Origin of the sequence: Pseudomonas sp. BT76 TE3572, from assembly GCF_050435365.1 — a bacterium.
In the GTDB taxonomy this organism is placed as follows: Bacteria; Pseudomonadota; Gammaproteobacteria; order Pseudomonadales; family Pseudomonadaceae; genus Aquipseudomonas; species Aquipseudomonas fluorescens_W.
Map to the genome: position 1 here is coordinate 4,561,001 of NZ_JBNDKE010000001.1, position 115,343 is coordinate 4,676,343.

General features: G+C 59.0%; 100 protein-coding genes and 1 pseudogene (2 of these 101 running past the window's edge). 64 read left to right on the plus strand and 37 right to left on the minus strand.

Annotated features, from left to right (window positions below):
* The 5 genes in view from ABH912_RS20640 to folE2 are tightly spaced (at most 11 nt apart) and all read right to left on the minus strand, a layout consistent with a single transcriptional unit that may run on beyond the window.
* Positions 1-229 carry the 5' end (the start) of a DapH/DapD/GlmU-related protein gene (locus ABH912_RS20640; protein WP_429511519.1) on the minus strand. Its footprint begins 332 nt before the window's first position, so 229 of the gene's 561 nt are visible here — the first part of the coding sequence; it begins with the start codon at positions 227-229; the stop codon falls past the left edge of the window.
* Positions 226-1,101, minus strand: coding sequence for a metal ABC transporter substrate-binding protein (locus tag ABH912_RS20645; protein WP_429511520.1), 876 nt, complete (start codon positions 1,099-1,101; stop codon positions 226-228). The genes ABH912_RS20640 and ABH912_RS20645 overlap by 4 nt, the downstream gene beginning before the upstream one ends.
* 11 nt (positions 1,102-1,112) lie before the next feature.
* The gene (locus ABH912_RS20650) at positions 1,113-1,979 is read right to left on the minus strand and encodes a metal ABC transporter permease (RefSeq protein WP_429511521.1); all 867 of its coding nucleotides are present in this window, start codon (positions 1,977-1,979) and stop codon (positions 1,113-1,115) included.
* Positions 1,979-2,647: a metal ABC transporter ATP-binding protein gene (locus ABH912_RS20655; protein WP_429511522.1), complete on the minus strand. Its 669-nt coding sequence runs from the start codon at positions 2,645-2,647 to the stop codon at positions 1,979-1,981. The genes ABH912_RS20650 and ABH912_RS20655 overlap by 1 nt, the downstream gene beginning before the upstream one ends.
* Complete coding sequence (gene folE2 / locus ABH912_RS20660) at positions 2,644-3,540, minus strand: GTP cyclohydrolase FolE2 (protein WP_429513136.1); 897 nt, start codon at positions 3,538-3,540, stop codon at positions 2,644-2,646. The genes ABH912_RS20655 and folE2 overlap by 4 nt, the downstream gene beginning before the upstream one ends.
* A gap of 86 nt (positions 3,541-3,626) precedes the next feature.
* On the opposite strand from folE2, the gene ABH912_RS20665 reads away from it, so the two are divergent.
* A complete protein-coding gene (locus tag ABH912_RS20665; RefSeq protein ID WP_429511523.1) occupies positions 3,627-4,823 on the plus strand; it encodes an N-acetylmuramoyl-L-alanine amidase in 1,197 nt (398 codons plus the stop codon).
* Here ABH912_RS20665 and ABH912_RS20670 read toward each other — a convergent pair.
* A complete protein-coding gene (locus ABH912_RS20670; RefSeq protein ID WP_429511524.1) occupies positions 4,820-5,197 on the minus strand; it encodes a glutamine synthetase in 378 nt (125 codons plus the stop codon). The genes ABH912_RS20665 and ABH912_RS20670 overlap by 4 nt on opposite strands.
* A 143-nt stretch (positions 5,198-5,340) precedes the next feature.
* On the opposite strand from ABH912_RS20670, the gene zigA reads away from it, so the two are divergent.
* Both zigA and ABH912_RS20680 read left to right on the plus strand, forming a co-directional pair.
* On the plus strand, positions 5,341-6,549 hold the full coding sequence (zigA, locus tag ABH912_RS20675) for a zinc metallochaperone GTPase ZigA (protein ID WP_429511525.1): 1,209 nt from the start codon (positions 5,341-5,343) through the stop codon (positions 6,547-6,549).
* A complete protein-coding gene (locus tag ABH912_RS20680) occupies positions 6,549-7,199 on the plus strand; it encodes a DUF1826 domain-containing protein (RefSeq protein WP_429511526.1) in 651 nt (216 codons plus the stop codon). The genes zigA and ABH912_RS20680 overlap by 1 nt, the downstream gene beginning before the upstream one ends.
* A 4-nt stretch (positions 7,200-7,203) precedes the next feature.
* Here ABH912_RS20680 and ABH912_RS20685 read toward each other — a convergent pair whose 3' ends face one another.
* On the minus strand, positions 7,204-7,560 hold the full coding sequence (locus ABH912_RS20685) for an NADH:ubiquinone oxidoreductase (protein ID WP_429511527.1): 357 nt from the start codon (positions 7,558-7,560) through the stop codon (positions 7,204-7,206).
* A gap of 26 nt (positions 7,561-7,586) precedes the next feature.
* Here ABH912_RS20685 and ABH912_RS20690 point away from each other — a divergent pair, with 26 nt between their 5' ends.
* The gene (locus ABH912_RS20690; protein WP_429511528.1) at positions 7,587-8,558 is read left to right on the plus strand and encodes a CobW family GTP-binding protein; all 972 of its coding nucleotides are present in this window, start codon (positions 7,587-7,589) and stop codon (positions 8,556-8,558) included.
* Position 8,559: 1 nt separating this feature from the next.
* Here ABH912_RS20690 and ABH912_RS20695 read toward each other — a convergent pair whose 3' ends face one another.
* A complete protein-coding gene (locus tag ABH912_RS20695; RefSeq protein ID WP_033059629.1) occupies positions 8,560-8,973 on the minus strand; it encodes a DUF3301 domain-containing protein in 414 nt (137 codons plus the stop codon).
* Between the two features lie 120 nt (positions 8,974-9,093).
* Here ABH912_RS20695 and pdxY point away from each other — a divergent pair, with 120 nt between their 5' ends.
* Positions 9,094-9,966, plus strand: a complete 873-nt coding sequence (gene pdxY, locus ABH912_RS20700) for a pyridoxal kinase PdxY (protein ID WP_429511529.1) — start codon at positions 9,094-9,096, stop codon at positions 9,964-9,966.
* A 54-nt stretch (positions 9,967-10,020) separates the two neighbouring features.
* On the opposite strand, the gene ABH912_RS20705 is transcribed toward pdxY, so the two are convergent.
* A complete protein-coding gene (locus tag ABH912_RS20705) occupies positions 10,021-10,503 on the minus strand; it encodes an acyl-CoA thioesterase (protein WP_074872148.1) in 483 nt (160 codons plus the stop codon).
* A gap of 290 nt (positions 10,504-10,793) precedes the next feature.
* Between ABH912_RS20705 and ABH912_RS20710 the strand changes: the two genes are divergently transcribed.
* Complete coding sequence (locus ABH912_RS20710) at positions 10,794-12,557, plus strand: cation:proton antiporter (protein WP_429511530.1); 1,764 nt, start codon at positions 10,794-10,796, stop codon at positions 12,555-12,557.
* Between the two features lie 21 nt (positions 12,558-12,578).
* Here the strand turns inward: ABH912_RS20710 and ABH912_RS20715 are convergent, their stop codons facing one another.
* From ABH912_RS20715 to uvrD, 4 genes are all read right to left on the minus strand, one after another.
* Positions 12,579-12,986: an SMI1/KNR4 family protein gene (locus tag ABH912_RS20715; RefSeq protein ID WP_008007803.1), complete on the minus strand. Its 408-nt coding sequence runs from the start codon at positions 12,984-12,986 to the stop codon at positions 12,579-12,581.
* Positions 12,987-13,121: 135 nt separating this feature from the next.
* A complete protein-coding gene (locus ABH912_RS20720; RefSeq protein WP_348131669.1) occupies positions 13,122-13,994 on the minus strand; it encodes a Tim44 domain-containing protein in 873 nt (290 codons plus the stop codon).
* Between the two features lie 179 nt (positions 13,995-14,173).
* Complete coding sequence (locus ABH912_RS20725) at positions 14,174-14,614, minus strand: EamA family transporter (RefSeq protein ID WP_429511531.1); 441 nt, start codon at positions 14,612-14,614, stop codon at positions 14,174-14,176.
* A 159-nt stretch (positions 14,615-14,773) separates the two neighbouring features.
* The gene (gene uvrD / locus ABH912_RS20730) at positions 14,774-16,957 is read right to left on the minus strand and encodes a DNA helicase II (protein ID WP_429511532.1); all 2,184 of its coding nucleotides are present in this window, start codon (positions 16,955-16,957) and stop codon (positions 14,774-14,776) included.
* 258 nt (positions 16,958-17,215) lie between these two features.
* On the opposite strand from uvrD, the gene ABH912_RS20735 reads away from it, so the two are divergent.
* From ABH912_RS20735 to ABH912_RS20745, 3 genes are all read left to right on the plus strand, one after another.
* Positions 17,216-20,089 carry an EAL domain-containing protein gene (locus tag ABH912_RS20735; RefSeq protein WP_429511533.1) on the plus strand — a complete coding sequence of 958 codons (2,874 nt, stop codon included), beginning with the start codon at positions 17,216-17,218 and terminating at the stop codon, positions 20,087-20,089.
* Positions 20,090-20,224: 135 nt separating this feature from the next.
* Entirely contained in the window at positions 20,225-21,091 is an 867-nt protein-coding gene (hexR, locus tag ABH912_RS20740; RefSeq protein ID WP_008156648.1) for a transcriptional regulator HexR, read from the plus strand.
* A gap of 235 nt (positions 21,092-21,326) precedes the next feature.
* Positions 21,327-21,536 (plus strand): PA3496 family putative envelope integrity protein, encoded by a 210-nt coding sequence (locus ABH912_RS20745; protein WP_082459174.1) that lies wholly within the window; start codon positions 21,327-21,329, stop codon positions 21,534-21,536.
* Here the strand turns inward: ABH912_RS20745 and ABH912_RS20750 are convergent.
* Entirely contained in the window at positions 21,478-22,440 is a 963-nt protein-coding gene (locus ABH912_RS20750) for a LysR family transcriptional regulator (protein ID WP_033059616.1), read from the minus strand. The genes ABH912_RS20745 and ABH912_RS20750 overlap by 59 nt on opposite strands.
* A 190-nt stretch (positions 22,441-22,630) precedes the next feature.
* On the opposite strand from ABH912_RS20750, the gene ABH912_RS20755 reads away from it, so the two are divergent.
* A complete protein-coding gene (locus ABH912_RS20755; RefSeq protein WP_033059614.1) occupies positions 22,631-24,046 on the plus strand; it encodes an acetyl-CoA carboxylase biotin carboxylase subunit in 1,416 nt (471 codons plus the stop codon).
* A gap of 11 nt (positions 24,047-24,057) precedes the next feature.
* Positions 24,058-25,866, plus strand: coding sequence for a sodium-extruding oxaloacetate decarboxylase subunit alpha (gene oadA / locus ABH912_RS20760; protein WP_033059612.1), 1,809 nt, complete (start codon positions 24,058-24,060; stop codon positions 25,864-25,866).
* A 78-nt stretch (positions 25,867-25,944) separates the two neighbouring features.
* On the opposite strand, the gene ABH912_RS20765 is transcribed toward oadA, so the two are convergent.
* The 3 genes from ABH912_RS20765 to ABH912_RS20775 all read right to left on the minus strand — a co-directional run bounded on the left by ABH912_RS20765 (position 25,945) and on the right by ABH912_RS20775 (position 30,289).
* A complete protein-coding gene (locus tag ABH912_RS20765; RefSeq protein WP_429511534.1) occupies positions 25,945-28,404 on the minus strand; it encodes an autotransporter outer membrane beta-barrel domain-containing protein in 2,460 nt (819 codons plus the stop codon).
* Between the two features lie 221 nt (positions 28,405-28,625).
* Positions 28,626-29,471, minus strand: a complete 846-nt coding sequence (locus ABH912_RS20770; protein WP_033059248.1) for an amino acid ABC transporter permease — start codon at positions 29,469-29,471, stop codon at positions 28,626-28,628.
* Entirely contained in the window at positions 29,468-30,289 is an 822-nt protein-coding gene (locus tag ABH912_RS20775) for an ABC transporter substrate-binding protein (RefSeq protein WP_033059249.1), read from the minus strand. Before ABH912_RS20775 ends, ABH912_RS20770 begins: the two co-directional genes overlap by 4 nt.
* A gap of 112 nt (positions 30,290-30,401) precedes the next feature.
* Between ABH912_RS20775 and ABH912_RS20780 the strand changes: the two genes are divergently transcribed.
* A complete protein-coding gene (locus ABH912_RS20780) occupies positions 30,402-31,301 on the plus strand; it encodes a homocysteine S-methyltransferase family protein (RefSeq protein WP_033059251.1) in 900 nt (299 codons plus the stop codon).
* Between the two features lie 120 nt (positions 31,302-31,421).
* On the opposite strand, the gene ABH912_RS20785 is transcribed toward ABH912_RS20780, so the two are convergent.
* The 3 genes from ABH912_RS20785 to ABH912_RS20795 are packed head-to-tail and all read right to left on the minus strand — an operon-like array spanning position 31,422 to position 33,190.
* Complete coding sequence (locus ABH912_RS20785) at positions 31,422-32,093, minus strand: GNAT family N-acetyltransferase (protein WP_033059252.1); 672 nt, start codon at positions 32,091-32,093, stop codon at positions 31,422-31,424.
* Positions 32,094-32,110: 17 nt separating this feature from the next.
* The gene (locus ABH912_RS20790; RefSeq protein WP_429511535.1) at positions 32,111-32,557 is read right to left on the minus strand and encodes an N-acetyltransferase family protein; all 447 of its coding nucleotides are present in this window, start codon (positions 32,555-32,557) and stop codon (positions 32,111-32,113) included.
* Positions 32,558-32,566: 9 nt separating this feature from the next.
* Positions 32,567-33,190: an FMN-binding negative transcriptional regulator gene (locus ABH912_RS20795; RefSeq protein WP_429511536.1), complete on the minus strand. Its 624-nt coding sequence runs from the start codon at positions 33,188-33,190 to the stop codon at positions 32,567-32,569.
* 90 nt (positions 33,191-33,280) lie between these two features.
* Here ABH912_RS20795 and ABH912_RS20800 point away from each other — a divergent pair, with 90 nt between their 5' ends.
* Positions 33,281-34,831 carry a PLP-dependent aminotransferase family protein gene (locus ABH912_RS20800; protein ID WP_429511537.1) on the plus strand — a complete coding sequence of 517 codons (1,551 nt, stop codon included), beginning with the start codon at positions 33,281-33,283 and terminating at the stop codon, positions 34,829-34,831.
* A gap of 15 nt (positions 34,832-34,846) precedes the next feature.
* Here the strand turns inward: ABH912_RS20800 and ABH912_RS20805 are convergent, their stop codons facing one another.
* The 6 genes from ABH912_RS20805 to aspA form a co-directional block, all read right to left on the minus strand.
* Positions 34,847-35,962 carry a polyamine ABC transporter substrate-binding protein gene (locus ABH912_RS20805; protein WP_429511538.1) on the minus strand — a complete coding sequence of 372 codons (1,116 nt, stop codon included), beginning with the start codon at positions 35,960-35,962 and terminating at the stop codon, positions 34,847-34,849.
* Positions 35,963-35,975: 13 nt separating this feature from the next.
* Complete coding sequence (locus ABH912_RS20810) at positions 35,976-37,007, minus strand: histone deacetylase family protein (protein WP_033059261.1); 1,032 nt, start codon at positions 37,005-37,007, stop codon at positions 35,976-35,978.
* A gap of 135 nt (positions 37,008-37,142) precedes the next feature.
* Entirely contained in the window at positions 37,143-38,135 is a 993-nt protein-coding gene (locus tag ABH912_RS20815; protein ID WP_429511539.1) for an AraC family transcriptional regulator, read from the minus strand.
* Between the two features lie 98 nt (positions 38,136-38,233).
* Positions 38,234-39,238 (minus strand): asparaginase, encoded by a 1,005-nt coding sequence (locus tag ABH912_RS20820; RefSeq protein ID WP_429511540.1) that lies wholly within the window; start codon positions 39,236-39,238, stop codon positions 38,234-38,236.
* 141 nt (positions 39,239-39,379) lie between these two features.
* The gene (locus ABH912_RS20825; RefSeq protein ID WP_429511541.1) at positions 39,380-40,831 is read right to left on the minus strand and encodes an alanine/glycine:cation symporter family protein; all 1,452 of its coding nucleotides are present in this window, start codon (positions 40,829-40,831) and stop codon (positions 39,380-39,382) included.
* 503 nt (positions 40,832-41,334) lie between these two features.
* Complete coding sequence (gene aspA / locus ABH912_RS20830) at positions 41,335-42,759, minus strand: aspartate ammonia-lyase (RefSeq protein ID WP_033059267.1); 1,425 nt, start codon at positions 42,757-42,759, stop codon at positions 41,335-41,337.
* Between the two features lie 180 nt (positions 42,760-42,939).
* Here aspA and ABH912_RS20835 point away from each other — a divergent pair, with 180 nt between their 5' ends.
* The 5 genes from ABH912_RS20835 to ABH912_RS20855 all read left to right on the plus strand — a co-directional run bounded on the left by ABH912_RS20835 (position 42,940) and on the right by ABH912_RS20855 (position 46,754).
* Positions 42,940-43,857: a LysR substrate-binding domain-containing protein gene (locus ABH912_RS20835; RefSeq protein WP_046053897.1), complete on the plus strand. Its 918-nt coding sequence runs from the start codon at positions 42,940-42,942 to the stop codon at positions 43,855-43,857.
* Between the two features lie 332 nt (positions 43,858-44,189).
* The gene (gene purE / locus ABH912_RS20840) at positions 44,190-44,681 is read left to right on the plus strand and encodes a 5-(carboxyamino)imidazole ribonucleotide mutase (RefSeq protein ID WP_008150032.1); all 492 of its coding nucleotides are present in this window, start codon (positions 44,190-44,192) and stop codon (positions 44,679-44,681) included.
* Positions 44,682-44,692: 11 nt separating this feature from the next.
* Positions 44,693-45,775 carry a 5-(carboxyamino)imidazole ribonucleotide synthase gene (locus tag ABH912_RS20845; protein WP_033059270.1) on the plus strand — a complete coding sequence of 361 codons (1,083 nt, stop codon included), beginning with the start codon at positions 44,693-44,695 and terminating at the stop codon, positions 45,773-45,775.
* Between the two features lie 107 nt (positions 45,776-45,882).
* Positions 45,883-46,128, plus strand: coding sequence for a GlsB/YeaQ/YmgE family stress response membrane protein (locus ABH912_RS20850; RefSeq protein WP_033059272.1), 246 nt, complete (start codon positions 45,883-45,885; stop codon positions 46,126-46,128).
* 89 nt (positions 46,129-46,217) lie between these two features.
* Positions 46,218-46,754, plus strand: a complete 537-nt coding sequence (locus tag ABH912_RS20855) for a DUF3299 domain-containing protein (protein WP_033059274.1) — start codon at positions 46,218-46,220, stop codon at positions 46,752-46,754.
* An 81-nt stretch (positions 46,755-46,835) separates the two neighbouring features.
* Here the strand turns inward: ABH912_RS20855 and ABH912_RS20860 are convergent, their stop codons facing one another.
* Entirely contained in the window at positions 46,836-47,735 is a 900-nt protein-coding gene (locus ABH912_RS20860; protein ID WP_429511542.1) for a D-hexose-6-phosphate mutarotase, read from the minus strand.
* Between the two features lie 57 nt (positions 47,736-47,792).
* Entirely contained in the window at positions 47,793-48,197 is a 405-nt protein-coding gene (locus ABH912_RS20865; protein WP_003177184.1) for an acyl-CoA thioesterase, read from the minus strand.
* A 364-nt stretch (positions 48,198-48,561) separates the two neighbouring features.
* Here ABH912_RS20865 and ABH912_RS20870 point away from each other — a divergent pair, with 364 nt between their 5' ends.
* The 8 genes from ABH912_RS20870 to ABH912_RS20905 all read left to right on the plus strand — a co-directional run bounded on the left by ABH912_RS20870 (position 48,562) and on the right by ABH912_RS20905 (position 59,295).
* Positions 48,562-49,860: an MFS transporter gene (locus ABH912_RS20870; RefSeq protein WP_429511543.1), complete on the plus strand. Its 1,299-nt coding sequence runs from the start codon at positions 48,562-48,564 to the stop codon at positions 49,858-49,860.
* A 228-nt stretch (positions 49,861-50,088) separates the two neighbouring features.
* Positions 50,089-51,090 (plus strand): phosphate ABC transporter substrate-binding protein PstS family protein, encoded by a 1,002-nt coding sequence (locus ABH912_RS20875; protein WP_033059279.1) that lies wholly within the window; start codon positions 50,089-50,091, stop codon positions 51,088-51,090.
* A 159-nt stretch (positions 51,091-51,249) separates the two neighbouring features.
* Entirely contained in the window at positions 51,250-53,532 is a 2,283-nt protein-coding gene (locus ABH912_RS20880; protein ID WP_033059281.1) for an ABC transporter permease subunit, read from the plus strand.
* Positions 53,533-53,547: 15 nt separating this feature from the next.
* On the plus strand, positions 53,548-55,218 hold the full coding sequence (gene pstA, locus ABH912_RS20885) for a phosphate ABC transporter permease PstA (RefSeq protein WP_429511544.1): 1,671 nt from the start codon (positions 53,548-53,550) through the stop codon (positions 55,216-55,218).
* 197 nt (positions 55,219-55,415) lie between these two features.
* The gene (gene pstB / locus ABH912_RS20890) at positions 55,416-56,249 is read left to right on the plus strand and encodes a phosphate ABC transporter ATP-binding protein PstB (RefSeq protein ID WP_033059285.1); all 834 of its coding nucleotides are present in this window, start codon (positions 55,416-55,418) and stop codon (positions 56,247-56,249) included.
* Between the two features lie 71 nt (positions 56,250-56,320).
* Positions 56,321-57,082 (plus strand): phosphate signaling complex protein PhoU, encoded by a 762-nt coding sequence (phoU, locus tag ABH912_RS20895; protein WP_008150055.1) that lies wholly within the window; start codon positions 56,321-56,323, stop codon positions 57,080-57,082.
* A gap of 167 nt (positions 57,083-57,249) precedes the next feature.
* Positions 57,250-58,200, plus strand: a complete 951-nt coding sequence (locus tag ABH912_RS20900) for a response regulator (protein WP_429511545.1) — start codon at positions 57,250-57,252, stop codon at positions 58,198-58,200.
* A gap of 198 nt (positions 58,201-58,398) precedes the next feature.
* Complete coding sequence (locus ABH912_RS20905; protein WP_033059289.1) at positions 58,399-59,295, plus strand: peptidoglycan DD-metalloendopeptidase family protein; 897 nt, start codon at positions 58,399-58,401, stop codon at positions 59,293-59,295.
* A gap of 171 nt (positions 59,296-59,466) precedes the next feature.
* On the opposite strand, the gene ABH912_RS20910 is transcribed toward ABH912_RS20905, so the two are convergent.
* From ABH912_RS20910 to phoB, 3 genes are all read right to left on the minus strand, one after another.
* Entirely contained in the window at positions 59,467-60,807 is a 1,341-nt protein-coding gene (locus ABH912_RS20910) for a hemolysin family protein (RefSeq protein WP_033059291.1), read from the minus strand.
* 123 nt (positions 60,808-60,930) lie between these two features.
* Positions 60,931-62,217 (minus strand): phosphate regulon sensor histidine kinase PhoR, encoded by a 1,287-nt coding sequence (gene phoR, locus ABH912_RS20915; RefSeq protein WP_231670556.1) that lies wholly within the window; start codon positions 62,215-62,217, stop codon positions 60,931-60,933.
* A gap of 81 nt (positions 62,218-62,298) precedes the next feature.
* The gene (gene phoB / locus ABH912_RS20920) at positions 62,299-62,988 is read right to left on the minus strand and encodes a phosphate regulon transcriptional regulator PhoB (protein ID WP_008150066.1); all 690 of its coding nucleotides are present in this window, start codon (positions 62,986-62,988) and stop codon (positions 62,299-62,301) included.
* Between the two features lie 153 nt (positions 62,989-63,141).
* On the opposite strand from phoB, the gene ABH912_RS20925 reads away from it, so the two are divergent.
* Positions 63,142-63,525 carry a COG4315 family predicted lipoprotein gene (locus ABH912_RS20925; RefSeq protein ID WP_429511546.1) on the plus strand — a complete coding sequence of 128 codons (384 nt, stop codon included), beginning with the start codon at positions 63,142-63,144 and terminating at the stop codon, positions 63,523-63,525.
* Between the two features lie 89 nt (positions 63,526-63,614).
* Here the strand turns inward: ABH912_RS20925 and ubiA are convergent, their stop codons facing one another.
* Complete coding sequence (gene ubiA / locus ABH912_RS20930) at positions 63,615-64,505, minus strand: 4-hydroxybenzoate octaprenyltransferase (protein WP_429511547.1); 891 nt, start codon at positions 64,503-64,505, stop codon at positions 63,615-63,617.
* Positions 64,505-65,068, minus strand: a complete 564-nt coding sequence (locus ABH912_RS20935) for a chorismate--pyruvate lyase family protein (protein ID WP_033059297.1) — start codon at positions 65,066-65,068, stop codon at positions 64,505-64,507. Before ABH912_RS20935 ends, ubiA begins: the two co-directional genes overlap by 1 nt.
* A 200-nt stretch (positions 65,069-65,268) precedes the next feature.
* On the opposite strand from ABH912_RS20935, the gene ABH912_RS20940 reads away from it, so the two are divergent.
* The 4 genes from ABH912_RS20940 to ABH912_RS20955 all read left to right on the plus strand — a co-directional run bounded on the left by ABH912_RS20940 (position 65,269) and on the right by ABH912_RS20955 (position 68,384).
* Positions 65,269-65,439 (plus strand): rubredoxin, encoded by a 171-nt coding sequence (locus ABH912_RS20940; protein WP_033059298.1) that lies wholly within the window; start codon positions 65,269-65,271, stop codon positions 65,437-65,439.
* 18 nt (positions 65,440-65,457) lie between these two features.
* Positions 65,458-66,606: an NAD(P)/FAD-dependent oxidoreductase gene (locus ABH912_RS20945; protein ID WP_046045007.1), complete on the plus strand. Its 1,149-nt coding sequence runs from the start codon at positions 65,458-65,460 to the stop codon at positions 66,604-66,606.
* Between the two features lie 192 nt (positions 66,607-66,798).
* Positions 66,799-67,074 (plus strand): HU family DNA-binding protein, encoded by a 276-nt coding sequence (locus ABH912_RS20950; RefSeq protein ID WP_003213368.1) that lies wholly within the window; start codon positions 66,799-66,801, stop codon positions 67,072-67,074.
* 251 nt (positions 67,075-67,325) lie between these two features.
* A complete protein-coding gene (locus tag ABH912_RS20955) occupies positions 67,326-68,384 on the plus strand; it encodes an IS110 family transposase (protein ID WP_080932109.1) in 1,059 nt (352 codons plus the stop codon).
* Positions 68,385-68,723: 339 nt separating this feature from the next.
* On the opposite strand, the gene ABH912_RS20960 is transcribed toward ABH912_RS20955, so the two are convergent.
* Complete coding sequence (locus tag ABH912_RS20960; protein WP_429511548.1) at positions 68,724-69,104, minus strand: DUF6124 family protein; 381 nt, start codon at positions 69,102-69,104, stop codon at positions 68,724-68,726.
* Between the two features lie 496 nt (positions 69,105-69,600).
* Between ABH912_RS20960 and ABH912_RS20965 the strand changes: the two genes are divergently transcribed.
* The 32 genes and pseudogenes from ABH912_RS20965 to ABH912_RS21120 all read left to right on the plus strand — a co-directional run bounded on the left by ABH912_RS20965 (position 69,601) and on the right by ABH912_RS21120 (position 111,414).
* Positions 69,601-71,601 carry a type VI secretion system tip protein VgrG gene (locus tag ABH912_RS20965; protein WP_429511549.1) on the plus strand — a complete coding sequence of 667 codons (2,001 nt, stop codon included), beginning with the start codon at positions 69,601-69,603 and terminating at the stop codon, positions 71,599-71,601.
* The gene (locus ABH912_RS20970) at positions 71,598-72,464 is read left to right on the plus strand and encodes a DUF4123 domain-containing protein (RefSeq protein ID WP_429511550.1); all 867 of its coding nucleotides are present in this window, start codon (positions 71,598-71,600) and stop codon (positions 72,462-72,464) included. Before ABH912_RS20965 ends, ABH912_RS20970 begins: the two co-directional genes overlap by 4 nt.
* Complete coding sequence (locus ABH912_RS20975) at positions 72,461-76,093, plus strand: toxin VasX (RefSeq protein WP_429511551.1); 3,633 nt, start codon at positions 72,461-72,463, stop codon at positions 76,091-76,093. Before ABH912_RS20970 ends, ABH912_RS20975 begins: the two co-directional genes overlap by 4 nt.
* A 364-nt stretch (positions 76,094-76,457) precedes the next feature.
* Positions 76,458-77,207, plus strand: coding sequence for a hypothetical protein (locus ABH912_RS20980; protein WP_429511552.1), 750 nt, complete (start codon positions 76,458-76,460; stop codon positions 77,205-77,207).
* Positions 77,204-77,671 carry a hypothetical protein gene (locus ABH912_RS20985; protein WP_429511553.1) on the plus strand — a complete coding sequence of 156 codons (468 nt, stop codon included), beginning with the start codon at positions 77,204-77,206 and terminating at the stop codon, positions 77,669-77,671. Before ABH912_RS20980 ends, ABH912_RS20985 begins: the two co-directional genes overlap by 4 nt.
* Complete coding sequence (locus tag ABH912_RS20990) at positions 77,655-78,785, plus strand: hypothetical protein (RefSeq protein ID WP_429511554.1); 1,131 nt, start codon at positions 77,655-77,657, stop codon at positions 78,783-78,785. The genes ABH912_RS20985 and ABH912_RS20990 overlap by 17 nt, the downstream gene beginning before the upstream one ends.
* A 1,022-nt stretch (positions 78,786-79,807) precedes the next feature.
* Entirely contained in the window at positions 79,808-81,364 is a 1,557-nt protein-coding gene (gene tssA, locus ABH912_RS20995; RefSeq protein WP_033059302.1) for a type VI secretion system protein TssA, read from the plus strand.
* A gap of 32 nt (positions 81,365-81,396) precedes the next feature.
* The gene (gene tssB / locus ABH912_RS21000) at positions 81,397-81,912 is read left to right on the plus strand and encodes a type VI secretion system contractile sheath small subunit (protein ID WP_033059303.1); all 516 of its coding nucleotides are present in this window, start codon (positions 81,397-81,399) and stop codon (positions 81,910-81,912) included.
* A gap of 26 nt (positions 81,913-81,938) precedes the next feature.
* Positions 81,939-83,414 (plus strand): type VI secretion system contractile sheath large subunit, encoded by a 1,476-nt coding sequence (gene tssC, locus ABH912_RS21005; RefSeq protein WP_033059305.1) that lies wholly within the window; start codon positions 81,939-81,941, stop codon positions 83,412-83,414.
* A gap of 14 nt (positions 83,415-83,428) precedes the next feature.
* Positions 83,429-83,836: a type VI secretion system baseplate subunit TssE gene (tssE, locus tag ABH912_RS21010; protein WP_008150080.1), complete on the plus strand. Its 408-nt coding sequence runs from the start codon at positions 83,429-83,431 to the stop codon at positions 83,834-83,836.
* 10 nt (positions 83,837-83,846) lie between these two features.
* A pseudogene (locus ABH912_RS21015) lies at positions 83,847-84,135 on the plus strand (PAAR domain-containing protein); the annotation flags it as partial.
* 1,149 nt (positions 84,136-85,284) lie between these two features.
* Positions 85,285-85,668, plus strand: coding sequence for a hypothetical protein (locus ABH912_RS21020; RefSeq protein WP_033059308.1), 384 nt, complete (start codon positions 85,285-85,287; stop codon positions 85,666-85,668).
* A gap of 20 nt (positions 85,669-85,688) precedes the next feature.
* The gene (locus ABH912_RS21025; protein ID WP_429511555.1) at positions 85,689-86,072 is read left to right on the plus strand and encodes a hypothetical protein; all 384 of its coding nucleotides are present in this window, start codon (positions 85,689-85,691) and stop codon (positions 86,070-86,072) included.
* A gap of 20 nt (positions 86,073-86,092) precedes the next feature.
* On the plus strand, positions 86,093-86,476 hold the full coding sequence (locus tag ABH912_RS21030) for a hypothetical protein (protein WP_197281763.1): 384 nt from the start codon (positions 86,093-86,095) through the stop codon (positions 86,474-86,476).
* A gap of 66 nt (positions 86,477-86,542) precedes the next feature.
* Entirely contained in the window at positions 86,543-88,330 is a 1,788-nt protein-coding gene (gene tssF, locus ABH912_RS21035; RefSeq protein ID WP_033059312.1) for a type VI secretion system baseplate subunit TssF, read from the plus strand.
* Entirely contained in the window at positions 88,294-89,301 is a 1,008-nt protein-coding gene (tssG, locus tag ABH912_RS21040) for a type VI secretion system baseplate subunit TssG (protein ID WP_429511556.1), read from the plus strand. Before tssF ends, tssG begins: the two co-directional genes overlap by 37 nt.
* Before the next feature lie 13 nt (positions 89,302-89,314).
* Complete coding sequence (gene tssH / locus ABH912_RS21045; protein WP_429511557.1) at positions 89,315-91,969, plus strand: type VI secretion system ATPase TssH; 2,655 nt, start codon at positions 89,315-89,317, stop codon at positions 91,967-91,969.
* A 10-nt stretch (positions 91,970-91,979) separates the two neighbouring features.
* The gene (locus ABH912_RS21050) at positions 91,980-93,500 is read left to right on the plus strand and encodes a sigma-54 interaction domain-containing protein (RefSeq protein WP_429511558.1); all 1,521 of its coding nucleotides are present in this window, start codon (positions 91,980-91,982) and stop codon (positions 93,498-93,500) included.
* A 297-nt stretch (positions 93,501-93,797) separates the two neighbouring features.
* Positions 93,798-93,938, plus strand: a complete 141-nt coding sequence (locus ABH912_RS21055; RefSeq protein WP_007894589.1) for a hypothetical protein — start codon at positions 93,798-93,800, stop codon at positions 93,936-93,938.
* 17 nt (positions 93,939-93,955) lie between these two features.
* Entirely contained in the window at positions 93,956-95,152 is a 1,197-nt protein-coding gene (gene tagH / locus ABH912_RS21060; protein WP_429511559.1) for a type VI secretion system-associated FHA domain protein TagH, read from the plus strand.
* Positions 95,153-95,157: 5 nt separating this feature from the next.
* Positions 95,158-95,658 (plus strand): type VI secretion system lipoprotein TssJ, encoded by a 501-nt coding sequence (gene tssJ / locus ABH912_RS21065; RefSeq protein WP_429511560.1) that lies wholly within the window; start codon positions 95,158-95,160, stop codon positions 95,656-95,658.
* A gap of 2 nt (positions 95,659-95,660) precedes the next feature.
* Entirely contained in the window at positions 95,661-96,992 is a 1,332-nt protein-coding gene (tssK, locus tag ABH912_RS21070; protein WP_429511561.1) for a type VI secretion system baseplate subunit TssK, read from the plus strand.
* A 5-nt stretch (positions 96,993-96,997) separates the two neighbouring features.
* Positions 96,998-97,873 carry a type IVB secretion system protein IcmH/DotU gene (gene icmH / locus ABH912_RS21075; RefSeq protein ID WP_429511562.1) on the plus strand — a complete coding sequence of 292 codons (876 nt, stop codon included), beginning with the start codon at positions 96,998-97,000 and terminating at the stop codon, positions 97,871-97,873.
* 13 nt (positions 97,874-97,886) lie between these two features.
* The gene (gene tssM, locus ABH912_RS21080; RefSeq protein WP_429511563.1) at positions 97,887-101,411 is read left to right on the plus strand and encodes a type VI secretion system membrane subunit TssM; all 3,525 of its coding nucleotides are present in this window, start codon (positions 97,887-97,889) and stop codon (positions 101,409-101,411) included.
* On the plus strand, positions 101,411-102,139 hold the full coding sequence (locus ABH912_RS21085) for a PP2C family protein-serine/threonine phosphatase (protein ID WP_033059323.1): 729 nt from the start codon (positions 101,411-101,413) through the stop codon (positions 102,137-102,139). Before tssM ends, ABH912_RS21085 begins: the two co-directional genes overlap by 1 nt.
* The gene (locus ABH912_RS21090) at positions 102,136-103,152 is read left to right on the plus strand and encodes a serine/threonine-protein kinase (RefSeq protein WP_429511564.1); all 1,017 of its coding nucleotides are present in this window, start codon (positions 102,136-102,138) and stop codon (positions 103,150-103,152) included. The genes ABH912_RS21085 and ABH912_RS21090 overlap by 4 nt, the downstream gene beginning before the upstream one ends.
* Positions 103,153-103,180: 28 nt before the next feature.
* Positions 103,181-105,616: a type VI secretion system tip protein TssI/VgrG gene (gene tssI, locus ABH912_RS21095; RefSeq protein WP_429511565.1), complete on the plus strand. Its 2,436-nt coding sequence runs from the start codon at positions 103,181-103,183 to the stop codon at positions 105,614-105,616.
* Between the two features lie 11 nt (positions 105,617-105,627).
* Positions 105,628-107,385, plus strand: a complete 1,758-nt coding sequence (locus ABH912_RS21100; RefSeq protein WP_156363936.1) for a peptidoglycan-binding domain-containing protein — start codon at positions 105,628-105,630, stop codon at positions 107,383-107,385.
* 2 nt (positions 107,386-107,387) lie between these two features.
* Positions 107,388-107,894: a hypothetical protein gene (locus tag ABH912_RS21105; protein ID WP_033059327.1), complete on the plus strand. Its 507-nt coding sequence runs from the start codon at positions 107,388-107,390 to the stop codon at positions 107,892-107,894.
* A 110-nt stretch (positions 107,895-108,004) separates the two neighbouring features.
* Positions 108,005-108,751 carry a lysozyme inhibitor LprI family protein gene (locus tag ABH912_RS21110; protein ID WP_429511566.1) on the plus strand — a complete coding sequence of 249 codons (747 nt, stop codon included), beginning with the start codon at positions 108,005-108,007 and terminating at the stop codon, positions 108,749-108,751.
* 129 nt (positions 108,752-108,880) lie between these two features.
* A complete protein-coding gene (locus ABH912_RS21115) occupies positions 108,881-109,999 on the plus strand; it encodes a lysozyme inhibitor LprI family protein (RefSeq protein WP_231670553.1) in 1,119 nt (372 codons plus the stop codon).
* A 47-nt stretch (positions 110,000-110,046) separates the two neighbouring features.
* A complete protein-coding gene (locus ABH912_RS21120; protein WP_033059330.1) occupies positions 110,047-111,414 on the plus strand; it encodes a lysozyme inhibitor LprI family protein in 1,368 nt (455 codons plus the stop codon).
* 54 nt (positions 111,415-111,468) lie between these two features.
* On the opposite strand, the gene ABH912_RS21125 is transcribed toward ABH912_RS21120, so the two are convergent.
* On the minus strand, positions 111,469-111,840 hold the full coding sequence (locus ABH912_RS21125) for a DUF6124 family protein (protein WP_429511567.1): 372 nt from the start codon (positions 111,838-111,840) through the stop codon (positions 111,469-111,471).
* Positions 111,841-112,426: 586 nt separating this feature from the next.
* On the opposite strand from ABH912_RS21125, the gene ABH912_RS21130 reads away from it, so the two are divergent.
* Complete coding sequence (locus ABH912_RS21130; protein WP_008150118.1) at positions 112,427-112,816, plus strand: hypothetical protein; 390 nt, start codon at positions 112,427-112,429, stop codon at positions 112,814-112,816.
* Between the two features lie 254 nt (positions 112,817-113,070).
* Here the strand turns inward: ABH912_RS21130 and ABH912_RS21135 are convergent, their stop codons facing one another.
* Positions 113,071-114,471 carry an aminoacyl-tRNA deacylase and HDOD domain-containing protein gene (locus ABH912_RS21135; RefSeq protein WP_429511568.1) on the minus strand — a complete coding sequence of 467 codons (1,401 nt, stop codon included), beginning with the start codon at positions 114,469-114,471 and terminating at the stop codon, positions 113,071-113,073.
* A 78-nt stretch (positions 114,472-114,549) separates the two neighbouring features.
* On the minus strand, positions 114,550-115,343 hold the 3' portion of the coding sequence (gene recG, locus ABH912_RS21140) for an ATP-dependent DNA helicase RecG (protein WP_033059336.1). The gene runs 1,282 nt beyond the window's last position; 794 of the gene's 2,076 nt are visible here — the last part of the coding sequence; the start codon falls outside the window, past its right edge; it ends in the stop codon at positions 114,550-114,552.

The window sequence follows — 115,343 nt, forward strand, 5'->3', positions numbered from 1 at the left end:
CGCCGGACTTGGAGTGGATCACCACGCCATCCTGGATGTTCGAATTGGCGCCGATGATGATCGGCTCCATCTCGCCTGAGGCATCCACTTCGTCGGCACGAATCACCGCGTACGGGCCGACGAAGACGTTCTCGCCGATCACCACTTTTCCGCAGATGATGGCGGTTTTATCCACGTAGGCAGACTCTGCTATGACCGGCAAATCACCGGAAGGATTCTTGCGGATCATGGCTTGCTCAACGCGTTGTACAGGGTGTTGAGGTTGTACTCGAACAACCCGATGAAGGTGCTGGCCGGTCCGGTCGCCGCGAGCGCATCGGAGTACAACGTGCCACCGATGTGCGCGCCGCTTTCATCGGCAATCTGTTTGAGCAGACGTGCATCCTTGATGTTTTCCATGAACACCGCTTTGACCTTGGCCTGGCGAATCTGAGTGATCAATGCAGCGACTTCGGCGGCTGACGGTTCGCGCTCAGTGGACAGACCTTGAGGGGCCATGAAGTCGATGCCGTAAGCCTGACCGAGATAACCGAAGGCGTCGTGGGACGTCACGATTTTGCGATTGCCCGGCGGTAGCGAACCGAGTTTGACCTTGGCTTCGGCAAGCAGAGCGTAGATCTGTTTCAGGTAGGCCTGACTGTTGCGTTCGTAGTCGGCTTTATTCGTCGGGTCGGCAGCGATCAGCGCCTTGGTGATGTTGCTGATATACAGCTCAGCGTTCGCCAGGTTGTGCCAAGCGTGAGGGTCGGGAATCGTCTCGCCATCTTCATCCAGGGAGCGCGGGATGATGCCGTGGCTCGCGCTGATCACTGGCGCTTTGGTCTCGGTGCTGGTCACCAGGCGGTCCAGCCATGGCTCGAAACCCAAGCCGTTTTTGATGATGAGTTTGGCGTTCAGCAACGCCTTGGCGTCGTCCGGCGTCGGCTCGTACGTGTGAGCATCGGCGTCCGCGCCGACCATGTTGGTGATCTGGATGTGGTCGCCGCCGACCTGATGGGTCATGTCGGCGAGGATGCTGAAACTGGTGACTACCTGAAGTTTTTCCGCAGCAGACAGCGACATCGACAGCAGCAAACTGAACAGCACGAGTAAAACGCGCATCGGGTAACACCTCATTGGGATGTGAGCAAAGGCGGGCGGCGCAGCAAACCGTGCACCGGTCCGAACACCACGGACAGCAGATACAAACCGCCAGCCACCAGCACGATCGCCGGGCCACTGGGCAGCGAGAAGTAGAACGACAGCAACAGTCCGAGCCACACCGAGAGGCAGCCGAGCAGGGCGGCGATGGCCATTAACGTCGGCAAGCGACGACTCCAGAAGCGCGACGCGGCGGCGGGCAACATCATCAAACCGACCACCATCAGCGCGCCGATGGCTTGAAAACCGATCACCAGATTCAGCACCACCAGGGTTAGAAATACGCCGTGTGCCAGGGGGCCTAGTCGGCTGACGGTTTGCAGAAAGAGTGGGTCGAGGGTGTCCAGCAACAGCGGTTTGTAGATGAACGCCATGGCGATCAGGCTGAAGCCGGAGACCCAGAGCATGCCCGTTAACGTCGGGCCATCGACCGCCAGTGCCGAGCCAAATAACAGGTGCAACAGGTCCAGACGTTTGCCGGCGATTCCGAGGATCAGCACACCGCAGGCAAGGGAGATGGGGTAGATCGCGGCGAGGCTGGCGTCTTCCCGCAGGCCGGTGCGACGGGTGATCCAGGCGGCGAGGCCGGCCATGCCGAGACCGGCACCGAGGCCGCCGACGGTCAGCGCCGGCAGACTCAATCCGGCGAACCAGAAGCCCAATGCGGCCCCCGGCAGAATGCCGTGAGCCACCGCGTCGCCGATCAGGCTCATGCGTCGCAGGATCAAAAACACACCTAACGGTGCGGTGCTGCATGCCAGGACCAACCCGCCGAGAAGTGCTCGACGCATGAACACGAACTCGTGGAACGGTTGCCAAAGATGAGCGGCCGCGAGCATCAGGCCACCCGCGTTTGTGGTTGTTGATGGATCAGGTCAACGCTCGACCCGAGGACACAGCCGGAGCTTTTGATCAGCAACGTTTGAGGAATGTGTTGGCGAGCGGCGGCCAGGTCATGGCACACGATCACTTGGGTTCGGCCTTCGGCATGCCAGGCATGAATGTGTTTCCAGAGCAGTGCCTGACCGAGCTCGTCGAGGGCGGCGTGGGGTTCGTCGAGCAACAGCAGTGGTGAATCCGCGAGGCTTAAACGGGCGAGCAGGGCACGCTGTAATTCGCCACCGGACAAGGCCATCAGCGAGCGCTGTTCCAAACCGCTCAGACACCAGTCTTCCAGAACGGCTTTGAGGCGTTGTCTGCGTATCTCGGGAGACTGCGTGCTACCCCAGAAACCGGCGGCCACTAACTCTTCCAAGCTGATGGGGAATTGGCGATCCAGGTGTTGTTGCTGGGGTAGGAACGAGAGGCTGCGCTTGCGTGGAACATCCAGGATGACTTTGCCGGTCAGCGGTTTTTGCAAACCCGCGATGACTTTCAGCAGGCTGCTTTTACCCGAACCGTTCGCACCGATTACGGCGGTCAGACTTCCTTGGGCCAGTTCGAAATCCACGGGTGGAGTCAGGGCCTGGCCGGGTGCACCCCATCGCAAGGCTTGGCAATGAATCATGCGGCCTCCCAATTCCAACGGCTTTCGGCGACGGCATCGTGGGCGTGGAGGCTTTCCGCGTGGACGACTCGTAGGTGGAAGGCGTTGATGCCGGGGGAGCGTTTCAGGGCCAAGTTCAAACGGCGGGCGGCGTCTTCGCAGAACATCAGGTTCTGCCCGTTGGCCAGCGCGAAGGCTTGTTCGTCGGCGCGTTTCACGGCGGTTTGCACGGCGGTGCCGAGGGCCGCTTCGGCGTCGTTGATGATCGCGATCAGCGGTAGGTCATCCAGATAGTCGTCCACTCGAAGCCGCAATTTCGCAGTGCTCCGTTGGCTGTGCGGCGTTGCGACGATGCCTTTTGTCGAGCCGAGCCAAGTCAACACATCAGCGTGTTGCAGCGGCTTGTTGGCGAAGTCATCGACGAATTGTTGCTGAATCAACTGCCGGGATAGTGCGGCCGAGCAGGGACAGGTCGAGGAATAAGACACGTCGATTTTTAGTTCCACGTGGAACATCGCGTTTTTCAAACGTGCTTCGATGCTCACTGGATAGGTTTTCCAGCCGGCCAATGGACTGACCAGCGCCGGTCTTTTGAGCAGTAAATCGGTGTGAATTTTTAAGTACGCGCTGTTGGACAGTCCTTCATGAGTCTTGAGAAAACTTTGCAAAATTCGCCGTAACAAAGCGGGCGTCAGGTTTTCTTGCTCGAGCATTTCCAGCGCCAAGTACAGCCGCGACATATGAATACCGCGCGCCTCGCCATCATCGAGGCTAACGCCGGCGTCGGCCTTTGCACTGATTCGTTGGCCATCGAACAAAACAGGAAGAGCAATGCCGCACATGCCCACCCAGTCGAGTGGCAGGGCTTGGCGTGAGGCCTGCGCGGCGATATCCGGCAGAGTCAGCGCATTCATGAGCAGGTCCATCGTGGGAGTCGATGCCTTATGTTATGTTATTACATCTAAATCGACCATGCCTTTTTCATGAACAGGCTTTCATCATGCACAGACGTCACTTGCTCAACCTGATCCTGGCCAGCGCGGCCTTCGCTTTGCCGTTTGGTGTTTCGGCCACACAGATTCGCAATGCGCGGCTCTGGCGTTCGGATGACAAGTTGCGATTGGTGTTCGATCTGAGCGGGCCGGTGCAATACAAGACGTTTTCCCTGAGCGCTCCCGAACGGCTGATCATCGACCTGAGTGGTGCCAACCTCAGTGGCGATTTCAGTCAGTTGGCGCTCAGCAACACGGTGATTCGCTCGATACGCTCTGGGCCCTTCGGACAGGGCGATACGCGAATCGTCCTCGACCTCAGCGGCCCGGTGCAGCTCGCCAGTTTTTTGCTGCCGCCACAGGACGGTCAGGGCCATCGACTGGTACTCGATCTGAAGACGGCTGCGCCGTTACAAATGGCGGCGGCGCCCGAGGCGACCGTCGACAAGGCTCACCCCAAGCGCGACATCATCGTCGTGGTCGACCCCGGTCACGGCGGCAAAGACCCCGGCGCGATCGGCGCCAAAGGTGAGCGTGAGAAGGACGTGGTGCTGTCCATCGCCCAGCTGTTGGCCAAACGGCTGAAACGCGAGAAGGGCTTCGACGTGAAACTGGTGCGCAACGACGACTTCTTCGTCCCGCTACGCAAGCGTGTGGAGATCGCTCGCAAGCACAACGCCGACATGTTCATCTCGGTGCATGCCGATGCCGCACCGCGTCTTACCGCGTCAGGCGCTTCGGTCTACTGCCTGTCCGAGGGTGGAGCAACCTCGGCGACGGCGCGTTTCATGGCGCAACGTGAGAACGGCGCGGACCTGCTGGGCGCTACCAGCCTGCTCAACCTCAAGGATAAGGACCCGATGCTTGCCGGGGTGATTCTCGACATGTCGATGAACGCGACCCTCGCCGCCAGTTTGCAGTTGGGCAGCACGGTGCTCGGCAGTCTGGCGGGTATCACCACATTGCATCAGAAGCGCGTGGAACAAGCGGGATTTGCCGTGCTGAAATCGCCGGATGTGCCGTCGATCCTGGTGGAAACCGGCTTCATATCTAACGCTCGCGACAGTCAGAGACTGGTCACTGCGCGTTACCAGCAGGCCGTAGCCGATGGCTTGTTCGAAGGGTTACAGCGCTACTTCCAGAAAAATCCGCCGGTAAACAGTTACGTCGCTTGGCAGCAGGAGCAGAAAAAGATTCAGGCCTAACAGCCGGCGATTCGGCTACAGGTGAACTTGCCGCTGCTGCCACCGGAACTGGAAAACCGATTGATCGTGGTCCAGCCGACGCGGCGGTTGTAGCCGACCCAGGCCTCACCATCGGAAGCGAGCCCGGTGAAGAACGTGAGTTGCCCGTAGCGACTGTTGGTCTGCGCCCAATGGCGTTTTCCGGCCGCTTCGAAGCCACGCAGATAGATCGTGCTTCCGACGGTGTTGACGCTGTAGGCGTTGCCGTCACCATCCATGCAGGCCAGCAGATTGGCGCTTCGGGTGCATTTGGCCAGGCTCGGGATTTGCGCCCAGGCGTCGACAGCAATCAGCAGCGAAACGCTCATCAGCGTTATTTTCAGGGCTACACGCATAGGATTTCTCACGGATCGAACGGGCTTGAGCATCGTGCCCTTTGTCATCGTGGGCAAGAGGAGAGTGGCTTGATTGTGTTGTTATACTATAACATCAAGTTAAGCCCGACACTGCGACCGGGCATCTTTGTGAGGAATACCTGATGCCCAATCGTCTCCCCGTAACCGTCCTGTCGGGCTTTCTCGGTGCTGGCAAAAGCACGCTGCTCAACTACGTGCTGCGCAATCGCGACAACCTGCGCGTCGCCGTGATCGTCAATGATATGAGCGAAATCAACATTGATGGCGGCGAAGTCCAGCGCGATGTCAGCCTGAACCGCGCGGAAGAAAAACTCGTAGAGATGAGCAATGGCTGCATCTGCTGCACTTTGCGCGAAGACTTGTTGGAAGAGGTGAGCAAACTCGCCAAGGAGGGTCGTTTTGATTATTTATTGATCGAATCCACCGGCATTTCCGAGCCGCTGCCCGTGGCGGAAACCTTCACCTTTCGCGATGAGGAAGAGCAGAGCCTGGCCGACATCGCCCGGCTCGACACCATGGTCACCGTGGTCGATGGCATGAACTTCCTGATCGACTATCAGGCCGCCGAAAGCCTCGCCTCCCGTGGTGAAACCTTGGGCGAGGAGGACGAGCGCTCCATCACCGACCTGTTGATCGAGCAGATCGAATTCGCCGACGTGATACTGATCAGCAAGATCGACTTGATCAGCAGCAGCGAACGCCAGGAGCTGATCGCGATCCTTGAGCGGCTTAACGCCCAGGCGGAAATCATCCCGATGGTCATGGGCGAAATTCCCTTGGCGAAGATCCTGAATACTGGTCGTTTCGACTTCGAGAAGGCCGCCCAGGCGCCGGGCTGGTTACAGGAATTGCGTGGCGAACACGTACCGGAAACCGAAGAATACGGCATCGCCTCGACAGCCTACCGAGCACGCCGACCGTTTCATCCGCAGCGTTTTTTCAGCTTCATCGACCGCCCGTGGGTGAACGGCAAACTGCTGCGCTCCAAGGGGTTCTTCTGGCTGGCCAGCAAGCACATGGACGCCGGTAGCTGGTCCCAGGCGGGCGGATTGATGCGCCATGGTTTCGCCGGACGCTGGTGGCGTTTCGTGCCGAAAACCCAGTGGCCGCAGGACGAAGAAAGCACCGCCGGGATCATGGAAAACTGGACCGCAACCACTGGCGATTGCCGCCAGGAACTGGTGTTCATTGGCCAGAACATCGACTTCGCGCAACTCACCAGCGAACTCGACAATTGCCTGCTGAGCGACGATGAAATGGCGTTAGGTGTCGAGGGCTGGCGATTGCTGCCAGATCCATTCGGCCCGTGGCATGACGAGGCCGCAGCCTGATGTTGGCACCCAGTCTGAAACTGCGGCCGATCATTTATCAGGTTCAAGGTAAGACGCCGCAAGCGCTGACCCGAATACTGGATGACGGCGTAAATCTCGCCGTTTGGCAGCGCCAACTGCCGGCGCACATCGCTGATTTCGGGCGTTTGTTGCTGTCCCTGAACGAGCCGTTGGCGGAGTCGCTGGTCCTGGAACTGCCCAGCGATGACACCGAACCCAATCTGCATGGATTGGCCTCAGGTTTCAGCGATCTCGAAGGTTACGAAGGTTTCATCGCCGACGTCTCCTGGCTGGTCAGTGCTTTCGCCTGTTTGCTGGGCGCCAAGCGTGTCGGCCTGCGCTTGCGGGTCCTGGACAAGGCCATGTGCCCGCGTTTTCACGTCGATCACGTGCCGGTGCGGCTGATCACCACGTATTGCGGGATTGGCAGCCAGTGGCTGAAGGAAGGTGCGATGGATCGCCGACAACTGGGCGACGCCGATGCCGAACCCCAGGACGATTCGCGGATAGAGCAGATCGCCAGCGGCGAAGTCGCGCTGCTCAAAGGCGAGAAATGGCATGGCAACGAAGGCTTCGGCCTGATTCACCGCTCGCCACAGCTGGCGTCCGGTGAGCGGCGGCTGATCCTGACGCTCGACTGGCTGAGCTAACGGCTCACGGCTTGAGCCAGGTTCCCTGGCTCTGGGCTTCACAAAACGGCTTCAAATACGCCGCATCCGTGGCCACGCCGTAATAGTGAATATCCTGCCGGTAAGGCATATTGGCGACTTGGGCATTGCTGCACACGCCGAACGCGCGGGTGGGGCATTGGTCGACGTACTGCACCTCGACTTTCTGGCCAGGAAGGTTTGGCTGGCAGAAACCATCGGCGAACAGTTTTTCCGGGATGTTGCGGTTCTGCTGGCAGACTTTCACGTCGAGTCGCTCAGCCGTGCTATGTACCACACAGGCTTGAGCCAGCGCTTCACCTGAAGTGAGCACCAGCAGCAACGACAATCCCATCAACCGCATCCTTACCTCCTCAGAAAACTTCGACCATGTTGCAGAACATTCCCACTCACGTCATTGCGGGTCCCTTGGGTGCCGGCAAGACCAGCCTGATCAAGCACCTGCTGGCGCAGCGGCCGCCGAATGAGCGTTGGGCGGTGCTGATCAACGAGTTCGGCCAGATCGGCCTCGACGCTGCGTTGCTGACCCAGGACGCCGATGGTATCGCACTGGGTGAAGTGGCCGGGGGCTGTTTGTGTTGCGTGAATGGTGCGCCGTTTCAGATCGGCCTCGGGCGTTTGCTGCGCAAGGCGCGGCCGGATCGGCTGTTTATCGAGCCCTCCGGGCTGGGGCATCCGGCACAATTGCTCAGGCAATTGAGTGAGGCGCCGTGGCAAGGCGTGTTGGCTGTTCAACCCTGCGTGCTGGTGCTGGACGCCCAGGCACTGGCTGCCGGCAAACCGCTGCCGGTGGCGCAACAGGAAGCGCTGAAGAGCGCCGGGTTGTTGCTGATGAATAAAGCCGAAAATATCGACGACGCTGATCGCCAGCGAATCGCCGCGCAGTTGCCGGCGCGTCCGTTGTATTGGACGCAGCAAGCCGCGTTGCCATTGAGTGAGTTACCAGGGCTTGCGGTTCAGGCGGTAGCGGGTGTGGATAACTTCGTTGCGCCCAAAGGATTGGCACAGCTGCCGGCCATCTGGACCGATCCTGCGCTGCCCATTTGCTTGAGTCAGGAGCAGGAGGGCGGCTGGAGCGTTGGGTGGCGCTGGCATCCGAGTCAGGCTTTCGATACGACGCTTGTTGGCCGTTGGCTTGAAAGCCTTGCCTGGCGGCGGGCGAAGCTGGTTATCCACAGTGTCGACGGTTGGGTTTCGGCGAATGCGCTGGAAAACTCGGTGCTGGACTGGCAGCCCAGCGAATGGCGGCGTGATTCGCGTATCGAGCTGATTTTCAGTGAGCCGCAGGATGTTGATTCATTGCAAAGAGATCTAGCCGACTGCCGGTCGAGCCCGACTTGAATCAAGGACGCCATTTGGTGTGTTCTTGCCGCCACTGACTCATCTCGATCACCTCGGCGCGCGGTTTCACTACTTCGGCCACCGCAGGTGTGTCGTCGAACGGCATCGGGTAGGGCGCCAGCTCAATCTGCGCACTGTGGGCGCCGAACTGGGTGATAGTACCGTTGTGACGGCTTTCACCGGTCACGGTGAATTCGAAGTTATACACACGGGCGAGGCGCCGCCGGCCGTTGGCGTCTTTAATGAAGGCGAGCTTCTTCAAGGCCACGTTGCCGTCCAGCAGCTCGATTCCTAGCTTTGTGCAATGCAGCTTGACCCGCTCCAGCGCACGCTCGCGCAAGCCATGGTTGTGCCACAACCACGCGCCACCGGTGGCAAGCAGCATCAGGACGAAGATATTTCCAAGGGTCAGCATCAACACGTTGCTCCAACAAGATAGTGTCAGCTTAACTGCGTCGCCGGTCTGTCGTACAGGCTGCGTTTAGTCGCATACTGCGCGGCTTGAATTTCAATCGTTTGACGGAAAACCCAGCGCATGAAACGTACGCCCCATCTGCTCGCCATTCAGTCCCACGTGGTGTTCGGCCACGCTGGCAACAGCGCCGCGGTTTTCCCGATGCAGCGGGTCGGGGTGAATGTCTGGCCGCTCAATACGGTGCAGTTCTCCAACCACACCCAGTACGGCCAGTGGGCCGGTGAAGTGCTGGCGCCGCATCAGATTCCCGATCTGGTCGAAGGCATCGCGGCGATTGGCGAGCTGGGCAACTGTGATGCCGTGTTGTCCGGCTATCTTGGCAGTGCTGCTCAGGGCCGGGCGATCCTGACAGGGGTGGCGCGGATCAAGTCGATGAATCCCAAGGCTCTGTATCTGTGTGACCCGGTGATGGGCCATCCGGAGAAGGGGTGCAGCGTGCCTGCGGAAGTCAGCGATTTCCTGCTGGAGGAGGCGGCTGCCGTGGCGGACTTCATGTGCCCGAACCAGCTGGAGCTGGACAGCTTTTCGGGACGCAAGCCGCAATCGTTGTTCGATTGCCTGGCTATGGCGCGAGCGTTGCTGGCGCGCGGTCCGAAGGCTGTCCTGGTCAAGCATCTGGACTATCCCGGTAAACCGACGGATGTTTTCGAGATGTTGCTCGTGACGGCTGAAGACAGCTGGCATCTGCGCCGTCCGCTGCTGGCGTTCCCGCGTCAGCCGGTGGGCGTCGGCGACCTGACTTCCGGGTTGTTTCTGGCTCGCGTACTGTTGGGCGATAGCCTGGTGGCTGCATTTGAATTCGCCGCGTCGGCGGTGCATGAAGTGCTGCTGGAAACCCAGGCTTGCTCCAGCTATGAGCTGGAACTGGTGCGGGCTCAGGACCGGATCGCGCACCCGCGGGTGCGGTTCGAGGCGACAGCGATCAGTTTGTAACAACATTCGCCGAAAAAAATCGCAGCCTTTGCGCAGGCTGCGACTTTGTCGATATCAGGCGTCGCCCTTGATGTCCTGATAGCGCTTTTCCAGTTCCTGACGAATCTGCCGACGTTGCTGAGCCTGCATGAAGCGGCGTTTGTCTTCGCTGTTCTGCGGTTGCAATGGCGGGACAGCAGCCGGTTTGCGGTCGTCATCCACTGCGACCATGGTGAAGAAGCAGCTGTTGGTGTGGCGCACCGAGCGCTCGCGGATGTTTTCGGTCACCACCTTGATGCCCACCTCCATGGAGGTGTTGCCGGTGTAATTGACCGAGGCCAGAAAGGTCACCAGTTCGCCGACATGAATCGGCTCGCGGAAAATCACCTGGTCCACCGACAGGGTCACCACGTAGCGGCCGGCATAACGGCTGGCGCAGGCGTAGGCCACTTCGTCGAGGTATTTGAGCAAGGTACCGCCGTGGACATTGCCAGAGAAGTTGGCCATGTCGGGGGTCATCAATACCGTCATCGACAGTTGTGCGTTTCCGGGTTCCATAGCGTACTCACGGTTCAAGGCAGAATTTCGGGAGGGCGGCACCTCTGCGGGGGCCTCGTCAGCTTTTTCAAACCAACAGTTATCGGGACGCCGGGCGGGTGACTGCCGTCACGCCCGAATCGATCTGTTTCCATATATTGCACCGCCTTTCTGCCGGAAGTCGCGGTGTTACCCTTCAAAAGCCCCTTCTCAAGGGTAATTCCCACGCGGAAAGTGGATTTTTTACCTTGCTCGAACAGGCCTTTCCTACGTCTGTCGATTGAGCAATGTCACCCAAGGAGCCCCACGCCATGCACGCCATCAGTTTCATTCAAGATCTGGCAGTGATCATGTTGATCGCGGGTGTGGTGACCGTGCTGTTTCATCGCTTCAAACAACCGGTGGTACTTGGTTACATCGTCGCTGGCTTCATCATCGGCCCGCATACCCCGCCGTTCAGCCTGATCCACGATGAAGAAACCATCAAAACCCTCGCCGAACTCGGGGTGATATTCCTGATGTTCTGCCTGGGCCTGGAGTTCAGCCTGCGCAAGCTGTTCAAGGTTGGCGCCACGGCGTTCATTGCGGCGTTCCTGGAAATCGTGCTGATGATCTGGATCGGCTACGAGATCGGTCGCTGGTTCGACTGGAACACCATGGACTCGCTGTTCCTCGGCGCGATCCTGGCGATTTCCTCAACCACCATCATCGTCAAGGCGCTCAACGACCTGAAGATGAAGAACGAGCGCTTTGCCCAGCTGATTTTCGGCGTGCTGATCGTTGAAGACATCCTTGGCATCGGCATCATCGCCTTGCTGTCGAGCATCGCAGTCAGCGGCACAGTCAGTTCTGGCGAAGTGTTTTCCACGGTCGGCAAGCTCTCGCTGTTCATGATCGTTGCACTGGTCATCGGCATTCTGCTGGTGCCGCGATTGCTGGCTTACGTGGCGAAGTTCGAAAGCAATGAAATGCTGCTGATCACGGTGTTAGGCCTGTGTTTCGGCTTCTGTTTGCTGGTGGTCAAACTTGAGTACAGCATGGTGCTCGGTGCCTTCCTGATTGGCGCGATCATGGCTGAATCCCGGCAATTGCTGAAAATCGAGCGTTTGATCGAACCGGTTCGCGACCTGTTCAGTGCGATCTTCTTTGTCGCCATTGGGCTGATGCTCGATCCGATGATCCTGCTGCAATACGCGTGGCCGATTGCGGTGATTACCGTGGCCGTGGTGCTGGGCAAGATGTTTTCTTGCGGTCTTGGCGCCTTTATCGCTGGCAATGATGGACGCACCTCACTTCGAGTCGGGATGGGGCTTTCGCAGATTGGCGAATTCTCTTTCATCATCGCGGCGCTGGGCATGACGTTACAGGTCACCAGCAACTTCCTTTACCCGGTCGCCGTTGCTGTCTCGGTGATCACCACGTTGCTGACGCCCTACCTGATCCGCGCGGCTGATCCGCTGTCGATCAAGCTTGCCGCGGTGATGCCGAAGCGACTGGGCAGGGTATTGGGGATGTACGGCGAATGGCTGCGCAGCATCCAGCCTCAGGGTGAGGGCGCGTTGCTGGCGTTGATGATTCGGCGGATTCTGTTGCAGGTGGGAGTCAATCTGGCGCTGGTGATTGCGATCTTCTTCTCGGGTGCTTTTTTCGCCGAGCGCATGTCCGCTTACCTGCAAGACTGGATCAGCGACCCGAGCTGGCAGAAAGCGTTGATCTGGGGTGGGGCGTTGCTGTTGTCGCTACCTTTCCTGATCGCCGCCTATCGCAAGCTCAAGGCGCTCTCGATGCTGTTGGCGGAGATGGGCGTGAAGCCGGAGATGGCCGGCCGCCACACGCAGCGAGTGCGTCGGGTGATCGCCGAAGTGATCCCGATCCTCTCGCTGCTGGTGATTTTCCTGCTGCTGGCAGCCTTGTCGGCCAGTATTCTGCCGACCAACAAGTTGCTGGTGCTGATCGTCGTCGTCGCGGCCGCTGTAGCGGCGCTGCTCTGGCGCTGGTTCATCCGCGTGCACACGCGGATGCAGGTGGCGTTGCTCGAAACATTGGACAACCACAAGGATTCGTCCGGGCATTAACCCAGTGGCGCTTCAGACGTCTCAGCTTTCCAGCCAGACGTCCCGCGCCCAGTGCCACACCGATTCCCAGGTTTCTTCGGCGATCAGCTCTTCTTCGGCCAACCACAGCACCACGGTGCCGTCTTCTTCGACCAGGTAGTAGTTGTCACCGTCCTGGCAGATCGGAATCATGCTGCGATCAACACCCGCGTCCCAGGCGTTGGCGGCAACGTCCGGCAGGTAGGTGTGGGATTGCGGGTCGGTAACGGTTACCGGCTCCAGGCTGCCGTAGACGACGTCGCTGACGGTCAGCAAAAATTCTCTGAAGACAAATGGAATGTCGATGAACAGTTGTTCTTCGATTTCCACGATCTGGTCTTCGTCGGGTAACTCCAAGGGGACCGGTACCGGTTCGTTGGCTTCACGCAGTTGTTCGATGATTTCTTCCACGTCCGGGATCCTCTTGCTTGATGGCGCGGTTTAGTTGGGGCGGTTTATACAGTAGCTCGCTATAGATGCAACTGCGAAATAGAAAACCCCGGACAAGTCCGGGGTTTTATTACAGCATGCTTAACGCGGGAGGGATCAGCCGTTCTGGCGGATACCAGCGACCAGCCAAGGCTGGTTCTCGCCCTGCGGACGTTCCATGTTCCAGCTTTCGCTGAACACTTCGCCCTGGTCGAAGCGCGAGGTCTTCGACACACCGGTGAAGGTCAGGGTGGCGATGGTCTTGTCGGCACGATCATCCACGCCGTCCAGTTGAACATTGAGGTTATCAATGTAGGTGGACTGGAAACCGTCGCCCAGATCGGCACGTTCGCGCTTCAGGAACTCCAGCAGTTGCGGGGTCACGAACTCGGCGATCTTGTCCATTTCATTGGCGTCCCAGTGTTGCTGCAGGGACTGGAAGTGGTTGCGGGCCGCTTCAATGAAGTTCTTTTCATTGAACCAGGCCGGAGCGTTGATCACCGGACGAGCTGCAACCGGTGCTGCCGAACCGCCGAAGATCGAACCCATGGCCGCTGGCTTCTGCTCGAACACTTCACGCTGCATCGGTGCGCCCGCTGGAGCCATGTGCTCCTGCTGCTTGCGACGACGAGCGGCGATGAAACGGAAGACCAGGAAGGCGATGACCGCCATGATCAGGATGTCGAAGATCTGCATGCCCTGGAAGCCGCCGCCCATGAACATGGAGGCCAACAGGCCACCGGCAGCGATACCGGCCAGAGGGCCGAGCCAGCGCGAAGCACCGCCGGCCTTGGCGGCAGCGCCAGCGGCACCGGCCGCGCCCGCAGTGGCAGCAGCGCCGCCTGCAGCAGAAGAAGGAGCCATTTGGCTGGTCTGGTGAGTCGGCGCAGCGCCGGAGCTCTTGCCGCCACCAAAGCGCTTGGCGTTGGCGTCGAGGCTCATCGTCAGGCCGATGCACAACGCCATGGCGATGCTAAGAAAACGTTTCATAAAGGGAATTCCCATTTGTGGATGGCACGCGCGCCATGTTGCACAGCTGAAGTGATACTGGCTAGCGGCAGAGTGTTTCGGGCTTTTGCCTGACAGGTTGCGTTCAGCTTCAGTCAGCGCAATAAGGCCTGTTAACTTTGGTCCGTAGGACGAGTGGATTAGTTCTGTAGGAAGGCTGTCTAGCGTCGCAGCGCCAGCATGACCACACCGGCCGTAATCAGGCTGATTCCGCCCCATTGGCGCACGTCGAGTTTTTCGCCCAGCAGGATCACACCGAGCACCGCCACCAGTACCACGCTGAGCTTGTCTACCGGTGCGACCAGTGAGGCCGGCCCCAGTTTCAGTGCGCGGAAGTAGCAGATCCATGAGGCACCGGTGGCAAGTCCCGACAGCAGCAGGAACAGGTAGCTCCTGGCAGAGATCGATCCTAATGACTGATATTGGCCCGTGGCGTACAAAATCAAGGCCAGGCTGACCAAAACCACCACGGTACGCAGTAGGGTGGCGAAGTCGGAGTTGACGTTTTCAATGCCGATTTTGGCAAAGATCGCGGTCATCGCGGCAAATACCGCCGACAAAAGGGCCCAGAATGTCCAGGAAGAAAAGAAGCCTGAGCCCATGTTGTCGCGCCTTATAAGATCAACCTGTTGAAGTGTGGATCACACAAAACCTTGTGGGAGTGAGCCTGCTCGCGATAACCACACCGCGATTTAACAGATACACCGCGGCGCTTTCATTCGCGAGCAAGCTCGCTCCCACAGAAAAGCTATTAGATAGCCCTAAATCGCTTCCAGCTTTGCGTAACCCAGCATCAACCACTTGCTGCCTTCGCTGAAGTTCACCTGCACCCGAGCCTGAGCCCCGGCACCTTCGAAGTTGAGGATCACGCCGTCGCCGAACACCGAATGCCGTACGGTCTGGCCGAGGCTGAAACCGGTATCCGGGATCTCGCTACCGCCAAACAGGCTGCTGGTACTCTGCTGCTGGCCACCGCCGAACGGACGGCTGACGCTGTTGGACAGCCGCACTTCCTGGATCAGGCCTTTCGGCACTTCACGTACGAAACGCGACACCTTGTTGTAGGTCTCGCTGCCGTACAGGCGTCGGGTTTCAGCGTAGGTCATCACCAGGTTCTGCATCGCCCGGGTGATACCGACGTAGGCCAAACGGCGCTCCTCTTCAAGACGACCCGGTTCTTCCAGGCTCATCTTGTGCGGGAACAGACCTTCTTCCATGCCCACCAGGAACACGTAAGGGAACTCCAGGCCTTTGGCGCTGTGCAAGGTCATCAACTGAATGCTGTCTTCGTGCTCGTCGGCCTGAGTATCCCCGGCCTCCAGCGACGCGTGACCGAGGAATGCCGCCAGTGGCGACAGGTCTTCGTCTTCTTCAGCGTTTTCGAAGTTGCGGGCGGCGCTGACCAGTTCCTCAAGGTTTTCTACCCGAGCCTGGCCTTTCTCGCCTTTTTCCGCTTCGTGATAAGCGATCAGCCCGGACTGCTCGATGACGGTCTGGGTCATCAGGTGCAGCGGCATCTCCATGCACTTGGCGGCGAGGTTCTCGATCAGCTCGATAAATGCGCCCAGCGCGCCGGCGGCACGGCCGGTCAGGCCTTTATTAGCCACCAGCAGACGCATGGCTTCCCACATCGACACATCGCTGTGACGGGCATGGTCGCGGATCGCTTCAACGGTTTTCTCACCGATACCACGGGCCGGAACGTTGATCACCCGCTCCAGCGCTGCATCGTTGCCGCGACCTTCCAGCAAGCGCAGGTAGGCCATGGCGTTTTTGATTTCTGCCCGTTCAAAAAAGCGCTGCCCACCATAGATGCGGTACGGAATGCGCTCACGCAGCAGAGCTTCTTCCAAAACGCGCGATTGGGCGTTGGATCGGTACAAAATCGCGATATCACTGCGAGCCAAGCCGGTTTTCAGCGCGCTTTCGATGGTTTCCACCACGTAGCGTGCTTCATCGTGTTCGTTGAACGCGGCGTACAGATTGATCGCTTCGCCTTCGCCGCCGTCGGTCCACAGCTCTTTACCCATGCGCCCGGTGTTATTGGCGATCAGGGCGTTGGCTGCTTTAAGGATACCGGCGGTGGAGCGGTAGTTTTGCTCCAGACGAATGGTTTCGGCATCCGGGAAATCGTCTGAGTACTGATAAATATTTTCGATTTTCGCGCCGCGCCAGCCGTAGATCGACTGATCGTCGTCACCGACCACCATCAGGCTGTCGCCGCCCTTGGCCAGCAGACGCAACCAGGCGTACTGCACGGCGTTGGTGTCCTGGAACTCGTCCACCAGAATGTGCCGGAAGCGCTTCTGATAGTGCGCCAGCAGGCCCGGATGATCGCGCCACAGATCGAGGGCACGCAGCAGCAATTCGGAGAAGTCGATCACGCCAGCGCGCAGGCACGCAGCCTCATAGGCTTCATAAATGCTGCGCATGGTCGCCAGGAACAGGTCACCGCTGGCTTGAATGTGTTGCGGACGCAGACCTTCGTCTTTCTGCCCGTTGATGAACCACTGGGCCTGACGGGCCGGCCAGCGTTGCTCGTCCAGGCCCAGCTCGCGGATCACCCGCTTGACCAGTCGTTGCTGATCGTCGCTGTCGAGAATCTGGAAAGTCTGGCTCAGGCCGGCTTCCTGCCAGTGCGCCCGTAGCAAGCGGTGCGCCAGGCCGTGGAAGGTGCCGACCCACATGCCGGCCGGGTTGAGACCCATCAGCTGCTCGATGCGATGACGCATCTCGGCAGCGGCCTTATTGGTGAAGGTCACCGACAGGATGGAGTGGGGCGAGGCGTTTTCGACCTGGATCAACCAGGCGATACGGTGCACCAGCACTCGGGTTTTACCGGAACCAGCACCGGCCAGGACCAACTGACGACCCACGCGGGCAGCTACGGCCTGGCGTTGGGCATCGTTGAGGGAGTTCAGCAGAAGGGAGAGATCATCGCGCATCGGGGCATTCTAGGGTGCGCCGTCACACCGGGCAAACCGAGCTTTGCATTAGCCGATGAAAGAAGCACGGATGACGACCGGTCGGTCACTGGCTGCAGACGTTGGCGGGGCTCGCTCCGAGGCTTTTCAGCGGGTATGGGGGGCTGCAGTTTTTGTCGATTTAATGATCTGGGGCAGTTTGGTCCGGGCATTTGCTTGTGTATGCTCCGTCGACGTTTCGGGCTCATGCTCACCATTATAAGAACAAGAACATTGCCTATGACCCTCAGCACCGACCTGTCGGGCCCCGTCGTGGAGCCCCGGGTTATCCGTAAACAATACGCCATGGAAATGGCGGTCGAACGCACGCGTCTGCTTTATCAGGGCTCATTGCTGCCCACATTATTCATGTTGATCAACGGTCTGGTCTGCGCTGGCTTGCTTTGGAGTCCGCAGCGTTACTTCCTGGTCAGCGTCTGGCTGGTGTGGCTGTTGTCGCTGGTGGCGTTGCGGGTGATTCAAGTCGCGGCCTTCGATTCGGCGATACCCAATCGTCAGGCCCATCCGATCTGGCGCCGCATGTTTTTGTTGGGTTCGGCCATGACCGGCCTGACCCTGGCCGGCGCCGGCATTGCGCTGGTACCTGCCGATAACTTCATGCAACAAGCCTGGGTGTTCGGCCTGATCGGCGCCGCAGCGCTTTCGGCCAGCGTTGCCTACGCGGTCAGCCTGCCGGCGTTCCTGTCCTTTACCTTGCCCTGTCTGTTGCCGGCCATCGGCTATCTGTTCTGGGGCGGCGATGAGCAAGATCAGGGCTGGGGCTGGTTCGGTCTCATATTGCTGGGCGCGTTGAGTGTGGTCGCCTGGCAGGTCAATCGGCTCATCGATAGCGGACTGTTGCGGCGCTTTCAGAATCAGGCACTGATCGAACACTTGCAGCAGGCCCAAAGCTGCAGCGATCAACTCAATCAAACGCTGGCCAAGGAAATCGACCAGCGCCGTCGTGCCGAAGACGAGTTGCGGCAAATTCAGATCGAGCTGGAAAGCCGTGTCGCCCAGCGCAGCCTGGAGCTGGACGCCGCCAACCAGGCCCTGAGCAAGAGTGAAGCGCGTCTGGCGCTGGCGTTGAAGGCCAGTGAGCTCGGGTTGTGGGACTGGAACCTGCAAACCGACGAAGTCCATCACACCCATCTTCAGGAGCTGTTCGGCCTGGAGCCGGAATTCGTGACGGCGATGCTTCGCCACCTCAAGCCGCGCCTGCACCCCGATGACTTGCCGTCACTCAAGCGTGCGCTGGTCGAGCATTTGAAGGGCCGCAGCGAGGACTACCAGATTGAGTACCGCGTGCGCCACGGCGATGGCCATTGGGTCTGGATCGAGGACCGAGGTCGAGCGGTTGAGCGCGGCGAAAATGGCCGGGTGATCCGCATGGTCGGTACCCGTCGCGACATCAGCGCCAGCAAAGCGCTGGAAGAGCAACGGCAACTGGCTGCGACGGTGTTCGAAGCCGCCAGTGAAGGCATTGTGATTTTCGATCCGAATTACACGTTGATCGCGGTCAATCAGGCCTTTAGCCAAGTCACCGGCTATGACATAGAAGACATGATTGGATGCAACGTGGTCGATTTGCCGTGCAGCCGCGATGCCCGCCGGCACTACGTGGCGATTCGTCAGGCGCTGGAGCAGCACGGCAGTTGGCAGGGCGAGCTGGTAGAAACCCGCAAGAATGGCGAGTTGTATCCGCAATGGTTGCAACTGAATGCTGTGCGCGATACTCGGGGAAATGTGAGCCATATCGTAGGCTTCTTCGCCGATCTATCGGCTCGGCGCGAATCTGAAGAGCGCATGCGTTACCTGACGCATTATGACGAATTGACCGGCCTGGCTAACCGTTCTCTGTTCCGCGAACGGCTAAGCGAGGCTCATCTGCGGGTGCGCCAGGGCGGCTACCGCAGTCTGGCGTTGCTGCACATCAATCTGGATCGCTTCAAGCTGCTCAACGACAGTCTTGGCCATGAAATCGCCGACGAGCTCTTGCAGAAGATGGCCCGGCGGCTGGTCAATGCGTTGCCTGAAGCAGACACCATCGCTCGCTTATCCGGCGATGAGTTTGCCGTGTTGTTCAATGCCTACGGCAACCTGTCGAGCCTGGCGCGAGTGGCTACCCGACTGGCGACCAAGCTGCGCTTGCCGATCACTGTCGAGGGCCATGAACTGGTGGTTAGCGCGTCCATGGGCATCAGTATGTTGCCGGACAACGCGCGAGAAATTTCCGCGCTGGTCCATCAGTCAAATATGGCCATGCAGCACGCCAAGCACTTGGGCGGAAATAACTTCCAGTTCTACACCGACAGCCTGCAAGCCAGCACGCTGGAGCGCTTGCAGCTGGAAAATCAGCTGCGAAAAGCTATCGAAGAGAAGCAACTGAAAGTGTTTTACCAACCGAAGCTGTGCCTCGCCACGGGTCGGTTGAATGCCGCCGAGGCGCTGGTGCGCTGGGATCACCCGACCATGGGTCGTGTGCCGCCAGGGGACTTCATCGGCCTGGCCGAGGAAACCGGGTTGATCGGCCCGATTGGCGAGTTCGTGTTGCGTCAGGCCTGCTGGCAAGCCTGTGAGTGGCAGCGTCAGGGGCTTGAACCGATACGGGTGTCGGTCAATTTGTCGGTGCATCAATTGCGTCAGGGCAAACTGGTCAGCCTGGTGCGTCAGGTGCTGGAAGAAACCGGCCTGGCGCCGCACTACCTCGAGCTGGAACTCACCGAAAGTCAGTTGCTGGACAGCGTCGAGCACATCATCGCGACCTTCCAGCAATTGCGAGATCTGGGCGTGAAACTGGCAATTGACGATTTCGGCACAGGTTATTCGTCCCTGAGCTACCTCAAGCGCATCCCTGTGGATTACGTGAAGATCGACCAGGCGTTTATCCGCGGGCTGGGGGAGGGCAGCGAGGATGCGGCGATCACCCGGGCAATTATTGCCATGGCGCACGGCTTGTCGCTGAAAGTCGTGGCTGAGGGTGTGGAGCGGGCAGAGCAGTTGGAGTTTTTGAAAGCCGAGCACTGCGATGAGGTGCAGGGCTATTTGATCAGCCGTCCGGTCGAGGCTGATGGCCTGGCGGCGCTGCTGCGTGCGGACGCAAAACCCTTATAGGGGCTACATGGAGCGCATGTGGCGTGAAATGGGGACATCGAGTTACGCATTGAACAGGCAAAAAGCCGATTCATGTAGTATAACTACAAGCGTGCTACATCCCCGGCACTTGCCAATAACAAAGAGTCCAGCCCTTTGAATCTGCTGCAACACATCGCCCAGTCTCGCCACCTCTTACGCAAGTCGGAGCTCAAGGTCGCCGACCACGTGCTGCTTGATCCTGCGGCGGTGATGCACAGCTCCATGGCCGACCTGGCCCACAACGTGGGCATCAGCGAACCGACCATCGTGCGCTTCTGCCGCGCCATCGGTTGCTCCGGTTTCCAGGACTTGAAGCTGAAGCTGGCACAGAGTCTGGCTGCCGGCGCGAGCTTCGGGCAGTTTGCGATTCATGAAGACGACTCGGTCGCTGACTACAGCCTGAAAATCTTCGACACCACCCTGCACACCCTGATGGAGGTTCGCGAGAAGCTCGATCCGGTGGAGTTGCAGCGGGCTGTGTCGCTCATGTCGCAGGCCCAGCGGGTCGAGTTCTATGGCTTTGGCGCGTCGGGTGCAGTGGCGGCCGATGCCCAGCACAAGTTCTTCCGCTTGTTGCTGACGGCGGCGGCGTATTCCGACCCGCACATGCAGGCGATGTCCGCGGTCACGTTGAAACCGACCGACGTGGCGATCTGTATTTCCCAGTCCGGGCGTTCCAAAGATTTGTTGATCACCGCCAATCTGGTGCGCGAAAGCGGCGCTTCGCTGATTACCTTGTGCCCGAGCCAGACACCGCTGGCTGAACTGTCGACCGTCAACCTGGCGATCGATGTGCACGAAGACACCGAGATCTATACGCCGCTGACCTCGCGCATTGCCCATCTGGTGGTGATCGACGTGTTGGCCATGGGCGTGGCCATGGCGCGCGGGCCGAGCCTGGTCAATCACCTCAAGAGCGTCAAGCGCAGCCTGCGCAGCTTGCGGTTGTCGCCTAAATCGGTAAAAGCGCTGGACGACTGATACAAGACGACACGGACTCTGTGGCGAGGGGATTTATCCCCGTTCGGCTGCGGAGCAGTCGCAAAACTATCGCATGCGGCGTCGTGCTCACGGGTTTAGGGGCCGCTGCGCAGCCCAACGGGGATAAATCCCCTCGCCACAGAACAACATTCACATCCCTGTAACGCGTAAGCCGCTAAACCGTCATCCCTCGCGCCTATCTTGAAACTCCCGTAATCGCCTTGGGAGACTCGAAATGGCCCAGCCCTACGAAGAACGCAACAGCGCCGTCAGAACCCGTCGTCAGCAGGAAGACCAGCGCCGCATGGAATTTCGCCGCGCTATCGAAGATCGCTGCGAGCGCCGCCAGCTTCTGGCCGAGATCGGTGATTTCCCTGAGCTGGAGCTCAACTACTGGCAGGCGGCACCGGCAACTTCGCGTCGAAGCGCTCAACCAGCGCGCTGATTTGCACCCGCTCACTGCGAATAAACGCAAGGAACGCGTGCGCCACCGGTGACAGCCGTTTCGCCTTGGCTTGCACCAGGCACCAGCTGCGGTACAGCGGCAGCTCTTCGACCGGCAGCTCGATCAATCCGCCGGTCGCCAACTCAAGGTTCAGGGCGTGACGCGTCAACAGCGCCACGCCCAGACCCGCCAGCACACATTCGCGCTGTGCTTCGGCTGACGAGACTTCCTGGGTCTGGTTGAAGTGCACGCGCTTCTCTTTGAAATATTCTTCGCAAGCCAGCCGCGTCCCGGAGCCGGATTCGCGCATCAGCAGTGTGTAGGGTTCAAGATCCTGCAAACGCAGCGGGCCCATGTGGCACAGCGGATGATCCGGTGGCGCCACGGCAACGATCGGGTTGTTGAGGAATGGCAAGAACTCCAGCCCCATGTCCTGCGGCACCATGGACATGATCACCAGGTCGTCGCGGTTGTCCGACAGTCGTCGAATGACCTGTCCACGATTGACCACCGTCAGTTGCAGGTTCACTTCAGGATGCTGGCGCTTGAACGCGGCAAACAGATGCGGCACGAAATACTTGGCGCTGGATTCCACCGCCAGTTTCAGCTGTCCTTGCAGCGATCCCTGCATGTCCGAGAGTTGCATGTCGAGGTTTTCCAGGCGTCCGAAAATGTCCCGGCTGGCGCGTTGAAGGGCTTCGGCTGCCTCGGTCATGTAGAGTTTTTTGCCGACGTAATCGAACAAAGGCTGACCAATCAGCTCTTCAAGTTGACGAATCTGTAGGCTCACGGCAGGTTGTGTGAGAGACATTTCATCGGCTGCGCGGCTGTAGGAGCGCAAATCACAGACTTCATTGAAGATCTGTAATTGGCGTAATGTCATACGCATCAAGGACTTACGCATTTTATAGGCGCTCTCACCGCAGGCTGATGCAGCAACTATAAGTCTTTACTTATGACTGACCCAATAATTAATCATTTTTGTTAATCCCTTGTGGGGGCTAGTGTGGAGCTGCGACTGAATCGAAACATTTGGTCACGCGTCGACCTGGTCTAGCAGGTCGTGGGTACCACCGGCTCAAGGGAACCTCCAAGTGATAAAAAAGATCCTGATCGCCAACCGTGGTGAGATTGCCGTACGAATCGTACGTGCCTGCGCCGAGATGGGCATTCGCTCGGTCGCGATCTATTCCGACGCCGACCGTCATGCGCTGCATGTGAAGCGTGCGGACGAGGCCCACAGCATCGGTGCCGAGCCACTGGCCGGTTACCTGAATGCTCGCAAGCTGGTGAATCTGGCGGTAGAAACCGGCTGCGATGCGCTGCACCCCGGTTACGGCTTCCTCTCGGAAAACGCCGAGCTGGCAGACATCTGCGCTGAACGCGGCATCAAATTCATCGGTCCATCGGCTGAAGTGATTCGCCGCATGGGCGACAAGACCGAAGCCCGTCGCAGCATGATCAAGGCTGGCGTACCCGTCACTCCGGGGACCGAAGGCAACGTCGCGGATATCGAGGAAGCCTTGGTCGAAGGCGACCGCATCGGTTATCCGGTGATGCTCAAGGCGACTTCCGGTGGTGGTGGCCGTGGTATCCGTCGCTGCGACAGCCGCGAAGAACTTGAACAAGCATTCCCTCGTGTCATTTCCGAAGCCACCAAGGCCTTCGGTTCCGCGGAAGTGTTCCTGGAAAAATGCATCGTCAATCCAAAACACATCGAAGCGCAGATCCTCGGCGACAGCTTTGGCAACGTGGTGCACTTGTTCGAGCGTGACTGCTCGATCCAGCGTCGCAACCAGAAGCTCATCGAGATCGCCCCGAGCCCGCAACTGACCCCTGAACAGCGCGCCTACATTGGCGACCTGTCGGTGCGCGCAGCCAAGGCCGTGGGTTACGAGAACGCCGGCACCGTGGAGTTCCTGCTCGCCGAAGGCGAGGTGTACTTCATGGAGATGAACACCCGGGTGCAGGTGGAACACACCATCACCGAAGAAATTACCGGCATCGACATCGTTCGCGAGCAGATTCGCATCGCTTCCGGTCTGCCGCTTTCGGTGAAACAGGAAGACATCCAGCACCGCGGTTTCGCGCTGCAGTTCCGGATCAACGCCGAAGACCCGAAAAACAACTTCCTGCCGAGCTTTGGCAAGATCACCCGGTACTACGCCCCCGGCGGCCCCGGCGTGCGCACCGACACGGCGATCTACACCGGTTACACCATTCCGCCGTTCTACGACTCCATGTGCCTGAAACTGGTGGTGTGGGCGCTGACCTGGGAAGAGGCGATGGACCGTGGCTTGCGCGCCCTCGACGACATGCGTCTGCAAGGGGTCAAGACCACCGCCGCGTACTACCAGGAAATCCTGCGTAACCCGGAATTCCGTAGCGGCCAGTTCAACACCAGCTTCGTTGAAAGCCACCCTGAACTGACCAACTACTCGATCAAGCGCAAACCCGAAGAGCTGGCCCTGGCCATCGCCGCCGCCATCGCCGCCCACGCAGGCCTGTGAGGAATAGAACAATGAGCAAACAAATCTACGTTACCGACACAATCCTGCGCGACGCCCACCAATCGCTGCTCGCGACCCGCATGCGCACCGAAGACATGCTGCCGATCTGCGACAAGCTCGACAAAGTCGGCTACTGGTCGCTGGAAGTCTGGGGCGGCGCGACCTTCGACGCCTGCGTACGCTTCCTCAAGGAAGACCCGTGGGAGCGTCTGCGCCAACTGCGCGCGGCGCTGCCTAACACTCGCCTGCAAATGCTTCTGCGTGGCCAGAACCTGCTGGGCTACCGCCACTACAGCGATGACGTGGTCAAAGCCTTCGTCGCCAAGGCCGCGGTCAACGGCATCGACGTGTTCCGCATCTTCGATGCGATGAACGACGTGCGTAACCTGCGTGTCGCCATCGAAGCGGTGAAAGCCGCCGGCAAACATGCCCAGGGCACCATCGCCTACACCACCAGCCCGGTGCACACCATCGAGGCGTTCGTGGCGCAAGCCAAGCAGATGGAAGCCATGGGTTGCGACTCGGTGGCGATCAAGGACATGGCTGGCCTGCTGACTCCGTACGCTACCGGCGAATTGGTCAAGGCATTGAAATCCGAGCAATCGCTGCCCGTGTTCATTCACTCGCACGACACCGCTGGTTTGGCCGCGATGTGCCAACTCAAGGCCATCGAAAACGGTGCCGACCACATCGATACCGCAATCTCCAGCTTCGCCTGGGGCACCAGCCACCCGGGCACCGAGTCGATGGTTGCCGCCCTTAAAGGCAGCGAGTTCGACACCGGCCTGAACCTGGAACTGCTGCAAGAGATCGGTCTGTACTTCTACGCCGTGCGCAAAAAGTACCACCAGTTCGAAAGCGAGTTCACCGCCGTCGACACCCGCGTTCAAGTCAACCAGGTACCGGGCGGGATGATTTCCAACCTGGCCAACCAGTTGAAAGAGCAGGGCGCCCTGAACCGCATGAGCGAAGTGCTGGCCGAAATTCCGCGCGTTCGTGAAGACCTCGGCTTCCCGCCGCTGGTGACCCCGACCTCGCAGATCGTCGGTACCCAGGCGTTCTTCAACGTGCTGGCCGGTGAGCGCTACAAGACCATCACCAACGAAGTGAAGCTTTACCTGCAAGGCGGCTATGGCAAGGCGCCTGGCACCGTGAACGAAAAACTGCGTCGCCAGGCGATCGGCAGCGAAGAAGTGATCGACGTGCGTCCGGCCGACCTGCTCAAGCCGGAGATGACCAAACTGCGTGCCGAAATCGGCACCGTGGCCAAGTCTGAAGAAGACGTGCTGACCTACGCCATGTTCCCGGACATCGGTCGCAAGTTCCTCGAAGAACGCGCTGCCGGCACCCTGACTCCAGAAGTGCTGCTGCCGATTCCTGAAGCAGGCGGTGTGACCTCGGCCGGTGGCGAAGGCGTGCCGACTGAGTTCGTCATCGACGTCCACGGCGAAACCTACCGCGTCGACATCACTGGTGTCGGCGTCAAGGCCGAAGGCAAGCGTCACTTCTACCTGTCCATCGACGGCATGCCGGAAGAAGTGGTGTTCGAACCGCTCAACGAATTCGTCAGCGGCGGCAGCAGCAAGCGCAAGCAAGCCACTGCACCGGGCCACGTCAGCACCACCATGCCGGGCAACATCGTCGACGTGCTGGTCAAGGAAGGCGACACAGTGAAAGCCGGCCAGGCCGTGCTGATCACCGAAGCGATGAAGATGGAAACCGAAGTCCAATCGGCCATCGCCGGCAAAGTCACCGCCATCCACGTGGCCAAGGGCGACCGGGTGAACCCGGGCGAAATCCTGATCGAGATCGAAGGCTGAGTTAACAGCCTCGATAGACCGCTTTAAACCTCGGGGGGGCATGTGCTCCCCTTTTTTTTCGCCCTGGGTTTGTGGCTGTTAGAAGCTCATTCGCCACTGACCCGTCACGCCGTGGTTGCGGCTGTCGGTGCCGATCTCGCCAGTGAGGCCGACGCCCAGGGTGTGTTTTGCTGACAATCCAAGGTCCAGCCCTGCGTCGACCAGCAGACTGTCACGATCCAGCTCCGCCCCGGAAACGGTGAAGTTTTTTCCGCCCGTAACCAATCGTTGGCGGGTATCGCTGTAGACGTCCCCGTACGTGTGTTTCCAGCCGGCACTGAACCGTGGCGTCAGTTGCATGCCGTTATCCAGCGTGTTGAGCTTCGCCAGCCGCAGGCCGAATGTGCTGTTCAAATTGTTCTGCGTTTGACCCTGTACTTTCAGCGCCGCTGCGCCACCTTTTTCCGTGTAGGTGTCGCGCTGATAGCGCTGGTAGCCCAGGCTGGCAAACGGTTCGATGCTGACGTTCGCCTGCCCCAGGTTGTAACCCAATTCCGCAAAGGCCTGCTGGGTGTTGGCATCGTAACGGCCTTCGGGGCGGTCGCTGAAACCTTTGAAGGCAACCCGGCGTTTAGTGCTGCCATCGTGACTGCTGTAGGTCGCACCCAGGCGCAGGGACATTGGCCCATTCTGACGCAGGGCATAAGCTCCCAAATGCCAGCTGTCGAGATCGCCGTCGAGTCCGCGGCTGTCCAGGCGCGTGTCGGATTTGCCGCTCATCACCCCGATGCGCCATTCCTCATCGATGCCCCAATCAGCTCCCAGTACCAGACCGTGGGTTGTGTGTTTCAGACTGTCATAGTCGCGATCCAGCGTCCCGCCGTGACCCAATGCTTGAAACCAGACTCGGCCATTGTCTTCGCTGCCGGCGGCCAGGCGTGGTGCATTGCGCCTGGTGGATTTGCTGTAACTACTGGCGCTGTCCAGCTGACGCATGGCCGAGAGCATGGTCGCGCTGATTGGGCTGTCACTGTTCAGGGTCGCCTTTGCAAGGTTGGCGTTGTTGCCGCCAGCCAGTTGTTCGATGGCAACAGATGCCGTTTGTTTGTCAGCTCTGAGCAGGGCCGCGACAGCAGCATTTGTGGGGCTGGATGCCTTTGGCACTGTGGCGACGGAATTGGTAGCAGGGGGTGAAGTTGCGGCTATGACGGGCTGATCGGCGGTGGATGAAGTTGCGGCTATGACGGGCAGGTCGGCGGTGGATGAAGTTGCGGCTATGACGGGCAGGTCGGTGGTGGGTGAAGTTGCGGCTATGACGAGCAGGTCGGTGGTGGGTGAAGTTGCGGCTATGACGGGCAGGTCGGTGGTGGGTGAAGTTGCGGCTGTGACGGACAGGTCTGTGGTAGGTGGCGTTGCGGCTATCGATGGTTTTTCAGCGGTAGTTGTTGGTGCGGAGACCGGAACGGATGTGTCGGCACTTGCAGGTGGATTCGGGGCTTCAGCGACGGAGGGTGCTTGAGGTATGTCCGTTGGCTCTTCAATGCTTTGGGCGACTTCCTTCCCGTTATCCGTAGTTGCGACACTCTCGATCGACACATCGTTACGGACGAGGAACAGGTTGACTCTCTTTTCTTCGTAGTCGAGCTTGGGCGTTAAAAAGGCAAGGTTGTTGATGACTTTTCCAAATTCCCCTTCGACTTTTTTGGCAGCAAGGATGTTTTTTTCGCTGATCAGCGGGTAGTCACCCGGTGCTGCAACGATGTTCAGTGTGGCGCCACCAAGGCTGGCGGTGCCGCCGACTAATATCGTTTGACTTTTGCGGTCGGCATTGATCTCGTAGGTTAGCTCGGCAGTTTTGGAGAGATTTAAGTCACCGTTAACTTTAGGTGCGCCATGCAAGCCGTCGACAGAAAGCTTTCCGCTTACCTTCAGGGAGCCGATTAAACCGTTGCCCGCCAAAGCGCCTTTTTCATGGATAACGACATTGCCTTCGATAGTTCCTGGGTTGTTCAGGAAACCTCCTGATTGCACGGTTGCGTCGCCGCCAATCTTTCCGTTGTTGACAAACGTTCCTTGGCTCAACGCTCCACCCTTTATATGCCCATTATTTATTAGCGTTGCTTTTGACCGTATCAAGACACCGGTATTGAAATCACCGGAACCATTCATGGTCCAGGTGCTTCGTTTGAGCTCCAGACCTTCAAAACGACGACTATCGCCTAACGTGCCACCGCTCGCGGTATCGAGTTGCAGGAAGTTCACACCGTCACCACCGTCAATGAATCCGGCCAGGGCTCCGCGGCCGGACACAACGACCAGGTCATTTCCATTTCCGAATGTCCGATCTACACCATCCACTGCTCTGTTGATGGGAGTCTTTAAGGTGTCGGGATCATTTATAAATGCGTCCAGCGCCGCTATGAGCTGCTCCGGTGTTGCACCTGAAGGAATGGTGGCATCGATGGATACTTGCTGGGCAAGCGAAATTTCAGTGCAACCCAACGCCAGTGCAATGGCCAGCGCCAGGTGTTTTGGTCGGTATTTGTGTTGAACGGGCATCGAATTCGGCCTCTGTTGATAAGAGGCCAAACTCTAAGAGAGAGGCTATAGGTACCGATGTCAGCTGCTTCCCGCAGGCTTGCGGGGGTTGTCAGAAGGTTGTGTAGAAAATTGCCAGCCTCCTGAGGAAGGTTGTTTTTACCCGTTCGGGTTGATGCTTTTTCTTACAACAAATCGAGACACGGTCGGCTATCGCACCTTGGAAACTCACCTTCCTTTCGCTAACTACGGCTCAAATACGCCTTCCCATAATGCCGCTCCATCCGCGCCTGAATCAGCTCCAGCCCAATCGACAGCACCCAATAAATCACTGCCGCCGTGGTCAGCATTTCGATGTAGCGATAGCTCGACCGTCCATACGATTGCGCCAGAAACATTACCTCCCAAACCCCCATCACCGAGATCAGCGACGAGTCTTTGAGCATCGAGATGAACTGGTTGGTGGTCGGCGGGATGATGGTGCGCATGGCCTGGGGCAGGGTGACGCGCCAGAAGATCACGGTTTCGCGCATGCCCAGGGCCAGGGATGCTTCGCGTTGGCCGTGAGGGACGCCAAGGATGCCGGCACGGAAGATTTCGCTGAGGTACGCTCCGTAGTTCAGCGACAGGGCGATGATGCCGGCGGCGATGGCGCCGGGGACGATGCCGAGTTGTGGCAGGCCGAGGTAGATCAGCAGGATCTGGATCAGTAGCGGTGTGCCACGAAAGAACGAGGCGTAGAAGCTCGCGATTCCGAAGGCCACGGCGCTTTTCGACAGCCGCGCCAGGGCGGTGATGAAGCCCAGCAGCGAGGAGGTCACGATTGAACACAGGCACAAAAACAACGTCAGCGCCGCGCCCTGCAAGAAGCCGTTGGGTGCCAGGTGCAGGCCGATCAGGTTCGGCAGTTTGTCGAGGATGATCGAGAACTTCAGGTCGAAGCTCAGGAAGAAGCTGGCGAACAATCCGAACATCGCTGCCCAGGTCAGGTACAGCCGCGTGCGGAAACCGAAGATCCGTTGCAACAGCGACTCAGCCACCGGTTGCGGCGGTTGCGGCGGTTGGGGAGGTTTTGGGAAAGAAGTCATTTGCTGATGTCGGCGCCGATCCATTTTTGCGACAGCTTACTCAACGTACCGTCCTGTTTCAGCTGAGCGAAGACGTCACGTACTTTGGCGTCCCACTGGGCGTCGCCTTTTTCAATGGCCACCGAGTTTGGCTCCGAGTACAGCGGCTCGCCGGCGAGCTTGAAGCGTTTGTCTTCAGTCAGGCGCGGTTGGGCGGTGACAAGGTTGGTGAGGATCGCATCCAGCCGCACGCCAGCGCCCAGCCCCAGGTCCTGGAACGCCACGTTGTCAGTGTCATACGGCGCGATCTGCACGTCCTCGAACGGGTACTGCAATTGGGTGTCTTCGGCGCCTTCGATCACCAGATTCTTGTTCAGGTAGCTTTCGTAGCTGGAGGCGCTGGTGAGGCCGACTTTCTTGCCGCTCAGGTCCTTGGCGCTGTGGATGCTGTCGTCCTTGGCGTTGACCACGATCACCGCAGGTGAGGCGTAGTACTCGACCGGGAAGTCGAAGACCTCGGCGCGGGCCTTGCTCGGGGTCATGGAGCAGATGCAGATGTCGTAGCGCCCACTCCAGCGGCCGGCGGCGATCACGTCCCAGGACGGAGTCTCAAGGCGCAGTTTGACGCCCAGTTTGTCTGCCACGGCCTTGGCTACGTCGACGTCAAATCCATCGAGCTGGTTCTGATCATTGAGGAACGAGAAGGGTGGATAGCTTTCCATCAACACGCCGACCAGTTCTTTCTTTTTTTCGACGCGATCCAGCGTGGCGCCGCCAAAGGCTTGGGTGGAGGCAGCCAGAATCGTCAGGCCAAGGGCCAGGAGTGGTTGGAATTTCACAGTCGATCCCTGATAAAAAAGAGGTTGTTATTAGCCGGATGGTGCGTATTAAATAGTTATAAGAACGACTCTGATAGTGAGTTATTTTCATAAGCTTATGAGTGAAAAGCATATGGGCGCAGCAAGCACAGTAATTCTGGATGGCGGCATGGGTCGTGAGTTGCAGCGTCGAGGCGCGCCGTTCAGACAGCCCGAGTGGTCGGCGCTGGCCTTGAGCGAAGCGCCGCAAGCGGTAGAAGCGGTGCACTCGGCTTATATCGAAAGCGGTGCCAACGTGATCACCAGCAACAGTTACGCAGTGGTGCCGTTTCATATTGGCGAAGAGCGTTTTGCCGCAGAAGGGCAGGCGCTCGCGGCGTTGGCCGGTGAGCTGGCCCGGCGCGCGGTAGAGGCTTCGGGAAAAGCGGTGCGTGTGGCCGGTTCATTGCCGCCGCTGTTTGGGTCTTATCGTCCGGATCTTTTCGATGCTGCTCGGGCGACTGAATTGCTGGCGCCGCTGGTGAAGGGGCTCGCGCCTCATGTCGATCTGTGGCTGGCGGAAACCCAGAGCTCGATCGTTGAGGCGCGAGCGATCCATGCCGGTCTGCCAACAGACGGCAAACCGTTCTGGCTGTCGTTTACCCTGAAGGATGAGGACACGGACGAAGTGCCGCGCTTGCGCTCGGGTGAGCCGGTGACTGAAGCCGCCGCCGTGGCGGCTGAGCTGGGCGTCGAGACGTTGCTGTTCAACTGCAGCCAGCCGGAAGTGATCGGTGCTGCGATTGATGCCGCGCGGGAAACCTTCGAGCGCTTGGGTGTGAAGATTCACATCGGCGCGTACGCCAACGCCTTCCCGCCGCAACCGAAAGAGGCCACGGCCAATGACGGTCTGGACCCGCTGCGTGAAGACCTTGATCCGCCGGGTTACTTGCAGTGGGCGGCCGATTGGAAAGAACGCGGCGCCAGTCATTTGGGAGGTTGCTGCGGGATCGGGCCGGAGCATATTGCGGTGCTTGCCCAGAAATTAGCGTGAAGCCATTCGCGAGCAAGCCCGCTCCCACACTGGTTATGCGTTGATCAAATTCTTGTGGCCAACTCAAAACCCTGTGGGAGCGGGCTTGCCCGCGAAGGCGTCAGTCCAGACGCCGAAGATTTACCCGCGGCACTCCGCCAACGTTTTCACCTGCCCCGAATCCGTCTGGTTCTCATCGGACAGCCACCGCTCAAACCCCGCCCCGATCGCTGGCCATTCCGAGTCCAGAATCGAATACCACGCCGTATCCCGGTTCTGCCCCTTGACCACCATGTGCTGGCGAAACACGCCTTCAAAGCTGAACCCCAGACGCTCGGCCGCGTATTTGGAGCGGGCGTTGCCGTTGTTGCACTTCCACTCCAGACGCCGGTAACCCAAGGAAAACGACTCTTTGGCGAGCAGATAAACCGCCTCGGTGCTTTTCGGCGAGCGCTGCATCGGCGCGCCAAAGGTGACATGGCCGATCTCGATCCGACCTTGTGAAGGAACAATCGACATCAAACTGAGGATGCCCTGCACATCGCCGCTGGCGCGGTCGATCACGCTAAAGAAATAAGGGTCGCTGTTGGCCGCATGATTGTTCAGCCAATCGTTGAACGCGCTGCGCTCCGGGAAAGGACCGTAAGGCAAATAGTCCCAGAGCTTCGGATCGGAACCCGGGCCTTGCAAGGCCTTCCACAAACCGTCGGCATGACGCGCCGGGTCGAGTTTTTCCAGGCGGATGAAACGCCCTTCGATGGTTTGAACCGACGGTGCCGGAACGCCTTTCCAGTCGGCGAGTGAAGTCGACATGCTGTTCTCCTTGAACCTTAAATGGTTTTGCGAAACTGGATGAAACCGGGGCGTTCGGCGATGCGCTCGTAGAGCTGAATCGCGGTGGCGTTGGTTTCGTGGGTCAGCCAGTGGACCTTGCCGCAACCGTCCTCTTTGGCGGTGGCGTAAACGAATTCGATCAACTGTCGGCCGACGCCAGTGCCGCGGGTTTCAGGCGTTACCAACAGGTCTTGCAGGTAGCAGGAGTTTTCGATGCTCCAGTTCGATCGATGGTAGATGAAATGCACCATGCCCACCGCTTTGCCATTGGCCCAGGCCAACGCGGCATGGGTCGGTTCGCTCGGGTCGAGCAGACGCTGCCAAGTGCTTTGGGTGACGGCCTCAGGCAGTTCGGTGTTGTAGAAACGCAGGTACGCTTGCCACAAAGGTAACCAGGCGGCGTGGTCGTCGGCGGAGACCTGGCGGATGTCGATCTGGCTCATGTTCATTCCTTAACGCATCAAGTGGGCGAGGGCCTGGTCGTGCACATCAGGGCTGGCGGCAAGCCCCTCGCGCACACCGGCGATGTCTGCAGCGTTGCGGTTCTGGCTGAGCTTGCGCTTGCCTTCCAGGCGCTGGATCGGCAGGGCAAAACCGACGATGGCCTTGAGCATCCCGTCAATGTAGTCGGAGGGAGCATCGGCGACTTTCCATGGACTGGCGCGACCCGCTTCATGGCGATCAGTCAGCGCGCTGACCAGAGTGCGCAAGCGATCGGCGTCGGTGAACACCTCGGCCGTGCCGTACGCATGCACCGCGACGTAGTTCCAGGTTGGCACCACTTTGCCGTGCTCGGCTTTGCTCGGGTAAAAGCCCGGGCTGACGTAAGCGTCGGCACCGGCAAAAATCACCAGGGCTTCGGCGCCGTTCTGCAGTTCCTTCCATTGCGGATTGGCTTTGGCGAAGTGTCCATAAAGGGTGCCATTCGGGCCCTGGTCTGAACTCAACAGCAGCGGCAAATGGCTGGCTTGCAGACCTTGTTCGCCGTGTGTGACCAACACAGCGAGGCGGGTGCCGAGTATCTGCTGGTGCAGTTCATGCAAATCATCTATGGCAAAGCTGCTTGGCGTGTACATGGAGATTTTCCTTGGCGAATGCCTGCATCCTAGGCAGGCTAATGGTCTGTTGTAAGAGCCATTAACGACCAATTTCATAGGTCCATTGCCATGACCAGCGAGCCGCTGTCCTTGTCATTCAACCCGGCCGGTATCGAACTCGATCGCCGTCAGGGTTTGAGTCGTCAGCTCTATCAAGCGTTGCGGGTGCGGGTGCTCGACGGCCGTTTGGCCAGCGGTACGCGATTACCGGCCAGTCGCGATCTGGCGGCGGCGTTGTCGATTTCCCGAAACAGCGTGGTTCGGGCCTACGATCAGCTCTACGCCGAGGGCTTTATCGAAGGGCGCGTGGGGGACGGGACGTATGTCGCGCAATTGCCTCAATCAGTGCTGCCGGTGAAAAAACTATCCACAAAAGTATCCACAGGGTTGTCAACAGGGTTACCCACAGCCTTATCCACAAATTGGCTGGATTTACCTGTGGTTTCATCCAGCAAAGTTATCCACAGCGGCGCATTGGGGCGGGTTGAAAGGAATCATTTGGCCCTGCCTCCCGTCGGTCCTCCCCGCGCATTTCGCGTCGGTGTTCCGGCTTTTGATCTGTTCCCGTTCGAGGTCTGGGCCAAGCTGAATGCGGCTTTCTGGCGTAAACCGGATCTCCAGCAGTTGTGTTACGGCGATCCGGCAGGCGACGCGCGCTTGCGCGGCTTGATCGCGGCGTATTTGCGCAGCTCCCGGGGGATGCAGTGCACGGCTGAGCAAATAGTGATCACCAGTGGCGCACAGCAGGGGATTAGCCTTTGTGCACAGCTGCTGGTAGAGCCGGGCGATGGCGTGGCGATCGAGAATCCGGGGTATCGGGCGGCGGGTCATGCGTTCGCTGTGGCCGGTGCGCGATTGCACGGGGTGGCGGTGGACAGCGAGGGTATCGACTGCACGGAATTGAACGGACTCAACGATTGCCGACTGGCCTATGTCACGCCGTCGCATCAGTACCCGACCGGGGTGGTGATGAGTCTGGCGCGGCGGCTGGAATTGTTGGCCTGGGCCGAGCGAACCGAAGGGTGGATCGTCGAGGATGATTACGACGGCGAGTATCGTTACAGCGGCGCACCACTGGCACCGCTGGCTGCGCTTGATCGTCACGGGCGGGTGCTCTACGTCGGCACGTTCGGCAAAGTGGCTTTCCCGGCATTGCGCCTGGGTTATCTGGTGCTGCCGCCGGCATTGGTGGACGCTTTCGCCCAGCGTCGCGCGGTCGATGTTCGGCATTCCGAGGTGAGCACCCAGGCCGTCATGGCCGAGTTCATGGCGGCCGGGCATTTTCAGCGACACATCCGCCGCATGCGCCGCGCTGCGTTGAGTCGCCGCAATACGCTTCTGGCCAATTGGCCCTCGGATATTCCCGGGGTTGGCAGCTTGCCGAGTGTGGCGGCAGGGCTGCACTTGACGGTGGCAGTCGACACTCAGGCCCGCGAACGCGAACTGATTGAAGCCGCCGCCAGCGTTGATGTCGAGATCAACGGCCTGAGCAGTTACTGGCTACCGGATTCGAAAAACACCGTGGATCAACGCGCCGGGCTGGTGCTGGGCTTTGCGGCGGTGCCCGAGGCGGCGATCAGCGCTGCGCTCGGGCGATTGCAAAAGGCTTGGCGTCCCTGAGGTCAGGGACAGGTTTCAGGTCCCGGACTTGATCTTGGTCCAGGCCCGGGTGCGTGCCCGTTCGGCGTCACGGGGCAACGGTTGCAGGGTGTAAAGCGTGCTCATCGCCGTTTCGGTCGGGTAAAGGTTCGGGTTGTTGCGGATCGCCGGGTCGACCATTTCGGTGGCGTCCTTGTTCGGGTTCGGGTAGCCGACGAAGTCGCTGACCGGGGCGATCACCTGCGGCTGCAACAAGTAGTTGATGAACGTGTAGGCGTCTTCCGGGTTCTTCGCACCTTTCGGGATCGAAAGCATGTCGAACCAGATCGGCGCGCCTTCTTTCGGCAGGCGCATGTCGACGATCACGCCGTTCTTGGCTTCCTTGGCGCGGTTCGCTGCCTGGGAGAAGCTGCCGGAGTAACCGACCGCAACGCAGATGTCACCGTTGGCGATGTCGGCCATGTACTTCGAAGAATGGAAGTAGGTGACGTACGGACGGATTTTCATCAACAGCGCTTCAGCCTTTTCGTAGTCCGCCGGCTTCTTGCTGTTGGGGTCCAGACCCAGGTGTTGCAGGGCCAGTGGCAGGATCTCCGACGGCGAGTCGAGCAGGGCGACGCCGCACTGCTTGAGCTTGCTGATGTTCTCTTCCTTGAAAATCAGGTCCCAGCTGTCCACCGGTGCGTTGTCACCCAGTGCCGCCTTGATCTTGTCCGGGTTGAAGCCGATCAGGATGGTTCCGTACATGTACGGCACGGCAAATTTGTTGCCCGGGTCGTTGGCTTCGATCAGCTTCATCAGCTTGGGATCGAGGTGGTTCCAGTTCGGCAGTTTGCTGCGGTCCAGAGGCTGGAACACACCGGCCTCGATCTGCTTGGCCAGGAACACGTTGGACGGCACGACCACGTCGTAACCGGAGTTACCGGTCAGCAACTTGGCCTCCAGCGCTTCGTTGGTGTCGAAGATGTCGTAGACCAGTTTGGTCTGGGTGTTCTGGGTCTTGAAGTCTTCCAGCGCTTTGGGGGTGATGTAGTCGAACCAGTTGTAGACGCGCAACGTTCGCTCTTCAGCATGAACGGCGCCACTGAGCACTGTGGCGCACAGCACTGTGGGGAAGAGTGCGGGCGCGATAAAACGCTTGGGACTTTTCATTGTTCTAATTTCCTCATTGGGCGCTTTCAAAACCTTCGAGAACGTTCACGGCATTGATGCCGATTTCTTCTACCGCGTAGCCACCTTCCATCACGAACAGCGTCGGCTTGCCGAGGCCGGCGATGCGTGCGCCCATGGCCAGGTAATCCGGGCTGTCGAGCTTGAACTGGGAGATGGGATCGTCCTTGAACGTATCGACGCCCAGGGAGACGACGACGATATCGGCACCATACTTTTCGATTTCTTTGCAGGCTTGTTCCAGCGCGGCACTCCAACTGTCCCAGCCGCTGCCAGCCGGCAAAGGGTAGTTGAAGTTGAAGCCTTCGCCGGCCCCTTCACCCAGCTCATCTTCATAGCCGAGGAAGAACGGGAACTCGGCTTCCGGATGCCCGTGGATCGAGGTGAACAGCACGTCGCTGCGCTCGTAGAAAATCGATTGGGTGCCGTTGCCGTGGTGGTAGTCGACGTCGAGGATCGCGACCTTTTTATGGCCCTGATCGAGGAACGCTTGCGCAGCGATGGCGGCGTTGTTGAGGTAGCAATAACCGCCCATCAAATCGCTGGCGGCGTGGTGTCCCGGTGGCCGGCACAAGGCGAAGGCACTGCGGGCGCCGCGTTGAATGACGGCTTGGGCGGTCAGTGCGACTTGCGCCGCGCTATACGCTGCTTGCCAGGTGCCGGCGGTAATCGGTGCGCCGCCGTCGAAGCTGTAATAGCCGAGTTGGCCGTGCAGGCTGGTTGGAATGATCCGGCGCAGGGTGCGGGCCGGCCAGGTGTAGGGCAGCAAGTCGCCGTCGGTACCGAATTCGGTCCAGCGCGCCCAGGCACCTTTGAAGAAGTCGAGGTAGTCGCGGCTGTGGACGCGCGCGATCGGGTCGAGGCCGAAATCTTGCGGCGCTTCCACCGGGCCGAGGTCGCGGTACTGCACGCGCTGCAGAACATGGTCAGCCCGCGAAGGCATTTCGAAGCAGGGCATCAGTTGCCCGTCCATCAATTCACAACGGCCGTGGTGCAGGTGGTGATCGTCCGAGTAGATCGTCAGCATTTCTTGTTCTCCGCAGGCTGATTCGGTTGAACACAGTCTTGCGGCGCGCGACGTTTGAGAGAACGGCAGGAAAGGCCAAAAGGGGATCGATATGGCCAAAACAATTGACCGGAATTCGCCCCTCTGTAGCGAGGGTCAGGGCCGGAACTGACTCGGTGCCACGCCACTCCAGCGCACAAACGCATGACGGAAACTCGCGGTCTCGCTGAACCCCAGCGCTTCTGCAATCCGATAGATCGGCAGTTCGTCCTCGCAGAGCATGCGTTTGGCCTGCTCGAACCGCAGTTCATCGAGCAACTCTTGATAGCTGCAGCCCAGGTCCTTCAGGTGCCGACGCAAGGTGCGCGCCGAGCAATTCATCTGTTCGGCCAAACCTTCAAGGCCGGGCGCCGCATTCAACTGCGCGCTGAGTAGCTGGCGGATTCGTCCCAGCCACACCTGGCGACCCGTGAACTCGGTGTTCTGTTTGCGGCACCGTTCGGCCATGGCTTGATGGGTGATTGCATCGGCCAGAGGCAGGGGGTGTTCCAGCCAGGCTTTGTCGAAGGCAAAGGCGTTGGACGCAGCGTCGAACTGCAAAGGGCAATCGAAACGCTCGGTGTAGCGTGCCTGATAGTCCGGTGCCGGGTATTCGAAGCGGGCGCCAAGCAGCGGCAACGGTTGGCCGAGCAGGTCTTCGCAAGTGACCTTCATCGAAACCAGGCAAAACTCGACATTGAATGGCGCCAGCGCAGGGTTTTCCCGATAGTCGCCAGCGGTGAGCCAGATGCGCTCGTTATCTTCTTCCAGGCTCAACTCGAACAGTGTTCCTAATAGCGCCGGATAGTGCAGTGCCAGCCGCAAGGCGTCACCTAAAGTGGCGCTGGTGAGTAAGGCGTACCCGAGCATGCCGTAGGACGAAACATGCATTCGCCGGCCCAGTTCCAGGCCGATGTCACGCTTGAGCGCGACGGCGTTGGCGCAGACCTGCATCTCCTGATTAGTGGTGATGCGCGTGTCCGCCCGGCTCAGATCCGCCGCGCTGATGCCGCTGCCGGCCAGCAACGCTTCGCTGGACAAGCCCTCGGCCTTGAAGGTGTTGAGCACCAGGGAGACAGCGTTGAGGGTGGTGAGGTGGGAGTGGAGCATGGGGTTTTCCAGCCTTGGGATGGCTGGAGGACAGCAAGTTGTATGCCCAATGAAGATCCTGTGGGAGCGAGCTTGCTCCCATAGGGTTTTGGGTGGTGTCAGATGAGCTCGCCGCACAGGTCGAGTTCTACAAGGCGCCGCACTTCAGCGGTGTCGAGCCCGGCACCCAGCAAGCCGTGCAACTTGCCGAACGCGGCTTCACGGGTCATGCCGCCACCCGAAAGCACGCCTGCACCACGCAACCGACTGCCAGCCTCGTAAACATCCAGCTCGACGCCACCTTCATGGCATTGCGTAACCGCGACCACCACAACACCCTTGTCCCGCGCCCGTTCCAGGCTGGCGAGAAACTCTGGATTGTCGCTCGGTCCGGTGCCGCTGCCGTAGCACTCCAACACCAAGCCCTGAATGCCGCTGTCGAGCAGGCCGTCGAGTATCTCGGCGCCGATGCCAGGGAACAGCGGCAGCACAGCGACTTTCACCAATTGCTTGGGCTGGTTGTAGGTCAGCGATGCCGGTATTGAAGACGCCTTCGCACCACCACCCTGACGCTCAAGACGCTTGAACGGATGGCGACCGAAACTGCGCACCTTCGCGCAACGGGTCGGGTCCAGCAGTTCGCCGTGGAAGTACAGATGAACACCTGGCGCAAGGCCGTGACCCAGGGCAGCCAGCGCGCCACTGAGATTTTCCCAGGCATCGCTGTCGGCCACGCCGGCCGGCAGCATGGAACCGGTGAACACCACTCGGGCATGCAGGCCGAGCAGCTGAAAGCTCATGGCCGCAGCGCTGTAGGCGAGGGTGTCGGTGCCGTGCAGGATCAGCACGCTGTCGCAGCCCTGGACATCGACGGCGTCGACCACCGCTTCACGCAGTTGCTGCCAGTAATCAGGGGTCATGTTGGCGCTGTCGATCAGCGGCGACATCTCGCGAAAGCGCCACTGCGGCACGACAAGGTCAGGCTGGCTGTGCAGATAGTCGCGCATCCGTGCTTCGAAACCGGACGCCGGGGCCAGGCCGTGGGCGCTGGCTTGCATACCGATGGTGCCACCGGTGTAAAGCACCATGACGTGCTGGGCGGCAGGGTAGGTCGAGGAATTCATGGAGATGCTCCGAGAACAATGAGTTCCCCTGTGGGAGCGGGCTTGCTCGCGAATGCGATTTATCATTCAACATTGATGTCGTCTGACACACCGCTTTCGCGAGCAAGCCCGCTCCCACATGGGATTTCGCACTTTAACCGATCAGCGTTGCGCTGCGGGTACGCCTTGCGGCTCAACTGTGGCCTTGGGCGCAGCAGCCGGCGGATTGGCTGGCCAGGCTTTCAAGTCCAGGTCCAGGTCCGGGAATTTGCTCGAATCGAACACGGGCGTCTTGATGCCGGCCGCGCGCTGGTCATCGTAGTCACGCAGGATGCGCATGCCGACTTTGAACAGCAGGAACAGCGCGATCAGGTTCACGAACGCGAGCAGGGTCATGGTGATGTCGGCGAAGGCGAACACCGTACCGAGGTTCTCGATCGCACCCCAGAAGATCAACACCAGTACCAGCGCGCGGTAGCCGATCAGCGCCCAGCGGTTTTCACCGATCAGGAAGCGCAGGTTGCTCTCGCCCAGGTAGTAGTTGTAGAGGATCGAGGTGAACACGAACAACGACAGGGCCACGGAGATGAAACTCCGGCCCCAGTCACCGACCACGGCGGCCAGGGAGTTCTGGGTCAGGGCAATGCCGTCGCCTTCAAAGCCTGGGGTGTAGAAGCCCGAGAGCAGGATCAGCAGCGCGGTGCAGGTGCAGATCACGAAGGTGTCGAGGAACACGCTGAACGCCTGAACCACACCTTGTGCCACAGGGTGCTCGACCGACGCGACCGCAGCCACGTTTGGCGCACTGCCCAGGCCTGCTTCGTTGGCGAACACGCCACGCTTCACGCCCATGATGATGGCGCTGCCGATCAAGCCGCCGAACGCTTGGTCCAGACCGAAGGCGCTCTTGACGATGGTCATCAGCATCGCCGGTACGTGGTCGATTTGCAGCACGATCACGTAAATGGTCACGCCGATGTACACCAAGGTCTTCACCGGTACCAACAGGTCAGCGACCTTGGCGATGCGCTTGATGCCACCAATGAACACCAGGCCCAGCAACACTGCCAGGGCCGCGCCGGTGTACTGGGGGTTGAGTTCAAATGCGTTCTGCAGCGAGTGGGTCACGGCGTGGGATTGCAGGCCGTTGAAGGCAAAGCCGAAGGTCACGAGCAGCAGGAACGCCATGATCATGCCCAGCCAGCGTTTCTGCAGGCCGTGCTGGATGTAATAGGACGGGCCGCCACGGTACGTGCCGTCGGAGTCGCAGCGCTTGTAGAGCTGGCCGAGGGAGCACTCGAAGAAGCTGCTGGACATGCCGACCAGCGCGGTCACCCACATCCAGAACACCGCGCCGGGGCCACCCATGGTGACGGCGATGCCGACACCGGCAATGTTACCCGCACCGACGCGACCGGCGAGGCTGAGCATCAGGGCCTGGAACGAGCTGAGTTGACCGGCGCTGCTTTTGAGGCTGTCGCGGAATACCGCAAACATGTGGAAGAAGTGACGCAGTTGTACGAAACGCGAGCGGATCGTGAAGTAACCACCGAGCCCGACAATGAGCACGATCAGTACTTTCTCTGAGAGGAAGCCGTTGATGACTTCGAGCATGGATATTCCTCGCTGTTTTTTGTGTAGGCAAATGCTGGGCGGTCAGAAACATCGCGTTACACCGCTTTGCGCGCGGCAAAACAGGTGAGGCGAAGGTTCGTCCCGATTTCATATTGCGGGTTTGTTATTAGTTCGGGTTTCGCATGGGTTTGGGCCTCGTTACCGACGACCGCTCACGCGAAGAGGGGCGGCACTATACCTATGAGTGTGCCGTCCGTCTGCACGGTTGTGGTGCAAGCGACGATTCTAAGGCTTTGAAACACCTGACTTTTTGGAGTCAGGCTTTTGTAGGAGTGAGACCGGCTTGCCGGCGATGCAGACACTGCGGTATTTCAGTTACACCGCGTAATCGTTCATCGCGAGCGGGCTCACTCCTACAGAAGACGGTTGGGGTGTCCGAGAGTTAAAAAAAAGGGCTTGGGGAATAAATCCCCAAGCCCTCAAAAGGTGAGAGGTGTCTAGTCCCTCGACCTGGTGAGCGGTGCTACAAGTAACGCGTCGATTCAGGCTTTAAGCGGCACCAGACGCGGAGCAATCATGTTTTCCGGGCGCAGGATGTCGGCGAGCATTTCGTCGTCGAGCAAGCCTTCTTCGCGCACCAGTTCCAGCACGCCGCGGCCGCTTTCGAGGGCGATACGGGCGATGCGGGTAGCGTTTTCATAGCCGATGTACGGGTTCAGCGCGGTGACCAGACCGATCGAGTGCTCGACCAGTTCACGGCAACGCTCTTCGTTGGCGGTGATGCCGACGATGCAGTGCTCGCGCAGCATGTCCATGGCGCGTTGCAGCAGGCGGATCGAGTCGAAGATCTTGAACGCGATCAGCGGCTCCATCACGTTCAGTTGCAGCTGGCCGCCTTCGGCCGCGATGGTCAGGGCCAGGTCGTTGCCGATGATCTGGAACGCCACCTGGTTAACCGCTTCCGGGATAACCGGGTTGACCTTGCCGGGCATGATCGAGCTGCCTGGCTGACGCGCCGGCAGGTTGATTTCGTTGATGCCGGTGCGTGGGCCGCTGGACAGCAGGCGCAGGTCGTTGCAGATCTTCGACAACTTGACCGCGGTGCGCTTGAGCATGCCGGAGAACAGCACGAAGGCGCCCATGTCGGAGGTGGCTTCGATCAGGTCGGCGGCCGGAACCAGCGGTTGACCGCTGATCAGCGCCAGACGCTCAACGGCCAGGTGCTGGTAACGCGGGTCGGCGTTGATGCCGGTGCCGATCGCGGTGCCACCCAGGTTCACTTCGGTCAGCAGTTCAGGCGCCAGTGTTTTCAGGCGCGCCAGGTCTTCGCTCAATGTGGTGGCGAAGGCGCGGAATTCTTGACCCAGGGTCATCGGCACGGCGTCTTGCAGCTGGGTACGGCCCATCTTCAGGACGTGGCTGAACTCAACACCCTTGGCAGCGAACGCCTGGATCAGGCTGTCGAGGCTGGCCAATAGCGCGTCGTGACCCAGCAGCAGACCCAGACGGATCGCGGTCGGGTAGGCGTCGTTGGTCGACTGCGCCATGTTCACGTCGTTGTTCGGGTGCAGGTATTGGTATTCGCCCTTCTGGTGACCCATGGCCTCCAGCGCGATGTTGGCGATGACTTCGTTGGCATTCATGTTGGTTGAAGTGCCAGCGCCGCCTTGAATCATGTCCACCACGAACTCTTCGTGGAAATCGCCGCGGATCAAACGTGCACAGGCTTCGCTGATGGCAGCGTGCTTGGCTTCGCTCAGGTGACCCAGTTCGCGGTTGGCGTCAGCGGCGGCCTGTTTGACCATGGCCAGCCCGACAACCAGCTTCGGGTAATGCGAAATCGGAACGCCGGAGAGACGGAAGTTGTTCACCGCTCGCAGGGTCTGGATGCCGTAATACGCTTGAGCAGGTACTTCGAGTACGCCAAGCAGGTCTTTTTCTGTGCGGAAAGATGCAGCGGAAGACATGATAGAAATCATCTCGATATGGACCCGGGCTGTGCCGGAACACTGCAAATGCTAGGCTTGTGGAGAATTTTGGGCCAATGCTGTTAAACACTAGCCTATGCACATTCGGCATAATGCCCGTGTGACGCCGTGTCTGCGGCGAGCGTGTGACCTAAATTGGTGCGTGTCCGGGAGGGCGTGATGAACCTTGAAAGTAAATGGCTTGAGGACTTTAGTGCTCTGGCCGCCACCCGCAGCTTCTCCCAGGCTGCCGAACGACGCTTCGTGACTCAGCCAGCGTTCAGTCGACGAATCCGCAGCCTTGAAGCCGCGCTGGGGCTGACCCTGGTCAATCGCTCGCGCACGCCGATCGAGCTGACAGCGGCGGGGCAGTTGTTTCTGGTCACCGCGCGAACGGTGGTCGAGCAGCTTGGTGAAGTGTTGCGTCACCTTCATCACCTGGAAGGCGGGCAGGGCGAGGTGATGCAGGTCGCCGCTGCTCACTCCTTGGCATTGGGCTTTTTCCCGCGCTGGATCGCACAGTTGCGCAACGAAGGCCTGAACATCGCGACGCGGCTGGTGGCAACCAACGTCGGTGATGCGGTGCATGCCTTGCGCGAAGGCGGTTGCGATCTGATGCTCGCGTTCTACGACCCGGATGCCGCGATGCAGATGGACCCGGAAATCTTCCCGTCGTTGCACCTTGGCGACACCGAAATGCTCCCGGTCTGCGCGGCGGACGCCGAGGGCAAGCCGCTGTTCGATCTGGAAGGCGAAGGCAGTGTGCCGTTGCTCGCTTACAGCGCCGGTGCGTTTCTTGGGCGTTCGGTGAATATGCTGCTGCGCCAACGTGCGCTGCGCTTCACCACCATCTACGAGACGGCCATGGCCGACAGCCTTAAAAGCATGGCGCTGGAAGGATTGGGCATTGCCTGGGTACCGCGGCTCAGCGTGCGCGCCGAACTGGCTCGAGGTGAGCTGGTGGTTTGCGGCGGCCCGCAATGGCATGTGCCGCTGGAGATTCGCCTGTACCGCTGCGCGCTGGTGCGCAAGGCGAATGTGCGGTTGCTGTGGCGCAAACTTGAGGGCGGCGCCGCACAAGGTACAACCGGTTCCTGATACCTGTGAATATCCAATGTGAGAGCGGGCTTGCTCGCGAATGCGGTGTGTCAGTCGACATCAATGTTGGCTGACACACCGCATTCGCGAGCAAGCCCGCTCCCACAGGGGGATTTGTGGTGTATTCCGTTGACCTTCGAGTCAATAAAACCGGCACTTTGCGTCTAATGACAGATGGTCGCTATGGGGGCTGTTTATCTGCTTCATTGAGGTATACTGCGCGGCCTTCGGCCGGTTCGTCCGGCCATAATTCGTACAATCAAGCCACGCAATTTGCGTGGCTTGTTGTTTTTTGACGCGCCTGCGGGCGCCCAGAGAGAAGAGGCACGACGATGAGTGCACTGGTTGGCGTGATCATGGGCTCCAAGTCCGATTGGTCCACCCTTAGCCACACCGCCGATATGCTGGAAAAGCTCGGCATTCCTTACGAGGTAAAAGTGGTCTCTGCCCACCGCACCCCGGACCTGCTCTTCCAGTACGCCGAAGAGGCTGAGGCGCGTGGCATCGAGGTGATTATCGCCGGTGCCGGCGGCGCGGCCCACTTGCCAGGCATGTGTGCGGCCAAGACCCACCTGCCTGTACTGGGCGTGCCGGTGCAGTCGTCGATGCTCTCGGGCGTCGATTCGCTGCTGTCTATCGTGCAGATGCCCGCGGGCATTCCGGTCGCCACCCTGGCCATCGGCAAGGCCGGCGCGATCAACGCAGCGCTGCTCTCGGCGAGTATCCTCGGCGCCAAGCACCCGCAGTTCCACGCGGTGCTGAAAAAATTCCGTGCTGAGCAGACAGACAGCGTCCTGGAAAATCCAGACCCACGCATCGCCTGAGGTTGTTGACGATGAAGATCGGTGTAATCGGTGGCGGCCAGTTGGGTCGCATGTTGGCGCTGGCGGGCACTCCGCTGGGCATGAACTTCGCTTTCCTGGACCCCGCGCCGGATGCTTGCGCAGCCGCGTTGGGCGAACACCTGCGGGCCGATTACGGCGATCAGGATCACCTGCGTCAGCTGGCCGATGAAGTCGATCTGGTGACGTTCGAGTTCGAAAGCGTCCCGGCTGAAACCGTGGCCTTCCTGTCGCAATTCGTCCCGGTCTACCCGAGCGCCGAAGCCCTGCGCATCGCCCGTGATCGCTGGTTCGAGAAGAGCATGTTCAAGGATCTGGGGATTCCCACCCCGGCGTTCGCCGACATTCAATCGCAAGCCGATCTGGACGCTGCCGTGGCTTCCATCGGTCTGCCGGCCGTGCTGAAAACCCGCACCCTGGGTTACGACGGCAAGGGCCAGAAAGTCCTGCGCAAGCCTGAAGATGTGGTCGGTACGTTCGCCGAACTCGGCAGCGTAGCGTGCCTGCTGGAAGGCTTCGTGCCGTTCACCGGTGAAGTCTCGTTGATCGCCGTGCGCGCTCGCGATGGCGAAACCAGGTTCTATCCGCTGGTTCACAACACCCACGACAGCGGCATCCTCAAACTGTCTGTGGCCAGCACCGACCACCCGCTGCAAGCCTTGGCGGAAGACTATTCCAGCCGTGTGCTCAAGCAGCTGAATTATGTCGGCGTGATGGCGTTCGAGTTCTTTGAAGTCGACGGTGGCCTCAAGGCCAACGAGATCGCCCCGCGTGTGCATAACTCGGGTCACTGGACCACTGAAGGTGCCGAGTGCAGCCAGTTCGAAAACCACCTGCGGGCCGTTGCCGGTCTGCCGCTAGGTTCGACGGCCAAGGTCGGTGAGAGCGCGATGCTCAACTTCATCGGTAAAGTGCCGGAGACCGAGAAAGTCCTGGCCATTGCTGATTGCCATCTGCATCACTATGGCAAGGCGTTCAAGGTCGGCCGTAAGGTCGGTCACGCCAACCTGCGCTGCGCCGACAAGGCCACGCTAGAGCAGCAGATCCTCAAGGTCGAAGCGCTTATCGCCGAATAGTTTCATGTGACAGCGGCGGAACCATTCAGGGGCCGCCGTTCTCTCATGGCAGGATGCAAAAGTCTGACTAGGCTTCTGCATAGCCAAACCAATCAGAGGGAAATGTCATGGGAATTATCGGAACCATCTTTATCGGCTTGATCGTCGGCCTGCTGGCTCGGTTCCTGAAACCGGGCGATGACAGCATGGGCTGGATCATGACCATCCTGCTCGGTATCGGCGGTTCGCTGGCGGCCACTTATGGCGGTCAGGCCCTGGGCTTCTATCAGGCCGGCCAAGGCGCAGGCTTCCTTGGTGCGCTGGTGGGCGCCGTGATCTTGCTGGTGATCTACGGCTTGATCAAAAAGAACTGATCCAAAGCGACAAAGCCCCCTCTGCGCCGCACGCAGAGCGGGCTAGAATGCCCGGCGTTGCACCGTCCTCTCCTTTGCCGAGCACCTCCATGCGCCGTCTTTTACTGACTTTCCTTTTATTGGGCTCGGGCCTCGCCCATGCCGGCGAACTGCCGGAAACCGACTGGCTCGAACTGATGCCCAAGTCGGACCAGAAAGCCCTCGAGGCCATGCCTGAAATCGACCACAACTCCCCCGAAGCCAATGGCACCTTTACCAAAAAGGGTGGCATGAAGCAGAGCAAGGGCTTGCCGGCGGTGATGTATTCGACCAAAACCGTGCCGTCGATGAACGACAAGAACATCCGCATCGGTGGTTATCCGGTGCCGCTGGAATCCGACGCCCAGGGCCGCAGCACGCTGTTCTTCCTCGTGCCGTATCCGGGCGCCTGCATCCACGTGCCGCCGCCGCCACCTAATCAATTGGTGTTGGTGCGTTATCCGAAAGGTTTGAAGCTGAATGACATCTATACACCGCTGTGGGTGACCGGCACGCTGAAGGTCGAGAAGGTCAACAACGACCTGGCTGATGCAGCGTATGCGCTGGATGCGGCGAAGGTGCGGGTGGTGAAGGAATCGGATTTGTAGCGTTTGATAGATCCATTCGCGGGCAAGCCTCGCTCCTACAGGTCCGTGTGTTCGTAGGAGCGAGGCTTGCCCGCGAAGCTTCTAAAGAGATTTGCTGGCGATGCTGACGCCGAGGGTATGACTCGCACCCGGCGCCAGCGTCACCACATCATCCATCACATTCGCCGTTTCAATGCACAACATGCGCTGCCAGCCATCGTCGGCCATGTCACTGAACGCCGCAGCGCGTTCAATCCACGGATTCCAGATCACCGCCGAGCGTGAACCGCTGCTGGTCAGCTCGATGCGCCGTTCCCAGGCCGGATCGACAATGCTCAGCTTCGCCGGGGTATTGAGATAGATACGATCGGTCTCGCCGGAAAAACGCAGATCGCCGGTCTGAGTGACGGTTTTCCAGTCGTCCAGGGTTTCGATGTAACTCAAACCATCCAGCCCTTCGACATGCACTTCGCGTACATCGCTGACCGCGAAATAGCTGTGCAGCGCCTGGCTGATGGTGACGTTGTCAGCGCCCTGGTTATGGCTGGTCAGGCTGATATGCAGTTGCTCATCCAGACGAATGCTCAGCTTTAAATCCACTTGATGCGGCCAGCCTGGCAAGCCGCCTTCGGGGTAAGGCAGAACAAACTCCACCTTCAGGCTTTCGCCCTCGGTTTCAATGCCGCCCAGTTCCCAGTCCATCGCCCTGACCAGCCCGTGGGCGGTGGGCGCTTCGTTGCTGACGCGCATAGCCTGAACGCTCTGCGGGTTGCGCGGCAGATTGCCGAACCACGGCCAGCACACCGGAACCCCGGCGCGGATGCTCTTGCCAGCCTTGAACACGGCCTCGTCGTTGAGCCAGATCAGCGGCGGTTGCCCGGCCACTTGATAACTGAGGATGTGCGCACCCTGCTGGGCAACCAGCAGTTCGGCCTGACCGTGGCGGATGCGCCAGCAGTTCAGTTCATCCAGTTTCACGGCTTCAACGTTGGGCGTGCTCATGGGGCAACTCTCGATCAGGAACAATGACTGCAATGGACCACAGAAAGGTCGCAGTGTTTAACGCGCTCTAGGCGGAACCGAACGGGTGCGACCGCTGCCGTCGATGGCGACGAACACAAACACGGCTTCAGTCACTTTACGCCATTCACTGGACAGCGGATCGTCACTCCAGACTTCGACCATCATCTGAATCGAACTGCGGCCGATTTCCAGCGCCTGAGTATAGAAGGAGAGCTGAGCGCCCACCGCTACCGGAACCAGAAACGCCATGCGGTCGATCGCAACCGTAGCCACGCGGCCACCCGCGACTTTGCTGGCCATTGCGGTGCCGGCCAAATCCATCTGCGACACCAGCCAACCGCCGAAAATATCGCCAAAACCGTTGGTTTCGCGAGGGAGAGCGGTAATTTGCAGGGCAAGGTCGCCTTGCGGGATTGGATCTTCTTGTTCGAGCTCTATCATGCCGGGGGTGCCTCTGACCCGTGACTCTTATAAGTACTTCAGGTGAATAGCCGTCTCAAAGAAAAACGATTCAGCCCCGAACATACTACGTTCGTCACGTTTTTCGTAAGGCGCCTAAAGGGAAACTCTGCGAAATCGGCTGACGGGTGCCAACGACGTTTTCGCACAGCAACCCCTTACAAGCAGATGCAGGATTGCGAGTATATCGATCGGTAGACTCCGAGACGACCGTCCGGTTCTCATTTCGACCGTCAAATACGCACCTCTATGTGCTTTTTCGAACAATTTGCTATCGTGCCGGACCTGCCCAAGCCTCAGCCAGCGTTGTTGGGGTTGCAGATCCGACTATAAGAGAAGCCTTGCCATGACCACAGCGCCTTCGAGCATCGCGCAGCCAACCCAGTCCGCACGTCCGCTGACTCGCAACGACTACAAGACGTTATCGCTGTCTGCCTTGGGCGGCGCGCTGGAGTTTTACGATTTCATCATCTTCGTGTTCTTCGCCACGGTGGTCGGCAAGCTGTTCTTCCCGGCCGACATGCCCGAGTGGCTGCGTTTGATGCAGACCTTCGGGATCTTTGCCGCTGGCTACCTGGCGCGACCATTGGGCGGCATTGTCATGGCGCACTTCGGCGATTTGCTGGGACGCAAGAAGATGTTCACCCTGAGCATTTTCATGATGGCGGTGCCGACCCTGATCATGGGTTTGCTGCCGACTTATGCGCAGATCGGCATGTGGGCACCCATCCTGTTGCTGCTGATGCGGGTGATTCAAGGCGCCGCGATTGGCGGTGAAGTGCCGGGCGCATGGGTATTCGTTTCCGAACACGTGCCGCAGCGGCACATCGGCTACGCCTGCGGCACCCTGACCTGCGGCCTGACGGCCGGTATCCTGCTGGGCTCGCTGGTCGCCACCGCGATCAACAGCATTTATACCCCGGTCGAAGTTTCGGATTACGCCTGGCGGATCCCGTTCCTGCTGGGTGGTGTGTTTGGCCTGTTCTCGGTTTACCTGCGCCGCTGGTTGCACGAGACCCCGGTGTTCGCCGAGCTGCAACTGCGCAAGGCCCTGGCAGAAGAAGTGCCGCTGCGCGCCGTGTTGCGCGACCATCGCGGGGCGATCCTGATTTCCATGCTGCTGACCTGGCTGCTGTCCGCCGGCATCATCGTGATCATCCTCATGACCCCGACTGTGCTGCAGACCGTCTACCACTTCACGCCGACCACCGCGTTGCAGGCCAACAGCCTGGCGATCGTGTTTCTGAGCCTGGGCTGCGTCGCCTCAGGTGCACTGGCTGACCGCTTCGGCGCTGGCCGGGTGTTTGTATTTGGCAGTGCTGCGTTGCTGATCAGTTCGTGGACCTTCTACCACAGCCTGTTCAACCACCCTGATTGGCTGTTCCCGATGTACGCCTTGACCGGCTTGCTGGTCGGCACCATCGGTGCGGTGCCGTATGTGATGGTCAAAGCCTTCCCGGCGGTGGTGCGCTTCAGCGGGCTGTCGTTCTCCTACAACCTGGCTTACGCCATCTTCGGCGGCCTGACTCCGATGGTTGTCACCTTGCTGCTCAAGGAAAGCCCGATGGGGCCTGCCTACTACGTGGCGATCATTTGCGGTGTCGGGGTTCTGGTGGGTGCGTACCTTTGGAAGAAAGGCCGCTAGGCCGACTGACGCCTTCGCGGGCAAGCCTCGCTCCTACAGGTCGGTGTGATCCGTAGGAGCGAGCGGTGCGGCGATCCGACTTGCCCGCGAAGAACGATGACGCGAATTATCCTGCAAAAGATCGAATGCTGGCCTTTCATCTAATTGTCATATTTCAGCCATAGAGTGTTCACACGGCCTGCTGATACTTGGCCCCGACTTAACACACCTATCTGCTAGGAGTAAGGCATGAAACTGAAGCGTTTGATGGCGGCAATGACTTTTGTCGCTGCTGGCGTTGCGACTGCCAACGCGGTTGCCGCTGTTGACCCTGCTATCCCGAGCTACACCAAGATCACTGGTGTGTCGGGCAACCTGTCCAGCGTCGGCTCCGATACCCTGGCCAACCTCATGACCCTGTGGGCTGAGAACTACAAAAAAGAATACCCGAACGTAAACATCCAGATTCAGGCTGCCGGTTCGTCTACCGCGCCACCTGCGCTCACCGAAGGCACCGCTAACCTGGGCCCGATGAGCCGCAAGATGAAGGACACCGAGCTGCAAGCCTTCGAAACCAAATACGGCTACAAGCCAACCGCTATCCCGGTTGCCGTGGATGCCTTGGCTGTCTTCGTCCACAAAGACAACCCGATCCAGCACCTGACCATGGAACAAGTCGACGCGATCTTCTCGTCCACTCGTCTGTGCGGCGCTAAAACCGACGTGAAAACCTGGGGCGACCTGGGCGTGACCGGTGACCTGGCCAACAAGCCGGTTCAGCTGTTCGGTCGTAACTCGGTATCCGGCACCTACGGCTACTTCAAAGAAGAAGCCCTGTGCAAAGGCGACTACAAGCCAAACGTCAACGAACAACCAGGCTCGGCTTCGGTCGTGCAGTCGATCAGCTCCTCGCTGAACGGCGTTGGTTACTCGGGCATCGGCTACAAAACCGCTAGCGTGAAGACTGTGGCCCTGGCCAAGAAAGGCACCACTGAATTCATCGAAGACACCGAAGAAAACGCCCTGAACGGCAAGTACCCGCTGTCGCGTTTCCTCTACGTTTACGTCAACAAAGCCCCGAACAAGCCTCTGGCTCCGCTGGAAGCTGAGTTCGTGAAACTGGTTCTGTCCAAACAGGGCCAGGAAGTTGTGGTGAAAGACGGTTACATCCCACTGCCGGCCAAAGTTGCTGCAAAAGCACTGGCTGACCTGGGTCTGCAGGAAGGTGGCGCTGAAGTCGCAAAAAAGTAAAACCTTGAGTCCGGGGTAATCCTCGGGCTCCTGTAGGAGCGGGTCCGCCCGCTTCTACACCCCCAAATTTTCAGTCCGCTGCCAGTTCCCACAGGCGGCGGATTTGTTGCGTCACTGCATTGTCATCTTTCTGTCATACAGGATCGCTAGGGTGTGCGAATGAATGATCTGGCCAATTCCACCATGACTACAAATCCCCCCAAGCGAATTGACTTCAATACGCCTGAGCTGCAACGCAAGCGCCGCATCCGCGCGCTCAAAGATCGCCTGACCCGCTGGTACGTCCTCGTGGGCGGCCTCGCCGTTCTCGGCGCGATCACGCTGATCTTTTTCTTCCTTGCTTACGTTGTCGCACCCCTGTTTCAGGGCGCCGACCTGACCGCCAAGGACGCCATCACGCCCGCCTGGATGCAAGACGCCGGCAAGCCGTTGATGATCTCCCTGGAAGAACAGAACCAGGTCGCCATGCGGGTTTCCGACAAGGGCCAGGCCCTGTTCTTCGATATCGACAGCGGCGCTGAACTCAAGCGTGTCGATCTGTCGATTCCGGCCGGCACTACCGTGACCTCCATCGGCGAAGACCAGCCAGGCCATCCATTGGTGGCGGTGGGCTTGTCCAACGGCCAGGCCCTGGTGTTCCGTCACACTTATAAAGTCAGCTACCCGGAAGGCAAGAAGACCATCTCGCCGGCCATCGAATACCCATACGGCGAAACGCCGATTGCGTTGAACGAAGCGGGCGGTGCGCTGGAACACATCAGCCTGAACGCTACCGACACCACTCTGATGCTGGTGGGTTCCACCGGTGCGCAACTCAATGTTTTGTCGCTGACCAGCGAAGAAAACATGATGACCGGCGAAATCACCAACGAGCAGAAGCGCATCGATCTGCCGCAGATGACCGAGCCGGTGAAAAACATCTTTGTCGACCCGCGTCAGCAATGGCTGTACGTGATTAACGGTCGCGCCCAGGCCGACGTGTTCAGCCTGCGTGACAAGAGCCTCAACGGTCGTTACAAACTGCTGGATGACGGCGAAGCGCAAATCACCGCCAGTACTCAACTGGTGGGCGGTATCTCGCTGATCCTCGGTGATTCCAAGGGTGGTCTGGCCCAGTGGTTCATGGCCCGCGACCACGATGGCGAACTGCGTCTGAAGCAGATTCGTAACTTCCAGATGGGTACTGCGCCGATCGTTGAAATCACCGCTGAAGAACGTCGCAAAGGCTTCATCGCCCTCGATGCGTCCGGCAAGCTCGGCGTGTTCCACAGCACCGCCCACCGCACCTTACTGGTGGATCAGGTGGTCGATGGCCAAGGCATCTTTGGCATGTCGCCACGGGCCAACCGCGTGATCGTGGAGGCGGGTGGCAAGATTCAACCGCTGCTGCTCGACAACCCGCACCCAGAGGTTTCCTGGAGCGCGTTGTGGAGCAAGGTCTGGTACGAAAACTACGACGAGCCTAAATACGTCTGGCAATCGACTGCCGCCAACACCGACTTCGAACCCAAGCTGAGCTTGTCTCCGCTGACCTTCGGTACCTTGAAAGCCGCGTTCTACGCCATGCTGCTGGCCGCTCCACTGGCCGTCGCCGCAGCAATCTACACCGCGTACTTCATGGCCCCGGGCATGCGCCGCAAGGTCAAACCGGTGATCGAACTGATGGAAGCGATGCCGACGGTAATTCTCGGCTTCTTCGCCGGCCTATTCCTCGCACCGTATGTGGAAGGACATTTGCCGGGCATCTTCAGCCTGCTGATGCTCTTGCCGATCGGCATTCTGGTGGCCGGTTTCGTCTTCAGTCGCCTGCCTGAGTCCATCCGCCTGAAAGTGCCGGACGGTTGGGAAAGCGCGATCCTGATTCCGGTGATCCTGTTTGTGGGCTGGCTCTCGCTGTACATGAGCCCGTACATGGAAACCTGGTTCTTCGGCGGCGACATGCGCATGTGGATCTCCCACGACCTGGGCATCACCTACGACCAGCGCAACGCACTGGTGGTCGGTCTGGCCATGGGCTTTGCGGTGATCCCGAACATCTACTCCATCGCCGAAGACGCCGTGTTCAGCGTGCCTCGCGGTTTGACCCTCGGTTCCCTGGCCCTCGGTGCCACGCCGTGGCAGACCATGACGCGGGTGGTGATCCTCACCGCCAGCCCGGGCATCTTCTCGGCACTGATGATCGGCATGGGCCGTGCGGTCGGTGAAACGATGATCGTGCTGATGGCCACCGGTAACACCCCGGTCATGGAAATGAACCTGTTCGAAGGCCTGCGCACCCTGGCGGCCAACGTTGCGGTGGAAATGCCCGAATCGGAAGTCGGCGGCAGCCACTACCGCGTGCTGTTCCTCTCGGCGCTGGTGCTGTTGCTGTTCACCTTCGTCATGAACACCCTCGCGGAACTGATTCGTCAGCGTCTGCGCAAGAAATACTCGTCGCTTTAAGAAAGGTAGAAGTCTGTGAAACAGAACTCCCTGAAAGGATGGTTCAAGAGCGGCGCCCCCGGCGTCTGGATCAGCGGTGGCGCGGTGTCCATCGCGGTCATCATGACTATTGGCCTGCTGGCAGTGATTGCCGTGCGCGGCCTGGGTCACTTCTGGCCGGCAGACCTGATCCACGCCAGCTACGACGTGCCGGGCCAGGCCAACCACCTCGTCATCGGCGAAGTGGTGCAGAAAGAAGAAGTGCCACGCGAGCGTCTGAAAAGCGCTGGCCTGCCGGTGCCCGATCAGGGGCCGGAGTTTATGACTCGCGAGCTGATCAAGGTCGGCAACCGTGACCTGAACGGCAACGACTTCACCTGGATCGTCGGCGAGTGGCTGACTAACCAGAAGACCCCGCCTGAGTTGATGGCCATCGAGCGTCGTGAGTGGGGCAACTTCTACGGCTATCTGGTCAACGTCAAACAGGACGGCAAGATCATCGCTGAAGGCGAAGCCGCATGGCCTGAGTTGCAGGCCCGAGTGGCCCGCGTCAACCAGCTCGCGGCGCAGCTCAAGAGCCTGGAAAAAACCGACATCGGCTCGATCAACGCCGGTCTGGAGCGCGTCCGTCTGCATGGTCGCAAACTGGAACTGTCCGGCCAGCTCGATGCCACTGCGCAAGCCGACATGGAGTCTGAGCGCGCCGAGCTGAACGCGCGTTATCAGGACATCGAAGCCCGCCTCAACGACCTGCACGCCCAGTTCAACCGCGACAGCCTGACGGCCCGCGACGCGAACGGCAAAGAGATCGAAATCGGCATTGGCAAAGTGGTTCACGCCTATCAGCCGAACGGCATGAGCACCTTCACCAAGATTGGTTTCTACTTCAGCAAGGTCTGGGAGTTCTTGAGCGACGACCCGCGTGAAGCGAACACCGAAGGCGGGATCTTCCCGGCGATTTTCGGCACCGTGATGATGACGTTGATCATGGCGATGATCGTGACCCCGTTCGGCGTACTGGCAGCGGTTTACCTGCGTGAATATGCGAAACAGAACACCATGACGCGCTTGATCCGCATCGCGGTGAACAACCTGGCGGGTGTTCCGGCGATCGTTTACGGCGTGTTCGGTCTGGGCTTCTTCGTCTATGTACTGGGCGGTTCGGTCGACCGGTTGTTCTTCCCTGAAGCCTTGCCGGCGCCGACCTTCGGCACACCGGGTCTGCTCTGGGCGTCCCTGACCCTGGCGCTGCTGGCGGTGCCGGTGGTGATCGTGGCCACCGAAGAAGGCCTGGCGCGGATTCCTCGCACCGTGCGCGAAGGCTCGTTGGCCCTCGGCGCAACCAAGGCTGAAACCTTGTGGAAGATCGTACTGCCGATGGCCAGCCCGGCGATGATGACCGGCATGATCCTCGCCGTGGCTCGCGCCGCCGGTGAAGTGGCGCCGCTGATGCTGGTGGGTGTGGTGAAACTGGCGCCGTCGCTGCCGGTGGATGGCAACTACCCGTACTTGCACCTCGACCAGAAGATCATGCACTTGGGCTTCCACATCTATGACGTCGGCTTCCAGAGCCCGAACGTAGAGGCCGCGCGGCCGCTGGTGTACGCCACGGCGCTGCTGCTGGTGCTGGTGATCGCCACGCTCAACCTGTCGGCCGTCTATATCCGTAACCACCTGCGCGAGAAGTACAAAGCGCTCGACAGCTAATACAAGTCCTGTGGGAGCTGGCTTGTCGGACCGCCGCATCGCAGCGATGGCATCACCGCGGTGTTACTGAAACACCGCATCGCCTGCATCGCTGGCAAGCCAGCTCCCACAGGGACCGCGATAGATACAGAATTTGAGTAACCCGCTGGCTCCGCCGCGGTTAAATGAACCGAATTTGTTAGCACAGGGAGCCTCCCATGCAGCACGAAGCACATACCCACGGCATCAACATGTCTGCCCTGGGCCGCGACAAACAGAGCCTGAGCCTTGAACAGGAAACCGTCGCGATTGAAGTGCCGGGCCTGAGCCTGTTCTACGGCGACAAACAAGCGCTGTACGACGTCAGCATGAACATCCCGAAACAGCGCGTGACCGCCTTCATCGGCCCGTCCGGCTGCGGCAAGTCCACACTGCTGCGCACCTTCAACCGCATGAACGACCTGGTGGATGGCTGCCGTGTCGAAGGCGAGATCAACCTCTACGGCAACAACATCTACCGTAAGGGCGAAGACGTCGCCGAGTTGCGTCGTCGCGTGGGCATGGTGTTCCAGAAGCCCAACCCGTTCCCGAAAACCATCTACGAGAACGTGGTCTACGGCCTGCGCATTCAGGGCATCAACAAGAAGCGCATTCTCGACGAAGCCGTCGAGTGGGCGTTGAAAGGCGCGGCGCTGTGGGATGAAGTCAAAGACCGTCTGCATGAATCGGCACTCGGCCTGTCCGGTGGTCAGCAACAACGTCTGGTGATCGCTCGCACCATCGCCGTGGAGCCGGAAGTGCTGCTGCTCGACGAACCGTGCTCGGCACTCGACCCGATCTCCACGCTGAAAGTCGAAGAGCTGATCTACGAACTGAAATCGAAGTTCACCATCGTCATCGTGACCCACAACATGCAACAGGCCGCGCGGGTTTCCGATTACACGGCGTTCATGTACATGGGCAAACTGGTGGAATTCGGCGACACCGACACCCTGTTCACCAATCCGGCGAAGAAGCAGACCGAAGACTACATCACTGGTCGCTACGGCTAGGAAGCTGTTGTTGCTCACTGAACTGACGCTGCGGTCCACCGCACCTTACCGGACGCTCCAAGGACGCCAACATGATTAGTAAAGAAGGCCTTACCCATCACATCTCCGCGCAGTTCAACGCTGAGCTCGAGGAAGTGCGCAGCCACCTCCTGGCCATGGGCGGTCTGGTGGAAAAGCAGGTCAACGACGCGGTGACCGCGCTGATCGAGGCCGACTCCGGCCTGGCCCAGCAGGTTCGCGAGATCGACGACCAGATCAACCAGATGGAACGCAACATCGACGAAGAATGCCTGCGCATTCTGGCCCGTCGTCAGCCGGCGGCGTCGGACTTGCGTTTGATCATCAGCATCTCCAAGTCGGTCATCGACCTGGAGCGCATCGGTGACGAAGCGACCAAGATTGCCCGTCGCGCCATCCAGTTGTGCGAAGAAGGCGAAGCCCCACGGGGTTACGTCGAGGTTCGCCACATCGGCGACCAGGTCCGCAACATGGTTCGCGATGCCCTGGACGCTTTTGCCCGCTTCGACGCCGACCTGGCGTTGTCGGTGGCCCAGTACGACAAGATCATTGACCGCGAATACAAAACCGCGTTGCGTGAGCTCGCCACCTACATGATGGAAGACCCGCGCTCTATCTCGCGGGTCTTGAGCATCATTTGGGTGCTGCGTTCGCTGGAACGGATCGGCGACCACGCGCGCAATATCTCGGAGTTGGTGATTTACCTGGTGCGCGGCACCGACGTGCGGCACCTGGGCCTCAAGCGCATGAAAGAAGAAGTTGAAGGCACAAGTGGTGAAACCGCTAATGTTCCGGGCAAAGCTGACGATAAGTAAGATTGCCTGAGAAAAGCGCCCGGCCTTTTGGCCGGGCGTTTTTGTTTGTGGTTTATGAATTCGAAAGCAGCACCCGCGAACGAAAAGTCCCGGCGTGACTGAAGGTTTTTGGCAATGTGCCATCAGCAAAACGGTATGCTTGCCGGGATTTTTTAAAGGGGTGATGGATGAGTAAGGTCAGTGTGTTGGTCGTGGACGATGCGTCGTTCATTCGTGACCTGGTGAAGAAGTGCTTGCGCAACTACTTCCCGGGCATCCGGATCGAAGACGCGGTCAACGGCAAGAAGGCTCAGGCCTTACTGGCACGGGAAGCGTTCGACCTGGTCCTGTGCGACTGGGAAATGCCGGAAATGTCCGGCCTGGAACTGCTGACCTGGTGCCGCGAGCAGGACAACCTCAAGACCATGCCGTTCGTGATGGTGACCAGCCGGGGCGATAAAGAGAACGTCGTCCAGGCGATCCAGGCCGGGGTTTCCGGTTACGTCAGCAAGCCATTCACCAACGAACAACTGCTGACTAAGGTCAAGCAGGCCCTGAACAAGGTCGGCAAGCTCGACACCTTGATGAACAGCGCGCCGACCAAAATGAACTCGGCGTTCGGCAACGATTCCCTGAGCGCATTGACCGGCGGCAAGGCTGCCGTGGCCGCACCCGCCGCAGCGCCGGTCAACCCGTTCGCCAAACCTGTCGCCGCCGCGCCGGCCCCGGCGGCTGCTCCGTCTCGTGGTCTGCTCAACAGCCCGCCGATCAAGCCTTCAGCGTCCTCCGCAGCGCCAACGGGCGGTCGTGGCCAGGGCCAACTGCGCCTGCCGAACGGCATTCAGCAATGTGTGATCAAGGCCTTGAGCCTCAAGGAAGCCTTGCTGGTAGTGAAACGCACCGACACCCTGCCACAAGTGCTCGACAGCGCCGTACTCGACCTGGAGCAGGGCGATAACGCCGAAACCGCCCGTCTGAACGGCTACCTGCACGCCATCGTCGCCCACGAGCAGAAACCCGACAGCGAGTGGTTGCAACTGACCTTCCGCTTTGTCGACCAGGACGCGCAGAAGCTCGACTACATCTCCCGACTGATAGCACGTGGTACGGCGCAGAAGCATTTCGTACCCGGCGCGTAATCCCTACCGCTGATCGGCTGATCGTTCCCACGCTCTGCGTGGGCATGCCGCCAGGGACGCTCTGCGTCCCATCTGCAGAGGCATTCCTTTGCTGCGCGGGGGAGCTATCACCTCGTTGTTTTGAAACATCTGCCGACTACCCGGGTCCATTGCAGCTGCTAGGCTCCTACCCAGGCCTTACTCGACAGAATCTTGCCCATGCTCGCGCGCCTGCTGTTTTTCTTAGGTCTTTTCATGGCCTCCACCTCAGCGATGGCCATGACGATCTACAAGTCCACCGACGCCAATGGCGTGGTCTCCTACAGCGACCGCCCCACGACAGGCTCCAAGGTGTTCGTTTTTCGTGATCGCATGGTCGAGAATCTTGAGCGCCAGGTGTACGTCGTCATCACGAAGAAGAAGGGTGTGGACAGCGTCTACGTGCGCAATGACCTGTATGCGCCGGTAGAAATCGAGTTGAGCTTCGGCGGGCTGAAGAACGTCAGCGGTGCCCCGAGCCGACCGATTCGCCGGGTAATGCCGGCACGCAGCAGTATTCGTCTGGCGCTGCTCACGGCCACAAAAGCTGAGATGCCGCTCGCGTACACCCCCAAATTCGAATACTCCCTGGGCGACCCCTCAGGGGCCGCCATGGCCTATCGATACCCGCTGCCGTGGCGCGGTGGACCTTTTCGGCTGAGTCAGGGGGCCAATGGTCAATACAGCCACTTTGGTCCAAAGAACCGCTACGCCATGGACATCGCCATGCCCGAAGGCACGCCGATCATCGCGGCGCGAGGCGGTGTGGTGGTGAAAACCGAGAATGCCCAGACCGGGCGCGGCAACGATCCATCGGGCAATTTCGTGCGGATACTGCACGATGACGGGACGATGGGCGTGTACCTGCACCTTAAACAAGGTTCGGTGAGCGTTCGCGAGGGGCAACGGGTGTCGGTGGGGAGTCCACTGGCCTTGTCGGGCAATACCGGCAACAGCAGCGGGCCGCACCTGCATTTCGTGGTGCAGCGCAATACCGGGTTGGGGCTAGTGTCGATCCCGTACCAGTTCAATCAACCGGTGGGCAGCCTGCCGAACTTTGCGCTCGGCAAACAGTAGCGAAGGCTGCGAGAGCGAATTGTGGCGAGGGAGCTTGCTCCCGCTCGGCTGCGAAGCAGTCGTAAAACCAGCAAATGCGGTGTATCTGGAGAACCGCGGTGGCAGGATTCGGGGGCCGCTTCGCGACCCAGCGGGAGCAAGCTCCCTCGCCACAAAAGTCCCTGCCGACAGTTAATCCAGCATCAACACCTTGGCCAGAATGATCTTCGGCCCTTTCATCTTCTTGATGATGATCCGCAAGCCTTCGACTTCCAGCACTTCTTCCTCTTCCGGCACCCGTTTCAGGGTTTCGTAGACCAGCCCGGCGAGGGTTTCGGCTTCGATGTGGTCCAGATCGATGCCCAGCAGGCGCTCGACCTTGAACAGCGGCGTGTCGCCGCGCACCAGCAGCTTGCCCGGCTGGTACGCGAGGATCCCGCGCTCAGCCTTGCGGTGTTCGTCCTGAATGTCGCCGACCAGTACTTCCAGCACGTCTTCCATGGTCAGGTAGCCGATGATGTTGCCATCGGCTTCTTCGACCAGGGCGAAGTGCGAGCCACCTTTGCGGAACTGTTCCAGCAACTGCGACAGCGGCATATGGCGCGAAACCCGCTCCAGCGGCCGGGTCAGTTCGGCAAGGTTGAACGACTCGGGAATGTGGTCCAGGGCTGCCAGTTCCAGCAGCAAATCCTTGATGTGCAGCAGGCCGACGAACTCCTGGCGATCGCTGTCGTACACCGGATAACGGCTGAATTTGTGGCGACGGAACATCGCCAGGATTTCCTTCAGCGGCGCGTTGAACTCCAACGTCACCAGGTCCTCCCGGGAATTGGCCCAGTCGACCACTTCCAGCTCGCCCATCTCCACCGCCGAGGCCAAAACGCGCATGCCTTGGTCGCTCGGGTCCTGGCCACGGCTGGAGTGCAGGATCAGTTTCAGTTCTTCACGGCTGTAATGGTGCTCGTGATGAGGGCCGGGTTCACCCTGGCCGGCGATCCGCAGGATCGTGTTGGCGCTGGCGTTGAGCAGGTAAATGGCCGGGTACATGGCCCAGTAGAACAGGTACAGCGGCACGGCGGTCCAGAGCGACAGCAGTTCGGGTTTGCGGATGGCCCAGGATTTCGGGGCCAGTTCGCCGACCACGATGTGCAGGTACGAGATGACGAAGAACGCGGCGAAGAACGACACGCCTTTGATCACTTCGGCCGACTGCACGCCGACGGCTTCAAGGATCGGCTCGAGGATGTGCGCAAACGCCGGCTCACCGACCCAGCCAAGGCCCAGGGAGGCGAGGGTGATACCCAATTGGCAGGCCGACAGGTAAGCATCGAGCTGACTGTGAACGGTGCGCAGGATGTGTCCGCGCCAGCCGTTTTTATCAGCGATGGCTTCGACCCGGGTCGAGCGCAATTTGACCATGGCAAATTCCGCCGCAACGAAAAAACCGTTGAGCAAAACCAGGATCAGAGCAAAAAGAATCATGCCGAAATCGGCGAAGAGTGTCGCGAGGGTCAAGCCAGGGGAAGGGTCCATGATGGAGTTTTGCGGGTTCCGTGTATTCGAAAGGAAAGAAAAAAGTGCGCCTGAAGGGCAGGCACAAGTCAGCCAATGTAGCGGCTGACCGTGCGATTGCCTAGTGGCGCGTGCCGGCCGGTATCAGTCGGCGGCGCTGATGACCCGGGATTTGGTGACCTGGGCCGGCGCAAAATGGCAGGTAAAGGTGCTGCCATGGCCCGGCACACTGCTGATTTCCATCCGCGCACGGTGGCGCAGCAGCACGTGTTTGACGATCGCCAGTCCGAGCCCGGTGCCGCCGGTGTTGGAGTTGCGGCTGGAATCGACGCGGTAGAAGCGTTCGGTCAGGCGCGGCAAGTGTTTGCTGTCGATGCCGATGCCGGAATCCTGCACGCTCAAGTGTGCGCCTTGCTCATCGCCCCACCAGCGGATGCGGATATTGCCTTCGGCCGGTGTGTATTTCACCGCGTTGAACACCAGATTGGAAAACGCGCTGCGCAATTCGGCTTCGCTGCCTTTGAGCAGAATCGTCGGGTCGGCTTCCAGCGTGATTTTCTGATTGCGCTGGGCGGACAGTTGCTGAGCGTCGCCCTTGATCGATTGCAGCAAGCCGTCGATGGCCACCGGCTGGTTGTCCGACGGGTAATCGGTGGCTTCCAGTTTGGCCAACAGCAGCAAGTCGTTGAGCAGCGTCTGCATGCGTCCACCTTGCTGCTGCATCTGTTGCAGGGCACGGGACCAGCGCGGGTTCACGTCCTCGACGTTGTCGAGCAGGGTTTCCAGATAACCGCAGATCACCGTCAACGGCGTGCGCAATTCATGGGAGACGTTGGCGATGAAGTCTTTGCGCATCTGTTCCAGTTGATGGATACGCGTCACGTCGCGCACCAGCATCAAGTGTTCGTTGTTGCCGTAGCGGGTGATGTACAGCTGAATGCGCAGGCGATCATTGATCGGTGACGGAATTTCGAGCGGTTCGGCGTAGCTGTCCTGCTCGAAATACTCCTTGAAGCGCGGATGGCGCACCAGGTTGGTCACCGGCTGGCCGCTGTCTTGAGGAGTCTTGAGGCCGAGCAGGGTTTCGGCGGCGCGGTTCCACCATTCGAGGTTGCCGTCGCTGTCGAGCATGATCACCGCGTCTTTCAGCGCGGCGGTGGATTCCTGGACTCGGTCGATTACCGCTTGCAGACGCCCGCGCACACGTTGGTCGCGACGCTGCAGGTGGTAGATGCTGTCGAACACTTCGCCCCACAGGCCATAGCCATCGGGTGGTGCTTCATCGGGTTTGTGCAGGCGCAGCCATTCGTGCAGACGCAGCAGTTGCTTGAGCGTCCAGGCCAGGTAAAGGCCCAGGCCCGCGGCGAGGCTCCAGCCGTAGTAGCCGGTAATCAGGCCGATCACCAGGCAACCGGTTACCAGCAAAAGCATGTGGCGGATCAGGGTGCCATGCCAGTTTTGGTTCACTTGAACGCGCGTCCTTGTCAGCTTGTCGGGCGGGAAAGGTCCGGATCAGGCCTTGGTGGAGAACCGGTAGCCGGTTCCGCGCACGGTTTGTACCAGATTTTCGTAAGCATCGCCGAGGGCTTTGCGCAGGCGGCGGATGTGCACGTCGACGGTGCGCTCTTCAACATAAACGTTGCCGCCCCAGACCTGATCCAGCAACTGGCCACGGGTGTAGGCGCGTTCCTGGTGGGTCATGAAGAATTGCAGCAGGCGGTATTCGGTCGGGCCCATCTCGGCGGGTTTGCCGTCAATGGTCACACGGTGGCTGATCGGGTCCAGCAGCAGGCCGCCGACTTCGATCGGCGTCTCGCCATCGGTAGGGCCGGCACGGCGCAGCACGGCCTTCAGGCGCGCAACCAGCTCACGTGGGGAAAAAGGCTTGGTGATGTAGTCATCGGCACCGACTTCCAGGCCCTGGATCTTGTTGTCCTCTTCGCCCTTGGCGGTGAGCATGATGATCGGGATGTCCCCGGTCAGCTCATCGCGCTTGAGGCGTCGGGCCAGCTCGATGCCGGACGTGCCGGGCAGCATCCAGTCGAGCAGGATCAGGTCCGGCTTGCGGTCGACAATGATGGCGTGGGCCTGCTGCGAGTTCTCAGCCTCCAGGCAGTCATAGCCGGCCATTTCCAACGCAACGGCGATCATTTCGCGAATGGGCGCTTCGTCGTCGACGATCAGAATACTCCTGCCAACCATGCCTTTAATCCTCTTGTCATTTAACTGTCTTGCGCCGCATTAGATAACGGAATTATTGCAGTCGTGTGACAGTATTTTAGTCGCCCGGCGATTGTCATGATCCTGAACTAAGCTCTAATTCCGAATCCTGACAACCACAAAAGGAAGGTTTCCATGAAACACATTGCTCAAACCTGGAAGGCTCTGCTGGTCACGGCTGCGCTAACGCTGCCGGCTCTGGCCTTCGCCGCCGAGCCGGCGATGATGAAAGACGGGATGATGGTCGATCACAAAGGCATGACGGTGTACACATACGACAAGGACTCAGGCGGTAAGTCGATGTGCAACGGCGAGTGCGCTGAATACTGGCCGCCAATGATGGCGCCGGCGGGCGCCAAGGCCGAAGGCAAGTGGAGCACGATCAAGCGTGACGACGGGAAGATGCAGTGGGCCTATGACGGCAAGCCGCTTTACACGTTCATGAAGGACAAAAAACCTGGTGACATGGCAGGCGACAATATGAAGGAAGTCTGGCACATCATGCGCGAGCATAAATAAGCGATTCGTCTGCGCCGTAAAGAGTTCGCAGCCTGCGGTCGCTCCATCCCCCTGTCGGAGCTGGCGCAGGCTGCGATCTTTTCTAACGGTCAACGCAGCGCGTAATCCAGCACGATCCCGACAAAAATCGCCAACCCGGCCCAGTGGTTGTGCAGAAACGCCTTGAAGCAGCGCATCCCGTCCTTGCCACGGGTGTACCAGAACTCCCACGCAAAACAGCCCGCCGCCGCCAGCAATCCCAAGTGGAACCAGCCACCGAGCTCGAATTTCGACCCGGCCAGCAGCAGGCAACCCAGCGCCAGCCCTTGCAGCGTCAGGATGATCACCCGGTCCGCGTCGCCAAACAGAATCGCCGTGGATTTCACGCCGATCTTCAGGTCGTCGTCGCGGTCGGTCATCGCGTAATAAGTGTCGTAGCCCACCGTCCACAGCAGGTTGGCGATCCATAGCAACCACGCCGCTGCCGGCAGTTCACCGGTTTCGGCAGTGAACGCCATCGGCATGCCCCAGGAGAACGCCGCGCCCAGCACCACTTGCGGGTAATAGGTGTAGCGCTTCATGAACGGGTAAGTGAAGGCCAGGGCCAAACCGCCGAACGACAGCCAGACCGTTTTGGCATTGGTGCACAGCACCAGCAGGAAACTCACGCCCATCAGCAGCGCGAAGAACACCAGGGCTTCTTTGGAACTGATCTTGCCGCTCACCAATGGCCGTTGTTCGGTGCGTTTCACGTGGCCGTCGACCTTGCGGTCTGCCCAGTCATTGATCACGCAGCCGCCGGCGCGAGTGAGCACCACGCCAAGGACGAAAATCACGATATTGGCCAGTGACGGCGAACCTTTACCCGCAATCCACAGCGCCCATAGCGTCGGCCACAGCAGCAGATAAATGCCGATCGGTTTGTCCATGCGGGTCAGCTGAATGAAGTCCCAGGCCCGTGGATTCAAGCGATTCAGGGACTTGAGCAGGCTTTGGTACATCAGCAATTCTCCGGATGGGCGCGGGTGGCGTTCCACAGGGTCGGCAAGAAAATTTCGGCCACCAGCACGCTCAAGGCGCCGCGATCGAAACGCGAACGGCGGCCCCACAGCTCAGGTGCCCGGGACTCCATCGGCAGCCACTCCTGAGGATAGTGACAAACCTCGATAGCGCGGCGCTGGAACGCTTGATCGCAAAACAGCAATTCGCCCAGGGAGCGGCTGCCCAATTCGTCCATGTGCAGACCGTCGCCCTGCAACGCACTGCGCGCCGCCACGCTGCGCGCAAATACCCAGGCTTCGCCGTGGCCGCGCAGATACACCTCGCGAACCCAGCCCTCGCTGCCTTCGGCCAGGTCCAGCGCTGCACATTCGTCGGCGCGCAGCGGTTGCCAGCCTTCGAAAAGTGGCGTGACGCTGAAGCCATCATTCGACAAACGGATCAGCCGTCGGGTCAAAGAGCCTTCATCGAACAACCAGTCGAGGGTAGACGTGTCGGGGAGGGGCGTCAGTTGGCTTTGAGGGAGCCAAAGCGGGGTCACGGCGGGGGATTTTGAGTGCGGCACAGTGAGTCATTATTGGCAGCAAATGAGGCGGCGAGCTTACCATGTCAGCCTGCGATTTTGATTGATCCGGCCGGCCATTGCGTCGAACAGGCTTGCATCTGCCGGGCCCCATCAGTACAAAACGCTCTGAGCCGGACGGCAGCGCTCCAACCATCGACCGTTCGCGCCGGCAAAAGCCTGAATCTTGAGGATGTACGTGAATGAAAAAGTGGCAATGTGTGGTCTGCGGCCTGATCTACAACGAGGCCGACGGCTGGCCGGATGACGGCATTGCGCCGGGCACCCGCTGGGAAGACGTACCGGCAGACTGGCTGTGCCCGGACTGCGGCGTAGGCAAGCTGGATTTTGAAATGATCGAAATCGCCGCTTAAATAACTGAGGAGTAAGGAATGAACGCACCTGTCGTGATCGTCGGCACCGGGCTGGCTGGCTACAACCTGGCCCGGGAGTTTCGCAAACTCGATGGCGAAACCCCGCTGCTGCTGATTACTGCCGATGACGGACGCTCCTACTCCAAGCCGATGCTCTCCACCGGCTTCGGCAAAAACAAGGACGCCGACGGCCTGAGCATGGCCGAACCGGGCACCATGGCCGAGCAATTGAAGGCCGAAGTGCGTACCCATACGCGCATCAGCGGCATCGATCCGGGCCACAAGCGCTTGTGGATCGGCGAGGAAGCGGTGTTTTACCGTGACTTGATTCTGGCGTGGGGCGCGGAAACCGTGCGAGTGCCGATCGAAGGCGACGCGGCTGACGCCGTTTTCCCGATCAACGACCTGGAAGACTACGCACGCTTTCGCGCAGCGGCGGCCGGCAAACGTCGGGTGTTGTTGCTCGGCGCCGGCCTGATCGGCTGCGAGTTCGCCAACGACCTGATCCTTGGTGGCTATGAGGTGCAACTGGTTGCACCGTGCGAGCAGGTCATGCCGACCCTGTTGCACCCGGCGGCGGCCGCTGCGGTCCAGGCCGGGCTGGAAAGCCTGGGCGCACGCTTCCACCTCGGGCCGGTGCTCAATCGCTTGCAGCGCGTCGCTGACGGACTGGAAGCGCATCTGTCCGATGGCCAGGTGATCCCTTGCGATGTGGTGGTGTCGGCCATTGGTCTGCGTCCGCGCATCGACCTGGCGGCGGCGGCCGGTGTGCAGGTAAACCGCGGCGTGGTGGTCGATCGCCACCTGAAAACCTCCCACGCCAATATCTATGCCTTGGGCGACTGCGCCGAAGTCGATGGGCTGAATCTGTTGTACGTCATGCCCCTCATGAGCTGTGCGAGAGCGCTGGCTCAGACCCTCGCCGGAAACCCGACGGCGGTGAGTTATGGCCCGATGCCCATCACCGTTAAAACGCCAGTCTGCCCTTTGGTGGTTTCACCGCCACCACGGGGTTTGGAGGGGGTCTGGACCGTCGAAGGGCAGGGCGCGGACATCAAGGTATTGTGCCGCGATGCCAGCGGCAAACTGCTGGGATATGCCCTGACAGGCGCGGCGGTGATGGAAAAACTGGCCCTGAACAAAGAGCTTCCGGCACTGCTGGCGTAAATACCGGTCGTTCTGTCGGAATCACCCCTATTTTGCCCTTACAAAGGTCGCGCCGAGACTGGCGCGGCTCTTCGCTGCGTGCCATCCTCACTCCCGTCTGCCGCAGAGTAGAGCACCTGCGGCGCTTTGGGCGCTGTTCCAACGAGAACAGCACGGACATAACAACAAAAAACCGTCAAAGGGGCTTCACTAATGCGTAAACCAGAACTCGCCGCTGCAATTGCTGAAAAAGCAGACCTCACCAAAGAGCAGGCCAACCGCGTTCTCAACGCCGTTCTCGAAGAAATCACCGGCGCTCTGCACCGCAAGGATAGCGTCACGCTGGTGGGCTTCGGTACCTTCCTGCAACGCCATCGCGGTGCCCGCACCGGCAAAAACCCGCAAACCGGTGAGCCCGTCAAAATCAAGGCCAGCAACACTGTTGCGTTCAAGCCAGGCAAGTCGTTGAAAGACAGCGTTAATCCGTAACACCTACCGACTTCCCGCGTAGCGGGTGAGCGGGATAAAAAATGGGCACGCCAACTTGGTTGGGTGCCCATTTTTTTGTGGGGCGAGGGTAATGCCAATCAGTCAAGCCAAGACGCGATCCGTGTAATTGGATGGACTCGCCCAAGCCGAGGCGTCAATGCGCCACGGTGGCAGTCTAAGCAGCCAACGACAGCGAGGGCGAGTCCATGAAAAATCATAGTTCGATTGATCAATCCCTGTCTTCTTCCGATTTGTCGGTCTGCACAACCTTGGCGGTCGATCTGGCCAAGCAGGTCTTTCAGGTCGCCGGTGAAGATGTCCTCGGCCAAGTGCGCTACGAGCAGCGGATCAAGTCGCGTGAGGCGTTTTATGAGTTTCTCCAACAGTTGCCACCTCATGTCGTGGTTTTGATGGAGACCGGTCCGGGTGCTCAAGCCTGGGCCCGGCAGCTGCAAGACCAAGGCAATCCGGTGCGGATTCTTCCAGCCGGTTTGGTGGCTACACATCGCAGCGGACCTAAAAATGATCGTAACGATGCGCTGGCGATTCTGCGGGCTGATCGCGATGAAAAAATCTGCGCAGTACCGGTCAAAAGCGTTGCAGCGCTGGCAATGCAGGCGTTGCATCGCACCCGTCAGGGCTATGTGCGTCGACGCACGGCAGTCAGTAATCAGATGCGCGGCCTGCTGCTCGAACACGGCGTGGCCCTGGCGCAGGGCGATGTTGCAATCAGCCAGAAAATTCCGCGGGTACTGGAAGATGCTACCCAGCCGGTGCCGGGGCTGCTGCGTGAACTGATCGACGAACTGTTGGCCGAGTGGCGCCATTTGGGCGAGCGCATCAGCGTGCTGACGGGACGCCTGGAAGTGGCCGCCAACGCCGACATGACGGCGAAGCGACTGATGACGGTGCGCGGCATCGGCCCAGTCACTGCCACTGCACTGGTGGCCAAGGAAACCAAGCCTGAACGATTTCCCAATGCCCGCAAGTTTGCCGCGTACTTTGGCATGGTGCCTGACCAGCACAGCAGCGGGAACACGGTCCGGCTGGGGGACATGACCAAGCGAGGTGATGTTTATTTACGCAGCCTGATGATCCAGGGAGCCCATGCGGTGCTGCAACAACTACGACCTGATTCCCAGCAACCCGATGACCGTCGCTTGTTGCGCTGGATGAGCCGGCTGGGCCGTAAGGAGGCGGCGATCAGGCTAGCCAACCGCAACCTGCGAATCGTCTGGGTGCTTTTACAGAATGACCAGACTTATCGTCGCCACGCGGGTGATGGCCAGCAAGCGACGATGAGCCACTGAGCGACAGAGTTCTGCCACCGAGGTACTAACTGTCCGACCCTTTGCTGAAAAAAAATTGACCCCAGGTAAGACCGGCGTGGATTGATGCCTAAGCTGCTACTGGCCTTCGAGGCCTGACTGTAATCGGCATACCACGAGCTTTTCCAATTTTGGCCAGAGGCCGAAGACGGCTTCCACGAATAGGCCTGATACATAGATGCAACGGGGCGACGGTTTTTCAGAAGCGGGTAGACAGTGGGGGCGAGTCCATACATAGCAGCTGGCGAAGCCTGCGTTCGGCTGCGCAGCAGTCGTAAAATCAGAAAATGTGATGCGTCAGGCTCACCGTACACTCAGGGTTTACGACTGCTTGGCAAGTATTGCTGCCATTTCCGGCTCATCCAGATGATCCAGCATTCGCTCCACCAATAAATGCACGCCGTCAGCCATGCGGCTGAGCGCCAAGGCTACGGAGCGGCGGGAACCGTCCACATCGTCGGCGAGGTTCGCGGCGATGGCGCTGATGGACAGCAAATCTTCCGAGGCATTGGCGAGAAGGGTTTCAGGGTTGATGCCCGGGCAGACGCTGAAGAGCTGGCCGTTGCGTTTTGGTGGTTTGGGGTCGGCTGGCGGGAAGTGATGGTCGAGGGCGCGCTCTGCGGCTTCGTTGAGTTTTTTTGAATCGGGTTCGTAGGGGGAGACCGGATCGGTGTCCGGCGGATTAGGTGTCACTTTGAACATGTCTTAGCTCTCTCTGGAGTGAGGCTGCAACCAGTTCGCGACTAAACGAGGGAGGCAGCTGTGCACAGGTTAGTCGACCGACGAGCTAAGAAATCGGCGCACCCAAGAGTGCCCTGCGCACAGCCACCATAAGTACAGGGATGGGATACCTGACTGATTGGAACTATGCGACTTAGCAACGACGGGCGACTAAACCCGACCACTGATGGGCAGTGGCAGGGAAACGATAGAGGCCAAGGCTAAGGCGCACAAGCCGGCGGATTCTGGCGTAGCCGTAGGCAACGGCGCAAGGTGTTGTAGCTTGCAGGAAGTAACCTTGAGGCGTTTTAAACAAGTGCTGTTGAGCGGTGCTACTGGAAATGTTGGCAGGAAACGATATTCGACAACCATTCGGCTTAACGGAAGCGTCCTACGCTAAATATCGATTCGTCTGACTGCGCCAAATGGTAGATCCACGCAAAGTCCCGTGCCTTCAAATAGACACAGGGACATGTGGATGCTCAGCGATGCCAAGCAGGTCGTTTTCAAACTCGACATTGAAGGTTTCCCCCACGACCTTCAGGTACTCGAATTCCGAGCCAAGGAAAGGCTCAACCAACCGTACGAAGTCAAACTCGAACTGGTCAGCGAACGCCCCGATCTGGACCTCGAGTCTCTGCTGCATCGCCCGGCTTTTCTGCGCTTCGGTCCTGACAACTCCGGCATTCACGGGCAGGTCTATCGAATCGCCCAAGGTGATTCAGGCAAACGCCTGACCCGCTATCAGATGACCCTGGTGCCCCAGCTCGCCTACCTCACCCATTGCCACAATCAGCGTATTTTTCAGCACCTGAGCGTGCCGCAGATCATTGCAAAAGTACTGAAGGACCAGGGAATACAGCCCGATGCCTGGCGCTTCCAACTCAGCGCCGAGTACCGGCCACGGCTCTATTGTGTGCAGTACGAGGCGGACCTGCATTTCCTGCAAAGGTTGTGCGAGGAAGAAGGTCTGCACTTTCATTTCGAGCACAGCCCCGACGGGCATGTGCTGGTGTTCGGCGACGATCAAACCAGCTTCTCGAAACCCGCCCAGTCAACCGCGTACAGACCAGGCAGTGGCATGGTCGCCGAAGCGCCGGTGATCGACCGTTTCAAGCTACGACTGGAAACCCGGCCGACCCACGTCAGCCGTCGGGATTACGACTTCGAGAACCCGCGTCTGGAACTGGAAAGCGAGGCCAAAAACCCGCTGCTGCCGCACCTTGAGGACTATGGTTTCCCAGGTCAGTTCACCCATCGTGAGCACGGTAAACATCTGGCCAATCGGGCACTGGAACGCCACCGCGCCGATTACCGGCAAGCCAACGGGCGCAGTGATCAGAGCGCCATGCGCTGCGGCCATTTCGTCGACATGTCAGAACACCCCCGCGCTGACTGGAATGGTCTGTGGCTTCTGACTGAAGTCGAACATCTTGGCCTGCAACCCCAAGTGCTTGAGGAGTCGATCACCGATGCCAGACCGCAGGACGGTTTCAGTCAGGGCTACCGTAACCACTTCGTCGCGACACCTTGGGACGTCCTGTTCAGACCGGCTCTTGAACACGCCAAGCCGCGAATAACGGGCAACCAGCATGCCATCGTCACAGGTCCGCCCAGCGAAGAGATTTACTGCGACGAATACGGTCGGGTAAAGGTTCAACTGCCGTGGGACCGAGAGGGTCAGCACAACGAACAATCGAGCTGCTGGCTTCGGGTCGCTACCGGTTGGGCCCATGACCGTTATGGCAGCGTGCTGATACCCCGGGTCGGCATGGAAGTGCTGGTGGGGTTCACCGATGGCGACCCTGACAAACCTTTTATCCTCAACTGTCTGCCAAACGCCTCAACCCCGGTGCCACTCGATTTGCCTGTCGAGCACACCCGCAGCATTTTCCGCAGCCAGAGCAGTCCCGGTGGCGGCGGTTACAACGAATTGCGCATCGAGGACAGGAAAGGCGCAGAGGAAATTGCCCTGCGCGCTCAGCGTGATTTCGTCCAGCTCGTCCTCAATGACGAACGCATTCAAGTCGACAACCAGCGCACCGTGATCATCGGTGGCACCGCCAGCCACGACCTGCGCAGTGAAGAACATCACCTGACCCACGGCAACCGCCTGACGGAACTCAAGCAGGACGATCATCTGTTGGTTCACGGCGACCGCCACGTCCGAACCACCAATCACCTGCTCAATGCCACCCAGCAAATTCACCTGAGCGCCGGGCAGCAAGTCGTCATCGATGGCGGAGCGCGCCTGGCAGTCCAGGCTGGAGGCCACTGGCTGACACTGGGGCCGGAAGGCATTTTCAGCAGCGTGGCGATTGTAGTGGGCGGTGCTCCGGCCGCGGGCCTACCAGCCGAGCCACTGATGCCGGGCGCCTTGCCCCTGCTGAAAGTGACGTTCGATGCGGTCCAGCAACGACATGCGCTGATTTCAACCCGCGCCTCGCGCTGCCTGATTTGCGAGGCCGCCCAAGCATGAACCTCTCGAACTCTCTGCCTGAAGACCTGCCCTGGAGCGAGCAACAGGCTTTCCTGTTGCTGGACGGCGCGACCTTGAGCGATTTGCCTGAACGCTTGAAAACACTCTGTCCGGGCGCAAACACTATTGCGTTGTATGACTGTGCGCCGTTCACCGCGCTGCGGGATATATCACCGCTGTTGGTGGCCGTTGAACAACCTGACGATCCACTCGTTCAGTTTTATCTGGAGCACGCATACGAGGAATCGAGCGTGCTGTTGTTCAGCCCGGACTCGGCGCACGCCGTCGCTCAGCACTTGCGCAAACTGCTGACGGTTGAGTTGCCAGAGGGGTTGCCGGTCTTGCTGCGACTGGCAGACGCCGCCGTGGCGCGAATCCTGTTCGGTAGCGGCGACCAGCGATTGTTTGGGCCTCTGTCCTGCGTTGTAACCGCGGACGGTGTCGAGGTTAATTGGCAACAGCACCAACCCCGGCTGGCCGAGTGCCCTGAATTGCTAACTCCCTATCGCCTGAGCGCTGAACAAAATTCGGCGCTGGACCACGCTGATCGGCGCCGCGTACTGCTCGAACTCGACGCTCATCTGCTCAGGCACTTCCCCGAACGCCATGGCAGCGAAACCGTGGCCGAACGCTGGCCAATGCTCGAGCAACTGGAGGCTGGGGCCCGCACGCTGGGTTTGAGCAGCCAGTCCGAATTATTTTATTACGCCAACGTCATGGCCTCGCTGGATGGCTCATCGCTCGATCAGCACCCGCACATCAACCGATTGCTGCATACGCCGTCGCTGCAATCCCCCGGTGAGCGCGTTGCGCTGGCCGCTGACCTCGCCCACCAGTGGGCCAGCCAACGAGGCCACCCATGACTTCACCTGCCAACCTCGCCGCAGCGGCGGCATCCAAATCCCCCATCGGCTCTCTGGGTGCCTGTCCTTTGCGGCAAACCCACGTGCAGCTGCTGCCCTTGCGTTACGGGCTGGTGGAAAAGCCCGTCGACCCGAGCGCCGAACTGAAGCTGCCGTACGCCCTGACGACCCGCCCTCTGGGCATTCGCATGCTGCGCGATGGCTGGTTGTACGTCATCGACAGCGTCACCGGCCACTTGCACGAATATCAGGTACTCAACGGACTGGTCAGCGCCTTGCTGCACAAGGGCGCCAAGGTCGACAGCGATCAGCGCACGCCCATCGAAGAGCGTCCGGCACTGGTGTTTTCAAGACGCAGCACCCTGCATGTGACCTTCGCCGAAGTGCAGTGGACGGCGGCCAAATGCATGCAAGTGCTCGACAGCCGCGAGGAACGCGAACACTTCATGCAGGCCATCGACCTCGGTCCGGTGCATTGCCAAACCGGTGGCGAACACCTACTGACGGTCGCGCAAACCAAGCAGTGGCTGGCGGAGATTGCCACCGTTCCAGCCCAGCAGGCACTCGTCGCAAAAGACCGCGAAGAGCAGGAAACCGAGTCGCCACCGGACGCCATTCTGTTGCCATCGGTGCATGTCAGCGATGCCCCCGCGCACGAACGTGAACCCTATCTGTGGGAGCAGCCGCGGCGTTTTCGCGAGGCGCATATCGGCGAGTTTCTCGGGCGGGTCCGCCCGGCTTATCAGGACGACACGCTGTTCCTCGTGGTGCAGGACGACCTCGGCGTGCTGCGTGATCTGGCCGAGTATCAAGACACCGTGGTCGGCTGGGTCGACGACTGGAGCAATGCCGATCACAACGAACGCGATTACCTGTTGGCCTGTTATATCGAGTCCCTGAGCCTGCTCAGTCCGGCGGATATCGGCAACCTGGCCGACGCCATCGACAACCCGGCGGTCAAGGCCCTGTTCGCTGATCTGGAACAGTTGCCCGAACCGGATCGGGAACACACTCGCAACGCTTTGCTCGACTACCTGAACAAGGGCGGCAAGGTCGAGCCGCTGGACACCCCCGTGCCCCCGGAACTGGAGCAATTGCGCAAAGAAGCCCATGCCGAAGCGTTCAAATTCGCCAAGTACCAGGGCGCCACACCCGATTTCACCGCCCATAGCCGCGCCAGTGACGAGGCAGACCGCCGTTACTACGCTCGCCAACATTTCAAGGTCGCCCCCGACGATTTCGTCGAACATCACCTCGATACCTTGATAAAACTCGGCCAAGAGCAAAACAAACGCATCATCGATGTGCTCGAAGGCTCCAGTTTCACGGGCAAACGCGGGGTCAACGATTTCATCGACCGGCCGGCCATGGACGCTGCGCTGTTTCAGCACCGCGACGACCTTGGCCGCTGGAACCGATTGCTCGAGCGCATTACCGCTGACCGCACGATGCTGGTGGGTACTGGTCGCTTCCATCGCTCGGCCTGGTATTACGACGCGCAGGATCAACAGCAACTCCACCAGGCCTTCACCGCCGAATACGCCTGCCTCAAGGACATCTGCCGCAGTGATCACGCAAGCAAAGAAATGCTGGGCTATCTGGAAAAACACCCGGAACTGACCCGGCCATTGTTCTACACCTTGCCCCTGCGCCTCCAGCCGGAACGGGCCGCGCAATACGCCACGTTGTTCAATGCCGGCATGGGGGTGTTCAACAACCTGCCGCACTGGCTGGGCGAGTTGCAGAAAATCGAACAAGCGCACTTGCCGGCCCTCGACGACTTGCCCGAACACACCCGCGCTGTCGCGGATGCGGCGCAGCACAGCCTCAGCCCGGCGCTGAACCTGGGGCTGAGCCGAGCGCTGGAGGGGTTCGACCTGGCCGGAGAGAAAATCCCCGACCTCGACGAACTGTTCCGGCGCCTGCCCAAGGCCTTGTCGGGGCGGATCCTCGATGCGGCAAAAACCACCGGCGTGACCTTTACTGTCGCCAGCCCGGCAGAGCACGCGGCGCTGCAAACCAACCTCAAGGAAATGCTCAGGGAACGCGATTACCTGAAAACCCTGACCCGTGAACGCAACCAGCTCACCCACAACAAAAACCGCCAGGGGCACAAGACGCCACGGGCATTGGAATTGCAGGGCGAGATCGTGCGGGTACGCGGGCAGTTGACGCAGCTCGAAGGCCGGTTGGCCGGGGCGCTGAGTCCGATTGCGGAACTGCCGGATCAGTCGGTTCGGCTGTACGGCGCGACACCGGCTCGGGCGGGGGTGACGGTGGTGTTTCCGCCGGCGCAGCAGTTGGAGGTGCGGAGTTTGTTGAAGAATATTCGGTTGGGGGTTAGCTCGGTGCCGAATGGGAGTTTGATTAGAAGCGAGGGGATGGGGTTGTTGGTGTTTTTGGTGCAGGGGGTGAATTTGGTAGGGGTAGCTAGGGAAACGTTTAGCCAGTCACGGGATACGCGTAAGTTGGCGCCGTTGATCAACTCGGTCCTTTCTACGGGTGCAGCTGGATTCACGGCTGCACAGAGTCTGGCTGATACGGCCTTGAAGGCGCGTAGCGCAGAACTCGTCGCGGGACTTCAACATCATGCTTTGCAGAATATGCATGTGCAGATGGGCAAGATGCATGTTGGACTAGGCATCTTCACCTACGGTTTTGGTTTTGCGTCTTCAATGGTTAGTCTCAATACCCATCAGCAGAATTGGCAACAGGCGATACGTAGCGGGGCTCATTTGGCACAGGGTAGTGCAGCGCTTGCCACATTGGGTGCAGGTGGAATGACAGCCGCTAACGCCTATGGCCTGAATCATACCGTCCGTTCTACTTTTAAAGTATTGACGGCACGGAGTGCCGCTGCACGAACGGCGGCCTGGGCCGCGGCGGGTACACGTCTATCCACGGTGTTCTTCCGGTTCAACCTGGCCGGGGCCTTGTTCACCGTATTGGAACTAGGCGGAACCTGGCTGTACAACCGCTACAACATCAGTGCCCATGACAAATGGCTGAAAACCACACCCTGGAGCTTGGACACCAATCATCGCGGCGATCATACCCTGGATGAATATCAGCGCTATCTGGGCTATTTGCTGAACGCTCCGTACACGCAACTTGGCCCGAACGAGCATGACTCGTGGTTGAAAAACTTCCTGCTAAAAGCCAAGCCCAGCGACATTCACTTGGTGCTGCCAAGGCTCAAACTCAATGATTTCCAGCCACCATTGAGTGGGCAACCGGCTCATCGCCTGGGGATTGGCGCCCACCGTCTTTCCGTTCCCCTCCACAGTCGTGGTGTGTCGCGCGAGCGCAAGGATGTCATCAGTGAGGAAGTCGCAAACAGCCTGCGCATCGTACAAACAGGACCCGACTGGCTGATGTTATGCCTGCAATATCCAGTGGATCCCGACACCGAATTCACCCCGGCTTCCGAAACACTGGAACTGGCCGTCTGCATACAGACCTTGAACGCCAAGGGGGTGTGGGAGTCGCTGACTGACGTTATTCACCTCAACCCGCGCGGTAAGGGCCATTTCCCTGCGTTGCCCCGTCAATCCGTTACCGGGCATCCACCGCTGTTGCTGGTTGAAACCCATCTGCTAGAGCTGGCCGACCATGCCCACCAAGATTGATATGCCTATGCCTTCGCCGCACCTTGAGCAATCCCTCAAAGCCGGTGATGTCGAACCGTTTCCAAGTGGGAGAATCACCTATCTCGCGCCGTTGCCACTGCCGACACCGCTGCCGCCGCATGGCCCTCATATCGGGGAATTAAATGAGGTTTTTATGGACTTCGGATTGGGATCGCCGCAGATATTTTCATGGCAAGTCATATTGGGTGGACCATTCAGTGTTGCCTTCATGATCACGTTCCTAATCCCGCCAGCAATTGGCTGCATGGGCCTTATGTTCGGATATGACTTCGCATACACATGGGAATTTGTCATTGATTTATTCTTCGCCATCTATGGATATGCCTTAGTTACCGGATTTTCCATGCTGGCCATCGGCCTCGGCGCCTGGCGCCACAACCATAAAAAACGCCTCCACATCATCCCCACCCGCTTCAACCGCCAGCGCCGCGAAGTCTGCTTCATGCCCGAAGACTCCACCGAGCCTGTCTTCGTCCCTTGGGAATCCCTTTCGGCCTGGGTCATCGAAGCCCAAGGCGCCACCCAATACGGCATCCACCGCCAGTACGGCATGGGGATCGGCTTCCAGCACGGCGAGACCCTCACCAGCGTCGAGTTCCCCTGCTTCGGTCTTTCCCTGGCCATCAGCCACTGGGAGGCCATCCGCGGTTACATGGAATACGAAGTCCACGACCTCAAATCCATTCAGGACCCGCAAGACCTGCAAGGTCCCGACGACCCGCCCCACGAAGGCCTGCACACCTTCCACAACGCCCGTGCACGCATGCACCAGCAAATCCGTGGCGGCCAACGTGGTCTAGTGTCCGGCTTCTTCTGGTACCTGTACCACGTGATGACGTTGTGGACGATTCCCAACCGCCTGACCGAATGGGAAATCCGCCGCCTCCAGAAACTGGCCCCGCAGGCCATGCCCGAAGTCATGCGCCAATGGTCCGAGTCTTTGCCAAAGGAACAATGGGCCAAACCGAGCGAAGAACTGCTGCGCCTGAGCGAACAGGTCCGCGCCCTGCACAAACGCCAGCCGCGACGCCCAATCACCGAGATTTTTGCCGAGGTTCAACGTTTGAATCCGACGGACAAACGCCGCGCATGAGCTGTTACAGCCGTAAAACCCTGCTCGACTATCAAGAAAAACACCCGGAACTGATCCGGAGTGACAAAGCGACTCATCGTCTTGGGATCGGCGCCCATCGCATTGCCATTCCTCTCCACAGTCGCGGCGCACCTCGAGAACGCAAGGACATCATCAGTGAGGAAGTCGCAAACAGCCTGCGCATCGTACAAACAGGACCCGATCGGCTGGTGTTATGCCTGCAATATCCCGTGGATCCTGACAGCGTATTTACCCCGGCTTCCGAAACACTGGAGCTGGCCGTCTGCATACAGACCTTGAACGCCAAGGGGGTGTGGGAATCGTTGACTGACGTTATTCACCTCAACCCGCGCGGTAAGGGCCATTTCCCTTCGTTGCCCCGTCAATCCGTTACCGAGCATCCACCGTTGTTGCTGGTTGAAACCCATCTGCTGGAGCTGGCCGACCATGCCCATCAAGAATGATGTACCTCTGCCTGCCCCGCACCTCAGACAATCCCGAAAAGCCGGCGATGTCGAACCGTTTCCCAGTGGGAGAATTACCTATCTCGCGCCGCTGCCATTGCCGACACCGCTGCCGCCGCATGGCCCTCATATCGGGGAATTAAATGAGGTGTTCATGGACTTCGGATTAGGATCGCCGCAGGTGTTTTCATGGCAGGTCATATTAGGCGGGCCATTTAGCGGAGCCTGTATGTTCATTTTCCTTTTGCCTCTCTTTAGTTTTTGTTTTGGTCTCGTTCTGGGATACGAATGGCTTTATTCATGGGAGTTTGCGGTTGATCTTTTTTTTGCTGCTTCAGAACTCGGACTTTTAACCGCTTTTTTTTCCTTACTCATCGGCCTCGGCGTCTGGCACCACAACCACAAAAAACGCCTCAAAATCATTCCCACCCGCTTCAACCGCCAACGCCGCGAAGTCTGCTTCATGCCCGAAGACGCCACCGAACCGCTCTTCGTCCCCTGGGAATCCTTATCCGCCTGGGTCATCGAAGCTCAAGGCGCCACCCAGTACGGCATCCACCGCCAATACGGCATGGGCATCGGCTTCCAGCACGGCGAGACCCTGACCAGCGTCGAGTTCCCCTGTTTCGGACTGCACATCGCCATCAGCCACTGGGAAGCGATACGCGGTTACATGGAATACGAAGTCAACGACCTCAAATCAATCCAGGACCCGCTAGACCTGCAAGGCCCGAACGACGCGCCCCACGAAGGCCTGCACTCCTTTCACAACGCCCGTGCACGCATGCACCAGCAAATCCGCGACGGTCAACGTGGGCGAGTGTCCGGCATCTTCTGGTACCTGTACCACGTGATGACGCTGTGGACGATTCCCAACCACCTGACCGAATGGGAAGTCCGCCGCCTCCAGAAAATGGCCCCGCAGGCCTTACCCGAAGTGATGCGCCAATGGTCCGAGCAGTTGCCAAAGGAACAATGGGCCAAGCCGAGCGAAGAACTGCTGCGCCTGAGCGCACAGGTCCGCGCCTTGCACAAACGTCAGCCGCGACGCCCGATTACCGAGATTTTTGCCGAGGTGCAGCGTTTAAATCCGACCGACAAACGTCGCGCATGAGTTGTAGATACGTGCTTGAAGCCCCGGTTTTCAGTGGTAACTCCCGGATCAGTCGGTGCGCGTTTACGGCGTAACGCAGGCGCGGTGGAGGCGGTGTGTCCACCCGCGCAGCAGGAAGTGAGGAGTTTGCTGAATATTCGTTGGTGGTTACGAAATCTTGTTTCGACGAAAGAAGTAGGCGTAGCCATTAATACGTTAAGAGAGGGCCTTCGTACTGTTGCTCGAAATGTCTTCATTACTGTTTGCGCAAGCGGTTTGGTGGAGCGGAAAGACGCCGCTTTGAATCACCGGTGTAGCGAGAACCGGTTCCAACCACCATTTGCCCGCCTTCACGCACAAAATCACTTACCTCTTTTTGCCTTTTTTAGCTCGTCCTTAAGCTGAGAGAGAAAAAATCGCGACGTCTGACCCATGGCCTGGCCCGAGCAGGTCGTCAAAATGCCGTGCACGCTAACAAGGCATCCAAAGTATTGATGTAGGAGGGATCTTGAATCCCGGCATGAAATTTCCGCGATACCGAAAGTTCCAATTTGGAACTTTGGTTTTAATTATAAAATGCCATCATTGTGATGGCACTTTTCTTATTACCTGTTGTCACTCGCCGTTTTATTCACTGGTATCGGTAACATTTCGGAATGCTCCTACATTCATCATTTTGTATTTTTGGCATGATTCGCGTCCGCCTCAGGGAGCGAATCGGCAATGAATACGGCGTTTATTAAGGTGGAAGAGTCGGATGGCTCTATCTCAACGGTTTCCGGCCAGTGGGTCGAGCAATGTGTAATTAAACCCATCTCAGGGATTCCCTTGCTACATATAGGGACATCTCCTACGAGATAAAAACACGCTTCGTCTTATTGTTTAATCAGATGCTTGCTAGTGGCCATCATTGTGATTACGATGCGCCCACTTGAAAGAGCACGAACTCAATTGGATGAGACTCATCGCAGCTCTTTGATACTGTCCTCGCCCCCTGAAATCTTCATTGGGCGTATGACCGTAATCCTAAATAAAGGCCATGGATGTCCTACTCAAGCAAACTTTCGGCTCATTATCTCGAACTCGCAAAAGCCTCTGTTTCCAAAGAGAATTTCGCGGGCGAGGATGTTCGCTTTTCGAGCGAATATGAGGCGCTGGAAAGCGAGCTGGGCAAAGCCCAATCCATGCACGAAAGCGGTCAGATCGACTGGCTGAAAATCCGCGAAAACAGCGAAAGCCTCCTGCGCACCCAGTCCAAGGATTTGCGGGTTGGCGCCTGGCTGACCTGGGCGCTGTACCAGCGCGAATCCTTTCAGGGGCTGCTGGCCGGCCTCGGTTTGCTGCACTACCTGTGCGAAAGCCACTGGGCCGAAGTCCACCCGACCAAGGCCCGCACCCGCTCCGCTGCCATCAGTTGGCTGGTACCGCGTCTTGAGCAGGTGCTGACCGAAAACGTCGCAATCAAAGAGCAGTTGCCGATGTTTCGGCGGCTGGTCGAGCACCTTGAAGGTCTCGATGCCGCTTGCACCGGGCACTTGGGCGACGATGCGCCATTGCTGCTGCCGATCTCCCGCCGCCTGAAGAACATGGTCCAGCGTGCCGCCGACAATCAGCCGGAACCTGGCGTCGTCGGCGCGGCGGTGGCTCAGGTCAAACAAGCCGCCACGCAACTGTTCACCCCCGGCGCACCGATCGACAACGAAAAAGAAGCCCATAAAGCCCTGCGCGCCCAGCAGGAAAGCGCGCGGCCGCTGTGTGCCTGGTGGCTCAAGCAGAAAGCCACCGACCTTCGCGCCTTGCGCCTCAATCGCACACTGTTGTGGTTGCCCATTGACGCGGTGCCCGAGCGCAACACCGAGCAGATCACCGTTCTGCGCGGATTGCCAGCCGACAAGCTCAAGGCCTATCAGGACCGTTACGACCAGGCCAAATACGCCGATCTGCTGGTGGAACTGGAGGCGAGCCTGGCGAAGGCGCCGTTCTGGTTCGATGGCCAGCGAATGGTTTGGGAGTGCCTCCAGGGGCTCAACGCCGAGATGGCTATGCGCGAAGTGGAAATCCACTTCGCGCTTTTGATTCAGCGCCTGCCCGGCATCATCGAATTGCGTTTCCATGACGGCGCCCCGTTTGCCGATCCGGCCACCCGGGCCTGGGTCAGTGCCCATGTCATGCCGCACCTGCAAAGCGCCAGTGCGCCGCGCAAGGTCGAAGTCGCCGACAGCCAGCCGGCCTGGGAAGTGGCCCTGGAAGAAGTCTTGCCAATCCTGCGCAAGGACGGCCTCAAGACCGCCGTGCAGATCCTCAAGCAAGGCCTGCAAAGCGCCCAGGGCGGACGCGTCCGATTCTTCTGGCAGTTCGCCCTCGCGCGGCTGTGCTTCATGGCCAAGAAATACGAACTGGCCAAGACCCAACTCGAAACCCTCGACCAAACATTACAGGACTCAGGCCTGAACGCCTGGGAGCCCGATCTTGCGCTGGAAGTGCTGCATTTACTGCATAGCTGCTGCGAGTTGTTGCCGCAGAACCATGCCGTACGTGAACGCAAGGAAGAGATTTATCGCAGGCTGTGCCACCTCGATCTCGAAGTGGTACTCGAATAGGCCCCAGGGCCACAACCGCAAGGAGAATAGCCATGGCCAAAGAAGGCTCGGTAGCCCCCAAGGAACGCATCAACGTCACTTTCAAACCTGCCACCGGTGGTGCACAGGAAGAGATTGAACTGCCGTTGAAACTACTGGCAATCGGTGACTACACCCACCGCAAGGACGAACGCAAAGTCGAAGATCGCAAGCCGATCAGCATCGACAAGACGACTTTCGACGAAGTGCTGGCCAAGCAAGAGTTGACCCTGACGCTGAACGTGCCGAACCGTCTTCAGGAAGAGGGCAGTACTGAAGAGCTCGGCGTGCAACTGCGCGTCAACTCGATGAAGGACTTCAACCCGGCCAGCCTGGTCGAGCAAGTGCCTGAGCTGAAAAAACTGATGGAACTGCGCGACGCGCTGGTGGCCCTCAAAGGCCCGCTGGGTAACGCGCCTGCGTTCCGCAAAGCCATCGAAGGCGTTCTCGCCGACGACGAATCCCGCGGTCGCGTACTGGGTGAGCTGGGCTTGAACGCCGCAGCCCAGGACGCCCCCCAGAACGTCTGAGCCACCATCAGTCAAGGAAGCCAACAATGAGCACTAGCGCAGCACAGCAAAAGAGCAAAGAGAACGGCGAATACAGCATTCTCGACAGCATCATCGCCGAAACCCGCCTGACGCCGGACGACGAAGCCTACGACATCGCCAAGCGCGGTGTGTCGGCCTTCATCGAAGAGCTGCTCAAGCCGCAAAACAACGGTGAGCCGGTCAAGAAAGCCATGGTTGACCGCATGATCGCCGAGATCGATGCCAAGCTCAGCCGCCAGATGGACGAGATTCTGCACCACCCGTCTTTCCAGTCCCTGGAATCGTCGTGGCGTGGTCTGCAGTTGCTGGTCGATCGCACCAATTTCCGCGAAAACATCAAGATTGAAATCCTCAACGTCTCCAAAGAAGACCTGCTGGACGATTTCGACGATTCGCCGGAAGTGATGCAGTCGGGTCTGTACAAGCACATCTACACCGCTGAATACGGTCAGTTCGGTGGTCAGCCGGTTGGCGCGATCATCGCCAACTACTTCATGTCCCCAAGCTCGCCAGACGTGAAACTGATGCAGTACGTGTCCAGCGTTGCCTGCATGTCCCACGCGCCGTTCATTGCCGCGGCCGGCCCGAAATTCTTCGGCCTGGAAAGCTTCACCGGCCTGCCGGACCTGAAGGATCTGAAAGATCACTTCGAAGGCCCGCAATTCGCCAAATGGCAGAGCTTCCGTCAGTCGGAAGACTCCCGTTACGTTGGCCTGACCGTGCCGCGTTTCCTGCTGCGTAACCCGTACGACCCGGAAGAAAACCCGGTCAAATCGTTCGTGTACAAAGAAACCGTCGCCAACAGCCACGAGCACTACCTGTGGGGCAACACCGCCTACGCGTTCGGCACCAAGCTGACCGACAGCTTCGCCAAATTCCGCTGGTGCCCGAACATTATCGGCCCGCAGAGCGGTGGCGCGGTTGAAGACCTGCCGTTGCACCATTTCGAAAGCATGGGCGAAATCGAAACCAAGATTCCTACCGAGGTTCTGGTTAGCGACCGTCGTGAATACGAACTGGCCGAGGAGGGCTTCATCTCCCTGACCATGCGCAAAGGCTCCGACAACGCGGCGTTCTTCTCCGCAAGCTCGGTGCAGAAGCCGAAGTTCTTCGGCATCAGCGCAGAAGGCAAGGCCGCAGAGCTGAACTACAAGCTCGGCACCCAACTGCCGTACATGATGATCGTCAACCGCCTGGCTCACTACTTGAAAGTGCTGCAGCGCGAGCAACTCGGTTCGTGGAAAGAACGTACCGACCTCGAGCTGGAACTCAACAAGTGGATCCGCCAGTACGTGGCCGACCAGGAAAACCCAAGTGCCGAAGTACGTGGCCGTCGTCCACTGCGCGCTGCCCAGATCATCGTCAGCGATGTTGAAGGCGAGCCTGGCTGGTACCGCGTCAGCCTGAACGTGCGCCCGCACTTCAAGTACATGGGGGCCGATTTCACCCTGTCGCTGGTTGGCAAGCTGGACAAAGAGTAAGCGGAGCCTAACTCATGACTGGATACGGCAGCCTTTTCGAACGCCTGGGTGGCGACGCGGACAAACGCGTCGGCTGGAGCCGCGAGGTCTCCGCCATGGCGTCCGTGGCTGCCCATCTGGCCAAGATGCTCAGCACCCGTGCGGGCAGCGTGCAAACGCTGTCCGATTACGGGCTACCCGATCTCAATGACATGCGTCTGAGCCTGCACGACTCCCTGAGTCAGGCCCGTCTGGCCATCGAAAATTTCATCGAAGCCTACGAGCCACGCCTGAGCAATGTGCGTGTCATTTCCCTGCCGCGTGACCACGATCAGCTTCGCCTGTCCTTCAGCATCGAAGGCTTGCTGGAAGTTGATGGTTTCAAGCGCCAGGTCAGTTTCGCCGCGCGCCTGGATGGCAGCGGTCAAGTGAAGGTCAACTAAGGAGACTCCGATGTCCGGCAAACCCGCAGCCCGCGTATCCGACCCCACCGCTTGCCCGCTCCCCGGCCACGGCACCAACCCGATTGTCGCCGGTTCCGGCGACGTATTTTTCGACGGCCTCCCGGCCGCCCGCCAAGGCGATGCCTCGGCGTGTGGTGGTGCGATGTCGGGCGGGTTGGCCACGACCGTTTTGATCAACGGCAAACCGGCGGCAACGGTGGATTCCGTCGGGACCCATGGCAACAAGGTGACGGCGGGTTCCGGGACCGTGATTATCGGGAATTCGCATTCGGCGGCGTCGTTCTCCGGGATTGTCGCGACCGCGCTGGGTGCTGTGGTCGCGGCACTGATTCCAGAAGCCAGCGCTGATGAAAAGAAACTCGATTACCGGCTGAAACTGAAGTCCGGCGGCAATTCGGTTCTGACGCCGCTGGAGGTCCCGGATTACGATGAAATCAAAAGCGGTGCCACGAAAAACCGTGAGCTGATCGACTTCCTCATCGACAACCGCAAGGCCGCTGCCGACACCGTGAAGCTGGAAGTGCTGGACGGCGAAAAGTTGATCTACGCCGAAACCAATACCGCAGCGTTCCTGCCGACTGGTGAGCACTCATGGCAGTGGGATGGCTACGACACGGCGGGCATTCTCGATACCCGTGTTCTGAAAAGCCCGAACCTGAAGGTGCGATTGACCGCGACTCAGGGCGGCGAACAACAGGTCACGGATCTGACGCTTGAGTGCTCCGCGCAAAAAGTGAAGTGGGTTGATGTTCGGGTTGATCGGAATGCGAAGACGGTAGATGTCGTGTTGCGGCCCAAGTTTTCCGATGGCGGTTCGACAGGTTCCGTAACGGGAGCACCGCATACGCCATATGCAACCTTGGAAGGCTTTGCCAAAGAAGGTATCGAGCGTTACTGGTCGCGCGATGGCAGTCGAGGGCAGGGCATTTCAAGCGGTATCACAACTAGCAAGGGCGTTTACAAGGTCAAGGTGAAGGCTGACGTTAATGCCCAGCCTTCGGCCGGCAACTTTCCACTCGTCGACAATTTGTCGAAAGAAGGTGGTCGCTCTACCAGTCTGGCGCTGTTTCGCAAGATTCATCACAACATGGGCATGTACTACACGGCCGCTGTAAACAGCGGATTGAGCGGTATCGCCTCTGCCACGAGCACCGCTAACGACGACTTCAAATACACCGCCGCCCATGAGTTTGGGCATTTCATCCTGAACGAGTATGGCGGTGGCGTGATCCCGATGTATTCCTGGACGCACAAGGATTCTTCGACGCTGGGGCAAAGCATCAAGCCCGATCATCCTGAGCCGACGTCCGGTGAAATCGATGTCATGAACTACTACAGCGGTTATCGCTCCATTGACTTCTTCAGCCGCGTTGCCGCTGCCGAACAAGATGTGAAAAGCCTTCTGTGGCTGGCCCGGGTCGAATTCGATGATTAAGTTCGCCGGTTTCAGCCTGCTCTTCATCTCCCTGACCATCTGCGCGACACAACAGGTTTACAACAACCATGTTTATGTCGAAAACCGCTGCGGCCAAGCGTTGGAAATGAAGATATCCAACGGCTCCAACTTGCATACGCAGTTGCGCAATGTGAAGTCAGCAGCGGGCTCCCGGGCGCTGGTAGCGAGCTTTGCCTCTTATGGCGAAGACGTGATCGAGCAAATCCCGGCCAACTATTCGCTGAAAATCACCGATACCGTTGGAAGCAAAGTGATTGATGGCGCCCAGCTGAAACAGCGCCTGAGCGGCGTGGAGAAGATCAGCGACGGCACTCAGCGTGAGTGGACGATCAACGATACGTCGGTGTGCCCATGAAGCTGCCAAGGATGACTTTGATGATTAAGTACATCGGTTGTGCCGTGCTGCTGTTCCCGCTGACGGCTTGCACCTCGCAGCAGCTCTACCGTGACGAAATCTATCTACAGAACAGCTGCGCTAGTCCCCTGACGCTGAAGGTATCGCATTTTTCGAACTGGGGACCGGCTGTTGGCGACTATGTCGCGCCGGTCGGCGCCCGACAAATCATCGGCAGCTTTATCTCGTATGACAAAGACTCGATGGTGCGCATTGCCGATGATTACGAACTGCTGATCAACACCGCTAGTGGCTCGAAGGTCATTCATGCGCAGGCATTAAGAGCGGCCCTTGAAGGCAAAACACCGGTGAGACAAGGCGATATCAGCTCCTGGACGATCAACGATGCGTCGTTCTGCCCATGAAGCTGCCAAGGATGAATTCGATGTTTAAGTGGACCGGTCTTTTTGCTTTCTTCGTGTCATTGACGGCCTGCGCTGCGCAGCAGGTCTACCGCAACGATGTCTACCTGCTCAACACCTGCGGAGTCCCGCTGGAGCTGTCCCTGGCCCATGACTCCAACTACGACGATCAGCCCCGCAGCTTCAGGCTGAACCCGGACGAGCGTCGTTCCATCGCCAACTACACGTCGGCGGGCAAGGACGTGTCGGGCCAGATAAGCGATCAGTACAGCCTGTCGATTAAAAGCGCCAGCGCCGTCAAAACCATTGATGGGCAGGCACTGCGCACGGCTTTGGCGCGGGTTGAGAAGGTCGAAGAAAAAGCCGTGCGTTCATGGACTGTCGATGACCGTTCTTTTTGCCCATGACGCACGCAGTTGTTGGATGTTCCAGCTCTTAAAAATTTTGCAAAAACGACAAACAGGTAACCCCCCGTGTCCTTTAACCACTACTACCAAAGCGAACTCACCGCACTTCGCCAGTTAGGTCGTCGATTCGCCGAGCGTAGCCCGGCGTTGGCGCCTTTCCTGGGTCAGGCCGGGCGGGATCCGGACGTGGAGCGGTTGCTGGAAGGCTTTGCGTTCCTGACCGGTCGTCTGCGCCAGAAGCTCGATGACGAGTTGCCGGAGCTCAGCCACTCGCTGATGCACCTGCTGTGGCCCAACTACATGCGGCCGCTGCCGGCGTTCAGCATTTTGCAGTTCGATCCGCTGAAGCGATCGGGACCTGCGTTGATGGTCGAGCGCGACACGCCGGTTGAGAGTGTGCTGATCGATGACGTGCGTTGCCGTTTCCGTACCTGCTACCCGACCGAAGTCTTGCCGTTGGATCTGGCGGCGCTGAATTACTCGGTGAAAGGCGACGGTTCGCTGTTGAGCCTGCGTCTGGAGATGAGCGCTGACGGTCACCTCGGTGAGCTAGAGCTGAGTCGTCTGCGTCTGCACTTCGCCGGCGAGCGCTACATCAGCCAGATGCTTTACCTGAGCCTGTTGCGCAACCTGGAAGGCATCGAGCTGATCCCGCTGGATGGCGCCGGCAAGCCCATCAATGGCGTCAACGGCACGCCGATGGCGTTCAAGATGCCCGGCGACCGTGTGCAGCCGGTGGGTTTTGCCGAAGAAGAGGCGTTGATCCCGTATCCGCTGAACACCTTCCGTGGCTATCGCTACTTGCAGGAATATTTCGCCTTCCAGGACAAATTCCTGTTCGTCGATATCAACGGTCTGGACCTGCTCAAGGCCCTGCCGGAAGACACGCTCAAGCAGATGCGCGGCCTGGAATTGCGCTTCGATATTCGCAAGAGCGGCATCCAGCGCCTGCGCCCGACGCTGGACAACGTAAAGCTCTACTGCACGCCGATCGTCAACCTGTTCAAGCACGATGCGCTGCCGATCCGCCTCGACGGCAAGCAGGACGAATACCTGCTGCTGCCAGCCGAATACGACCTGCAAAACTGCGGCGTGTTCTCGGTGGAAACCGTCACAGGATGGAAGCCCGGCGGCCTTGGTTATCAGGAGTACGTGCCGTTCGAATCGTTCGAGCACGACCCGAGTTTCGACGTGCCCAACAGCCGTCCGCACTACAGCATTCGCCAGCGTTCGTCCTCGTTGCACGACGGCCTCGACACTTACCTGAGCTTCGGCATCCGTCACACCGAAGCCCACGAAACCCTGTCGATCGAGTTGATGTGCACCAACCAGAATCTGCCGAAAAAACTCAAGCTCGGCGACATCTGCATGGCTTGCGAAGACACGCCGGAGTTCTTGAGCTTCCGCAACATCACCCCGGCCACGCCCAGTTATGCGCCGCCGCTGAACCGTGACTTCCTCTGGAAGCTGATCAGCAACATGTCGCTTAACTATCTGTCGCTGGCCGACGTCAATGCGTTGAAGGTGATTCTCGAAACCTACGACCTGCCGCGCTACTACGACCAACACGCGGAAAAAGTCAGCAAGCGCCTGCTGGGCGGGCTCAAGTCGATCAAACACCAACACGTCGACCGCTTGCACCGAGGGTTGCCGGTACGCGGTTTGCGCACTGAGCTGACCATCGACCCGGAAGGGTATATCGGCGAGGGCGACCTGTTCGTATTCGCTTCAGTTCTTAACGAGTTTTTCGCGCTTTACGCCAGTCTCAATTCGTACCACGAGCTTCGGGTAAAAAGCACACAGGGAGAGGTGTACCAATGGACACCACGTATGGGTCTGCAACCCCTGCTTTAAGCGGGTTGACCCGGGTAATACGCGAGTACTCGCTGTTTCAGGCCGTGCTGCTGGTGGTTGACCGGCTGCGCGAGGCGCACCCGTACCTGAGCGAAGACGATCTGTATGACCAGCTGGAATTCCATGCCAATCCGAGCCTGGGTTTCCCCGGCAGTGACGTCGATCGCGTGGAGTTTTTCGAAGAGCACGGGCAGATGCGCGCGCGTCTGCGTTTCAACCTGATCGGCCTGGTCGGTTCCGGTTCGCCACTGCCGGCGTTCTACGGCGAACAGGCCCTGGGCGATAGCGAAGACGGCAACCCGACCCGCAACTTCCTCGACCTGTTCCACCATCGCCTGCAACGGCTGATGCTGCCGATCTGGAAAAAATACCGCTACCGCGCAAGCTTCCAGAGCGGCGCCCTCGACCCGTTTTCGTCGCAGCTGTTTGCGTTGATCGGCCTCGGTGGCGAAGAGATCCGCAGGGCCCAGGAACTGAACTGGAAACGCCTGCTGCCGTACCTCGGCTTGCTCAGCTTGCGGGCGCACTCGGCGGCGCTGATCGAAGCGGTGCTGCGTTACTACTTCAAACACGCCGAACTGACCATCGAACAGTGCATCGAGCGCCGCGTCGAAATCCTCGACGAGCAGCGCAATCGCTTGGGTCGCGCCAACAGCCTGCTCGGCGAAGACCTGGTGCTGGGCGAACACGTGCGCGACCGCAGCGGCAAGTTCCGCATTCACATCCGCGAGCTCGACTGGCAACGCTTTCACGAATTCCTGCCGATCGGTTTCGGCTACCAGCCGCTCTGCGCGCTGGTGCGGTTCACCCTGCGTGACCCGCTCGATTACGACATTCGCCTGGTGTTGCGCCAGGAAGAAATCCGCGAACTGCGCATCGGTGAGCAGAACGCCTGTCGCCTGGGATGGACCAGTTGGCTGGGCCGCGAAAAAGCGGACGGCGTGGTGACCCTGGGCAGCAAAATTCATTAAGGACAGATGACCAATGATCAACGTAGACCTGCAACAACTTATCCAGGCGCTGGACGCCGAAACCCGTCGTGATCTGGAAAGTTCTGCCGAGCGCTGCGTCGCCCGTGGCGGCAGCAAGATCCTCGTCGAAGACTTGCTGCTGGGCTTGCTGGAGCGCCCGCAAGGCTTGCTCGCACGCGCGCTGCAAGATGCCGAAGTCGATGCCGGTGAACTGAGTGCCGCGTTGCAATCGCGGGTCGAGCACAGTGCTTCGCGCAACCCGGTGTTCGCCCCGGAACTGGTGCAGTGGCTGCAAGACGCGTTGCTGGTGGCCAACCTTGAACTGGGCCAAAGCCAGGTCGAGCAAGCCGCGTTGATCCTCGCACTGTTACGCAACCCGATGCGCTACGCCGGCAGCCGCTACCAGTCGTTGCTGTCCAAGCTGAACATCGAGCGCCTGAAAGAATTCGCCCTGTCGCAGAAGGAACAACCGGCCACCGGTAAACCTGCTGTGCCTGGCGAATCGCTGCTGCAGCGCTTCACCCACAACCTGACCCAACAGGCCCGCGACGGCAAACTCGACCCGGTGTTGTGCCGCGATGGCGCGATCCGTCAGATGGTCGACATCCTCGCCCGTCGCCGCAAAAACAACCCGATTGTGGTCGGTGAAGCCGGCGTCGGTAAAACCGCGATCGTCGAAGGCCTGGCCTCGCGCATCGCGGCCGGTGAAGTGCCACAAGTCTTGAAAGGCGTTGAGTTGCTGTCGCTGGACATGGGCCTGTTGCAGGCGGGCGCCAGCGTCAAAGGTGAGTTCGAACGTCGCCTCAAAGGCGTGATCGACGAAGTCAAAGCCTCGCCGAAACCGATCATCCTGTTCATCGACGAAGCTCACACACTGATCGGCGCAGGTGGCAATGCCGGTGGTTCCGACGCTGCCAACTTGCTCAAGCCAGCATTGGCCCGTGGCGAGTTGCGCACCATCGCCGCCACCACCTGGGCGGAGTACAAGAAGTACTTCGAAAAAGACCCGGCCCTGGCCCGTCGTTTCCAACCGGTGCAACTGCACGAACCGACCGTCAGCGAAGCGGTGACCATCCTGCGTGGCCTGGCTCAGGTCTACGAGAAGAGCCACGGCATCTACCTGCGCGACGACGCAGTGGTTGCGGCGGCCGAGTTGTCTGCTCGCTACCTCGCGGGCCGTCAGCTGCCGGACAAAGCCGTCGACGTACTCGACACCGCGTGCGCCCGTGTACGCATCAGCCTTGCCGCCGCCCCGGAAAGCCTGGAGCGCCTGCGTGGCGAACTGGCCGAAGGTGGCCGTCAGCGTCAGGCGCTGCGCCGTGATGCCGAGGCCGGTTTGCTGATCGATCACGAAGCGCTGGACGCTTTGGAAGATCGACTGGCCGACGCCGAAGACGAAAGGGTCGCGCTGGAAACCCTCTGGACCGAGCAGAAAGAACTGGCCGAGCGCCTGCTGGACCTGCGTCAGCAACTGGCCAAGGCCCGCGAAGCTGCCGCCGTCGAGCCCACCGTTACGGTTGAAGAAGACGCTGAAGGCACCGTGATCGAAACGCTCGAAGCCCCTGTGGACGAAGCGCAAAGCGTCGCGTCCCTGGAAGCTGCACTGAACGTAACTCACAAAACCCTGACCGAGCTTCAGGTCAAAGAACGTCTGGTGAGCTTCGAAGTCTGCCCACGTCTGGTCGCCGAAGTGATCAGTGCCTGGACCGGTGTGCCATTGGCCCAACTGGCCCGCGAACACAACGCCAAGGTCGCGAGCTTCGCCACCGACTTGCGCACCCGCATCCGCGGTCAGGAACAAGCCGTTCACGCACTGGACCGCTCGATGCGCGCCACCGCTGCCGGCCTGAACAAACCTGATGCACCGGTGGGCGTGTTCCTGCTGGTCGGCCCGAGTGGCGTCGGCAAGACCGAAACTGCACTGGCCCTCGCGGACTTGCTGTACGGCGGTGATCGTTTCATCACCACCATCAACATGTCCGAGTTCCAGGAAAAGCACACCGTCTCGCGCCTGATCGGTGCGCCGCCGGGCTACGTCGGTTACGGCGAGGGCGGCATGCTCACCGAAGCCGTGCGCCAGAAACCGTACTCGGTGGTGCTGCTCGATGAAGTCGAGAAAGCCGACCCGGACGTGCTCAACCTGTTCTACCAAATCTTCGACAAAGGCGTGGCCAACGACGGCGAAGGGCGCGAGATCGATTTCCGCAACACGCTGATCCTGATGACGTCGAACCTGGGCAGCGACCGCATCGCCGAGCTCTGTGAAAACGGCGCGCGGCCGTCGGCCGAAGTCCTCGAAGAAACCATCCGCCCGGTGCTGAGCAAACACTTCAAACCGGCGCTGCTGGCGCGCATGCGCGTCGTGCCTTACTACCCGGTGGGCGGCCCGGTGCTGCGCGAGCTGATCGAAATCAAACTCGGCCGTTTGGGTGAGCGCCTGAACCGTCGTCAGCTGGATTTCACGTACTCCCAGGACCTCGTCGATCACTTGGCCGATCGCTGCACCCAGAGCGACAGCGGTGCGCGCCTGATCGACCATTTGCTCGACCTGCACGTGCTGCCGCTGGTGGCCGACCGCTTGCTCGATGCGATGGCCACCGGCGAAAGCCTCAAGCGTGTCCACGCGACGCTCGACGGCAACGCCAGCGTGACGTGCGAGTTCGCCTGAGGTGGGCGTGATGTTCACTCAAGTGCCGCAACCGCTGGTCTATGCCGAAGCCTTGCTGGCGCAGTTCGCCAGCCTGTCGCGCGCGGCGGACGGTGCTGCGCTGCTGGGTGACTTCGTGCGCGGCTTGGCCGAGCTCAGCGGTTGCGAGTTGACGCAGCTGTACCTGCTGGATGCGACTCACACGTGCCTGGGGATGAACGCCGAATGTCTGAACGGCATCCTGCAACCCCGGGAATCGGCGAGCCTGCCGGCGGATTACAACGGTGAACAACTGCTGCAATTCGCCCTGTGCCAGAACCGCGTGGTGTGCCTCAGCGAGCTGAGCGGCAGCCTGCACGAAACCAGTTTCCTGCCGCCTCAGGCCATGCCTTGGCAGTCGCTGTTGTGCGTGCCGCTGGTCAATCAGCAGAAAGCCGTCGAAGGCTTGCTGCTGTGCGCCAGTCGCCGGCACATCGACCTGCAAGGCTTTGCCGATTCTCTCGGGCAACTCGGTTCGTTCGTGCTTGGGCAACTGCATTTGCTGCAACGTCTGCGTCAGCCGACTGGTGACGTACGACCGGCGAAGGCCAGCGTCCCGAGCGCCAGCGGTTACGGTTTGATCGGCAAGAGTTCGGCCATGCGCCAGACCTATTCGCTGATCAGCAAAGTCCTGCACAGCCCGTATACCGTGCTGCTGCGCGGCGAAACCGGCACCGGCAAGGAAGTGGTGGCGCGCGCCATTCACGACTGCGGACCGCGCCGTTCCCAGGCGTTCATCGTGCAGAACTGCGCGGCGTTCCCCGAGAACCTGCTGGAAAGCGAACTGTTCGGCTACCGTAAAGGCGCGTTCACCGGTGCTGATCGCGACCGTGCCGGGCTGTTTGACGCGGCCAACGGCGGCACCTTGCTGCTCGATGAAATCGGCGATATGCCGTTGTCCCTGCAAGCCAAGCTGTTGCGGGTTCTGCAGGAGGGCGAGATTCGTCCGCTGGGCTCCAACGACACTCACAAGATCGACGTGCGCATCATCGCCGCGACGCACCGTGATTTGTCGGTGCTGGTCAGTGAAGGCAAATTTCGCGAGGACTTGTACTACCGCCTCGCGCAATTCCCGATCGAGTTGCCGGCCCTGCGTCAGCGCGAAGGCGACATCCTCGACCTGGCCCGGCACTTCGCCGACAAGGCGTGCTCGTTCTTGCAGCGCGATGCGGTGTGCTGGTCCGATGCGGCGCTGGATCACCTGTCCGGCTACACCTTTCCCGGCAACGTGCGTGAACTCAAAGGCCTGGTCGAACGCGCGGTGCTGCTGTGCGAGGGTGGCGAGTTACTGGCCGAACATTTCTCTCTGCGCATGGAAGCCATGCCGGAAGACAGCAGCGGCCTGAACCTGCGCGAACGCCTGGAGCAAGTCGAACGCAGTCTGTTGCTCGATTGCCTGCGCAAAAACGACGGCAACCAGACCCTCGCCGCCCGCGAACTCGGGCTGCCACGCCGCACGCTGCTGTACCGCCTCGGGCGCCTGAATATCAATTTGGGTGATTTCGATGGCTGACCTCGATTTCTGCCCTCTGGTTGGAATACCACCTGTGGCCAGTGAATTCCCTGTGGCGAGGGAGCTTGCTCCCGCTGGGCTGCGCAGCAGCCCAAAAACCCTGCGCCGCGGTGTGGCAGTCAAACCGCCCCCCCTGTTTTACGACTGCTTCGCAGCCGAGCGGGAGCAAGCTCCCTCGCCACATAGGCGATGCGCAAGGCCTCTGGCTGGAGCGCTCGAATCCACCTCATCTGCTTCTAACAGCGCCGCCCAAACGGGTCGGCGCTTTGTACTTTGTCTACCCCTGGAGACCCTCTGATGCCTGTTCGTCACTGGCAAGCCGTCCTGCTTACCCTCGTCGTTCTATGCGGCCTCGGCGGCTGTAGCGGCAATTACAAATACAACGACAACACCTATCGCCCATTGGGTGATCCGCAGGCGGTCAATCGCGGCAAGTGACCGCAAGGAGTATCACCATGGAACTGGTTTTCGAAATGCTGAACACCAAGCAGTTCGTGCCCACGGATTTGTGCCAGAAGACCTTCAAACAGGCCGGTGGCGTGATCGGTCGGGGCGAGGATTGCGACTGGATCATCCCGGACCGCAAGCGTCACCTGTCCAACCACCACGCATTGATCAGCTACCGCGAAGGCACGTTTTTCCTGACCGATACCAGCAGCAACGGTATCCAGGACAGCGAAAGCGGTGCACGCCTGCGCAAGGGCGAAGCGATGCGCATCGAGCACGGCAGTGTCTACGTGCTGGGTGACTTCGAGATCCGGGCGCGACTGGTGCGCGACCCGGCGACCTTCGACGTTGAAGTCGGCCGTCCGCAAGTGGCAGGCAGCATCATTCCGGACGATGCGTTTCTCGATCTCGACCCGCTCAATGCCCTCGATCAGCAAGAGCGCGTGTATTCGGAAATCGACGAGCTGATTTCGCCGAGCACGACCATCGAGGACACCCGTCAGCGCGCCGACTATGCGCGTATCGACATGGAAAGCCTGTTGGTGCCGGAGCTGATCAACGCCCCGGCAGAGCCAGCACCCGCGCCACCGCCGAAAGCGATCGAGCGTCAGAGTGAAGGTTTCTGGGAACACTTCGGTGCGGCGCTGGGCGTGGACCTCAAAGGCCTCGACCACGATGCTCGCGAAGCCCTGGCGCTGAACGCTGCACGCTTGCTCAAGCAAAGCGTCGGTGGTTTGCAGCAGAGCCTGCGCACTCGCAGCGAATTGAAAAACGAACTGCGTCTGGCCCAGACCACCGTGCAAGGCACCCAAAAGAACCCACTGAAATTTGCCGTCGATGCCGGCGAAGCACTGGGCATTTTGTTGCAGCCGAACAAGCCGGGTCAGTTGCCGGCCGAGCAGGCGATCTCCCGTGCGTTCCGCGATTTGCAGGCGCATCAGGTGGCCTTGCTGACCGCCAGCCGCGCCGCCGTTCGCGGCACGCTGGAACACTTCTCGCCACAGCAATTGACCCTGCGTTTCGAGCGCGACAACAAGCCGTTGCTCGCCACGTCCGGCAGTCGCTGGAGAGCTTACGGTCGTTATCACCAGGCCCTGCGTCAGGACGATGACTGGAGCGAGCGCCTGCTGGCCCGCGACTTTGCTCAGGCCTACGAAGAACAGATCCGCCTGATTTCCACCCTTCACACCGACCACCAAGGATGATGCGCATGTCTCGCTGCTCGACCGCTTTTTTCAAGACGCTGACGGCGTTCGTGGCCCTGGTGCTGCTGGCCGGTTGCTCGTCGCTGTCGCCGTATTCCCACGTCACCAAGCTCAACCTGAAGCTGACCGCCAGCGATCAACTGAACCCGGACCTCAACGGGCGTCCATCGCCGATCGTTGTGCGTCTGTTCGAGCTTAAGCATCCGGTGACGTTCGAGAACGCTGACTTCTTCAGCCTGTACGAGCGCGCCAAGGAATCCCTGGCCCCGGACCTGGTGGCCAGCGAAGAAATCGAACTGCGTCCAGGTGAAACCGTGGAGATGAAACTCAGCGTGGAGGAGGGCAGTCGCTACGTAGGCATCCTCGCCGCCTACCGCGATCTGCCGGAAACCAAATGGCGCTACACGGTGCAAGTCACCCCGGTGGAAGTCACCGACGCTGATCTGACCCTTGACCAGGCCGGTATTCGCAACAGCAACGAAACGCTCGCCAAGGCGGATGACTGATCATGAATTCCCATAAAGTGATTTGGCAGGAAGGCATGTTGCTGCGTCCGCAGCACTTCCAGCACAACGATCGCTACTACGACCACCAGATGAAAACCCGCACACAGTTGCTGGGCAGCTACACCTGGGGCTTCTTGAACCTGGACATCGACTTGCAGTTCCTCAACATGGGCAAACTGGTGATCAGCCAGGCCTCGGGGATTCTGCCGGACGGCAGCCTGTTCGAACTCGGCGGCAACACCGAGCCGCTGGCCCTCGACGTGCCACCGAACACCGGTCACACGCCGATCTACCTGGCGCTGCCATTGGTCACCGGCAACCACATCGAGGCGCGCCGTCCGGAGCAATCCGACGTGCTGGCGCGCTACACCGCGTACGAAGCGGAAGTCGCCGACTCCAACGCCGGTGACGACTCTGCCAGCCAGGTCAGCTGCGGCCGCCCGGACTTCAAACTGTTGCTCGGCGAGCAGCAGAGCGACCAGGCCTACGTGAAACTGAAGATCTGCGAAGTGCTCGACACCACGCCCGACGGCGTGATCAGCCTCGACCCGGACTTCGTGCCGACCTACATTCAGTCGCACTCGTCCAGCTACCTGCTGTCGTGCTTGAAAGAAGTGATCAGCATGCTCGGCCACCGGGGCGACACCATCGCCGAGCGCATCCGCTCGAACGGCAAAGTCGGTGGCGCGGAAGTCGGCGACTTCATGATGCTGCAACTGATCAACCGCACCGAACTGCTGCTGCGTCACTACCTCGGCCTGGAGCAGGTTCACCCGGAAGAGTTGTACCGCACGCTGCTGACCATGCTTGGTGATCTGGCGACCTTCTCCAGCGACAGCAAACGCCCGCGCCTGGACAGCCGTTACCAGCACAGCGATCAGGGCGCGAGCTTCCGCAAACTGATGGAAGCGATTCGTCAGGTGCTGTCGATGGTGCTCGAACAGCACGCCATCGAACTGGTCCTGCAAGCGCGCCAGTACGGGATCATCGTCTCGCCGTTGCACGACCACAAACTGCTGGGCTCGGCCTCGTTCGTGCTCGCCGCCAGTGCCAACTGCGATTCCGAAGAACTGCGCCATCGCTTGCCGGCGCACCTCAAGGTCGGCCCGGTGGAGCGCATCCGCCAACTGGTCAACCTGCATCTGCCGGGCATCAAGGTCAAACCGTTGCCGGTGGCCCCGCGGCAGATCGCGTTCCACTCCAACAAAACCTATTTCATTCTCGAACTCAGTTCCGAAGACCTGGCACAACTCGAGCGCTCCGGCGGCTTCGCGTTCCACGTGTCCGGCGAATTTGCCGAGCTTGAACTGAAATTCTGGGCCATCAGGAACTGACCGACATGATCAAGGACATGGAACACAACCAGGACGATAAAACCGTCCTGCTCGACCGCCAGGGCCACGGCCCGGCGCAGAGTCCGCTGACAGATTTCGCCGCACCGCCGCGTTTTGAACAGCTCGAAGAACGGATGATCTACGCCGCGCGTTTGCGCCCGGCCGAATCCTTCAACATCAGCCTCAACTCCTTGGTGGCCGCAGCGTCCGACCTGTTGTCGGAAGTGGTGCGACTCAAGCACAGCGACACCCGCGAAGACATGTACGCGCTCAACGAGCGACTGACCTCCGGGCTGAAACTGTTTGAAGTGCGGGCGCTGCACAACGGCGCCGAAAGCAGCCAGGTGATGGCCGCGCGTTACGTGCTCTGCACCGTGGTCGACGAAGCCGTCGTGACCACGCCGTGGGGCAACGAAAGCGAATGGTCGCAGATGAGCCTGCTCAGCAGCTTCCACAACGAAACCTTCGGCGGCGAGAAGTTCTTCCAGCTGCTGGATCGCCTGTCGAAAAACCCGGTAAAGCACCTGCCGATGCTGGAACTGATGTACCTGTGCCTGTCGCTGGGCTTCGAAGGCAAGTACCGGGTGCAAGCCCGCGGCATGCTCGAACTCGAAGGCATCCGCGACGCCTTGTATCGTCAGATTCGTCAGTTGCGCGGCGACGTGCCTCGCGAGCTGTCGCCGCATTGGGAAGGCTTGAACGATCAGCGCCGCAGCCTGGTGCGCATCGTGCCGGCGTGGATGGTGGTGCTGTTCACCGTGGTTTGCCTGGTAGTGATGTATTCGGGCTTCGCCTGGGTACTGGGCGAGCAACGCGAAACCGTTCTGCAACCTTATCAGCAGCTAGATCCGGCCGCGGTCCAGCCGCAGTCGCAGCCGTAAACAGGGACGTGTGATGAAAAAGTTTTTCAAGAAAGTCGGCGCATTCTTGCGCAAGACCTGGGTCTGGACCTTGCTGGTGGTGCTGTTTGTCGCGCTGCTGGTGTGGTTCGTCGGGCCGCTGCTGGCGGTGGATGACTACAAGTTCTGGGAAGGTTCGACCTCCCGCCTGCTGACCATCAGTGTGCTGTTCCTGATCTGGGGCCTGACCATGGTCTTCGTCAGCTGGCGCGCTGGCGTACGCAAAAAGGCTATCGAAGACACCGAAGACGGCCAGGACCGTATCCGCCGTGAAGAGTTGATCGACGAAGAGCAGAAAGAACTTCGCGTGCGCTTCAAGGATGCGTTGAAAACCCTGAAGACCTCGAGCCTCTATCGCGGTCGCAGCGAGCGCTGGCGCAGCGATTTGCCTTGGTACTTGCTGATCGGTCCGCAGGGCAGTGGCAAGACCAGTCTGCTGGACTTCTCGGGCCTTGAGTTTCCGATCAACAAGATCGACCGCAAACTGACCCGCGACACCCTCGGCACCCGTCATTGCGACTGGTATTTCGCCGACCACGGTGTGCTGATCGACACCGCCGGGCGTTACCTGACCCAGCCGGATGCCGAAGTCGATGGCAGCGCCTGGAGCACCTTGCTCGACCTGCTGCGCAAGCGTCGCCGCAACCGTCCGTTGAACGGCGTGCTGGTGACCATTCCGGTGGAACTGCTGCTGGGTAACACCGAGCAAGACCTCGACACCCTGGCTCGCCAGGTGCGTGCCCGTCTGCAAGACGTGCATCAGAAACTGCACGTCGATGTGCCGGTTTATCTGGTGTTGAGCAAGGCTGACAAGCTGCTCGGTTTCGACGAGTTCTTCGATCAGCTGACCCGCGAAGAAAGCGATCAGGTGCTCGGCACCAGCTTCCGCAAAGCGCAGAGCGGTACCGACGTCGCCGTGCTGCGCGCCGAGTTCGAAGAGCTGCTGCGCCGCCTCAACAGCCAAGTGATCATGCGCATGCACCAGGAGCGCGACACCCAGCGCCGTGGTCGCATCCTCGACTTCCCGCATCAACTGGGGCAGATCGGCGAGCGCCTGTGCCTGTTCGTCGACATGGCGTTCACCGGCAACCGCTACCAGCGTGTCAGCCAGTTGCGCGGTTTCTACCTGACCAGCGCACCGCACCTGACTCAAGAAATGGACCAGACCACCGCCGGCATCGGCGCCAACCTGGGCATGAACGCCGGCATGCTGCCAACCTTGCGCAGTGGTCGCTCGCGCTTCATTCACCATTTGCTTAGCCGAGTGATTTTCCCCGAGGCCGATCTGGCCGGTCTGGACAAGCGCGAACGCAGCCGCATCCATTGGGGTCAACGTGCGTTGTACGTGGGCGCATTGGCGGCGCTGGCGCTGTTCGGCATGCTGTGGGCGGGCGGTTTCTCCGCCAACTACGAGCGTCTGGAAAACCTGCGCAACCTCGCGACCAACTGGACGCAACAACGCTCGGCCCTGACCGCGCGTGATGACTCCATGGCGGTGCTCAAGCCCCTCGATAGCAGCTACGCGGCGACTCAGGTCTTCCCGAACAAAGGTGACGTGTCGTACCACGAGCGCGGTGGTTTGTATCAGGGCGAAGAGGTCAATCCGGTGGTCAAGGAGGCCTACGAGCGAGAGCTTGAAGCGCAACTGCTGCCGAAGGTCGCGACGCTGCTGGAAGGGCAGATCCGCGCCAACATGAAGGACCGCGAACGCCTGCTCAACAGCCTGCGTGCGTACCTGATGCTGAACATGAAAGACCGTCGCGACGGTCCATGGCTCAAGGACTGGGTTGCCACCGAATGGTCCCAGCGTTATGCCGGCAACACCGCCGTGCAGAACGGTTTGAATACGCACTTCGAGCGTTTGCTGAAGCAGCCGTTTATCTACCCGCTGAACGATCAACTGGTGGCTCAGGCGCGTCAGGTATTGCGCAGTGAGTCGCTGGCCAACGTGGTGTACCGGATGCTGCGCGAGCAGGCTCGCAACCTACCGGAATACCGCTTGAGCCAACACATGGGTCCACAAGCTTCATTGTTTGTCGGCACCGAATACGTGATCCCGGGCTTCTACACCCAGCAGGGTTATCAGCAGTACTTCTCGGTTCAGGGCTCTGCACTGGTCACCGATATCCTGCGTGACAACTGGGTGCTGGGCGAGGGCTCTGGCATCAGCGGCATGGACTTGCGTCGCCTGATGGTCGAACTGGAGCAACTGTACTTCCGCGACTACGCCAACTTCTGGAGTGAAGCGGTCGGCCAGGTGGCCTTGCCACCGATCAACGACGCGGGCGAGGGCGCCGAGCAACTGGCGGGCCTGACCTCGGCTAATTCTCCAGTGCTGCAACTGCTGGTGGAAGTGCGCGAGAACACCCGTTTTGCGGCGACTGCCGACACTGCCGAGGACGCCGCCGATGCGGCCGCGAAGCTGGCAGAGAAGGGCGGCAAACTCGGCAAACTGGTTGCATCGGCTGCCGACCAGGCAGCGGACATGGCCAAAAACCTGCCCGACACCGCGAAGAAATCCCTGCAACGTCGTTTCGAACCGCTGCACCGTTTGCTGGACGACAACAACGGCCCGGCCGCTGATTTGACCCCGGCCCTGACGGCGCTCAACGACCTGCAACTGCAACTGGCGAGCCTCGCTCGTGCCAGTGCGCCGGAACAGGCAGCGTTCGAAATGGCCAAGACCCGCATGAGCGGCCAGCGTGATGCGCTGAGCAACTTGCGCAATGCCTCCAACCGTCTGCCGCGTCCGGTCAGCATGTGGTTCAACGTCCTGGCTGAAGACACCTGGCGTCTGGTGTTGAACGATTCCTACCAGTACCTGAACCAGCGTTATCAGAGCGAGCTGTACAGCTTCTATGGCAAGGCGATCAACAAGCGTTACCCGTTCAGCGCCCACAGCACCAGCGACGTTGCGATCAGCGACTTCCGCGAGTTCTTCAAGGCGCAGGGCATCAACGATCGTTTCTTCGACACTTACATGCGTCCGTTCGTGAGTGGCGATCCAGGCAACTACCGTCTGCGCAGCATCGACGGTCACAGCATGCCGATCTCCAAGGTCTACCTCGACCAGATGGCCGCGGCCCAAGTGATTCGCCAGAGCTTCTTCTCGATCAATCCGGCCGAGCCGCAAGTGCAATTCAAACTGGAGCCGTACACCCTCGACCCGGCCGTCAGCCGTTCCGAGTTCAAGTTTGGCGACAAGACCATCGAATACCGCCACGGTCCGATCGTGCCGGTGTCGTTCAAATGGCCGACCGATGCTGAAGACGGTCGCACCAGCCTGGTCCTCGACAAAATGGCCGGCCGCCCGATCGGCATCGAGAAGAACACCGGCCCATGGTCGCTGTTCCGTCTGTTCGACCTGATGCAGACCGAGTACCTGAGCGGTCGCGATGTGTTGGTACTGAAAGCTGATGTGGGCGGCCTGCGCGCCAACTACTTGCTGTCGAGCCAGCGCACACCGAACCCGTTCGACATGGGCGTGCTGCGTACCTTCCGTATGCCGGTGCAGCTCTGATGCTGGTTGCCAGTCCCTGGCGCAGCGCTGCGCGTACCGATCCGGGCAAGGTTCGGGCGCGCAACGAAGATGCTTTCCTCGACTGCCCACAGCAGGGGCTGTGGGTGGTCGCAGACGGCATGGGCGGTCATCAGGGTGGCGACATCGCCAGCCAGTTGATCGTCGCCAGCCTGGCGGAATTGCCGGTGCAGGACGACTTCGACGAACGACTCAAAGGCATACGCCAGTGCCTGCACTGGCTCAACCGCCGCTTGGGTCAGGAGTTGACCGTCACGGCCGGGCGCCACGACAGCATCATGGGCAGCACCGTGGTGGCGCTGCTGGTGGAAGGTAGTCGCGCGGCCTGCATCTGGGCCGGCGACAGCCGTTGCTACTTGTGGCGTGGCCAGCGTTTGTATCAGCTGTCCAAGGACCATTCGCTGCAACAGCAACTCATCGACGAGCAAAACATGAGCGTCGAAGACGCCCGTGCTCATCCTTCGGCTCATGCGCTGACCCGTGCGGTCGGCGCCGCCGATGTGCTGACGCTGGACGTACTCGAACTCGAGGTTTACCCCGGCGATGCGTTTCTGTTGTGCAGCGATGGTTTGTACCAGGGGCTGAGCACCGATGCCTTGGGCAACGCCCTGAGCCTGACCGCGCCGCACGTTGCGCTGGAGCGTCTGTTCGATGGCGCTCTGCGTGGCTCGGCCCGGGACAACTTGACTGCTGTGGTGATCCGAAAATGACTCAACTCATGCCGCCGCTCGACGACCTGCTGGTGAGCGAAGAGCAAGACAGTAACCTGACTTACTTTGCGTTCGCCAAGTCTCTAAACGACAAGCCGCATAAGGCCCAACCCGCGCTGGCGCCGACCAAGGCCAGCATCGGTGAAATGCCCGACGTGCTCGCAGGCCGTTACCGCATCGAGCGCCTGCTCGGTGCTGGTGGCATGGGCGCGGTTTACCGCGCACGGGATCTGCTGAGCGAGCAGTTCGGCGATCCCGACCCTTACATCGCGTTGAAAATTCTCAGCGAAGAATTTGCCGAATCGCCGGACGCCAGTGCCTTGCTCTACAGCGAGTTCGCCCTGACCCGACGCCTGCGCCACGACAACGTGCTGCGTTTGCACAGCTTTGAAGTGGACACCGACTGCCAGCGCGCCTTCATCACCATGGAACTCATGCGTGGGCTGACCCTGGACAAATTACTCTGCGAGCGGCCACTGGGCCTGCCGTGGAAAGAACTGCGCGACATCGCGCTGCCGCTGCTCGACGCGCTGGCCTTCACCCACGCTCGCGGCGTGCTGCACGGTGACATGAAGCCAAGCAACGTGATGCTCAGCGAAGAAGGCGTGCGCCTGTTCGACTTCGGTCTGGGCCAGGCCGAAGAGGGCATCCTGCCCGGCCTGCCACACCTGAGCCGCCACCGCTTCAACGCCTGGACCCCCGGCTACGCCGCCCCCGAACTGCTCGAAGGCCAACCGCTGACGGCCAGTGCGGACGTGTACGGCGTGGCCTGCGTGCTCTATGAATTGGCGAGCGGCAAACATCCGTTCCGCCGCTTGCCCTCGACCGAGGCCCGCGACGGCCACCTCGAACACGAGCTGCACGCCCCCAGGAATCTCCCAAAACACTGCTGGCCAGCCCTGCGAACGGCGCTGGCTTTCGATGCGGCCAAGCGCACCATCACCGCCGCCCAATTGCGTGACGCCATGGGCGCCACTTCGACTTTGCTGCAACGCCTGCGACTGCGGGCGTAACGGATGACTACCGAACAGGGAGCAAGCAATGTTCAACTCCGCTAACGAAACCCACTTCAGCCTGACTGTTGAAGACTATGTCGGCGACCTGCAAGTGCTGTCGTTCACCGGCACTGAAGGCATCAGCCAGCCGTATCGCTTCGACCTGGAACTGGTCAGCGAAAACCCCGATCTGGACCTCGAAAAGCTCCTGCACAAGCAGGCCTTTCTGGCGTTCGATCCGAAGGGTTCTGGCATCCACGGCCAGATCTACCGCGTTGCCCAAGGCGATGCCGGCAAACGCCTGACCCGCTACAAAATCTCCCTGGTGCCGCAACTGCAATACCTGCACCACCGCACCAACCAGCGCATCTACCAGCAGATGTCGGCGCCAAAAATCATCGCGCTGATCCTCGACGAGCACGGTATCAAGGGCAACGCCTACAACTTCCAGCTCAGCCAACCGTGCCCGGATCGCGACTACTGCGTGCAATACGACGAAACCGACCTGCACTTCGTCCAGCGCCTGTGCGAAGAAGAAGGCATTCACTACCACTTCCAGCACAGCGCCAAAGGTCATCTGTTGGTATTCGGCGACGACCAGACCGTGTTCCAGAAACTCGGGCAGCCAACGGCTTACGTGCAAGGCAGCGGCATGGTCGCCGACGAACCCGTGATCAAAGGCTTCAAACTGCGCCTCGAAACCCGTACCGGCCGCGTCACCCGCCGCGACTACGACTTCGAAAAACCGCGCCTGCAACTCGAATCCGCCTACAAACCCGAGGCGCAAAGCGACGAGCCAGACCTCGAAGACTACGACTACCCTGGCCGCTTCATCGACCGCGCACGCGGCAAGTTCCTCAGCCAACGCGCCCTCGAACGCCATCGCGCCGACTACCAACAAGCCGAAGGTAAAAGCGATCAGACCACCCTGGTCAGCGGCCACTTCCTGGAAATGTCCGACCACCCGCGCACCGAGTGGAACGACCTCTGGCTGCTCACCGAAATCTTCCACGAAGGCAAACAACCGCAAGTCCTCGAAGAGTCGGTCACCAGCGACACCACCGCCAACAAGGACGACTTCCACCAGGGCTACCGCAACCGCTTCCTCGCCACGCCGTGGGACGTGTTCTACCGGCCGGCGCTGGAACATCCGAAGCCCCGCGTCCTCGGCAGCCAGACCGCCATGGTCACCGGGCCCAAAGGTGAAGAGATTCACTGCGACCAGTACGGCCGCATCAAGGTGCAATTCCACTGGGACCGTGAAGGTTTGGCTGACGACAAAACCAGCTGCTGGATGCGCGTCTCTTCGAGTTGGGCCGGTGATCGTTATGGCGCCATCGCCATCCCGCGCATTGGCATGGAAGTGCTGGTGACCTTCCTTGAAGGTGACCCCGATCAACCGCTGGTGACCGGTTGCCTGTACCACAAGGAAAACCAGGTTCCCTACGACTTGCCGGCGAACAAGACTCGCACTGTGTTTAAAACCCTCAGTTCACCGGGGGGCGGCGGGTTCAATGAACTGCGGATTGAGGACAAGAAAGGCGCGGAGCAGATCTTCATCCATGCCCAGCGGGATTGGGATGAAAACATTGAGCATGATCAGAAGATTCGGGTTGGGAATGAACGGCATGACACGGTGGAGAAGAACACCTACACCGAGCTGAAGGCAGAAGAGCATCGCACCACGATTGCTGATCGTAAGACTGAAGCGCGGATGGATGATCACCTGACGATTGGGCAGAACCAGCATGTGAAGCTGGGGACTGCGCAGCTGACTAGCGTTGGGAAAGAGATTCATCTTAAGGCTGGGGACAAGATTGTCATCGAGGCTGGGATGGAGCTCACGGTTAAGGCCGGGGGGAGTTTCATCAAGCTGGATGCGGGTGGGATTACGGTGGTTGGGCCGGTGGTGAAGATTAATGCTGGCGGGTCGGCGGGGAGTGGGACAGGGATTGGGATTAAACCGCCGGTGCTGCCGGGGGCGGCGGATAAGGATAAGGCGGGGAGTTTGATGGATCAGGCGTCGATGAATGCGCCGAGTTCGCCGTCATTAGACGCACCTGGGAAAAGTTTCAGAATTCAAATGAAGCGCCCGTATGAGAAGAAAGGGATTGCGGGACAGCCCTATGTGTTGGAGGTCGATGGAGTGACTTATAAAGGCACGACATCTGCTGACGGCTTTGTAGATCAACCAGTTCCGCCAAGTGCAAAAAAGGGAAAGCTTACTTTCTACCCATTTGGAACTGAGTCGCAACCGTGGATTTGGGAGCTCGATTTAAGCGCGCAATCAGATGCTTCGGATATCAAAGGGCTTCAATCACGATTAAAAAATCTTGGTTTTTATAATGGAAAAATTGACGGGGAGAATGGTCCGAAAACCAAATACGCCACCCGTTGCTTCCATCGGTCTTGTGAGTTAACAGATAAAGATTATCTGTCGGCCACTGATATAAAACGGCTACAAGAGCAACACATTGCGTGAGGGAATAAGTGATGATTTATGGAGATTTTGACCTCCGCCGTGGCGACCACGATGGGAAACCTGCGCAGAACACACCTCCACGATGGGGAGGCAACGATAATCCCGTATTAACGGTGGTTAATGCCGAAACAGCAGCGGCATTTTTGGGCAGTAGTGCTGCACTTGCTGTTCCTGAACATGTGAGAAAGCTGCAAGAAGATCTAGTTACGTTAGGCTTTTCGGTGGTTGGTAAGCCGGATGGAGGATTTGGGATTCGCACTGGTTGGGCCGTTAGAGAGTTTCAAATATATGCATCTATGAATCGGGTGGCATGTGTTAGGCCAGAAAAGCAGGGCCAACTTTTACTAGATCAAGCAGGGGTTCCTGTAAAAATTAACAACCTGGATGTCTATTTTGATAGCTCGGCAGCAATTGTAGCTAAAGCAGGTAAGACTCCCGCGGTAAGTGGTTCTACTACTGGTCCTGCCAGTTATTATGTTGATAGTCTTCAGTCTGTGGCTAATGCATCGAAGTATAACGGCCCAATAAGCGGCGTTGTAAATGAGCAGACTAGAATAGCCATAGAGCATTGGTTGGATAACGATTACAGATGCCCAGTTGTGTTTGAAGCATGGGCGATGAGTCAGGGTGTAAGAAGTAATTTGGCCCCGTCAGGTTGTAATGTATGGGCTCATGATAGCTTTACTCCCGGAGCGCCAAGAATTCTAGTTAGGGATTTTTCTGATTATTTTGAGTTTCCAGCCGAGCGGACTCAAGTTGATTATCAGTCTGTAGGGTATTACCAGTCAGGTAGCTTTGGTGGTCCCAATGCTACTAAAGCACATAGTTGGTCACCTGAAGCTGATATGTCGGTTAAAAATGTAACGGGCGTAGCAGCCAATTCTTCTCAGCTTAATACTCCTGCGTTATCAACATATCGCACGATCCGAGTGGTAGCAGAGGCAGAATGCTTTGGTCGTTTTGATGTATTGAACGCGTGGGATAATGCTTTGATCTCTGCTGGGCCATGCCACTGGACTATGGGTCTCTTCAATAACGGAAAGTATGGAAAAGGGGAGTTTGTTGGGTTTATTGCGTATTTAAAGCATAAAAGCAACGAGACATTCAATAAGGTTTTTGGTAATTTTGGCTTGTATCCGATATATGATTGGGGTGACTCCAGATTATATGCGGATGATTTGAAGACTTATTCTGGGTGGGTTAAGCTGACAAATGACACATTTGCTCAAGCCCAACCAAGTCATGCGGATACTGAATTTGACGAACTGTTGAAAACCAAAGAAGAGGCGCATTATTTAAAAACATGGCACTGGTTTTATAGAATGGGTATGGCCGGCAGAACATTGCAAGAATACAAAACCACGATGTGGTCGATGGCCAAGGTGAGGATTGCAGATATCTTGAAAAAGGAAATTACTTTTCACGTTGGAGCCGCGACTGTGACCAGTACCTTGGGTAAAGTTTTCACTTCGGAAAAATCGGTAGCCATACTTCTTAGATGGCATGTGTATCGCCCATCTCATGTCGTAAATGATGACTATGAGAAAATCACGCCGATCGTACAGCAGGCGGTAAATGGAACAGCCGGTGTAAACTGGCCGCCGGCGGTGGCTAGTTGGGGTGACGCGCATGAGGCGGTACTGACAGAAAAATTGTTATCTGCGGCTGCTGCTATCAACTCGACGATAACCACAAGTATCGTTTTCGGTGCAACTCAGCCTCAGGGCTCAGTTAGAACTGGTAGAAATACCTTTGTCTTGGAAGTTTGACTATGAAATACATTTTTGCTTTTCTAGTGTTTTCTCCTATGGCTAGCGCCGCCACTGTAGATGTTTGTGATACGTCTGGGGGGGCGAAGCACTTTATTTCACAATGGTCCGAAGACGGGGATCAGATCGACACGTTATCGAGGTTGAGCGGCGATAAATTTTCAGTTCAAGAAGGAAAAGTAGTTTACAGCGGTGATCTCAACGGCGATGGCATAAAAGATTTTATCTTTACATCCTATGGTAGTGAAGGCTCTAGCAAAGATAAAACATACGGCTTTCTAATTCAGTGCAAAGGTTATTTGAAGTTTGTCGGTGGCGACTATTTTGCTAAGGTGGAGGTTTTAGATAAAGCTCCTGAAACTATTAGCGGTTTCAAAGATGTGCAAGTTTATTCCTATCAGAGAGACGGTGATGGGAATATCCGTTATAAGGGAAAAAACGCCCTAACCACGCCTCATAAGTGGAGCTTTAATCCGGAATCAAAAAAATATGAGGGGGATTTCGAATAAGTTAGTTGCGAAGAGGGATGGATTTAATTATTAGGTGGGTTCTCTATCGATAATAAATCTGTCCCGGGTTACAAAAAAATAACGCCGTCCTATTTTTTTCTTAGATTTAAATGGAATTAATCTCTGTGGTTAAAAATATAGTTTTCTTGGTGTGCTCAGCATTTTTTGTATTTGCCGTCGCTACCGTTCAAGCAGAACCGTTCTATTCCGCGAAGATATTACAAGCCGACTATTCTACGGCCCCTAACTTGAGACTGCTAATTAGAATTCAAGATGTAGAAACGGGAAGTGATGAGCCGAGCGGCTCTACTCGAGCGGACTGTATGCGTGGTAGCAAGTCAGCCGCACAGCCTGGGCCAACCCCTTGCTTTTCTTTCGAACTAGATGAGGGGAATGGAAATGTCAGTGTTTTAAAGCAGACTCTGCTAAATGATCCGCAACGGGGAAACGACCCAATTTATATTGAGTTGCTTTATAAGTCGGAACAGGAAAAAAATCAATATGGGTGGTTTGATAATAAAACGGTCAAGCTAAGAGTTGATGACAATAATGGATTGAATAACTGGGATGCGGATCTACCTCAGAGTTTACCTCAAGTCAAAATAGTGCAAGAGAGCGATATTTATCAGTTGGTTTTGGCGGATGCGGATGCGCTGCTTAATTCGGCTTGCCATGATAAGGCAAATCGTTTAAGTGACGAAAAAAGAACCGCGTTTCGCGAGGTTCAACGAGCTTGGATGAAGTTTAGGGATCTTGAGTGCGTAAAGTCTATATATGGTGAGCAATCCGCTAGTTGCATGATTCGTCTGACGCTTGATCGTGCCAGGCAGATCGCGGTCGCTCCGCCATCAAAGTAGCTGAAATAAACTTATGAGCAAAGGGGACGGATTTATTTGTTGCGCTCCAAGGCTTTGATCTTGGTTGGGGTTAAATAGATCTGTCCCGCTGGTTGAAAAATTTATTTGACGGCTGATTCAATGAGAAATATGTATTTGCTTCCTAAGTTTTTGTTGTTGGCTCTGTCGCTGTTTAGCTCAATCGCACATTCAGCGAGTTTCGACTGCGGCAAAGCTTCAACGGAAGTAGAACGAAAAATTTGTAGCTCTCCTTCTTTGTCCGTTATGGATGAAAAGCTGAGTGAGGTCTTCAAACCGTTAAAGAATCGCCGGGCTTTTCAAGTTATTGAAAGTGATTGGCTTGAATCAGAGCGTAACTCTTGTGAGTCAATGGAGTGTTTAGAAGATGCTTATGTTCAGCAGACTCGCTTTCTGACTCCGATTTCAGTGACGCCTAGGCCAACTCAAAAAGACATTAAATTGATGTCGGGCGATAAAGCGTATACGCAGTTTGCGCGTTCATGGAAGATGATTGATTTAGCATGGCTTCCCAATGAAAAAGGCGTTCTTGAGCGTTTTATAATTTCCGCTGAAACAATCTCAGGCATGCTGCATGTCATCGTATTTGAAGGACATTTTGATGCAGCAATGATTGCGTACCGAGGGAATTTGTATGAGTACGTTGATCGCAACGACAGGCCAATAGTACACGCGATCGCAAAAGATATTGGCTTTGACGGTGCGCTGAGATTGGGTGCGAACGACGAAGGAAAGAGGTTTTCGGGAGTTTTAGATGGGTCTTTTTACTATCGACAGCAGATCTCGAAAAACCAGTTGCGAGGGATGGTGTATAAACTCGGTTCCAAGTTGCCGCCGGCGGAGAGTAGTTTGTTATTTCAACAGTGGCCAAATACTGATGAAAATGCTGTTAGTGGTTTGACTTTCGGTTGGGGTGGTGAATATGGAAAACTGCAAGCGTATTATTCACACACTCCTGGATATGAAACGATTGCTCCAGTTGGTCAGCCAGAGGTAGGTTGGAATATTTATAATCCGATTTGGAGCAAGTCACGGCCGGTATTTTATTTCAAGAATGGTGATGAAACTATCTGGCGTGCCAATGTTGCCGATAAGACTCTGACAAAAATTGCGGCAGCCAGTGATAAAGATATTGTCCAGAATCCTACACCTATCGATATTAACGGTCGCGAAGCTGTCGTTTATCTAGATGGGTATACTCTGAAAATGGCTATCGCGCCGGATGAGTAGTGACAGTTTAAAAGAATGTCTTCTAAAGTTTGTTACTGGGTTTTTTCATGAATAAATATTTTGTTCTAGTGCTATTTGGCGTGCTGGTTTGTGGTTTGCCTCCTTTAGGGGCTGATGCATTTGCTCAAGATACATGTATTGATATCGCTACGAACTCCCATGGTGAAAGATGTTCTGTGAGTGCCAAGGCTGCTGCGGATGCGCAGTTGAATACCAGTTACCAAGAATTGATGGTGCGGCTTGAAGGCGGCTATCAGACCGACCCGGTTCTAGCTGAGGAGCACAAGGCAAAGGTTCAAGAGGCTCAGCGCGCCTGGATCAAACTGCGTGATGCCGATTGTCAGATTGATGCGTTGGAGGTAGAACCGGGCTCGTCGACACATGTGACCGCCGTGAACAATTGCATCGCCGCCATGAGCCATGAACGGTCAGTTTTTCTGGACAATATCGCGTCCGATAGCGGGAGTGGTTTGGCAATTGGGCGCGGCTCGTGTCCTTCGCAAGAGTTCGCCCAGTTTCTGCCCGCATTTTCCGTTAACGCCGAATCGCAAAAGCGGCTAACGGCGCAGGCTGTGAAGCTATTGGTGTTAAAGGGAACGTCCGATATAGGGCGGATTGTGCCTTACGTCACTGCCGAGGTAGGGCGCGACATGGCGTTTCCCTTAATGGTCGCGATGCCTGATGGGAAAGTGGAAGGGATTGAAGTCGAGAAGGTGGATGACCGCCACGTTAACGTTGTGGATAAACGTGCCGGCAACAGCAATATCAAGATCTTCAACTTTTCGCGAAAGGCCTGCTGGACGCTTGTTGGGGTTGAGGACTGGTCGATTTCTGAAATAGAACTTTCTGTAGCAAGTACGCGGTCGATGAGTCGTGCGGAGAATTTCTGCTCACAGCGTGCACTGGGATTTGTTGGCTTGGGTGGTCTTGAGCAATACCGGCTGACGGGCGAGCTTTTTGAGGCAGCCTTGGAAAATTACCTGTGCGCGGCCGCTTCAGGCGATCCTGAGTCAAGTTTGGCTGCAGCTGGGCTGAGTCTGTCGGGTATGGCGCCGCAGTTGGAATACGGCAAAGTCGAGGCTCTGTTCAAAGCGGCGGCCGTTAATTCACCGAGCGGGGCTGAGTCCCTGGCAGGCTTCTATTGTTTTGGCAATGAAACGGCTGGGGAAGGGCCATGTCAGCGACCAATTGACGTTGAAAAAGAGCTGATTCGTGCTGCTTCCATGGGGTCGACGAATGCGTTCGTTTCGTTGGGCTCTTATTGGGAAAGTGGCGATCTCGGTAAAAAGGATATTCCCCGAGCCTTGGCCTGTTATCAGCTTGCTGCCAACAAAGGTTACGAGTCGGGTCTCAATGCTGTTAAACGACTTCAGTCGGAAGTGACTGAACCGATAGCGGCTAGCAACTGCTATTAGTACGACAAAGTGATGAAGGGCGCGCAAAGCGCCCTTCAACTGCTTTGGGGCTTACTAACCCTGCGTTCGATACTCCCGCAATTCAATGTGATCTTGCGTCCCTTCCACCATCAACCGCACGCCATCCGCCATTCTACTCAGGGCTAATGCGACCGAGCGGCGTGAGCCGTCTAGGTCGTCTGCCAGGTTTGCGGCGATGGCGCTGATGGACAGGAGGTCTTCCGAGGCGTTGGCCATGAGGGCTTCGGCGTCGGTGCCGGGGGAGAGGGTGAAGAGGCCGCCACGGCGTTTGGGGCGGGGTTCGATGGCTGGTTTGAAATGGCGGTCGAGGGCGCGTTCGGCGGCTTCGTGGAGTTTTTTCGAATCGAAGGATTCGTAGGGGGATGTGGCTTCGTTTTCAGGAGGATTCGGTGTTGGCTTGAACATAGGTGTAATCCCGTAATTAAGGAGCCGACACCGTTTCGCGTGCACTTCGAAAGAGGTGGCAGCTGTGTATAGGTGTGCAAGACCGGCGGGATTACCCGGCAGACCCGAAGGTCTCCCATACACAGCAGCCATAACGGTTCGCGAGCATAGGAAAATGCTCGATGAATTGCCATAACACATCGTGTATCCCGCCGGACTTGCACGTCCGAGTCACCGATTTTGCGGTGACGAACAGAGGTTATCGGTGAAGGCCAAGGTCGCCTAGTTCACGGACAGCCCGGCGTTTTGAAGGAAATGTCCGAGAGGTTTGAGGGCATCAAGATCAAAAGATCGCAGCCTTCGGCAGCTCCTACAGGAATGTGTTTCTTCAGGTGTAGGGCGGGTGTTGGCTGTGACGCGGAGCGTCTCGGGATGCATACCCACGCGGGAGTGTGGGAATGATCAAGGTTAAGGCGGGAGAGCGTGACTTGGTGGTCATCATGCCGGAAAAGTGGTTCATCTTCTTCTAACGCAACCAGACAGTGGCGTTCTCGCTTGAAGTCGCTACACTGCGCCGGCCGTTCATTTTCCTTTTGAGGCTGTGCGCATGAAATTTCGTTTTCTTCTGTGGATGCTGGGTTTGTTGATGGGTAAGGCCAGTCGGACTAATCCTGCGTTTCAGCAGCAGTTGGGTGACAAGGAGCTTGTATTCCAATTACAGACCCTGGACGGGAAAGTGGCGCGGCATTTCTTTGTGAAGGATCAGCGCATTACCAGTAAGTCCGGCGTGTATGCCGAGCCTGCGTTTGCGATTGCCTTTAAAGATGCGGCGTATGGCTTTGCCACGATGCAGGCGAAGAACAAGCAGTTGGCGTTTATGACGGGGATTCAGGACAAGTCGATTCAGATCAAGGGCAACCCGGCGCTGGTGATCTGGTTCCAGGGGCTGACCAAGTATTTGAAGCCGCGGAAGGCGAAGGCTAAAGCCAAGGCTTGATTCGAGTGATTGAACCTGTGGCGAGGGAGCTTGCTCCCGCTGGGCTGCGAAGCGGCCCTAGAGCCTGAGACCTCGGTTGTATCTGACACACCGTGTCGGCAGGGTTGCGACTGCTGCGCAGTCGAGCGGGAGCAAGCTCCCTCGCCACAGGGGTTGTGGTGATTCAGTTGGATCGGGGTGGATTCATGGCGGGCAAGCCCGCTCCCACAGGGATCGCGTAAATCCTGTGGGAGCGTGGCTTGCCCGCGATGCTTTTAGGGCTGGCTGAATTGTGAGGCAAGTTCGCGCAGCAGGACTTCGGCTTCGAGGACTTTGCTGACGACGTCGTTGGCTTTGTCGCGGGTCAGGCCTACGCGCTCTAGCAATGCGTCCGGGATGTCTTCATCCGGCCCAGACCCAATCCCGCGGCTACGCAGCAAACGCACAGCCAGGCACACGAGGTTTGGGTACTCGGCGTAATCGCCGTCGTAGCTTGGGTCGTGTTGGAAGCGCAGTGCGGTGGCCAGTTCTTCGGGCATGTCCCAGTAGCGCATCAGCCACGAGCCGATCTGTTCACGGCTGATGCCTAGCAAGTGTTGTTCGACGTAGCTGTGGCAGAGGTGCGGGTTGACTTCGAGGTGGCGGCAGATCAGCGAGAAGTGCGGCGGGAAGACGTGGGCCAGCAGCAAGTAGCCGAAGTTGTGCAGCAGGCCGGCGAGGTAGGTCAGGCCGGCTTCCGGGCGCTGGGCGCGCGGCATGGCGCGGGTCAGGCCTTCGATGACGGCGGCGGTGTAGATCGATTGCTGCCAGTACGGCGTGGTGTGTTGCGGATGGTCTTTGGGCAGGCTCAGGGTTTTGCCCAGGGCCAGGCCCAGCGCCAGGTTGATCACCAGGTCGAAACCCAGCACCCGGACGATGGCGTCTTCCACTGAACGAATCTTGCCCGGCGACGCGTAATACGGCGACGCCGCCCAACTCACGACTTGTGCGGCCAGGGCCGGGTCGGTTTCGACGACGCCGGTGATGTCGTCGATGGTGGCGTTGGGGTCGACGCGCAGTTTGATGATTTTCTGCGCGGTCTCGGCCAGCGGCGGAATTTCGATGGTTTCTTCCAGACGTTGCTGGATGCGCCGTGCGGTGAACGCTTGAACGGCCTGGGTGATTTCCTCGCGGTCATCGTGGGGGCGGTCGAGGTTCGGGCGAATGCTGGTCAGCGCTTCGCCGAAGTTGGCGGCACTGGCTTTGGTCAGCATGGTCTTGAAGTCTTCGCTGGTGATCTCCAGCAAGACGCCCGGCTCGCCCGAGTTGATCAGCAACTTCGGCTCGCGCAGCATGCATTCTTCATACAGGCACGGTGAACTGGTGAGCGCCGGCATGCCAGGCAGCAGGCTCAGGTTGTGTTTGCCGAGCATTTTTACCAGGCGTTCGGTGGACACGGCGGTGAGGCGGCGGCCGGTCAGTTCGGCGAGGCGATTGAGGTCCAGCAATTGGCTCTGCGGGAACAGCACCATGAGCGTGCCCACGGCGTCATCAAGCAGAACAGCCTGCACTTTGCGTGCGGCGTTCAGGCCGTGATGGTCGAGGACTTCTTCGTAGGCGATACCCAGTTTGCCCAGCATCAGCCGAATAACCGACGGAGCGTGCGGGGTGGCGGGTGCGAGGGCAACTTCGGTCATGGTCTGTATCCGTTTTAAAACAATGGCAGGAGTATAACCAGCTTGCTCAGAACGGTGGTTCAGAAACTGCGACGGTGCTCACACTTGGCCGTATTGCTGCCCATGACGTAGCCAGCGGTCGAGCAGCGGGCTGACGTGATCCGGCCAGCGCTCCAGCAGCGCCTGGGCGGCGTCGCGCACAGCGGGCAGCAGATCGGCGTCGCGCATCAGGTCAGCGACCTTGAATTGCAGCAGGCCGGTCTGACGCGTGCCGAGCATTTCGCCGGGGCCGCGCAGCTCGAGGTCTTTTTCGGCGATGACAAAACCGTCGTTGGTTTCACGCATGATGCCCAGGCGCTGACGACCGATCTGTGACAGCGGCGGATGGTAAAGCAGCACGCAATGGCTGGCTGCACTGCCTCGACCCACGCGACCGCGCAACTGGTGCAATTGCGCAAGCCCGAGGCGTTCGGGGTTTTCGATGATCATCAGGCTGGCGTTGGGCACGTCGACGCCGACTTCAATCACCGTGGTGGCGACCAGCAGTTGCAGGTTGCCGGCCTTGAACTCGGCCATGACGGCGGCTTTCTCGACGGGCTTCATGCGGCCGTGGATCAGCCCGACCTTCAACTCGCCGAGGGCGGCGGTGAGGTCTTCGTAAGTGGTTTCGGCAGCTTGGCAGGTCAGCTCTTCCGACTCTTCAATCAGCGTGCACACCCAATAGGCCTGACGCCCTTCAGCGCAGGCGCCGCGCACCCGCTCGATGACTTCGACGCGCCGGGTATCGGTGATCAGCACGGTGTTCACCGGAGTCCGGCCGGGCGGCAGTTCGTCGAGGATCGAGGTGTCGAGGTCGGCGTAGGCGCTCATGGCCAGCGTCCGGGGAATCGGTG

Coding starts and splice junctions, on each gene's coding strand:
- ABH912_RS20645 (WP_429511520.1), bottom strand. CDS start 1,101: ATGCGCGTTTTACTCGTGCTGTTCAGTTTGCTGCTGTCGATGTCGCTG.
- ABH912_RS20650 (WP_429511521.1), bottom strand. CDS start 1,979: ATGCTCGCGGCCGCTCATCTTTGGCAACCGTTCCACGAGTTCGTGTTC.
- ABH912_RS20655 (WP_429511522.1), bottom strand. CDS start 2,647: ATGATTCATTGCCAAGCCTTGCGATGGGGTGCACCCGGCCAGGCCCTG.
- folE2 (WP_429513136.1), bottom strand. CDS start 3,540: ATGAATGCGCTGACTCTGCCGGATATCGCCGCGCAGGCCTCACGCCAA.
- ABH912_RS20665 (WP_429511523.1), top strand. CDS start 3,627: ATGCACAGACGTCACTTGCTCAACCTGATCCTGGCCAGCGCGGCCTTC.
- ABH912_RS20670 (WP_429511524.1), bottom strand. CDS start 5,197: ATGCGTGTAGCCCTGAAAATAACGCTGATGAGCGTTTCGCTGCTGATT.
- zigA (WP_429511525.1), top strand. CDS start 5,341: ATGCCCAATCGTCTCCCCGTAACCGTCCTGTCGGGCTTTCTCGGTGCT.
- ABH912_RS20680 (WP_429511526.1), top strand. CDS start 6,549: ATGTTGGCACCCAGTCTGAAACTGCGGCCGATCATTTATCAGGTTCAA.
- ABH912_RS20685 (WP_429511527.1), bottom strand. CDS start 7,560: ATGCGGTTGATGGGATTGTCGTTGCTGCTGGTGCTCACTTCAGGTGAA.
- ABH912_RS20690 (WP_429511528.1), top strand. CDS start 7,587: ATGTTGCAGAACATTCCCACTCACGTCATTGCGGGTCCCTTGGGTGCC.
- ABH912_RS20695 (WP_033059629.1), bottom strand. CDS start 8,973: ATGCTGACCCTTGGAAATATCTTCGTCCTGATGCTGCTTGCCACCGGT.
- pdxY (WP_429511529.1), top strand. CDS start 9,094: ATGAAACGTACGCCCCATCTGCTCGCCATTCAGTCCCACGTGGTGTTC.
- ABH912_RS20705 (WP_074872148.1), bottom strand. CDS start 10,503: ATGGAACCCGGAAACGCACAACTGTCGATGACGGTATTGATGACCCCC.
- ABH912_RS20710 (WP_429511530.1), top strand. CDS start 10,794: ATGCACGCCATCAGTTTCATTCAAGATCTGGCAGTGATCATGTTGATC.
- ABH912_RS20720 (WP_348131669.1), bottom strand. CDS start 13,994: ATGAAACGTTTTCTTAGCATCGCCATGGCGTTGTGCATCGGCCTGACG.
- ABH912_RS20725 (WP_429511531.1), bottom strand. CDS start 14,614: ATGGGCTCAGGCTTCTTTTCTTCCTGGACATTCTGGGCCCTTTTGTCG.
- uvrD (WP_429511532.1), bottom strand. CDS start 16,957: ATGCGCGATGATCTCTCCCTTCTGCTGAACTCCCTCAACGATGCCCAA.
- ABH912_RS20735 (WP_429511533.1), top strand. CDS start 17,216: ATGACCCTCAGCACCGACCTGTCGGGCCCCGTCGTGGAGCCCCGGGTT.
- ABH912_RS20745 (WP_082459174.1), top strand. CDS start 21,327: ATGGCCCAGCCCTACGAAGAACGCAACAGCGCCGTCAGAACCCGTCGT.
- ABH912_RS20750 (WP_033059616.1), bottom strand. CDS start 22,440: ATGCGTAAGTCCTTGATGCGTATGACATTACGCCAATTACAGATCTTC.
- oadA (WP_033059612.1), top strand. CDS start 24,058: ATGAGCAAACAAATCTACGTTACCGACACAATCCTGCGCGACGCCCAC.
- ABH912_RS20765 (WP_429511534.1), bottom strand. CDS start 28,404: ATGCCCGTTCAACACAAATACCGACCAAAACACCTGGCGCTGGCCATT.
- ABH912_RS20770 (WP_033059248.1), bottom strand. CDS start 29,471: ATGACTTCTTTCCCAAAACCTCCCCAACCGCCGCAACCGCCGCAACCG.
- ABH912_RS20780 (WP_033059251.1), top strand. CDS start 30,402: ATGGGCGCAGCAAGCACAGTAATTCTGGATGGCGGCATGGGTCGTGAG.
- ABH912_RS20785 (WP_033059252.1), bottom strand. CDS start 32,093: ATGTCGACTTCACTCGCCGACTGGAAAGGCGTTCCGGCACCGTCGGTT.
- ABH912_RS20790 (WP_429511535.1), bottom strand. CDS start 32,557: ATGAGCCAGATCGACATCCGCCAGGTCTCCGCCGACGACCACGCCGCC.
- ABH912_RS20795 (WP_429511536.1), bottom strand. CDS start 33,190: ATGTACACGCCAAGCAGCTTTGCCATAGATGATTTGCATGAACTGCAC.
- ABH912_RS20800 (WP_429511537.1), top strand. CDS start 33,281: ATGACCAGCGAGCCGCTGTCCTTGTCATTCAACCCGGCCGGTATCGAA.
- ABH912_RS20805 (WP_429511538.1), bottom strand. CDS start 35,962: ATGAAAAGTCCCAAGCGTTTTATCGCGCCCGCACTCTTCCCCACAGTG.
- ABH912_RS20810 (WP_033059261.1), bottom strand. CDS start 37,007: ATGCTGACGATCTACTCGGACGATCACCACCTGCACCACGGCCGTTGT.
- ABH912_RS20815 (WP_429511539.1), bottom strand. CDS start 38,135: ATGCTCCACTCCCACCTCACCACCCTCAACGCTGTCTCCCTGGTGCTC.
- ABH912_RS20820 (WP_429511540.1), bottom strand. CDS start 39,238: ATGAATTCCTCGACCTACCCTGCCGCCCAGCACGTCATGGTGCTTTAC.
- ABH912_RS20825 (WP_429511541.1), bottom strand. CDS start 40,831: ATGCTCGAAGTCATCAACGGCTTCCTCTCAGAGAAAGTACTGATCGTG.
- aspA (WP_033059267.1), bottom strand. CDS start 42,759: ATGTCTTCCGCTGCATCTTTCCGCACAGAAAAAGACCTGCTTGGCGTA.
- ABH912_RS20835 (WP_046053897.1), top strand. CDS start 42,940: ATGAACCTTGAAAGTAAATGGCTTGAGGACTTTAGTGCTCTGGCCGCC.
- purE (WP_008150032.1), top strand. CDS start 44,190: ATGAGTGCACTGGTTGGCGTGATCATGGGCTCCAAGTCCGATTGGTCC.
- ABH912_RS20845 (WP_033059270.1), top strand. CDS start 44,693: ATGAAGATCGGTGTAATCGGTGGCGGCCAGTTGGGTCGCATGTTGGCG.
- ABH912_RS20850 (WP_033059272.1), top strand. CDS start 45,883: ATGGGAATTATCGGAACCATCTTTATCGGCTTGATCGTCGGCCTGCTG.
- ABH912_RS20855 (WP_033059274.1), top strand. CDS start 46,218: ATGCGCCGTCTTTTACTGACTTTCCTTTTATTGGGCTCGGGCCTCGCC.
- ABH912_RS20860 (WP_429511542.1), bottom strand. CDS start 47,735: ATGAGCACGCCCAACGTTGAAGCCGTGAAACTGGATGAACTGAACTGC.
- ABH912_RS20865 (WP_003177184.1), bottom strand. CDS start 48,197: ATGATAGAGCTCGAACAAGAAGATCCAATCCCGCAAGGCGACCTTGCC.
- ABH912_RS20870 (WP_429511543.1), top strand. CDS start 48,562: ATGACCACAGCGCCTTCGAGCATCGCGCAGCCAACCCAGTCCGCACGT.
- ABH912_RS20875 (WP_033059279.1), top strand. CDS start 50,089: ATGAAACTGAAGCGTTTGATGGCGGCAATGACTTTTGTCGCTGCTGGC.
- ABH912_RS20880 (WP_033059281.1), top strand. CDS start 51,250: ATGAATGATCTGGCCAATTCCACCATGACTACAAATCCCCCCAAGCGA.
- pstB (WP_033059285.1), top strand. CDS start 55,416: ATGCAGCACGAAGCACATACCCACGGCATCAACATGTCTGCCCTGGGC.
- phoU (WP_008150055.1), top strand. CDS start 56,321: ATGATTAGTAAAGAAGGCCTTACCCATCACATCTCCGCGCAGTTCAAC.
- ABH912_RS20900 (WP_429511545.1), top strand. CDS start 57,250: ATGAGTAAGGTCAGTGTGTTGGTCGTGGACGATGCGTCGTTCATTCGT.
- ABH912_RS20905 (WP_033059289.1), top strand. CDS start 58,399: ATGCTCGCGCGCCTGCTGTTTTTCTTAGGTCTTTTCATGGCCTCCACC.
- ABH912_RS20910 (WP_033059291.1), bottom strand. CDS start 60,807: ATGGACCCTTCCCCTGGCTTGACCCTCGCGACACTCTTCGCCGATTTC.
- phoR (WP_231670556.1), bottom strand. CDS start 62,217: ATGCTTTTGCTGGTAACCGGTTGCCTGGTGATCGGCCTGATTACCGGC.
- phoB (WP_008150066.1), bottom strand. CDS start 62,988: ATGGTTGGCAGGAGTATTCTGATCGTCGACGACGAAGCGCCCATTCGC.
- ABH912_RS20925 (WP_429511546.1), top strand. CDS start 63,142: ATGAAACACATTGCTCAAACCTGGAAGGCTCTGCTGGTCACGGCTGCG.
- ubiA (WP_429511547.1), bottom strand. CDS start 64,505: ATGTACCAAAGCCTGCTCAAGTCCCTGAATCGCTTGAATCCACGGGCC.
- ABH912_RS20940 (WP_033059298.1), top strand. CDS start 65,269: ATGAAAAAGTGGCAATGTGTGGTCTGCGGCCTGATCTACAACGAGGCC.
- ABH912_RS20945 (WP_046045007.1), top strand. CDS start 65,458: ATGAACGCACCTGTCGTGATCGTCGGCACCGGGCTGGCTGGCTACAAC.
- ABH912_RS20950 (WP_003213368.1), top strand. CDS start 66,799: ATGCGTAAACCAGAACTCGCCGCTGCAATTGCTGAAAAAGCAGACCTC.
- ABH912_RS20960 (WP_429511548.1), bottom strand. CDS start 69,104: ATGTTCAAAGTGACACCTAATCCGCCGGACACCGATCCGGTCTCCCCC.
- ABH912_RS20965 (WP_429511549.1), top strand. CDS start 69,601: ATGCTCAGCGATGCCAAGCAGGTCGTTTTCAAACTCGACATTGAAGGT.
- ABH912_RS20970 (WP_429511550.1), top strand. CDS start 71,598: ATGAACCTCTCGAACTCTCTGCCTGAAGACCTGCCCTGGAGCGAGCAA.
- ABH912_RS20975 (WP_429511551.1), top strand. CDS start 72,461: ATGACTTCACCTGCCAACCTCGCCGCAGCGGCGGCATCCAAATCCCCC.
- ABH912_RS20980 (WP_429511552.1), top strand. CDS start 76,458: ATGCTGGCCATCGGCCTCGGCGCCTGGCGCCACAACCATAAAAAACGC.
- ABH912_RS20985 (WP_429511553.1), top strand. CDS start 77,204: ATGAGCTGTTACAGCCGTAAAACCCTGCTCGACTATCAAGAAAAACAC.
- ABH912_RS20990 (WP_429511554.1), top strand. CDS start 77,655: ATGCCCATCAAGAATGATGTACCTCTGCCTGCCCCGCACCTCAGACAA.
- tssA (WP_033059302.1), top strand. CDS start 79,808: ATGTCCTACTCAAGCAAACTTTCGGCTCATTATCTCGAACTCGCAAAA.
- tssB (WP_033059303.1), top strand. CDS start 81,397: ATGGCCAAAGAAGGCTCGGTAGCCCCCAAGGAACGCATCAACGTCACT.
- tssC (WP_033059305.1), top strand. CDS start 81,939: ATGAGCACTAGCGCAGCACAGCAAAAGAGCAAAGAGAACGGCGAATAC.
- tssE (WP_008150080.1), top strand. CDS start 83,429: ATGACTGGATACGGCAGCCTTTTCGAACGCCTGGGTGGCGACGCGGAC.
- ABH912_RS21020 (WP_033059308.1), top strand. CDS start 85,285: ATGATTAAGTTCGCCGGTTTCAGCCTGCTCTTCATCTCCCTGACCATC.
- ABH912_RS21025 (WP_429511555.1), top strand. CDS start 85,689: ATGATTAAGTACATCGGTTGTGCCGTGCTGCTGTTCCCGCTGACGGCT.
- ABH912_RS21030 (WP_197281763.1), top strand. CDS start 86,093: ATGTTTAAGTGGACCGGTCTTTTTGCTTTCTTCGTGTCATTGACGGCC.
- tssG (WP_429511556.1), top strand. CDS start 88,294: ATGGACACCACGTATGGGTCTGCAACCCCTGCTTTAAGCGGGTTGACC.
- tssH (WP_429511557.1), top strand. CDS start 89,315: ATGATCAACGTAGACCTGCAACAACTTATCCAGGCGCTGGACGCCGAA.
- ABH912_RS21050 (WP_429511558.1), top strand. CDS start 91,980: ATGTTCACTCAAGTGCCGCAACCGCTGGTCTATGCCGAAGCCTTGCTG.
- ABH912_RS21055 (WP_007894589.1), top strand. CDS start 93,798: ATGCCTGTTCGTCACTGGCAAGCCGTCCTGCTTACCCTCGTCGTTCTA.
- tagH (WP_429511559.1), top strand. CDS start 93,956: ATGGAACTGGTTTTCGAAATGCTGAACACCAAGCAGTTCGTGCCCACG.
- tssJ (WP_429511560.1), top strand. CDS start 95,158: ATGTCTCGCTGCTCGACCGCTTTTTTCAAGACGCTGACGGCGTTCGTG.
- tssK (WP_429511561.1), top strand. CDS start 95,661: ATGAATTCCCATAAAGTGATTTGGCAGGAAGGCATGTTGCTGCGTCCG.
- icmH (WP_429511562.1), top strand. CDS start 96,998: ATGATCAAGGACATGGAACACAACCAGGACGATAAAACCGTCCTGCTC.
- tssM (WP_429511563.1), top strand. CDS start 97,887: ATGAAAAAGTTTTTCAAGAAAGTCGGCGCATTCTTGCGCAAGACCTGG.
- ABH912_RS21085 (WP_033059323.1), top strand. CDS start 101,411: ATGCTGGTTGCCAGTCCCTGGCGCAGCGCTGCGCGTACCGATCCGGGC.
- ABH912_RS21090 (WP_429511564.1), top strand. CDS start 102,136: ATGACTCAACTCATGCCGCCGCTCGACGACCTGCTGGTGAGCGAAGAG.
- tssI (WP_429511565.1), top strand. CDS start 103,181: ATGTTCAACTCCGCTAACGAAACCCACTTCAGCCTGACTGTTGAAGAC.
- ABH912_RS21100 (WP_156363936.1), top strand. CDS start 105,628: ATGATTTATGGAGATTTTGACCTCCGCCGTGGCGACCACGATGGGAAA.
- ABH912_RS21105 (WP_033059327.1), top strand. CDS start 107,388: ATGAAATACATTTTTGCTTTTCTAGTGTTTTCTCCTATGGCTAGCGCC.
- ABH912_RS21110 (WP_429511566.1), top strand. CDS start 108,005: ATGGAATTAATCTCTGTGGTTAAAAATATAGTTTTCTTGGTGTGCTCA.
- ABH912_RS21115 (WP_231670553.1), top strand. CDS start 108,881: ATGTATTTGCTTCCTAAGTTTTTGTTGTTGGCTCTGTCGCTGTTTAGC.
- ABH912_RS21120 (WP_033059330.1), top strand. CDS start 110,047: ATGAATAAATATTTTGTTCTAGTGCTATTTGGCGTGCTGGTTTGTGGT.
- ABH912_RS21125 (WP_429511567.1), bottom strand. CDS start 111,840: ATGTTCAAGCCAACACCGAATCCTCCTGAAAACGAAGCCACATCCCCC.
- ABH912_RS21130 (WP_008150118.1), top strand. CDS start 112,427: ATGAAATTTCGTTTTCTTCTGTGGATGCTGGGTTTGTTGATGGGTAAG.
- ABH912_RS21135 (WP_429511568.1), bottom strand. CDS start 114,471: ATGACCGAAGTTGCCCTCGCACCCGCCACCCCGCACGCTCCGTCGGTT.